The sequence below is a fragment of the Salmonella sp. 32120201201600049SM genome (assembly GCF_017572835.1).
Taxonomy (GTDB): Bacteria; Pseudomonadota; Gammaproteobacteria; order Enterobacterales; family Enterobacteriaceae; genus Salmonella; species Salmonella enterica.
In genome coordinates this window covers 1-115,343 of sequence record NZ_JAGESA010000001.1, presented here as the reverse complement: position 1 = coordinate 115,343, position 115,343 = coordinate 1, and the positions used below count along the sequence as shown (strand labels likewise).

General features: G+C 50.7%; 111 protein-coding genes, 2 tRNA genes, 1 other RNA gene and 1 pseudogene (1 of these 115 running past the window's edge). 57 read left to right on the top strand and 58 right to left on the bottom strand.

The genetic code is table 11. From position 1 onward, the window contains the following. The 8 genes from J4650_RS00570 to J4650_RS00535 all read left to right on the top strand — a co-directional run. On the top strand, positions 1–153 hold the 3' portion of the coding sequence (locus J4650_RS00570) for a lipoprotein (protein ID WP_000713054.1). It extends 408 nt beyond the left edge of the window; 153 of the gene's 561 nt are visible here — the last part of the coding sequence; its start codon lies off the left edge, out of view; it ends in the stop codon at positions 151–153. A 103-nt stretch (positions 154–256) separates the two neighbouring features. Continuing rightward, on the top strand, positions 257–1,303 hold the full coding sequence (pyrC, locus tag J4650_RS00565; protein WP_000126597.1) for a dihydroorotase: 1,047 nt from the start codon (positions 257–259) through the stop codon (positions 1,301–1,303). A 73-nt stretch (positions 1,304–1,376) separates the two neighbouring features. Next, positions 1,377–1,622 carry a DNA damage-inducible protein I gene (dinI, locus tag J4650_RS00560; protein ID WP_001217763.1) on the top strand — a complete coding sequence of 82 codons (246 nt, stop codon included), beginning with the start codon at positions 1,377–1,379 and terminating at the stop codon, positions 1,620–1,622. 289 nt (positions 1,623–1,911) lie between these two features. Next, positions 1,912–2,166 (top strand): biofilm formation regulator BssS, encoded by a 255-nt coding sequence (bssS, locus tag J4650_RS00555; protein ID WP_000414441.1) that lies wholly within the window; start codon positions 1,912–1,914, stop codon positions 2,164–2,166. 112 nt (positions 2,167–2,278) lie between these two features. Then, positions 2,279–3,397, top strand: coding sequence for an N-methyl-L-tryptophan oxidase (gene solA / locus J4650_RS00550; RefSeq protein WP_023993494.1), 1,119 nt, complete (start codon positions 2,279–2,281; stop codon positions 3,395–3,397). Between the two features lie 40 nt (positions 3,398–3,437). Continuing rightward, positions 3,438–3,551 carry a YceO family protein gene (locus tag J4650_RS00545; protein WP_001253282.1) on the top strand — a complete coding sequence of 38 codons (114 nt, stop codon included), beginning with the start codon at positions 3,438–3,440 and terminating at the stop codon, positions 3,549–3,551. A gap of 262 nt (positions 3,552–3,813) precedes the next feature. Next, positions 3,814–4,386 (top strand): cytochrome b, encoded by a 573-nt coding sequence (locus J4650_RS00540; protein WP_001159776.1) that lies wholly within the window; start codon positions 3,814–3,816, stop codon positions 4,384–4,386. After that, entirely contained in the window at positions 4,383–4,958 is a 576-nt protein-coding gene (locus J4650_RS00535; protein ID WP_000739886.1) for a YceI family protein, read from the top strand. The genes J4650_RS00540 and J4650_RS00535 overlap by 4 nt, the downstream gene beginning before the upstream one ends. Before the next feature lie 51 nt (positions 4,959–5,009). Here J4650_RS00535 and J4650_RS00530 read toward each other — a convergent pair whose 3' ends face one another. Then, positions 5,010–6,062, bottom strand: a complete 1,053-nt coding sequence (locus J4650_RS00530; RefSeq protein ID WP_001748342.1) for a rhodanese-related sulfurtransferase — start codon at positions 6,060–6,062, stop codon at positions 5,010–5,012. A gap of 219 nt (positions 6,063–6,281) precedes the next feature. Here J4650_RS00530 and J4650_RS00525 point away from each other — a divergent pair, with 219 nt between their 5' ends. The 3 genes from J4650_RS00525 (at position 6,282) to J4650_RS00515 (ending at position 9,027) form a co-directional block, all read left to right on the top strand. Continuing rightward, positions 6,282–7,202 (top strand): Kdo(2)-lipid IV(A) acyltransferase, encoded by a 921-nt coding sequence (locus J4650_RS00525; RefSeq protein WP_000163977.1) that lies wholly within the window; start codon positions 6,282–6,284, stop codon positions 7,200–7,202. A gap of 154 nt (positions 7,203–7,356) precedes the next feature. Then, positions 7,357–8,571, top strand: coding sequence for a multidrug efflux MFS transporter MdtG (gene mdtG, locus J4650_RS00520; RefSeq protein WP_000075053.1), 1,215 nt, complete (start codon positions 7,357–7,359; stop codon positions 8,569–8,571). An 81-nt stretch (positions 8,572–8,652) separates the two neighbouring features. Then, on the top strand, positions 8,653–9,027 hold the full coding sequence (locus J4650_RS00515; protein WP_000180050.1) for a MysB family protein: 375 nt from the start codon (positions 8,653–8,655) through the stop codon (positions 9,025–9,027). Here the strand turns inward: J4650_RS00515 and J4650_RS00510 are convergent, their stop codons facing one another. The 3 genes from J4650_RS00510 to mdoG form a co-directional block, all read right to left on the bottom strand. Beyond that, positions 9,028–9,255 carry a YceK/YidQ family lipoprotein gene (locus J4650_RS00510; protein ID WP_001217832.1) on the bottom strand — a complete coding sequence of 76 codons (228 nt, stop codon included), beginning with the start codon at positions 9,253–9,255 and terminating at the stop codon, positions 9,028–9,030. 73 nt (positions 9,256–9,328) lie between these two features. Then, positions 9,329–11,872, bottom strand: coding sequence for a glucans biosynthesis glucosyltransferase MdoH (gene mdoH / locus J4650_RS00505; protein ID WP_001044607.1), 2,544 nt, complete (start codon positions 11,870–11,872; stop codon positions 9,329–9,331). Continuing rightward, positions 11,865–13,400, bottom strand: coding sequence for a glucans biosynthesis protein MdoG (gene mdoG, locus J4650_RS00500; RefSeq protein WP_001562609.1), 1,536 nt, complete (start codon positions 13,398–13,400; stop codon positions 11,865–11,867). The genes mdoH and mdoG overlap by 8 nt, the downstream gene beginning before the upstream one ends. A gap of 271 nt (positions 13,401–13,671) precedes the next feature. On the opposite strand from mdoG, the gene mdoC reads away from it, so the two are divergent. After that, positions 13,672–14,826, top strand: a complete 1,155-nt coding sequence (gene mdoC / locus J4650_RS00495; protein WP_000100066.1) for a glucans biosynthesis protein MdoC — start codon at positions 13,672–13,674, stop codon at positions 14,824–14,826. A 16-nt stretch (positions 14,827–14,842) separates the two neighbouring features. Here mdoC and J4650_RS00490 read toward each other — a convergent pair whose 3' ends face one another. The 6 genes from J4650_RS00490 to csgB form a co-directional block, all read right to left on the bottom strand. Beyond that, a complete protein-coding gene (locus J4650_RS00490; protein WP_000976323.1) occupies positions 14,843–16,330 on the bottom strand; it encodes a phospholipase D family protein in 1,488 nt (495 codons plus the stop codon). After that, on the bottom strand, positions 16,266–16,805 hold the full coding sequence (ymdB, locus tag J4650_RS00485) for an O-acetyl-ADP-ribose deacetylase (RefSeq protein ID WP_000203941.1): 540 nt from the start codon (positions 16,803–16,805) through the stop codon (positions 16,266–16,268). The genes J4650_RS00490 and ymdB overlap by 65 nt, the downstream gene beginning before the upstream one ends. 88 nt (positions 16,806–16,893) lie before the next feature. Beyond that, positions 16,894–17,214: a type 1 fimbrial protein gene (locus J4650_RS00480; RefSeq protein WP_023993495.1), complete on the bottom strand. Its 321-nt coding sequence runs from the start codon at positions 17,212–17,214 to the stop codon at positions 16,894–16,896. 130 nt (positions 17,215–17,344) lie between these two features. Then, the gene (gene csgC, locus J4650_RS00475) at positions 17,345–17,671 is read right to left on the bottom strand and encodes a curli assembly chaperone CsgC (RefSeq protein WP_000557256.1); all 327 of its coding nucleotides are present in this window, start codon (positions 17,669–17,671) and stop codon (positions 17,345–17,347) included. 61 nt (positions 17,672–17,732) lie between these two features. Next, a complete protein-coding gene (gene csgA, locus J4650_RS00470) occupies positions 17,733–18,188 on the bottom strand; it encodes a curli major subunit CsgA (RefSeq protein WP_000771416.1) in 456 nt (151 codons plus the stop codon). Between the two features lie 41 nt (positions 18,189–18,229). Further along, entirely contained in the window at positions 18,230–18,685 is a 456-nt protein-coding gene (csgB, locus tag J4650_RS00465; RefSeq protein ID WP_000791655.1) for a curli minor subunit CsgB, read from the bottom strand. A gap of 754 nt (positions 18,686–19,439) precedes the next feature. Between csgB and csgD the strand changes: the two genes are divergently transcribed. From csgD to csgG, 4 genes are read left to right on the top strand one after another with little or no spacing between them, the layout of a single operon-like run. Further along, complete coding sequence (gene csgD, locus J4650_RS00460) at positions 19,440–20,090, top strand: biofilm master transcriptional regulator CsgD (protein WP_023993496.1); 651 nt, start codon at positions 19,440–19,442, stop codon at positions 20,088–20,090. Between the two features lie 4 nt (positions 20,091–20,094). Beyond that, complete coding sequence (csgE, locus tag J4650_RS00455) at positions 20,095–20,490, top strand: curli production assembly/transport protein CsgE (protein ID WP_000833307.1); 396 nt, start codon at positions 20,095–20,097, stop codon at positions 20,488–20,490. A gap of 26 nt (positions 20,491–20,516) precedes the next feature. After that, positions 20,517–20,933, top strand: coding sequence for a curli production assembly/transport protein CsgF (csgF, locus tag J4650_RS00450; protein ID WP_001264073.1), 417 nt, complete (start codon positions 20,517–20,519; stop codon positions 20,931–20,933). Positions 20,934–20,959: 26 nt separating this feature from the next. Then, entirely contained in the window at positions 20,960–21,793 is an 834-nt protein-coding gene (csgG, locus tag J4650_RS00445) for a curli production assembly/transport protein CsgG (protein WP_001137620.1), read from the top strand. 38 nt (positions 21,794–21,831) lie between these two features. Here csgG and J4650_RS00440 read toward each other — a convergent pair whose 3' ends face one another. The 4 genes from J4650_RS00440 to ghrA form a co-directional block, all read right to left on the bottom strand. Continuing rightward, positions 21,832–22,314, bottom strand: coding sequence for a DUF1097 domain-containing protein (locus J4650_RS00440; RefSeq protein WP_001546652.1), 483 nt, complete (start codon positions 22,312–22,314; stop codon positions 21,832–21,834). A gap of 100 nt (positions 22,315–22,414) precedes the next feature. Next, positions 22,415–22,969, bottom strand: coding sequence for a molecular chaperone (locus tag J4650_RS00435; RefSeq protein ID WP_001001883.1), 555 nt, complete (start codon positions 22,967–22,969; stop codon positions 22,415–22,417). Between the two features lie 23 nt (positions 22,970–22,992). After that, positions 22,993–23,730, bottom strand: coding sequence for a phosphatase (locus J4650_RS00430; RefSeq protein ID WP_000283643.1), 738 nt, complete (start codon positions 23,728–23,730; stop codon positions 22,993–22,995). Positions 23,731–23,814: 84 nt separating this feature from the next. Continuing rightward, a complete protein-coding gene (ghrA, locus tag J4650_RS00425; RefSeq protein ID WP_000402552.1) occupies positions 23,815–24,753 on the bottom strand; it encodes a glyoxylate/hydroxypyruvate reductase GhrA in 939 nt (312 codons plus the stop codon). Between the two features lie 236 nt (positions 24,754–24,989). Between ghrA and J4650_RS00420 the strand changes: the two genes are divergently transcribed. Beyond that, positions 24,990–25,077: transfer RNA gene (locus J4650_RS00420), tRNA-Ser, on the top strand. Positions 25,078–25,125: 48 nt separating this feature from the next. Continuing rightward, positions 25,126–25,261: non-coding RNA, RtT sRNA (locus J4650_RS00415), on the top strand. 151 nt (positions 25,262–25,412) lie between these two features. On the opposite strand, the gene J4650_RS00410 is transcribed toward J4650_RS00415, so the two are convergent. The 4 genes from J4650_RS00410 to J4650_RS00395 form a co-directional block, all read right to left on the bottom strand. Next, a complete protein-coding gene (locus J4650_RS00410) occupies positions 25,413–26,519 on the bottom strand; it encodes a Gfo/Idh/MocA family oxidoreductase (protein ID WP_000988589.1) in 1,107 nt (368 codons plus the stop codon). Between the two features lie 10 nt (positions 26,520–26,529). Continuing rightward, a complete protein-coding gene (locus J4650_RS00405) occupies positions 26,530–27,810 on the bottom strand; it encodes an MFS transporter (protein ID WP_000560758.1) in 1,281 nt (426 codons plus the stop codon). 282 nt (positions 27,811–28,092) lie between these two features. Next, positions 28,093–28,785: an oligogalacturonate-specific porin KdgM family protein gene (locus tag J4650_RS00400; protein WP_000700610.1), complete on the bottom strand. Its 693-nt coding sequence runs from the start codon at positions 28,783–28,785 to the stop codon at positions 28,093–28,095. Between the two features lie 45 nt (positions 28,786–28,830). After that, positions 28,831–29,985 carry an N-acetylneuraminate epimerase gene (locus J4650_RS00395; RefSeq protein WP_000525761.1) on the bottom strand — a complete coding sequence of 385 codons (1,155 nt, stop codon included), beginning with the start codon at positions 29,983–29,985 and terminating at the stop codon, positions 28,831–28,833. Between the two features lie 505 nt (positions 29,986–30,490). Here J4650_RS00395 and J4650_RS00390 point away from each other — a divergent pair. From J4650_RS00390 to J4650_RS00380, 3 genes are all read left to right on the top strand, one after another. After that, positions 30,491–31,189, top strand: a complete 699-nt coding sequence (locus J4650_RS00390; protein WP_023993497.1) for an N-acetylmannosamine-6-phosphate 2-epimerase — start codon at positions 30,491–30,493, stop codon at positions 31,187–31,189. A 311-nt stretch (positions 31,190–31,500) separates the two neighbouring features. Further along, positions 31,501–32,997, top strand: a complete 1,497-nt coding sequence (locus J4650_RS00385; protein WP_000628085.1) for a sodium:solute symporter — start codon at positions 31,501–31,503, stop codon at positions 32,995–32,997. A 285-nt stretch (positions 32,998–33,282) separates the two neighbouring features. Further along, complete coding sequence (locus J4650_RS00380; protein ID WP_000433673.1) at positions 33,283–34,164, top strand: MurR/RpiR family transcriptional regulator; 882 nt, start codon at positions 33,283–33,285, stop codon at positions 34,162–34,164. Positions 34,165–34,269: 105 nt separating this feature from the next. Here J4650_RS00380 and phoH read toward each other — a convergent pair whose 3' ends face one another. After that, positions 34,270–35,058 (bottom strand): phosphate starvation-inducible protein PhoH, encoded by a 789-nt coding sequence (gene phoH / locus J4650_RS00375; protein WP_000533527.1) that lies wholly within the window; start codon positions 35,056–35,058, stop codon positions 34,270–34,272. Between the two features lie 892 nt (positions 35,059–35,950). Further along, entirely contained in the window at positions 35,951–37,459 is a 1,509-nt protein-coding gene (gene putP / locus J4650_RS00370; protein ID WP_001018463.1) for a sodium/proline symporter PutP, read from the bottom strand. Between the two features lie 421 nt (positions 37,460–37,880). On the opposite strand from putP, the gene putA reads away from it, so the two are divergent. Both putA and J4650_RS00360 read left to right on the top strand, forming a co-directional pair. After that, complete coding sequence (gene putA, locus J4650_RS00365; RefSeq protein WP_023993498.1) at positions 37,881–41,843, top strand: trifunctional transcriptional regulator/proline dehydrogenase/L-glutamate gamma-semialdehyde dehydrogenase; 3,963 nt, start codon at positions 37,881–37,883, stop codon at positions 41,841–41,843. 58 nt (positions 41,844–41,901) lie between these two features. Then, positions 41,902–42,297, top strand: a complete 396-nt coding sequence (locus J4650_RS00360) for a lysozyme inhibitor LprI family protein (RefSeq protein ID WP_000821059.1) — start codon at positions 41,902–41,904, stop codon at positions 42,295–42,297. Here the strand turns inward: J4650_RS00360 and rutR are convergent. Further along, positions 42,294–42,932 (bottom strand): HTH-type transcriptional regulator RutR, encoded by a 639-nt coding sequence (rutR, locus tag J4650_RS00355; protein ID WP_000083128.1) that lies wholly within the window; start codon positions 42,930–42,932, stop codon positions 42,294–42,296. The two genes, J4650_RS00360 and rutR, sit on opposite strands and share 4 nt — an antisense overlap. A gap of 136 nt (positions 42,933–43,068) precedes the next feature. Further along, complete coding sequence (locus tag J4650_RS00350) at positions 43,069–43,236, bottom strand: general stress protein (protein WP_001273663.1); 168 nt, start codon at positions 43,234–43,236, stop codon at positions 43,069–43,071. 384 nt (positions 43,237–43,620) lie between these two features. On the opposite strand from J4650_RS00350, the gene wrbA reads away from it, so the two are divergent. Beyond that, positions 43,621–44,217 carry an NAD(P)H:quinone oxidoreductase gene (wrbA, locus tag J4650_RS00345; protein WP_001062898.1) on the top strand — a complete coding sequence of 199 codons (597 nt, stop codon included), beginning with the start codon at positions 43,621–43,623 and terminating at the stop codon, positions 44,215–44,217. A 20-nt stretch (positions 44,218–44,237) separates the two neighbouring features. Continuing rightward, positions 44,238–44,465, top strand: coding sequence for a YccJ family protein (locus tag J4650_RS00340; protein WP_023993499.1), 228 nt, complete (start codon positions 44,238–44,240; stop codon positions 44,463–44,465). Between the two features lie 33 nt (positions 44,466–44,498). Here the strand turns inward: J4650_RS00340 and agp are convergent, their stop codons facing one another. The 5 genes from agp to J4650_RS00315 form a co-directional block, all read right to left on the bottom strand. Then, a complete protein-coding gene (gene agp / locus J4650_RS00335) occupies positions 44,499–45,740 on the bottom strand; it encodes a bifunctional glucose-1-phosphatase/inositol phosphatase (protein ID WP_000749201.1) in 1,242 nt (413 codons plus the stop codon). Positions 45,741–45,872: 132 nt separating this feature from the next. Beyond that, the gene (locus J4650_RS00330) at positions 45,873–46,379 is read right to left on the bottom strand and encodes a protein disulfide oxidoreductase (protein WP_000729206.1); all 507 of its coding nucleotides are present in this window, start codon (positions 46,377–46,379) and stop codon (positions 45,873–45,875) included. Further along, positions 46,369–46,992, bottom strand: coding sequence for a DsbA family protein (locus tag J4650_RS00325; RefSeq protein WP_000876685.1), 624 nt, complete (start codon positions 46,990–46,992; stop codon positions 46,369–46,371). Before J4650_RS00325 ends, J4650_RS00330 begins: the two co-directional genes overlap by 11 nt. Continuing rightward, positions 46,989–48,875, bottom strand: a complete 1,887-nt coding sequence (locus J4650_RS00320) for a thioredoxin family protein (RefSeq protein ID WP_023993500.1) — start codon at positions 48,873–48,875, stop codon at positions 46,989–46,991. The genes J4650_RS00325 and J4650_RS00320 overlap by 4 nt, the downstream gene beginning before the upstream one ends. Positions 48,876–48,923: 48 nt before the next feature. After that, the gene (locus J4650_RS00315) at positions 48,924–49,286 is read right to left on the bottom strand and encodes a copper resistance protein (RefSeq protein WP_001118902.1); all 363 of its coding nucleotides are present in this window, start codon (positions 49,284–49,286) and stop codon (positions 48,924–48,926) included. A 235-nt stretch (positions 49,287–49,521) separates the two neighbouring features. Between J4650_RS00315 and cbpA the strand changes: the two genes are divergently transcribed. The 3 genes from cbpA to J4650_RS00300 all read left to right on the top strand — a co-directional run bounded on the left by cbpA (position 49,522) and on the right by J4650_RS00300 (position 51,763). After that, entirely contained in the window at positions 49,522–50,442 is a 921-nt protein-coding gene (gene cbpA / locus J4650_RS00310; protein WP_000420603.1) for a curved DNA-binding protein, read from the top strand. Continuing rightward, entirely contained in the window at positions 50,442–50,747 is a 306-nt protein-coding gene (cbpM, locus tag J4650_RS00305; protein WP_001284251.1) for a chaperone modulator CbpM, read from the top strand. The genes cbpA and cbpM overlap by 1 nt, the downstream gene beginning before the upstream one ends. Before the next feature lie 653 nt (positions 50,748–51,400). Continuing rightward, the gene (locus J4650_RS00300; RefSeq protein ID WP_001537781.1) at positions 51,401–51,763 is read left to right on the top strand and encodes an anti-adapter protein IraM; all 363 of its coding nucleotides are present in this window, start codon (positions 51,401–51,403) and stop codon (positions 51,761–51,763) included. Between the two features lie 407 nt (positions 51,764–52,170). Here J4650_RS00300 and J4650_RS00295 read toward each other — a convergent pair whose 3' ends face one another. The 9 genes from J4650_RS00295 to hpaG form a co-directional block, all read right to left on the bottom strand. Then, on the bottom strand, positions 52,171–53,109 hold the full coding sequence (locus tag J4650_RS00295; RefSeq protein WP_000976561.1) for an MBL fold metallo-hydrolase: 939 nt from the start codon (positions 53,107–53,109) through the stop codon (positions 52,171–52,173). A 13-nt stretch (positions 53,110–53,122) separates the two neighbouring features. After that, entirely contained in the window at positions 53,123–54,019 is an 897-nt protein-coding gene (gene hpaA, locus J4650_RS00290; RefSeq protein WP_000336602.1) for a 4-hydroxyphenylacetate catabolism regulatory protein HpaA, read from the bottom strand. 9 nt (positions 54,020–54,028) lie between these two features. After that, complete coding sequence (gene hpaX / locus J4650_RS00285; protein WP_001285803.1) at positions 54,029–55,405, bottom strand: 4-hydroxyphenylacetate permease; 1,377 nt, start codon at positions 55,403–55,405, stop codon at positions 54,029–54,031. Between the two features lie 71 nt (positions 55,406–55,476). Next, a complete protein-coding gene (hpaI, locus tag J4650_RS00280; protein WP_000785073.1) occupies positions 55,477–56,268 on the bottom strand; it encodes a 4-hydroxy-2-oxoheptanedioate aldolase in 792 nt (263 codons plus the stop codon). Between the two features lie 10 nt (positions 56,269–56,278). Next, complete coding sequence (gene hpaH / locus J4650_RS00275) at positions 56,279–57,082, bottom strand: 2-oxo-hept-4-ene-1,7-dioate hydratase (protein ID WP_000884795.1); 804 nt, start codon at positions 57,080–57,082, stop codon at positions 56,279–56,281. A gap of 143 nt (positions 57,083–57,225) precedes the next feature. Next, positions 57,226–57,606 (bottom strand): 5-carboxymethyl-2-hydroxymuconate Delta-isomerase, encoded by a 381-nt coding sequence (locus tag J4650_RS00270; protein ID WP_001119857.1) that lies wholly within the window; start codon positions 57,604–57,606, stop codon positions 57,226–57,228. Positions 57,607–57,615: 9 nt separating this feature from the next. Next, positions 57,616–58,467 (bottom strand): 3,4-dihydroxyphenylacetate 2,3-dioxygenase, encoded by an 852-nt coding sequence (gene hpaD / locus J4650_RS00265; RefSeq protein WP_000516978.1) that lies wholly within the window; start codon positions 58,465–58,467, stop codon positions 57,616–57,618. A 1-nt stretch (position 58,468) separates the two neighbouring features. Further along, positions 58,469–59,935: a 5-carboxymethyl-2-hydroxymuconate semialdehyde dehydrogenase gene (gene hpaE, locus J4650_RS00260; RefSeq protein WP_000723524.1), complete on the bottom strand. Its 1,467-nt coding sequence runs from the start codon at positions 59,933–59,935 to the stop codon at positions 58,469–58,471. Further along, the gene (gene hpaG, locus J4650_RS00255) at positions 59,932–61,221 is read right to left on the bottom strand and encodes a 4-hydroxyphenylacetate degradation bifunctional isomerase/decarboxylase (protein WP_000679220.1); all 1,290 of its coding nucleotides are present in this window, start codon (positions 61,219–61,221) and stop codon (positions 59,932–59,934) included. Before hpaG ends, hpaE begins: the two co-directional genes overlap by 4 nt. A gap of 274 nt (positions 61,222–61,495) precedes the next feature. Here hpaG and hpaR point away from each other — a divergent pair, with 274 nt between their 5' ends. From hpaR to J4650_RS00240, 3 genes are all read left to right on the top strand, one after another. Continuing rightward, entirely contained in the window at positions 61,496–61,936 is a 441-nt protein-coding gene (hpaR, locus tag J4650_RS00250; protein WP_000543922.1) for a homoprotocatechuate degradation operon regulator HpaR, read from the top strand. A gap of 217 nt (positions 61,937–62,153) precedes the next feature. Beyond that, the gene (hpaB, locus tag J4650_RS00245; protein WP_000801496.1) at positions 62,154–63,716 is read left to right on the top strand and encodes a 4-hydroxyphenylacetate 3-monooxygenase, oxygenase component; all 1,563 of its coding nucleotides are present in this window, start codon (positions 62,154–62,156) and stop codon (positions 63,714–63,716) included. A 17-nt stretch (positions 63,717–63,733) separates the two neighbouring features. Next, positions 63,734–64,246 (top strand): 4-hydroxyphenylacetate 3-monooxygenase reductase subunit, encoded by a 513-nt coding sequence (locus tag J4650_RS00240; protein ID WP_001195551.1) that lies wholly within the window; start codon positions 63,734–63,736, stop codon positions 64,244–64,246. Between the two features lie 332 nt (positions 64,247–64,578). On the opposite strand, the gene hiuH is transcribed toward J4650_RS00240, so the two are convergent. Beyond that, a complete protein-coding gene (gene hiuH / locus J4650_RS00235; RefSeq protein WP_000820358.1) occupies positions 64,579–64,989 on the bottom strand; it encodes a hydroxyisourate hydrolase in 411 nt (136 codons plus the stop codon). Positions 64,990–65,124: 135 nt separating this feature from the next. Between hiuH and hprR the strand changes: the two genes are divergently transcribed. The 4 genes from hprR (at position 65,125) to J4650_RS00215 (ending at position 69,023) form a co-directional block, all read left to right on the top strand. Further along, positions 65,125–65,805: a response regulator transcription factor HprR gene (gene hprR / locus J4650_RS00230; RefSeq protein WP_000698207.1), complete on the top strand. Its 681-nt coding sequence runs from the start codon at positions 65,125–65,127 to the stop codon at positions 65,803–65,805. Beyond that, positions 65,798–67,162: a heavy metal sensor histidine kinase gene (locus tag J4650_RS00225; RefSeq protein WP_000240033.1), complete on the top strand. Its 1,365-nt coding sequence runs from the start codon at positions 65,798–65,800 to the stop codon at positions 67,160–67,162. Before hprR ends, J4650_RS00225 begins: the two co-directional genes overlap by 8 nt. Before the next feature lie 172 nt (positions 67,163–67,334). Beyond that, positions 67,335–68,804, top strand: a complete 1,470-nt coding sequence (locus tag J4650_RS00220) for a C69 family dipeptidase (protein WP_023993502.1) — start codon at positions 67,335–67,337, stop codon at positions 68,802–68,804. Positions 68,805–68,912: 108 nt separating this feature from the next. After that, positions 68,913–69,023, top strand: coding sequence for a hypothetical protein (locus J4650_RS00215; protein ID WP_023994385.1), 111 nt, complete (start codon positions 68,913–68,915; stop codon positions 69,021–69,023). On the opposite strand, the gene J4650_RS00210 is transcribed toward J4650_RS00215, so the two are convergent. Continuing rightward, positions 69,024–69,194 carry a YlcI/YnfO family protein gene (locus J4650_RS00210; RefSeq protein WP_001111006.1) on the bottom strand — a complete coding sequence of 57 codons (171 nt, stop codon included), beginning with the start codon at positions 69,192–69,194 and terminating at the stop codon, positions 69,024–69,026. A gap of 332 nt (positions 69,195–69,526) precedes the next feature. On the opposite strand from J4650_RS00210, the gene sopB reads away from it, so the two are divergent. Continuing rightward, positions 69,527–71,212 carry an SPI-1 type III secretion system effector inositol phosphate phosphatase SopB gene (gene sopB, locus J4650_RS00205; protein ID WP_001166946.1) on the top strand — a complete coding sequence of 562 codons (1,686 nt, stop codon included), beginning with the start codon at positions 69,527–69,529 and terminating at the stop codon, positions 71,210–71,212. A gap of 16 nt (positions 71,213–71,228) precedes the next feature. Then, positions 71,229–71,570: a type III secretion system chaperone SigE gene (sigE, locus tag J4650_RS00200; protein WP_000444724.1), complete on the top strand. Its 342-nt coding sequence runs from the start codon at positions 71,229–71,231 to the stop codon at positions 71,568–71,570. Positions 71,571–71,579: 9 nt separating this feature from the next. Here the strand turns inward: sigE and J4650_RS22700 are convergent. Next, a pseudogene (locus tag J4650_RS22700) lies at positions 71,580–71,901 on the bottom strand (hypothetical protein). A 217-nt stretch (positions 71,902–72,118) separates the two neighbouring features. Here J4650_RS22700 and pipB point away from each other — a divergent pair. Then, entirely contained in the window at positions 72,119–72,994 is an 876-nt protein-coding gene (gene pipB, locus J4650_RS00195; RefSeq protein ID WP_001123040.1) for an SPI-2 type III secretion system effector PipB, read from the top strand. Between the two features lie 221 nt (positions 72,995–73,215). Continuing rightward, positions 73,216–73,896, top strand: a complete 681-nt coding sequence (gene pipA, locus J4650_RS00190) for a type III secretion system effector protease PipA (RefSeq protein WP_000938182.1) — start codon at positions 73,216–73,218, stop codon at positions 73,894–73,896. Between the two features lie 136 nt (positions 73,897–74,032). On the opposite strand, the gene J4650_RS00185 is transcribed toward pipA, so the two are convergent. Next, positions 74,033–74,120 (bottom strand) — tRNA-Ser (locus J4650_RS00185). Positions 74,121–74,514: 394 nt separating this feature from the next. Here J4650_RS00185 and yccA point away from each other — a divergent pair. Then, a complete protein-coding gene (yccA, locus tag J4650_RS00180) occupies positions 74,515–75,174 on the top strand; it encodes an FtsH protease modulator YccA (RefSeq protein WP_000374046.1) in 660 nt (219 codons plus the stop codon). A gap of 86 nt (positions 75,175–75,260) precedes the next feature. Continuing rightward, entirely contained in the window at positions 75,261–75,590 is a 330-nt protein-coding gene (gene tusE, locus J4650_RS00175; RefSeq protein ID WP_000904446.1) for a sulfurtransferase TusE, read from the top strand. On the opposite strand, the gene yccX is transcribed toward tusE, so the two are convergent. The 3 genes from yccX to J4650_RS00160 are packed head-to-tail and all read right to left on the bottom strand — an operon-like array spanning position 75,587 to position 77,270. Next, positions 75,587–75,868: an acylphosphatase gene (gene yccX / locus J4650_RS00170; protein ID WP_000072884.1), complete on the bottom strand. Its 282-nt coding sequence runs from the start codon at positions 75,866–75,868 to the stop codon at positions 75,587–75,589. The genes tusE and yccX overlap by 4 nt on opposite strands. Before the next feature lie 48 nt (positions 75,869–75,916). Next, positions 75,917–76,696 carry an AraC family transcriptional regulator gene (locus J4650_RS00165; protein WP_023993503.1) on the bottom strand — a complete coding sequence of 260 codons (780 nt, stop codon included), beginning with the start codon at positions 76,694–76,696 and terminating at the stop codon, positions 75,917–75,919. 25 nt (positions 76,697–76,721) lie between these two features. Continuing rightward, positions 76,722–77,270 carry a YbhB/YbcL family Raf kinase inhibitor-like protein gene (locus tag J4650_RS00160; protein ID WP_023993504.1) on the bottom strand — a complete coding sequence of 183 codons (549 nt, stop codon included), beginning with the start codon at positions 77,268–77,270 and terminating at the stop codon, positions 76,722–76,724. A gap of 214 nt (positions 77,271–77,484) precedes the next feature. Between J4650_RS00160 and rlmI the strand changes: the two genes are divergently transcribed. Continuing rightward, on the top strand, positions 77,485–78,696 hold the full coding sequence (gene rlmI / locus J4650_RS00155) for a 23S rRNA (cytosine(1962)-C(5))-methyltransferase RlmI (RefSeq protein WP_000140480.1): 1,212 nt from the start codon (positions 77,485–77,487) through the stop codon (positions 78,694–78,696). A gap of 57 nt (positions 78,697–78,753) precedes the next feature. Then, entirely contained in the window at positions 78,754–79,071 is a 318-nt protein-coding gene (gene hspQ / locus J4650_RS00150) for a heat shock protein HspQ (protein ID WP_000561983.1), read from the top strand. A 44-nt stretch (positions 79,072–79,115) separates the two neighbouring features. On the opposite strand, the gene J4650_RS00145 is transcribed toward hspQ, so the two are convergent. Continuing rightward, the gene (locus tag J4650_RS00145; RefSeq protein ID WP_001537782.1) at positions 79,116–79,529 is read right to left on the bottom strand and encodes a CoA-binding protein; all 414 of its coding nucleotides are present in this window, start codon (positions 79,527–79,529) and stop codon (positions 79,116–79,118) included. A gap of 173 nt (positions 79,530–79,702) precedes the next feature. Here J4650_RS00145 and J4650_RS00140 point away from each other — a divergent pair, with 173 nt between their 5' ends. Further along, entirely contained in the window at positions 79,703–80,365 is a 663-nt protein-coding gene (locus tag J4650_RS00140) for a DUF2057 family protein (protein ID WP_000847719.1), read from the top strand. Between the two features lie 94 nt (positions 80,366–80,459). Beyond that, entirely contained in the window at positions 80,460–80,918 is a 459-nt protein-coding gene (gene mgsA / locus J4650_RS00135) for a methylglyoxal synthase (protein ID WP_023993505.1), read from the top strand. A gap of 35 nt (positions 80,919–80,953) precedes the next feature. Here the strand turns inward: mgsA and helD are convergent, their stop codons facing one another. Then, entirely contained in the window at positions 80,954–83,008 is a 2,055-nt protein-coding gene (helD, locus tag J4650_RS00130) for a DNA helicase IV (protein WP_023993506.1), read from the bottom strand. Positions 83,009–83,131: 123 nt separating this feature from the next. Between helD and J4650_RS00125 the strand changes: the two genes are divergently transcribed. Both J4650_RS00125 and yccS read left to right on the top strand, forming a co-directional pair. After that, on the top strand, positions 83,132–83,578 hold the full coding sequence (locus J4650_RS00125; RefSeq protein ID WP_023993507.1) for a YccF domain-containing protein: 447 nt from the start codon (positions 83,132–83,134) through the stop codon (positions 83,576–83,578). An 18-nt stretch (positions 83,579–83,596) separates the two neighbouring features. Next, the gene (gene yccS, locus J4650_RS00120; RefSeq protein ID WP_000950876.1) at positions 83,597–85,750 is read left to right on the top strand and encodes a YccS family putative transporter; all 2,154 of its coding nucleotides are present in this window, start codon (positions 83,597–83,599) and stop codon (positions 85,748–85,750) included. On the opposite strand, the gene J4650_RS00115 is transcribed toward yccS, so the two are convergent. Continuing rightward, positions 85,737–86,342: a TfoX/Sxy family DNA transformation protein gene (locus tag J4650_RS00115; protein WP_001202375.1), complete on the bottom strand. Its 606-nt coding sequence runs from the start codon at positions 86,340–86,342 to the stop codon at positions 85,737–85,739. The two genes, yccS and J4650_RS00115, sit on opposite strands and share 14 nt — an antisense overlap. A 216-nt stretch (positions 86,343–86,558) precedes the next feature. On the opposite strand from J4650_RS00115, the gene sulA reads away from it, so the two are divergent. Together sulA and ompA are read left to right on the top strand one after the other, a co-directional pair. Next, positions 86,559–87,068: an SOS-induced cell division inhibitor SulA gene (gene sulA / locus J4650_RS00110; RefSeq protein ID WP_000288732.1), complete on the top strand. Its 510-nt coding sequence runs from the start codon at positions 86,559–86,561 to the stop codon at positions 87,066–87,068. Positions 87,069–87,424: 356 nt separating this feature from the next. Continuing rightward, positions 87,425–88,477 (top strand): porin OmpA, encoded by a 1,053-nt coding sequence (gene ompA / locus J4650_RS00105; RefSeq protein ID WP_001670727.1) that lies wholly within the window; start codon positions 87,425–87,427, stop codon positions 88,475–88,477. Between the two features lie 71 nt (positions 88,478–88,548). On the opposite strand, the gene matP is transcribed toward ompA, so the two are convergent. Next, complete coding sequence (matP, locus tag J4650_RS00100) at positions 88,549–89,001, bottom strand: macrodomain Ter protein MatP (protein WP_000877172.1); 453 nt, start codon at positions 88,999–89,001, stop codon at positions 88,549–88,551. A gap of 185 nt (positions 89,002–89,186) precedes the next feature. On the opposite strand from matP, the gene J4650_RS00095 reads away from it, so the two are divergent. Together J4650_RS00095 and fabA are read left to right on the top strand one after the other, a co-directional pair. Next, on the top strand, positions 89,187–90,947 hold the full coding sequence (locus tag J4650_RS00095) for a Lon protease family protein (RefSeq protein ID WP_000156457.1): 1,761 nt from the start codon (positions 89,187–89,189) through the stop codon (positions 90,945–90,947). Between the two features lie 68 nt (positions 90,948–91,015). Continuing rightward, positions 91,016–91,534: a bifunctional 3-hydroxydecanoyl-ACP dehydratase/trans-2-decenoyl-ACP isomerase gene (fabA, locus tag J4650_RS00090; RefSeq protein WP_000227928.1), complete on the top strand. Its 519-nt coding sequence runs from the start codon at positions 91,016–91,018 to the stop codon at positions 91,532–91,534. A gap of 99 nt (positions 91,535–91,633) precedes the next feature. On the opposite strand, the gene rmf is transcribed toward fabA, so the two are convergent. The 6 genes from rmf to rlmKL form a co-directional block, all read right to left on the bottom strand. Beyond that, on the bottom strand, positions 91,634–91,801 hold the full coding sequence (gene rmf, locus J4650_RS00085) for a ribosome modulation factor (RefSeq protein WP_001537784.1): 168 nt from the start codon (positions 91,799–91,801) through the stop codon (positions 91,634–91,636). A gap of 255 nt (positions 91,802–92,056) precedes the next feature. Beyond that, the gene (pqiC, locus tag J4650_RS00080; RefSeq protein ID WP_000759136.1) at positions 92,057–92,620 is read right to left on the bottom strand and encodes a membrane integrity-associated transporter subunit PqiC; all 564 of its coding nucleotides are present in this window, start codon (positions 92,618–92,620) and stop codon (positions 92,057–92,059) included. After that, positions 92,617–94,257, bottom strand: a complete 1,641-nt coding sequence (gene pqiB, locus J4650_RS00075; protein ID WP_000433414.1) for an intermembrane transport protein PqiB — start codon at positions 94,255–94,257, stop codon at positions 92,617–92,619. The genes pqiC and pqiB overlap by 4 nt, the downstream gene beginning before the upstream one ends. Before the next feature lie 4 nt (positions 94,258–94,261). Further along, entirely contained in the window at positions 94,262–95,515 is a 1,254-nt protein-coding gene (gene pqiA, locus J4650_RS00070) for a membrane integrity-associated transporter subunit PqiA (protein ID WP_000333152.1), read from the bottom strand. Positions 95,516–95,529: 14 nt separating this feature from the next. Next, positions 95,530–97,437: an ABC transporter ATP-binding protein gene (locus J4650_RS00065; RefSeq protein ID WP_023993508.1), complete on the bottom strand. Its 1,908-nt coding sequence runs from the start codon at positions 97,435–97,437 to the stop codon at positions 95,530–95,532. 12 nt (positions 97,438–97,449) lie between these two features. Further along, positions 97,450–99,558, bottom strand: coding sequence for a bifunctional 23S rRNA (guanine(2069)-N(7))-methyltransferase RlmK/23S rRNA (guanine(2445)-N(2))-methyltransferase RlmL (rlmKL, locus tag J4650_RS00060; protein WP_023993509.1), 2,109 nt, complete (start codon positions 99,556–99,558; stop codon positions 97,450–97,452). Between the two features lie 98 nt (positions 99,559–99,656). Between rlmKL and J4650_RS00055 the strand changes: the two genes are divergently transcribed. Next, a complete protein-coding gene (locus J4650_RS00055; RefSeq protein ID WP_023993510.1) occupies positions 99,657–100,766 on the top strand; it encodes a YcbX family protein in 1,110 nt (369 codons plus the stop codon). Here the strand turns inward: J4650_RS00055 and zapC are convergent. The 3 genes from zapC to pepN form a co-directional block, all read right to left on the bottom strand. After that, a complete protein-coding gene (gene zapC, locus J4650_RS00050) occupies positions 100,763–101,305 on the bottom strand; it encodes a cell division protein ZapC (RefSeq protein WP_001220671.1) in 543 nt (180 codons plus the stop codon). The genes J4650_RS00055 and zapC overlap by 4 nt on opposite strands. Positions 101,306–101,470: 165 nt before the next feature. Beyond that, positions 101,471–102,481 (bottom strand): quinone-dependent dihydroorotate dehydrogenase, encoded by a 1,011-nt coding sequence (pyrD, locus tag J4650_RS00045; protein ID WP_000291723.1) that lies wholly within the window; start codon positions 102,479–102,481, stop codon positions 101,471–101,473. A 207-nt stretch (positions 102,482–102,688) separates the two neighbouring features. Then, positions 102,689–105,301, bottom strand: a complete 2,613-nt coding sequence (gene pepN / locus J4650_RS00040; RefSeq protein WP_023993512.1) for an aminopeptidase N — start codon at positions 105,299–105,301, stop codon at positions 102,689–102,691. 266 nt (positions 105,302–105,567) lie between these two features. On the opposite strand from pepN, the gene pncB reads away from it, so the two are divergent. Next, positions 105,568–106,770 carry a nicotinate phosphoribosyltransferase gene (gene pncB / locus J4650_RS00035; RefSeq protein ID WP_023993513.1) on the top strand — a complete coding sequence of 401 codons (1,203 nt, stop codon included), beginning with the start codon at positions 105,568–105,570 and terminating at the stop codon, positions 106,768–106,770. An 80-nt stretch (positions 106,771–106,850) separates the two neighbouring features. Here pncB and J4650_RS00030 read toward each other — a convergent pair whose 3' ends face one another. Both J4650_RS00030 and dpaL read right to left on the bottom strand, forming a co-directional pair. Beyond that, the gene (locus J4650_RS00030) at positions 106,851–108,284 is read right to left on the bottom strand and encodes an amino acid carrier protein (protein WP_000893191.1); all 1,434 of its coding nucleotides are present in this window, start codon (positions 108,282–108,284) and stop codon (positions 106,851–106,853) included. Positions 108,285–108,529: 245 nt separating this feature from the next. After that, entirely contained in the window at positions 108,530–109,744 is a 1,215-nt protein-coding gene (gene dpaL / locus J4650_RS00025; protein ID WP_020438006.1) for a diaminopropionate ammonia-lyase, read from the bottom strand. Positions 109,745–110,060: 316 nt separating this feature from the next. Here dpaL and J4650_RS00020 point away from each other — a divergent pair, with 316 nt between their 5' ends. The 4 genes from J4650_RS00020 (at position 110,061) to aspC (ending at position 115,196) form a co-directional block, all read left to right on the top strand. Continuing rightward, the gene (locus J4650_RS00020; protein WP_000762342.1) at positions 110,061–110,522 is read left to right on the top strand and encodes an Lrp/AsnC family transcriptional regulator; all 462 of its coding nucleotides are present in this window, start codon (positions 110,061–110,063) and stop codon (positions 110,520–110,522) included. A gap of 200 nt (positions 110,523–110,722) precedes the next feature. Continuing rightward, entirely contained in the window at positions 110,723–112,123 is a 1,401-nt protein-coding gene (gene asnS / locus J4650_RS00015; protein ID WP_023993514.1) for an asparagine--tRNA ligase, read from the top strand. Between the two features lie 606 nt (positions 112,124–112,729). Further along, the gene (gene ompF, locus J4650_RS00010) at positions 112,730–113,821 is read left to right on the top strand and encodes a porin OmpF (RefSeq protein ID WP_000977709.1); all 1,092 of its coding nucleotides are present in this window, start codon (positions 112,730–112,732) and stop codon (positions 113,819–113,821) included. A 184-nt stretch (positions 113,822–114,005) separates the two neighbouring features. Further along, complete coding sequence (aspC, locus tag J4650_RS00005; protein WP_000462653.1) at positions 114,006–115,196, top strand: aspartate transaminase; 1,191 nt, start codon at positions 114,006–114,008, stop codon at positions 115,194–115,196. Positions 115,197–115,343: the final 147 nt, after the last annotated feature.

Here is a 115,343-nt window from a genome sequence, read left to right as displayed (position 1 = left end):
CCCTATTTAAATCAGTCTTTACGTAGCTACTTTAACCAGCGGCCAGCTTACGTGTTGCGTGAGGACAGTAGTAAAGGCGAAGCGTTAGCGAAGAAACTCGCGAAAGGCATTGAAGTTAAACCTGGTGAAATCGTTATTCCTTTCACCAATTGATTTCGGAGGGCGCGCTCGCGCCCTTTTTTTACGTGCAAACGAAAACGTTTCCGCTTATCCTTTGTTTCCGGCAAAAAGACTATTCCTCAGCCGGAGCTTATTAATGACTGCACCATCCCAGGTTTTAAAGATCCGCCGCCCGGACGACTGGCACGTTCACCTTCGCGATGGCGACATGTTAAAAACGGTCGTACCCTATACCAGCGAAATTTATGGTCGCGCTATCGTGATGCCGAACCTGGCGTCCCCCATCACGACCGTTGATGCAGCGATCGCCTACCGCCAGCGTATTCTCGATGCGGTGCCCGCCGGGCATGATTTCACGCCGTTAATGACCTGCTATTTAACGGATTCGCTCGATGCCGATGAACTGGAGCGTGGTTTCCATGAAGGCGTGTTTACTGCGGCTAAGCTTTACCCGGCCAATGCCACCACTAACTCCAGTCATGGCGTAACGTCAGTCGACGCTATCATGCCGGTACTGGAGCGGATGGAAAAACTCGGAATGCCATTACTGGTCCACGGTGAGGTGACCCATGCGGATGTTGATATCTTCGATCGCGAAGCGCGTTTTATCGACACCGTAATGGAACCGCTACGCCAGCGTCTGACCACGCTTAAAGTGGTCTTTGAGCACATCACGACCAAAGATGCCGCGCAGTATGTCCGTGACGGCAACGACTACCTGGCGGCTACCATTACGCCTCAACATTTAATGTTTAACCGTAATGATATGCTGGTCGGCGGCATTCGTCCTCACCTGTACTGTCTGCCGATTCTGAAACGCAATATTCACCAGCAGGCGTTACGCGAACTGGTTGCCAGTGGTTTTACGCGCGCCTTCCTGGGGACGGATTCAGCGCCGCATTCACGTCATCGTAAAGAGACCAGTTGCGGCTGCGCCGGTTGTTTCAACGCCCCCTCCGCCCTTGGCAGTTATGCCGCCGTGTTTGAGGAAATGAACGCGCTGGCGCACTTTGAAGCGTTCTGTTCACTGAATGGCCCGCAATTCTATGGCCTGCCGGTGAATACGGGGTGGGTGGAACTGGTTCGCGATGAACAACAGGTACCGGAAAATATCGCGCTGGCTGATGATTCGCTGGTGCCTTTTTTAGCGGGTGAAACAGTACGCTGGTCAGTAAAAAAATAAAAAATGCGCTTACCTGTTGCTATATATTGGATTTAACTGTATATATATCCAGTATATTAAACAGGGGGCCATTATGCGTATTGAAGTCACTATAGCCAAAACGTCACCTCTGCCTGCCGGTGCGATTGATGCGCTGGCGGGCGAACTCTCCCGCCGTATTAGCCATCATTTTCCGGAGAATTTGGGTAACGTCACCGTGCGTTACGCTACCGCCAACAACTTGTCCGTCATTGGCGCATCAAAAGAGGACAAAGAACGCATTAGCGAGATTCTCCAGGAGACCTGGGAGAGCGCTGATGACTGGTTCATCAATGAATAAAAAATGATATGCAGTGATGTATGTTTGCCGGGTCGCCCCGGCTTTTTTATTTGCGCAACTGATGAATATTTCGCCTGACCGTCAAAATAATTGCACAACATCCTAAAAAAATATGAATGAACTGCCGCTTTATTGTTCATATAATTCTTAAAAAGAGAAATTTATCCTCCGGTCTCTTTAAAAACGCAGTGAATAGCCTTATTAATTGGTATACTGAAGTTGCTTCAGAAGAAAAACACGCATTGAACCTCGAGAACCGTTGTCTTATAACACGTACCAGGGGGGCATGATGGAAAAGAATAATGAAGTCATTCAGACCCATCCGCTTGTAGGATGGGACATCAGCACCGTCGATAGCTATGATGCGCTGATGCTGCGTTTACACTACCAGACCCCAAATCGTCCGGAACCGGAAGGGACTGAAGTTGGTCAAACGCTCTGGTTAACAACAGATGTAGCCAGGCAATTTATTTCAATATTAGAAGCCGGCATCGCCAAAATAGAATCAGGCGATTACCAGGAAAACGAGTATCGTCGCCATTAGCGTGACGCGCTCCCCCTCTCTCAGGCACCGTAAGGTGCCTCACTTATTTCTGGCTTGTATATCTCAGCGCAGTTATTTACCCTGAAATCATCGCGATAGCAGAGAGAAGCTGATGAAATACGACCTTATTATTATCGGCAGCGGTTCGGTTGGCGCCGCCGCTGGTTATTACGCCACCCGCGCCGGGCTAAAGGTCCTGATGACCGATGCGCATATGCCGCCTCATCAACAGGGCAGCCACCACGGCGATACCCGTCTTATCCGCCACGCTTATGGTGAAGGCGAAAAATATGTCCCGCTGGTGCTTCGCGCCCAGACGCTTTGGGATGAACTCTCCACACACAATGAAGAGCCTATTTTTGTCCGCTCCGGCGTCGTCAACCTCGGCCCGGCCGATTCCGCTTTCTTAGCCAACGTCGCACGAAGCGCGCAACAATGGCAATTGAACGTTGAGCGCCTGGACGCGACGGCCCTCATGACGCGCTGGCCGGAAATTCGCGTGCCCGAAAATTATATCGGGCTGTTTGAAGCTGACTCCGGTTTCCTGCGCAGCGAATTAGCCATTACCACATGGCTTCGTCTGGCCCGAGAGGCAGGCTGCGCACAGCTATTTAACAGCCCGGTAAGCCATATTCATCATGATGATAACGGTGTGACGATAGAGACGAGTGAAGGCAGCTACCACGCCAGCAAGGCGCTGATTAGCGCGGGCACCTGGGTCAAAGCGCTGGTACCGGAGCTGCCCGTTCAGCCCGTACGTAAAGTTTTTGCCTGGTTTAAGGCGGATGGACGTTACAGCACTAAAAACCGCTTTCCGGCCTTTACCGGCGAAATGCCCAACGGCGATCAATATTACGGCTTCCCGGCGGAGAACGACGAGTTAAAAATCGGCAAACACAATGGCGGACAGCTAATACAGGCTCAGGAAGAGCGCAAGCCCTTTGCCGCCGTTGCCAGCGATGGCGCGGAAGCATTTCCTTTCCTGCGTAACGTACTGCCGGGTATCGGCGGTTGTTTACATGGGGCAGCATGTACCTATGATAATTCGCCGGACGAGGATTTTATTATCGATACGCTGCCTGGCCATGAGAATACGCTTGTCATCACTGGACTCAGCGGACATGGTTTTAAATTCGCCCCGGTGTTAGGAGAAATCGCTGCAGATTTTGCGTTGGGAAAAACGCCCTCCTTTGATCTGACGCCGTTCCGGCTGTCCCGTTTTAGCCAATAATTTGTCGGCCCCGTAAAGGGGCTGTTTATTAAGGTAAGCTATGCGTCGTCTCTTTCATTTTCTGATGAATAATATTCGCGAACATTTCATGCTTTACGTTATTCTTTGGTCGCTGCTGGCGGTGATGGATATTGTTTATCTCCTTTTCTTCTGATTGCTTTTCATTGACGTTAACTGACACTTCCTGAAAGTTCCTCACTTTTTATTTCATAATGTTGAAGCACGGCAATAATGCCAACTCCTGCCGTTGTGCGGTTATCAGGGGGAAATATCTCGAAACTTCTGAAGCTGAACCGCAAACAACATCAAAATTATTGAAATAAAAATAAATATCATTCAAATTCTTATTTATAAGTTGCATTCGGCGCTTTTCCACGCCATTTTCATTCTCTCGTGAAATATTCGTTGGTGTGTTTATGCAATTTAAAAATACTCCACAGCGTTATGGCGTGATTTCCGCCGCGCTCCACTGGCTGACCGCCCTGGTGGTCTATGGCATGTTTGCGTTGGGCTTATGGATGGTCACGCTCAGTTATTACGACGGCTGGTATCACCAGGCACCGGAAATGCATAAAAGTATTGGCATATTACTGATGATGGCGCTGATCGTGCGTATTATCTGGCGGCTTTATTCGCCACCGCCCGTTGCTTTGACCAGCTATTCCCGTTTAACGCGCGCTGGCGCCGCCGCGGGGCATCTCCTCCTGTATCTCCTGCTCTTTGCGATAATCATTAGCGGCTACCTGATTTCCACCGCCGATGGTAAACCGATTAGCGTCTTTGGCTGGTTTGAGATTCCGGCCACGCTTACGGATGCGGGCGCGCAGGCTGACATCGCCGGAACGCTGCATCTGTGGTTTGCCTGGTCGCTGGTCATTATCTCGCTCTCGCATGGGGTTATGGCGCTAAAACACCATTTCATCGATAAAGACGACACACTGAAACGTATGACAGGAATGTCGTCATCTGACTATGGAGCTCAAAAATGAAAAAAAACCTGCTGGGATTCACCCTCGCATCCTTGTTATTCACGACCGGTTCCGCCGTGGCGGCGGAGTATAAAATTGATAAAGAAGGCCAACATGCGTTCGTCAATTTCCGCATTCAGCATCTGGGCTACAGCTGGCTATACGGCACCTTTAAAGATTTCGACGGCACGTTCACTTTTGACGAAAAAAATCCGTCGGCAGACAAAGTGAACGTGACCATTAACACCAATAGCGTCGACACTAACCATGCCGAACGTGACAAACACCTGCGTAGCGCGGAATTTCTTAATGTTGCGAAATTCCCGCAGGCAACCTTCACCTCTACCAGCGTGAAAAAAGAGGGCGATGAACTGGATATTACCGGCAATCTGACGCTCAATGGCGTGACTAAACCGGTAACGCTGGAAGCGAAGCTGATGGGCCAGGGCGACGATCCGTGGGGCGGTAAGCGCGCGGGCTTTGAGGCCGAAGGAAAAATTAAGCTGAAGGATTTCAATATAACTACCGATCTCGGCCCGGCCTCACAAGAGGTTGAGCTTATCATCTCAGTAGAAGGCGTTCAGCAGAAGTAACGCCTGGCGAAATGCCGGATAGCGGCCTTTACGCTGCTATCCGGCAAAATATTACTCAGCCGGATCGGGAATGCTCAGTTTGCTATTAAGCCGACCACGCGATTTATTAAAAATTTTGTTGCCGTTCTCACGACCCGCGCGACGTCGCCGCTGTTCTTCCTCCGGCAAGGCCAACTCTTCACAGCATTGTTCACTACAGCAGCCGTTAAATTTACTGGCGCACTGCGGACACTGGATAAACAGCAGATGGCAACCGTCATTTTTGCAGTTGGTATGGCTATCGCAGGGCGCGCCGCACTGATGGCAATGCGCGATAACCTCATCCGAGATTCGTTCGCCCATTCGCTCATCAAATACAAAGTTTTTGCCGATAAAGCGAACGGGAAGCCCCTGCTCGCGCGCGCGACGGGCGTACTCAATGATGCCACCCTCAATATGCCAGACTTTATTGAAACCGTTGTGTTTCATCCAGGCGCTGGCTTTCTCACAACGAATACCGCCGGTACAGTACATCACTATCTTTTTATCTGCATGTTCCCGCAGCATTTTAACCGCTTTTGGCAACTGTTCACGAAACGTATCCGCCGGGATTTCCAGAGCATTTTCGAAATGGCCGACTTCATACTCATAGTGGTTGCGCATATCAATAAAGACCGCGTCAGGATCGTCCAGCATCGCATTCACATCTGCCGCCTTCAGATAATCGCCGACATTACTGGCGTCAAAACTCGGATCGTCAATACCGTCAGCGACGATACGGTCGCGAACTTTCATACGCAGCACCCAAAATGACTTTCCGTCATCCTCCAGCGCGATATTTAAACGCAGCCCGTCCAGCGCGGGATCGAACGTATAAAGCTGTTGACGAAACGTCTCGAGCTTGCTTTGCGGCACGCTGATTTGCGCATTGATGCCTTCATGTGCCAGGTAAACGCGACCAAAAACGTCCAACGCCGTAAACACCTGATACAACGCGTCCCGCGTCTGTTGCGGCGAGGCGATTGTGAAATATTTATAAAAAGAAATTGTCGTACGCGGCTCGCTTTCCGCCAGCATTTTGGCTTTCAGCTCGTCATTAGAGATGCGGTTGTGTAACACTGGCATGGTGTACGTATCCTGCAATCAGCAAAAAATAAAGTGGGCAGGCATGATAAGGCAAGTCTCGCCAATTTACATCCACACATTTTGCGCTACATTTCCTGCTTTACACTAAATAATTAACAACAATTGTCGATTTAATCGCCACTCTCCTGCTACATATTTTTGCTCAACGCAAAAAGATGCGAGAATACGGGGAATTGTTCGTTGAAAGACAGGATAGAAATGACGAAGTTGCCTAAGTTCTCCGTGGCCTTACTGCACCCGCGCTATTGGTTAACCTGGTTGGGTATAGGCGCGCTTTGGTTGGTCGTGCAACTCCCCTACCCGGTCATCTATAAATTGGGTTGCGCATTGGGCCACCTGGCGCGACGCGTAATGAAACGCCGCGCAAAAATCGCCTATCGCAACCTTGAATTATGCTTTCCGGAAATGACCGCGCAGGAACGCCACACCATGGTGGTCAAAAACTTTGAATCCGTCGGTATGGGCGTGATGGAAACCGGCATGGCCTGGTTCTGGCCCGATCGGCGAGTGAACCGCTGGATGGAAGCGAGCGGTCTGGAGCATATCCGTGAAGTTAAGGCGCAGGGGCTGGGGTTCATTCTGGTAGGAATACATTTTCTTACCCTTGAGTTTGGCGCCCGCATGTTTGGTATGCATAACCCGGGTATCGGAGTTTATCGCCCGAATGATAATCCGTTGCTCGACTGGTTACAGACCTGGGGACGCTTACGCTCCAATAAATCAATGTTGGATCGCAAAGATCTGAAAGGCATGGTTAAGGCATTGAAAAGCGGCGAATTGATCTGGTATGCGCCGGATCACGATTATGGCCCGCGCGCCAGCGTTTTTGTACCATTATTCGCTGTCGACCAGGCTGCCACGACCTCCGGTACCTGGATGCTCGCGCGCATGTCTAAAGCCTGTATTATCCCCTTCGTGCCTCGCCGTAAACCCGATGGGAAAGGCTACGAACTGATCATTCTTCCTGCGGAATATTCGCCTCCGCTGGAGAGCGCAGAAGCGACTGCCGCGTGGATGAATAAAATTGTTGAGCAGTGCATTATGATGGCGCCAGAGCAGTATATGTGGCTGCATCGCCGCTTTAAAACTCGCCCTGAAGGCGTACCGTCGCGCTATTGACAGGATTGCAGCCGTCAGGCTGCAATTTTTCCCCTCTTTTAGCTTTAAAAGCTCCCCACATTGCGAGGCTGGTAAGGTCGGCGCATAATTATAATTAGTACGCTCATAATTAAATTGATGATAGCGCAAACCGCGCATCATACTGTGGAACGCTATGTCACCCTCTGATGTCCCCATAAACTGGAAACGCAATCTAACCGTTACCTGGCTGGGCTGTTTTTTAACCGGCGCGGCATTCAGCCTGGTCATGCCTTTTCTCCCTCTCTACGTTGAGCAACTCGGCGTAACAGGCCATAGCGCGCTCAACATGTGGTCCGGGCTGGTCTTTAGTATTACGTTCCTCTTTTCAGCTATCGCGTCCCCTTTTTGGGGCGGCCTGGCGGATCGTAAAGGGCGTAAGATCATGCTGTTGCGTTCCGCTCTCGGCATGGCCATTGTCATGCTGTTAATGGGCATGGCGCAAAATATCTGGCAATTTCTGATCCTCCGCGCGTTATTAGGCCTGCTGGGCGGATTTATTCCCAACGCCAATGCGCTCATCGCCACTCAGGTGCCGCGCCACAAAAGCGGCTGGGCGTTAGGGACGCTCTCTACTGGCGGCGTCAGCGGCGCTCTGCTTGGCCCACTTGCGGGCGGTCTGCTCGCCGACCATTACGGCCTTCGTCCGGTCTTTTTTATTACCGCCAGCGTTTTGTTTATCTGTTTTCTGCTCACCTTCTTTTTTATTCGCGAGAATTTCCTGCCGGTGAGCAAAAAAGAGATGCTTCACGTTCGGGAAGTGGTCGCCTCGTTAAAAAATCCCCGCCTGGTGTTAAGCCTGTTTGTCACCACGCTGATTATTCAGGTGGCGACGGGGTCTATTGCGCCCATCCTGACGCTCTATGTGCGCGAACTCGCGGGAAATGTCAGTAATATTGCGTTCATTAGCGGGATGATAGCGTCCGTTCCCGGCGTGGCGGCATTACTTAGCGCCCCCCGGCTCGGCAAGCTTGGCGACAGAATTGGCCCGGAAAAGATCCTTATCGTCGCGCTGATTATTTCCGTACTGCTGCTGATTCCAATGTCTTTTGTGCAAACGCCGTGGCAGCTCGCGCTATTGCGGTTTCTGCTTGGCGCGGCGGATGGCGCGCTGCTGCCAGCCGTTCAAACTCTGCTGGTTTACAACTCTACCAACCAGATAGCCGGGCGCATATTCAGCTACAACCAATCTTTCCGCGATATCGGCAACGTCACCGGCCCTCTCATGGGCGCCGCAATTTCCGCGAGCTATGGCTTCCGCGCCGTATTCTGCGTCACGGCAGGCGTGGTGTTGTTCAATGCTATCTATTCATGGAACAGCTTACGACGGCGCAGACTGGCAATAGAATAATTTTTGCGCTTTCATACTTGCAATATTACAGAATCAGCTATTCTTTCCCTAAATACCTCATCAAATCAAAGGGAGACACTGATGACCATGTATGCCACGCTGGAAGAAGCTATCGATGCAGCCCGGGAAGAATTTCTGGCTGACCATCCAGGCCTCGAACAAGACGAAGCGAATGTGCAGCAGTTCAACGTTCAGAAATATGTACTGCAGGATGGGGACATCATGTGGCAGGTCGAATTTTTCGCCGATGAAGGTGAAGATGGCGAATGTCTGCCGATGCTGAGTGGTGAAGCCGCGCAGAGCGTGTTTGACGGCGATTATGATGAGATAGAGATCCGCCAGGAATGGCAGGAAGAGAATACTTTGCATGAATGGGATGAAGGGGAATTCCAGCTTGAACCCCCGCTTGATACCGAGGAAGGCCGTACTGCGGCAGACGAATGGGATGAGCGTTAATTACTCATAAGGCCCGTGGTGAATATCGAGCGGCAGTAGCAGTGTATCGAAGATCAGTGAGAAGGGCAGATCGAGGATAGTGATATAGCGCCATGCGGAATCACGCATATCCCACTGCACGCCAGGGTAATACTGGTTACCGTGTCCTTGTCCGGGGATCGTTCTGCTGATAATACTGCCGCAGCCGCTCAGGGTAATTACCATTATACTCACCGCGAATATACGCACCTGATACCTCATTTCACTATAAAAATACCGGCATCACGCCGGTATTTTTCACCTCACTCCAGACCTGAAGACCTTATCCCGCTGACGATGCTCGTCCCTGCAACGCCTGCGGATTCAGGACGAGAGACTGATAATGGTTTACCCAGGAAGAGTATCTCTCTGGCGCATTCCAGACCCGATAGTGTAAACGCGCCATCGTCACCGGATCGCTGAGCAAAACCAGACGCCGATCGCGGTTCAGTTTCTCCGGCGTTTCGTTTAGCGCCTGCTCCACATGACGATCGCGGGCTATTTCCAGCACCTTACTGGCGCGGTGACGCGCGGTGGCCATCGCGGTCGCCAGCGCATTAAGCGACGGGTTAAATACCGCATGCATAAAGCCATCGTCCAGAATACGGCGGCGATTCATCTCCAGATATTTATCGGTATCGACCAACACCTGAGGCGGCGAATACTCTTCCGGGATCAGGAACAGCTTCCAGCGTTTGGTGCGTAATCCTACCGTTGAACGACTGGAGATCACCGAAACAAATGGCGACAGAATCAGCGAAAAGACAATCGGCGCCAGCCAGAACAGAAAGCGTAAATCCAGCCACGCCATACCCACCGCCCAGACCAGCCCCAGCAGCAGTTGAGAGCCGTGACGCATAAAGGCTTCTCCCCACGGCGTAGAATCATCGTCACGTTGCGGTGAGTTCCAGACCACTTCCCAGCCGAGGAACGCGCTGACCACAAACACGGTATGAAACAGCATACGCACCGGCGCCAGCAACACGGAGAACAGCACTTCCAGCAATAGCGACAGCGTAACGCGCCAGAAACCGCCATACTCTTTGGTGCCTTTACACCAGATCAGCATAATACTGAGCAGCTTCGGCAGGAACAGCAGCACCATCGTTGACGCAAACAGCGCGATTGCCAGTTCCGGACGCCACTGCGGCCAGACCGGAAAAAGCTGGCGCGGCTGAAGGAAATATTGCGGCTCTGTTAACGCATGAACGACCTGCAGCGCGGTAGAAAGCGCGAGGAACATAAACCATAACGGCGCGGACAGGTATGACATTACCCCGGTCAGGAACACGGCGCGATGCACCGGGTGCATTCCTTTCACCAGGAACAGACGAAAGTTCATCAGGTTGCCGTGACACCAGCGGCGGTCGCGTTTAAGCTCATCCAGCAGGTTTGGCGGCAGCTCTTCATAGGAACCGGGGAGATCGTAGGCAATCCAGACGCCCCACCCTGCCCGACGCATTAGCGCCGCCTCCACAAAGTCGTGGGAAAGAATCGATCCGGCGAACGAACCTTCTCCCGGCAGCGGCGCCAGAGCGCAGTGCTCGATAAACGGCTTCACGCGGATAATGGCATTGTGCCCCCAGTAGTGCGACTCCCCCAGCTGCCAGAAATGCAGCCCGGCGGTAAACAGCGGCCCATAAACACGGGTCGCGAACTGTTGGCAGCGGGCATACAGAGTATCCATTCCCGACGCTTTCGGCGAAGACTGGATAATCCCGGCGTTTGGATTCGCTTCCATCAGGCGCACCAGCCCGCTCAGACACTCGCCGCTCATCACTGAGTCCGCATCCAGAACCACCATATAGCTGTACTGATTGCCCCAGCGGCGGCAAAAATCGTCAATATTGCCGCTTTTGCGTTTCATACGGCGGCGGCGACGACGGTAAAAAATTTGGCCTTCGCCCTGCACTTCCGCAATAAGCTCCATCCACGCCTTTTGCTCCGCCACGCAGATATCCGGGTTATAACTGTCGCTCAGGATATAGACGTCGAAATGCGCGGCGTTGCCTGTGGCTTTAACGGACTCCCAGGTCGCGCGCAGACCGGCGAAAACGCGGCTAACGTCTTCATTACAGATAGGCATGATCAGCGCCGTCCGGTGTTCCGGATTGAGGGGCTCATCGCCAACCGTAGACGCGGAGATGCTGTACTTATCGCGCCCGATAAGCAGTTGCAGGAAGCCCATCAGCGCCGTCCAGAATCCGGCTGACACCCAGCAGAACAGCACGGCAAACAAAATCAGGATACCGGTTTGCAGCATGTAGGGCAGGAGCTGCATAAAGGAGACCCAAATATCCTGCCCCACCATATCCATAGGATTGATGAGCGCCCATCCCTGATAAGGCAGAATGGTCTTCATATACCAGGTCGCGACGACGGTTTGCGCCAGAGTCAAAATTAACAAAATATAGCGGCGTATAGTGCCGACGGTACGCCATTTTTGCTCGCTCGCCTGCTCTTCTTTTGTCAGACGAGAAACATAGCGCGGCGTTACATCCCGCCCACGCAGACGATCCCAGAAACGGCCAACCGGGTTGGTTCGCCAGGGATCGGGAAACATCGAAGAGCGCGTCGCTTTTGGCATAGCCTGCAACTGATCGCGCCCTTCATCATCTTTAATTAACTGCCCCTTCGCCAATGAATCCGGCCAGGCGTGTTCAAGGCGGGCTTTTACGGAACCCTGCGGTGAATCGTCTTCTCGCGAGTAAGTCCGATGCTCGGCATCCAGCGCCTGATGCACGGCGCGGATGTCAGTTTTCGGCAATGCCGCTTTCTCACGTTCAGAAAGCAGCAGTGCGTCAATATACTCAGTTGTTTTATTCATTGGCAGGTAACTGGTAGCTCCAGGTTTCACTTAGCGTCTGATCGGCATTCACCAATGCGGCACGCATTTCCGTGGTTTTCTTCGCGTCTTTGACTTTCACGCGCAGCATTAAACGCCAGCCTTTAGTGACTGGGTTATAGCGTACATTACTGTCAACGATTTCACCGTTATCGCCAATGCTGGTTTGCGCAGCGACAGGCGTATCCGGCGGCAGTTTTTTCATGTCGGCGCCAACGAAATCCACCACAAAGGCAATAGTGCCGTCGGGCTGGCGAATCAGATTCGACTGTTTAACGTCGCCCGTTGAGCGGCGTGTTTGCAGCACCCAGGCATTATCCGGCGCATGAAGTTTATCTTCATCGCGGCTGAAGGTCAGAGTGTACTTGAAGTTCATCTCTTTACCCGGTTCCGGCAGTTGATCCGGAGTCCAGTAAGCGACGATGTTATCGTTGGTTTCATCATTGGTGGGAATTTCAACCAGTTCAACCTTACCTTTGCCCCAGTCGCCTTTCGGGGTAATCCAGGCGCTTGGACGCAGGTCGTAGCGATCGTCTAAATCTTCAAAGCGCGAGAACTCGCGACCACGCTGCAACAGGCCGAATCCCTGAGGGTTTTCCATCGCATAGCTGCTCACAGCGAGGTGTTTTGGATTGTTCAGCGGACGCCAAATCCACTCGCCATTACCCGCATGAATGGATAAGCCGTTCGAGTCATGCAGTTCCGGACGATAGTTGGTCGTCGGCGACGGCTGGTTTGGCCCAAACAGGAACATACTGGTTAATGGCGCAACGCCCAACTTGCCTACTTTATCGCGCAGATAGACTTTTGACTGCACGTCCACCACGGTATCGCGGCCAGGAATGATCACAAAACGGTAAGCGCCGGTCGCGCGCGGAGAATCCAGTAATGCATAGACGGTCAAACGCTTATCGGTGGGTTTTGGACGCTCAATCCAGAACTCGCGAAAGCGGGGAAACTCTTCACCAGATGGTAAGGCGGTATCAATCGCCAGGCCGCGCGCAGATAAGCCATATACCTGGCCTGCGCCGATAACGCGGAAATAGCTGGCGCCAAGCATACTGACGATTTCGTCGTTCTTATCTTTACTGTTGATGGGGTACAGGACTTTGAACCCGGCGAAACCTAAATCTTTTACCGTGTCTTTATCGTGCTGAACATTGCCAAAATTGAAGTAATCCGGGCTGTATTTGATTCTTTTGACCGTCGTCGCCGTCACTTCGTTAATCTTGACCGGCGTATCGAAGTACATCCCCTGATGGTAAAATTCGAGCTTAAAAGGGGTCTTTAAGTTGTTCCAGTAGGCTTTATCGCTGTTAAACTGGATCTGCTGATAATCCGCATATTTCATGTCGCGGAAAACGGAGGGCAAGTTGCTTTTAGGCGCCTCATAGCCTTTCCCGGCTAAAGATTGAGCTTGTTTTGCCACGTCATCAATACTGAACGCCCAGCTCGATGATGCGTAAAGCGTTAACATAATAGCTGCGCCCAACCAACGCATTTTCATCATTTGTCGTTTATGTTTCATAATAAGTAAGCACTTCCCCCTTTGTGTGCTTATATCGATCCGATCCATTTTAATGGATAATCAGGCATTACGACAACTGAATCCAGGCTTTGTTCAGCGCGCTGGCTCATGGATTAAGCACCTCCCGCGCCTGTTTTCACTTTGCGTGCTTATCCTGGAGACAGGTTGTCGGAGTTGGTGTAGGGTTGCTACCGAATGTAACTATAATTCGCCTTATGGATAAGGTGAAAAATCTGAGAATACGTGACCTTATATGAGCTCTGTACCCGCGCCGCGTGAATATTTTCTTGACTCTATCCGCGCATGGCTGATGTTGTTAGGGATTCCCTTTCATATCTCGTTGATCTATTCCACTCACAGTTGGCATGTCAATAGCGCCACGCCATCGTGGTGGCTAACCCTGTTTAACGATTTTATCCACGCTTTTCGTATGCAGGTGTTTTTTGTTATTTCTGGTTATTTTTCGTACATGTTGTTTTTACGTTATCCGTTAAAACGCTGGTGGAAAGTACGGGTAGAACGTGTGGGTATTCCCATGCTTACCGCAATCCCTTTGCTTACCTTGCCGCAATTTATCCTGTTGCAATATGTCAAAGAGAAAACAGAGAACTGGCCTACACTCTCTGCCTATGAAAAATATAATACGTTAGCGTGGGAACTCATTTCACATCTGTGGTTTTTACTGGTGCTGGTGATATTAACCACCGTCAGCATCGGGATTTTTACCTGGTTCCAAAAAAGGCAGGAAACAAGCAAGCCTCGTCCCGCCGCTATTTCGCTGGCCAAACTTTCGCTTATTTTTTTCCTGCTGGGGGTGGCTTACGCTGCTATCAGGCGCATTATATTCATCGTATATCCGGCAATCCTCAGTGACGGCATGTTCAATTTTATTGTGATGCAAACGCTATTTTATGTGCCGTTTTTTATTCTCGGCGCGTTGGCCTTCATTCACCCCGATCTGAAAGCGCGCTTCACCACGCCCTCACGCGGATGCACTTTAGGCGCTGCCGTTGCTTTTATCGCGTATCTGCTGAATCAACGTTATGGGAGCGGCGACGCCTGGATGTACGAAACCGAATCCGTGATTACGATGGTAATGGGGCTATGGATGGTGAACGTGGTATTTTCACTGGGGCATCGCTTGTTAAACTTTCAGTCCGCGCGTGTCACCTATTTCGTGAATGCTTCGCTGTTTATCTATCTGGTGCATCATCCCTTAACGCTTTTCTTTGGCGCGTATATTACGCCGCATATCTCCTCCAACCTGATCGGGTTCTTGTGCGGGCTGATATTTGTTATGGGTATTGCGTTAATTCTGTATGAAATTCATTTACGCATCCCGCTCCTGAAATTTCTCTTTTCAGGTAAACCGCCGGTAAAACAAGAAAGCCGCGCCGCGATCGGGTAGTTTTCCGCGCGCGGGTTCACAGCAACCATTCCACAGGTAAAATTGCCGCCAACCGTACCAGAACTCGCTGCCAGAAACGCGTAGCGGGTTCTTTCTTTAACACCTTTTCCTCTTCTTGCTGACGATCGATCCAGTTAATTCGTCCCCAGCGATCCAGCCGCAGTTGCCAGGCCGCATCGCGTTGGCTCTGCGTAAAACGCTTATGAATAAGCGTCGCCAGCGTTTCACTTTCAATGACAAAGCCCATTTCGGTATTTAAAAGCGTTGAACGGGGATCAAAATTAAGCGACCCGATAAACACCTTACTACCATCAATACTGAACGTTTTAGCATGTAAGCTGGAACCTGAGTTCCCGGTGAGTCCGCGATCATGTACGGCGGTTTCATGTTCGCGGGTCGGTTTCAGTTCGTAGAGCTCCACGCCATAGCGCAGTAATTTCTTGCGCCAGCGCGCGTACCCTGCGTGAACGACCGCCACATCGTTGGCCGCCAGAGAGTTAGTTAAGATGGCGATCTTCACGCCTTTCCTGACCAGATTAAGCAACTGCGCCACGCCTGCGCGCGTAGGGACAAAGTAAGCGGAAATAATGTCGATACGCTCCGTCGGCGACCCCATCACGTCAAATAATCGCTGCGGAAGAAGCGAATGGCGCTGCGCCTTCCCCTCGCCTTTAGAAGGATCATCGCTAAGCAAGCGTGTTTTTGCCCAAATCAGCGGCAACGTTCCGCGATCGAGATCCGCCATAAACTGGCTGGTTTCCAGCTTATGCAGATAGCGGCGGGTGATCTCATCGTTATACCAGGATTCGGGAAGTTCGATACGTTGCGTCAGTTCCTGCTCAGAAAGGGATAATACTTGCTGCAATGTCGACACTGAACTACAGCGCCAGTAACGTTCAAAATCATTGGCGACATCATTGACCACCGGGCCAATGGCCATCACGTCCAGATCGGAAAATAGCGGCTCCTCGCCAGCGCCGAAATAGGCATCGCCGATGTTGCGCCCACCGACCAGCGTCACTACGCCGTCGGCAGTGTAACTTTTATTGTGCATCCGCCGATTCAGCCGCGCAAAATCCGTCAAATATCCCAGCGCGCGTAGCGTACGAAAAGAGAAAGGATTAAACAGACGAACTTCGATATTAGGATGGCTATCCAGCAAGCGCAACGTATCATCCAGACCAGGCGTATTGTTATCATCCAGCAGCAGACGAACATGAACGCCGCGCTTCGCCGCCGACAGCAGTACCGAAAAGAGCAGCCGCCCGGACATATCGTCTTCCCAAATATAATACTGCACATCCAGCGTCCGCGCCGCCATTTCGGTCAGGCGGTAGCGGGCGGCAAAAGCGTCCAGACTATTATCCAGCGCGAGAATGCCGCACTCTCCGGGATGGCGCGCGCATAGCGGTTCAACGGCACGCTCCAGGCGTGTTTTATCAGGCAGGGTCGTCGCCTTGCTGAGTAAGTAATCTTGCGTAAAGCCGGGCAGTTTCTTCATCATAACAGACAAAGTATACCTGTTCAGGCAGAGCGTAACGGGTAATAAAATCTGAAACCGTCCTGACGGCGATCTCAGCGGCCTGGGCGCGTGGATAGCCATAAACGCCGGTACTGATTGCCGGAAAAGCGATGGAACGAAAGTGATTCGCCTCGGCAAGCAGCAAACAATTCCGGTATGCCTCTTCGAGTAGCTCAGCTTCCTGGTGTTCGCCGCCTCGCCAGACGGGCCCCACTGTGTGAATAACCGCCTTTGCCGAAAGCTTGCCAGCAGGCGTGATAACCGCATGTCCCGTCTGACATTCGCCCTGTTGCTGACGGATGAGTTTACAGGCGTCCAGCAATGCCGGCCCCGCCGCGCGATGAATCGCGCCGTCTACGCCACCGCCGCCCATTAATGATGCGTTAGCGGCATTCACAATCGCATCGACGCTAAGTTGAGTGATATCACCCTGTATGACCTGAAGACGTGATGTCATAACCCCCCCCCTTTTGTCTCACCTTATCTGCAAAGTGTACAGCAGGGCTTTCAACAGAGTCGCTCTTTTTATATCTATGACACCGCCGTTAACGGTACTCAATATTCATCACCGCCAGGCTTTTTTGCACATCGAGATAATGCAGCCGCACCGTCGCAATGGACTGAATATCCTGCGGCAATCCAGATGCCTGCCGAAGGTCAATCCGGTGCATTTGCTTTTTACCTTCGCGTAGGCAGGTTAAATCAATATTTTCGGCGTGAGTAGAAATATCGCACAGTGGCTCAACAATCGCGCCGCGAAAATGGATAACGCCGCCCTGTACCGTTTGTTGCCCTACCGCAGAATGGATAAAAAAAGCGCAGATACACAGGCCTATGGCAGGGATATTTTTCTTGATTACGGACATGTTAACTCCTCAATGATTAGTCATCCTCGAGGGTTCGGCGTTACCTTATAGCGACATGCCGAGACGATGAGACGCTTTTATCGCCTCTTTATACCCAGGTCAGCCAATCCATTTCCGCCACCATCAAAAACTACTGTGCAGAAGGCGGCCATTGTTGTGATAAATGCAGTGATTGTCCGTCCGAAACAGTAACAATAATTTTAACCGAGTCCTCTGAAGATATATTTACACTAAGACGAGACAACTCAATCGGTTGATTAGCAGGTAAAGATAGCGTTTGTTTTTGCTGTGTATGGCTTTGTCCCCCGACGCCGTCGCGCACAGAGAGAATTTGCACCTGACAGACGCAGGGTTCGTTTAATGTGACCTGAGGGATCACCGTGTAAATATCGCCTTGCTGAGTCGTGGTAAACGTAATCTGATTTGAAAGTGCGGCAAGGAGCAATAAAGTATGCATAATTTCCTCCCGAAAAAAAACAGGGCTTATGCCCTGTTTTTTTATTAGCGCAGACGCTAAATTAATACTGGTTAGCCGTGGCGTTGTTGCCAAAACCAACCTGACGCACCATTACGCTGGAATCAGATGCGGTCTGATTAACCAGCGCGGCGTTATTACCGCCGTATTGACCGACAGTAATATCGGAGTTTTTAGCGTTCCACTGGTCGATGGTGGCATTGTTTCTGAAACCATTCTGAGTCAGTTCAATAGTACTGTTATCCGCACCCTGGCCTACATCGGCGCCGTTACCATAACCGCTCTGGGTAATGGTCGTTTCAGATTTACGGGCATCGCTTTGCAGAGCAAGCGCAGCGTTAGCGGAACCGTACTGATAAATGCTCAACGTGGAATCCGGGCCGGAACTATTGCCGCCGCCGTTATGATTACCGCCGCCGCCCCATTGTGGAACGACGCCAGCCAGAGCACTGCCAGAAACTACGATTGCTGCGAATGCTGCCACTTTTAAAAGTTTCATGGTAAAACCCCCATCGGATTGATTTAAAAGTCGTAACGGTATTAGCGTTGGGTGACGCGAATAGCCATATGCGACTGTTTCTGCACTACAACTGCTGTTTTCTGCGTACCGTACTGGGTAATATTGGCCTTATTTCCAGAACCTTTCTGGATAATAGCCGCACTATTACCGTAAGCGCTTTGCGATATACTGGCATCGTTGGCATTGCCCGTTTGCTCAATATACGCAAAGTTATAATTCCCTGCCTGGTCGACTTTCGCCCGATTATTTCCTCCTTCTTGTGAAATAACGGACAATAGTTTTGATCCTTCCTGGCGTACTCTGGCACTATTATCCGTGCCGACTTGACCAATAATGGCCGCCTGATTAAATGAAGACTTGCTTAATTCATTTACCGCAAAATTATATTCTGAACGAGCCAGATCATAATTTGTCGCGGTTGCAATCCCAGGCGCACCCAGTATTGTCAACATCATAAATAACAATTTGTTTTTCATGCTGTCACCCTGGACCTGGTCGTACATAGCGAAAACCATCTATTACCTTGTTAGCGACATGCGTTTTTTGTTAACGCGTCGTTACGATGAAGAGTATGTCCGTGGAAACATTTTTAATAACTCACCCACGCGTGGTATTTTGTTATTTAAGCTCATACCAAAGTGCTAATAAAACGATAGCCATGTGATTTTTTATAATTGATTTTTGGCCACAGGAGATAGTGTATCGCGCACAAAAAAAATGAAGTGTTGGTGTGTGTTATGCCGCCATGGGGATGTTCTTATGCTTCCCATGGGGGGCAATACGCACAAGACGTGACACACTTCGTTTTTTTTGTCTTTGTGCTGTCCAGGTTAATGCCACGTCTCAAATTTTAAGAAAAAATAAAATCAAAACATGACATATAATAATTAAAATGATTAAAAATCAATGAATTATTATAATTTGTATGATTTTTTAAATCTATGCAATAACAGCGAAATGTACAACTTTACTATCAAATCTAAACTTCAAAAAAACCCAAAAACAACATTTTAATATATATTTTTACATCTTGTTACAAGTTTAACACTTGCTTTAAGATTTGTAATGGCTAGATTGAAAACAGTTAAAAGTATTTTCGTAAATATTTTTCTCTTTCTGGATAATGGGCTATTTCAACCCACAGCAGTGCAACATCTGTCAGTACTTCTGGTGCCTTTATTTTATGAGGGCAGCTGTCAGATGTGCGATTAAAAAAAGTGGAGTTTCATCATGTTTAATGAAGTCCATAGTAGTCATGGTCACACACTATTGTTGATCACAAAGCCATCTCTGCAAGCTACGGCATTATTGCAACATTTAAAGCAATCGCTGGCCATAACCGGAAAACTGCATAATATTCAACGTTCTCTGGAAGATATCTCATCCGGTTGCATTGTTTTAATGGATATGATGGAAGCGGATAAGAAGCTTATCCACTATTGGCAGGATAATTTAAGCCGCAAAAACAATAATATAAAAACATTATTGTTAAATACCCCTGACGATTATCCCTACCGTGAAATTGAAAACTGGCCTCATATTAACGGCGTGTTTTACGCCACTGAAGACCAGGAACACGTGGTCAGCGGATTACAGGGTATTCTGCGGGGCGAATGCTATTTTTCACAAAAATTAGCCAGTTACCTGATTACACACTCAGGAAATTACCGCTACAACAGCACCGAGTCCGCATTACTCACTCATCGCGAAAAAGAGATCCTCAATAAGTTACGTATTGGTGCCTCTAATAATGAAATCGCCAGGTCGCTATTTATCAGCGAGAATACGGTTAAGACACATCTTTATAATCTTTTCAAAAAGATAGCTGTCAAAAATCGCACCCAGGCAGTTTCATGGGCAAACGATAATCTCAGGCGGTAAGGCCATGAAACGCTATCTGACCTGGATTGTAGCAGCAGAGTTACTGTTCGCTACCGGAAACCTGCATGCCAATGAAGTTGAAGTCGAGGTTCCCGGATTGTTAACCGACCATACCGTCTCTTCGATAGGACATGAATTCTATCGTGCATTCAGCGACAAATGGGAAAGCGAATACACCGGCAATCTGACCATTAATGAAAGACCCAGTGCGCGTTGGGGAAGCTGGATCACCATAACGGTAAATCAGGACGTTATTTTCCAGACCTTTTTATTTCCAATGAAAAGAGACTTCGAGAAAACCGTCGTCTTCGCATTAGCGCAAACAGAGGAAGCATTAAATCGCCGACAAATAGATCAAACGCTATTAAGTACGAGTGATTTAGCGCGTGATGAATTCTAAAACATGATTTTTATCCGGAGGCTGTCATGCGTGTTAAACATGCAGTAGTGCTACTCATGCTTTTTTCGCCATTAACCTGGGCTGGAAATATGACGTTCCAGTTCCGTAATCCTAACTTTGGTGGAAACCCCAATAACGGTTCCTTTTTATTGAATAGCGCCCAGGCGCAAAATTCATATAAAGACCCCGCTTATGATAACGATTTTGGTATCGAAACCCCCTCAGCGTTGGATAACTTTACACAGGCTATTCAATCGCAAATTCTGGGCGGCTTGTTGACCAATATTAATACCGGGAAACCAGGACGTATGGTGACCAACGATTTTATTATCGATATCGCTAATCGCGACGGACAGCTCCAGCTCAACGTCACGGACAGAAAAACGGGAAGAACCTCGACCATCGAAGTGTCAGGTTTACAAACTCAGTCAACCGATTTTTAAGCTACAGTCACTAAAGGATATAAATCATGCCGCGCTTACTTATTTTGGTTGCCGTTTTATTGTTGAGCGGATGCTTAACTGCCCCGCCGAAACAAGCTGCGAAACCGACATTAATGCCCCGCGCACAAAGTTACAAAGATTTGACGCACTTACCTGCTCCCACCGGTAAGATCTTTGTTTCGGTATATAACATTCAGGATGAAACGGGCCAATTTAAACCTTACCCGGCAAGTAACTTTTCTACGGCTGTGCCGCAGAGCGCCACCGCTATGTTGGTCACTGCGCTGAAAGATTCGCGCTGGTTTATCCCGCTGGAACGACAAGGCTTACAGAATCTTTTGAATGAACGGAAAATTATTCGCGCAGCCCAGGAAAACGGCACCGTGGCGATGAATAACCGTATCCCGCTTCAGTCGCTGACGGCGGCAAATATCATGGTGGAAGGTTCTATTATTGGTTATGAAAGTAACGTCAAATCCGGCGGGGTCGGCGCAAGATATTTCGGTATTGGCGCCGATACGCAGTATCAGCTGGATCAGATTGCTGTCAACCTGCGCGTGGTTAACGTCAGTACGGGCGAGATCCTTTCCTCGGTGAACACCAGTAAAACGATCCTTTCCTATGAAGTACAGGCAGGCGTGTTCCGTTTTATTGATTACCAGCGCTTACTGGAAGGCGAAATCGGCTATACCTCGAACGAACCGGTGATGCTGTGTCTGATGTCAGCCATTGAAACCGGCGTTATCTTCCTCATTAATGATGGTATCGATCGCGGACTGTGGGATTTGCAGAATAAAGCGGACAGGCAAAATGATATTCTGGTGAAATACCGTGAGCTGTCAGTACCGCCAGAATCCTGATGAATACGACAAAGCGTGGGGAAGAACCCCACGCTTTTTTATTTTGTGACCGCCGTATTCGCTGAATGTTGCTCGCGGCGTGATGCCAGCCATAGCCCACTATTTTTCATGGCATAGCCAAAGATTAGCCCCAGCGCCAGCGACGGTAATACCAACCGCCAGTCACCCTGCCCTGCAAATGTCGCGCAGGCGCCGATAAATGTTCCCGGAACAAAAGAAAGCAATAGCTGCTTTGCCTGGATACACATCAGGAATGCCACGATCCCCGTCAACACGTAACTGACAATTTCCAGATGCGGCGCCAACGCGCTACCGTGAATAATGACCAGCGCCCACACCATACCGCTTAACAGCGTACAGGCGGAAATCAACAATCCCTTAAAGCCGCCCTGCGGACAGGCGAAATAAGCCGTACAGCCTAAAAAACCGGCCCAGCTTAGTAACCCCAGGGAGACGGCCACCCATCCCCATATTCCAGAAAGGATGCCCGTCGTGATAGCAATAGAAAGAAGTATGTTCATGGCGCGCATCATAACAGAAAAGCGGCACATTAATGAGATCACGCACACATTTTATGCAATGATGTAAAACCCGTTGCAGTTAATGGTGATTTACATCACATTATTCTTCATCTTCTTCCTGAAGTTCATCCCACATGGCCCCTATCGCATCACGCGTTAGCGGCGCCAGAGTGCGCCAGAATGGCGTAACGGCATGGGCTTCAACTTTACCGAGGAAGGTATTGCACCAGGGAAGCAGATAATCGGCAAATAAGGTTTCCAGCGCTTCACTTTCATCTTCGGCAGACTGATCTTCCAGCCAGGAGGCCGCGAGCAATAAAGTGCCAATGTGATCGGCAGGCGTATCGGCCAGCGGCATCCCTCGCGACGTTAAAAAAGCGCGCACCTCAGACTCTTCCGCGCCTTCGACCCACGCACTGCGGTATGGCGCTACCGCGCACTCTTCCCCAACAAATAACGCATTGTAATCAGTGGAAATCTGCGTGATATCGCAGCTTTTCTGTAAACGCGCCAGCATGTCATCCTGCTCCAGCGGCCAGTTTGCCGCCAGTTTACCTTCACGGATTAACGTAAACAGCGGAACCAGTAAAGGATCTTGCGGTTGGCGGTAAAACAACGATCCCAGCACACGGCACAGGATTGAAAACTCATTCATTGATATCTTCCCATAAATAACGATTAAAGTTCGGCAAATTCCGGTACAGGCGCCATACCGCGTGATTCGAGAAAGGCCAGTAAGCGCTGCGGCGAGACGTTCAGGATTCGATCTTCCGGAAAATTCACCGCATCCAGAATTTTCCGGCATTCGGTGAAATCGCCAAGCGTAAAGGCCGTATGGGAATCAGAGCCTAACGCTACCCAGCCTCCCGCATCGCGTACGGCGGCAGCGACCGCGCGGCAATTATCTTCGCTTCCTTTACGCGAATGCAGAAAAGAAGAGTTGTTGATTTCCAGCGCTACATGGTGTTTCGCCGCCGCCTGCGCGATGGCTTTAACCTCCACTGGATACTTTGGATTTCCGGGGTGACTAATTATATGCACCTTGCCGCTGGCGATGGTCGCGATCATCGCCTGAGTATTGGTTTCTTTATCATGCGGCGCAAAAACGGGCTCATGAAAGCCTGCGATAATCAGATCCAGCGAGTCGAACATCTTTCCGGAACAATCAATTTCACCGTTAATATTCTTGATATTCGCCTCAATGCCACGCAGTATCCCCACGCCGTCAACCAGACGCGGCCAGATGCGCATGTTAATAAAATGCCAGTGATGCGGCGCATCTTCCATGTCCGGACCATGATCGGTAATCGCAAAAAGTTTAATGCCTTTGCGTTTGGCTTCCGCGATATAATCGCTCAGAGTACTGTAGGCATGAGTGCTGGCGACGGTATGCATATGCAGGTCAACGGGATACATTGCTCTCTCCTGTAGTCATTTCCGACAAGGATAGCAGGTATCGCCAGCGTTTTTTAGCGAAACCCGGCCCGCGCCGGGTTGATATCAATATCCTCTCGCCCGATCCACCTGCCCCGTCACCGGCTCTCCCTTCTCCAGCTGGGTAATGGTGCGGCTAATATAATCGATGGCTTCCGCCGGACGGGTGACTGCCGCAATGTGCGGCGTCATGGCGACTCGCGGATGGCGCCATAATGGACTTTCCTGCGGTAACGGTTCCTGGCTAAAGACATCCAACATCGCGCCTTTTAGCTTACCGCTATCAAGCGCAGCCAGCAGATCCGCCTCCTGAACATGAACGCCGCGCGCGAGATTCAGCACGTAAGCGCCATCCGGCAATTGATCCAACAATTCGCTATTAATAATTCCTACCGTTTGGGCCGTATTCGGCAGCAGATTAATCAGCACCCGCGTCTGGTTCAGGAAAGCGCGCAGCTCTTCACGCCCTACATAACTTTCCACGCCAGGCCAGGATTTGCGGCTACGACTCCAGCAACGTAACGGGAACCCCCACGCCTGTAGACTTTCTGCCACTTTTGCGCCCAGTACCCCTGCGCCCATGATACCGACGCTAAATTCTTCGCGGGTATATTCCGGCAACGGTTTCCATAGCGCCTGATTTTTCAGCGCCTGATAATCATCGAAACGACGGAACCAGTGTAATACCTGGCTGACGGCATACTCCTGCATTTGCAGGCCCATTCCGGTATCTTCCAGACGGAATAGAGGAATGGAGGCGTCCAGCATTTCCGGATGCGCATTTAATTTACTCAGAATTGCATCCACCCCCGCGCCCAGCGCAAAGACGGCTTTTAAGCGTCTTCCGGCCAGCATTTCAACCGGGGGCTGCCATACAAGCGCATAGTCTGCGGGGTTGTTATCACCGACCTTCCATTCACGAACGCGCGCATGTGGGAGAGCCTTCTCCAGCGCATTTACCCACCAGGCGGCGTTAAATGTCGGGTGATAAAAAATTATCTCCATGTTATCTCCTGAGCAGTATGGTGCGGAATGTGATTGCGCCTGTTATCAGCGTTTTCAACGGGATGTGCAGCATAGCAAATTTCCCGGCGCGGGCAAAAAAAGCAGTTTTCGCTTATTAAAGCCACAGATTGGTGGAAGTTTGTATAAACGCGCTTTTTTTTGAAAAAAGTTGATTGACGTAGAATGGATATTTCCCTACATTAGCGCCCGTTCCAGTAATGCTGGAGCGACAATTTGGTGAGGTGTCCGAGTGGCTGAAGGAGCACGCCTGGAAAGTGTGTATACGGCAACGTATCGGGGGTTCGAATCCCCCCCTCACCGCCATATTCAAGTTGAGAGCCTGTACAGAAGTACGGGCTTTTTGCTTATATGTATCCCCCAAACCAAGGGGGGATGAGAACCACCGACCGGGGTTCGACAACTGGCGCAGCCAGTTGGACAGACGACGAGCTTGCGAGGAGACTGCCCGAAGGGCGAGCGCAGCGAGTCAATCCCCCCCTCACCGCCATATTCAAGTTGAGAGCCTGTACAGAAGTACGGGCTTTTTGCTTATATGTGACCCGTCCATTGCCGGATGGCGGCACAGTTCACGGGCGCCTTATCCGGTCTACATAAGCGCAGCGCCACCGGCCAATAACACCACCATCCGGCTTTCAATTTTAGCCAAGAATTTCAGTGAGTTTAACTTTGCGCCCCTCGTTTGAGGAAAGCGTCGCAGCATCAGCGGTAGCAATAGCATTTGTCGCCGCTTCTCCCGTTAGCAATTTAGCAAACTCCTCGCCTGGCTCCAGACCGTTTATCACATCATGCAAGTACTGCATCTCCAGTTTCATAATTGATGAGAGCCACATCGGCGTACGTTTACCGGGTTTACCATAAGCGATTGCGCCATCCATCTCGCTGGATATGTTACCGTTGCGACGATCATCATCCTCCGCCTGGCTTTCATGCACAAGAAAGTGTGTTTTTTTGCCCGCTTTTATTAGATAACCCGCCGTGTTTTGCATATCAATGAGAATTGCACCTGTCGTGCCCTCAATTAATACATAGTGCTCAGGGTAATGGAACGATGATCCCCACTGAAGTGTCGCGAAACGACCGCTTTCAAACTCAAGGGTGATTAGGACAACATCATCTTCATCACCAAATTTTTCACCTTTGTGCGCAACATTCCCCGCCGCCATTGAAACCAGGGATGGGGTTTCATCCATGATGAACAGTGTACAATCTAGCTCGTGAATGTGATGGTACAGATGCCCACCTGACTTTGCGCGAATCTTCTTCCATGAGATCTCATCCTGCACGTCTTCAAAACCATTACGTTTAGTGTGAACTTGTGTAACTTCACCGATTTCACCGGCTTTGATGAGCGCTTTAGCGTGGCGAACCCCGTGAAAAAAGTTCATAACGTGACCCGCCATAAAGGTAACACCAGCTTCTTTGCAGGCATCAACCATATCCTTACAATCCTGGTAATTTAAGGCGATAGGTTTTTCACAAAACACGTGTTTACCCGCTTTAGCCGCCGCAATGACCGGCGCTTTATGTAAGTAATTTGGTGAAGCAATAATTACGCAATCCACATCAGGATGGGTACAAAGCGCCTCCATCGTTGCAGTGGCGACACAGTTCAGCTCTTTCGCTATCGGAGCCGCATTTACCGGATCGTAAATCGCAGTGATTTTCGCCCCTTCAACCTTAGACATAAATCGCGCCAGTTCAGCGCCAAAATAACCTGTACCTACAACACCGTATTTCGTCATCATTTATCCTCTATTAAAATTCTTTTGTTGATTGAAAACTTTCACGACGTGCTTTTAGTCTATCCGGAATGGATAGGCCAATAATGAGTAGAATTGTTGCGGTCCAGAAAGCAACAATGAACGTTAGCGCAGCGCCTAGCCCCATTGTTATTCCAAGCCAGGTCGCCGCCATTGAATTGAATGTGCCTGATGTCGCAGCAAGATTATAAATCAGCCCGGTACCCAAACCACGAACCTCAAGAGGAAAGTAGTCGTAGAGAAATTTGGGAACCAACCCGCCAACACCTACGTTAGTCGCCATTAAACCGAATAAACATGCGCCCAGCAGTAAATAATTATCTTGCGGAATTCTGAATAACGGGAAAATGAATAAAAAGGACATGAGAAGACCAATGCTGAACGTTTTCTTCAAACCAATTCTATCTGCGCACAGCCCCCAAACGATATTTCCCAATACAGTGCCGAATGCCGCCGCCGTCATTAAATTAGAGACCACGCCCGTATCAAAGCCCTCTCCCGCCAAATATGTAGGCAGTAGACCAAAGATCGGCCAGTTTGCGCCGAAAATAGAGAACAGAACAATAAATACACATAATGTCAGTGGAAATTGAGCTCGATTAAATAGCCCTTTCATTGACAAAGAGAAAACTGACCAGGCACTTTGTGAATGCTTTCCGGGACCACTGAGTTTGGCTTCTTCCCACTCTTTAGATTCAGGAGCCCTGGCCCGGATGTAGATTACTAAAAGAACGGGTAGCAAACCGACAAAAAAAGCAGCACGCCAACCATACGCTTCGGCAAATGACGGCATAAAATAGGCTGCTATGATGTTACCAATACCGAAACCTGAAACCAGAAATGCGCTCGCTTTAGATTTTAAATGCTTTGGCCAACTTTCCACGGCATAAGTAGAAGCGCAAGCATACTCCCCCGCCATCCCCATACCGACAATGAAGCGACTAAGCGTCAGCATAATTACACCGGAAGCCAGGCCACTTAACCCTGTACCTACAGAATAGGCAACTATCGACCACATCATTAACGGCTTACGGCCAAATTTGTCTGCCAGCAGACCAAATAGCGCCCCGCCAAATGGTCGCCCAATAAAGGCCGCTGTGGCAAGGAATGCGCCCTCCATATCTGTCAATCCTAAGTCAGCCTTGATCAGATACATAATGTAGAAAATCAGCATAAAGTCGAAGCCATCAAAAACGTAACCCAGCCATGCTGAAAATAAAGCATTTTTTTGTGGACGTGTTATCTCGCTATACCACGGGAAGAATTTTGCTATCACAATAAAACCCTTATTTGCTGTTACCGTCTGAAATGCTTACGGAATTAATTTTTAAGTCATATCAATTGCCGAATAAGACACAATCAACCGGCACTTTCCGACAACCGCCTGAGATCGTAGCTATGTAAGACGTATATTCATTGTTTATCATCCTTATTCGTAGCTACGTTAAGGACGTGAATACTCAAGACAAAGTCTAACGTTCTGTAACGTAGCTACGGGCTATAAGATTATCGATATGAATACTAAGCAAAGATTAGTACAGTAACTCTTTAACCTTTCTCAAAAGTGGTATTGTAATCCAACGCGATAACGGGTCTGTCTCTCATCGGTATTATTTCTCACCGCTACATTTCCGACCTCAACGTATGGTGTAAATGACTTATTCAGTTTCCAGGCTAAAGCCACATTATGTTCATAGTTTGTTTTTTTGTTATCAAATTTAATTTGATCGCTATCCATCCAGGTAAAGTTATATTCTAATTTCAACTCATCAAAAACATAACCTATATAAGTATCAAATCTATTCGTTTTCTCATCATCACTATAGTTAGCTGTCTTCCTTGCATAGTCATAACGGTAACGACCAGCCATATAAACACCAGAATCAAAATTATATTGCCCCCTTAAATAAGGCTTATAAATTGAAGTGTCTGGACCGCTTTCAAATATAAATCCAGGCTGCAAAACAAAATTGTCCGTAACTTTATAATTATAACTTACGCCCAGTTCTATAGCGTTTGCGACGAGATCGCTTAAATGCTTATCCTGCTCACCATCTACTCCTCCCGATTTAACGCTGGCATCGACATAAAAACCAATGCCGTTAGGAAGCTTTTCAATTATAGCAATACGGTCTTTATTAATTCTGGTTCTATCAGCATATTCATGCCGATAATCAAGGGTTGCCGCTTGTAGATATGATGAAAATGCTATAAACGAAACCATACCCAGAAGATATTTGTTGATTTTCATAAAATACTCCGCTCATCAATTAACTTTATTTTTGTATTTAAAAAATTATTTTATTAATAAATTACCATCACGCATGGTAAAGGAGGTTACAGACGAAACAGGTTTCCCTTTAGCATTTTCACCACCAATAAGGAAAACTTCATCACCATAACTTACTGATACACCATAGCCGAGAGGTTGTTTCATTTTACCCATATATTGCCAATGGCCATTAACCAAACCATAGACTTCATCTCGCCATTTTTTATTTATTCCTTCGTGGGAATAAAACTTTCCATTGGTATAATTTTGTTTTGCTCCCGGAAAATTCGCGCCACCACCGACAAGCAGGACACCGTGACTATAGCCCGAAAATGCTCCGGCCAACCCTTCTTGCTGTTGTTCTCCAGGCGATGGCGGTAACTGGCTGTTCTTCAACCATGTTAGCTTATCGTTATCCCACATGGCGCGGTAAATCACATCGGTACGTAAACCCGGTTTGAGCTCACCATTAATCAGCATCAGGAAATTATTTTCCATTACCGATGACGATCCTGCCGTCCCCGCGCCTGGCAGCTCACCGGCATTCTTCCATGTGTTCTCTTTAGCATTGTAGATAAATACGATTTTATTAAAAAAATAATCTTTGGCAGGTTTATTAAAATAATTATAGATGACTTTATTTTTTTCACTTTCATCCGCAGCCGCTATATCAATAAAATACTTATCAAAGATATGCTCATTAACCCCTCCGGTAATAAGTACCATCGTTTCGTTTAATTTTACTCCCGTATGCCCTGTTAATCCAACTGGAGATATAGTGTCAACTTTTTGCCATGTATTTTTCACCGGTGAGTATTTGTACACATCGCTATAAACCTGCAACGGTGATTCACTGTTTTTTTTCCCTACGCCACCAAAAACATAAAGCTCATCATTTAAAAATACCGACACGGATTGCTCACGAGCTCCACCAGGAAACGACTTTATACGCTCCCAGTCTTTATGTTGCTTTTTAAGATCAATTTTATACCAGGATGTCCCTGCGGTACCTAAGCCGACATAAATCACGCCATTATTATCAATAGCGCCAGTACCATTTTTCAGTGGTTCTGGTATATCAGGAAGCGTCGTTGCATATCCTGATGTGGTGATAGCGACTGATAAACATAGCGCCATTAGCGTCATCATTTTCTTAAAATTTTTCATCTGCATCCCCATGCGAAGAAATACAATTGGAGTAAAGCTTCATCATTAGTGATCTTATGGTGCGAAATTTCAACAATGATAATGACAAAATGTGACCAAGCGCTAAAAATAATTACATGGGGTTATCATGTGCGAGGTAAAAGCACACCATGGTGATGTTAGAAGTGATTATGGGTGACCTGTTATGGTCAAACTCATTAGTGATAGCATTCGAATAAATACAACAAGAATTATGTGATGCATTTCATACTGGCTATCCCGTGGCGTATAAGCTCTTTCTGAGCATTTTATCTTTATGCCGGAAGCAGTTAATAAAATACAGCATGCTGCCGTCAGAGTGAATTGTATTTGTCTTGTAGCTTCAGGTTATAGCCTCAAATCCGCTGGCGCAGTAATTGAATAACAAACATACCTTATGACTGTGTTCACATTTTTCTATCTTTTTGCTTGATGCAGCAACACTCCACAACATAACATAAAACGGAGCAAAACTTCAAAATATATAAGGCGGAACTGGATGTCACTATTAGCCAGGCTGGAACAAAGTGTACACGAAAACGGTGGGCTGATTGTCTCATGCCAACCGGTACCAGGCAGCCCTATGGATAAACCTGAAATTGTGGCTGCAATGGCACAGGCAGCGGCTTCGGCGGGTGCGGTCGCTGTGCGCATTGAAGGCATTGAGAATCTGCGGACTGTTCGTCCCCATCTTTCTGTTCCTATTATTGGGATAATTAAACGTGAACTTACAGGGTCGCCAGTCCGTATCACTCCCTATTTACAGGATGTTGACGCCCTGGCGCAGGCAGGTGCCGATATTATCGCTTTTGATGCCTCATTCCGCTCTCGCCCGGTTGATATTGATAGTTTACTGACACGTATTCGCCTGCATGGATTACTGGCGATGGCAGACTGTTCAACCGTGAATGAAGGCATAAGTTGCCATCAGAAAGGAATCGAATTCATTGGTACAACACTGTCTGGCTATACCGGCCCCATCACGCCGGTTGAGCCAGATTTGGCAATGGTGACACAACTGAGCCATGCAGGTTGTCGTGTGATTGCCGAGGGGCGCTATAACACGCCTGCACTGGCGGCCAATGCTATTGAGCATGGTGCCTGGGCAGTTACCGTTGGTTCCGCTATCACTCGTATCGAGCATATCTGTCAGTGGTTCAGTCACGCAGTAAAACTGCTGAACAGGAAAAGAAAATGAACACGCTTACTATTGATATGTATGTCTCAGAGAATAATCCGACGTTAATAATGCTATCGGCAAATACGATACTCAGGCCTGAAGCCTGTTTGAACGCAATATCGGATAGCTGCTATTTCAGGTATCCGGCAGGACATACGTCTTGGCATCAGGAGCATAAATGCTCTGCCTTTTACATCTCATGATTAGCGTCATTGAGATTAACAAAAACTATTACTTGATCTGAATATCGTATCGTCTGAATGATGGGAAGATAAAAATACACAGACGATGACCGCAACTCTACTCAAAACCATAAGCAGGAAAGAACTATGATTACACATTCTTTCGGCATCGTTAATTATCTTGTATTATTTGGCTACCTCCTGGCCATGATGTTAGTCGGTGTCTATTTTTCCAGACGGCAAAAAACAGCAGACGATTATTTTCGCGGTGGTGGCCGGGTTCCTGGTTGGGCGGCTGGGGTCAGTGTATTTGCTACTACGTTAAGCTCAATTACATTTATGTCAATTCCTGCCAAAGCGTTTACTTCCGACTGGACGTTTATCATTGGTCAGTATCTGGCTATCGCAATTTTACCGCTGGTTTTTTATTTCTATATTCCGTTTTTTCGGAAATTGAAAGTCACATCAGCCTATGAATATCTCGAAGCACGGTTCGATGTGCGCTGCCGTCTATTCGCCAGCATGTCATTTATGTTGTTTCATATCGGACGTATCGCCATTATCACTTTCCTCACCGTGCTGGCCTTGCGCCCCTTCATCGCTATAGACCCGGTGATTTTGGTACTGTTGATTAGCGTGATGTGTATCATTTATACCTGGATGGGTGGAATTGAAGGAGTAATATGGACTGATGTTATTCAAGGCCTCTTACTTTCTGGCAGCGCGATACTGATTTTTATAGTGATATGTCTCAAAGTCCAGGGCGGCATTGGTGAAATTTTTACGGTGACGCAGCAGGCGGATAAATTCTTTCCGGCTACGCAGTTCCACTGGAGCTGGACGGAAAGCACAGTACCTGTATTGATGATTGGTTTTCTGTTTGCCAATATTCAGCAATTTACTGCCAGTCAGGATGTGGTCCAACGCTATATCGTGACTGACTCCATAGAGGAAACGAAGAAAACATTACTTACAAATGCCAAACTGGTTGCTGTGATCCCTGTTTTCTTTTTTGCTATCGGCTCGGCATTGTTTGTCTACTATCAGCAACATCCACAATTATTACCGGCGGGATTCAACACTGGCGGCATTTTACCCTTATTCGTGGTCACCGAAATGCCAGTCGGCATTGCAGGGTTGATAATCGCCGCTATTTTCGCTGCCGCGCAGTCCAGCATCTCCAGCAGCTTAAACAGCATTTCCAGTTGTTTTAATTCCGATATCTATCAGCGTTTGAGTCATAAAAAAAGAACGCCAGAAAACCGTATGAAAATAGCTAAGTTAGTTATTCTGGTCGCGGGCCTGATAAGTAGCGCGGCCTCGGTATGGCTGGTCATGGCCGATGAATCAGAAATCTGGGATGCATTTAATAGTCTGATAGGTCTGATGGGAGGGCCAATGACCGGTCTGTTCATGCTGGGCATTTTCTTTAAACGAGCAAATGCCGGGAGTGCGGTTTTAGGAATTATTATCAGCGTCATTACCGTGCTGGGCGCACGCTATGCCACTGACCTTAACTTCTTCTTTTATGGGGTCATTGGCTCGCTAAGCGTGGTGATCAGCGGCGTTATTTTCGCCCCGTTATTTGCCCCGGCACCGCCATTGACGCTGGATGAAAAACCTGAACCAAAGGTGACATTATGATTTCATGATACCACGCTATACCGACACAGCACACGGTGACGCCAACGCCCGGGGCGACAATACCGGGCCAGATATAAACCATCCGACAGATGGCGCGCTATAAACACCGTAAGAGCAAACAGATTACTCTCCAGTGATGTTCTGTCATAAGTTGGCAACGCGATGTAAATATTCCCCCTCCTTTACTTACATCGCGCTTTTTTTCATGCCGCAGACTTGATAGGCTCTGCTCTGTTCGATATTGCAGGCTTTGTGCCGCAATCAGCCCTCAAGAGCAGGAACTATATGGAGCCTCAACCCCCACGTCTTAAACCCGGAAAAATCCTTGACACTCTGGGTGCTATGCAAAAAAGCCTGACACGTGCCTCCCAGCGTATTGCGCAATATATTTTAGCCTTCCCCAGACAGGTGACACAGTCATCTATTGCCGATTTGTCGCGCGACACACAGGCCGGAGAAGCCACGGTTATTCGCTTTTGTCGCACCCTGGGCTATAAAGGTTTTCAGGATTTTAAAATGGACCTGGCCATTGAACTTGCCACTACCGAGTCTGATGACAGTAGTCCTCTACTGGATGCCGAAGTTAGCGAATCCGACGATGCCCACGCCATTGGTTTAAAATTGCAGAACACCATTAGTAATGTATTATCTGAAACGCTAAATCTGCTTGATATGCAACAAGTTCTCGGTGTCGTGGACGCCCTACGTCACTGTCACTCAGTTTATATCTTTGGTGTGGGCTCATCGGGGATCACGGCGCTGGATATGAAACACAAGCTAATGCGTATTGGTTTACGGGGCGATGCGGTAAGCAATAACCATTTTATGTACATGCAGGCTACGCTATTAAAAGCAGGCGATGTCGCGATGGGTGTCAGTCACTCGGGCACATCGCCAGAAACAGTGCATTCACTCCGATTGGCCCGACAGGCTGGCGCCACCACAGTCGCCATTACCCATAATCTGGGTTCTCCATTATGTGAAGAGGCCGATTTTTGCCTGATCAATGGTAATCGGCAAGGAATGTTGCAGGGTGACTCGATCGGTACGAAAGCCGCGCAGCTTTTCGTCTTTGACCTGCTCTATACCCTTCTTGTACAGTCCTCGCCGGAACAGGCCCGAGAAAGCAAATTACGGACAATGAATGCCCTGGACATGACAAAATAATTCCCTTCACGTACAGGCGTCATTTTCCTTTTTTGTCCATGAGTCTGCTGGACGCTTTATAGACAACAAAGCCCGGTCTCCCGGGCTCTGAAAGTCAATGCTATATTAGCTGTATGCGTGAAGCGTTCGCTGACAAAGCGCCGAGCGCACGCAGTCGTCTTTGTTGAAATGCACAATCCCTACCATTTCATCTTCTTCAAAGCGTTCCAACGCATCGCTCAACCCGGAACGCACGCCGCGCGGCAGGTCGCATTGCGTAATATCGCCATTGACAATGACCGTGACATTTTCGCCTAGTCGCGTCAAAAACATTTTCATTTGCGCCGCAGTCACATTTTGCGCCTCGTCGAGGATCACGACCGCATTTTCAAAAGTACGCCCACGCATATAGGCGAACGGGGCAATTTCTACCTTACCGATTTCCGGGCGCAAACAATATTGCATAAAGGACGCGCCCAACCGTTTAAGCAGGACATCGTAGACGGGCCGAAAATAAGGCGCGAATTTTTCAGCGATATCACCGGGCAAAAAACCAAGATCTTCATCAGCCTGCAATACCGGACGCGTCACAATGATCCTCTCAACGTCCTTATGAATCAATGCTTCTGCCGCCTTTGCCGCACTGATCCATGTTTTCCCGCAGCCGGCTTCGCCGGTCGCAAAAATAAGCTGTTTACTGTCAATAGCGTTCAGATAATGCGCCTGTGCTTCATTTCGCGCCTTAACAGGAGAGGTATCGCGACTATCGCGCGCCATGCCAATGGCTTCTACTCCGCCCATCTGTACCAGTGACGTGACCGATTCTTCTTCACGTTGCTTATGACTACGCGAATCTCGTCTCAACACACGCTTTGCTTCACGACGAGCTTTGATCACTGCTTTTTGTCTTCCCATGGATAGCACCTTGAGTTGTAGGTATACATCACCCGCGTTCTCTTGAACGCGATTATGCGCACACACATCTGAGGGTTGGCTTCCTTGTAAGCCTTAGCTTGCTTTTTGAAACGACGCCACACACGGCTACGCGCACCACATATGACGTCATGGGTATGGACAGTAAGAGAAATGATGAGAGCTTTTAAGATGACAAGACCACCACCGGAGAGAGAATGTCCGTACAGGGTGTTGTAACTACTGTAAATAATGTGTCCTGGTGCGGACATTACCATTCGCGATCTCCATAGTGAGTGACCATCACTGCCGGGGAACTACCGCTATTACTACTAAGTACAACACAAAACATCAATAATGCAACAATATATTCACCATGCATTAACCAAACATTATTGCGTCATTGTCAGTCTCTTACAGAAAGATTACACAATTATTTCATTGGCAGGAGACTAAAAAAGATAATCATTAGCTACTATGGGTATTAATGGTGAAACCACCCATAACCCATTGAATATTCAACATATAAAAGGTTAAAACGGAGTAGTTAACGTGTCCTCTCTCCCATCGCTAAAACGGCATTATTTATGCAAAATTTTGTGCGGCATACTTACGCCAGTAACGCTGACTCGTTTTAATTTTTGTCATTACTCTATTGCGTCAAGGCTATTGGTACTATTAACAGGCGATTTCATATATGGCCAGTTAGTGATTACTCGAGACGTATTACGCCCGCGTTAATGGCGCTCAAGGGCTAAAAATAGTTTGAGAGAGCGTCCTCATTTACCTGAACATCTTCAGTCAATCGGTCCGGGACTTATCAGAGGACCAGGCAGGCGTATAACGCCGCCTGGTAAAATATGTCCGATGGCAATAATGCTATCGGACATGTCGGTTATTCCGCCTGTAGCTTCGACGGCGGCGCGGAGTGATAATGCGCGTCCGCTTTTGCAAAGCGTTCCTGCATCGCTGCTGTCGGCGCTTTGCCAAGCAGGCTAAAGATTACGATCCCCAGGCTGCCGAAAATGAAGCCAGGGATGATCTCATACAGATCCAGCCAGCCATATTGTTTCCAGACGATAACCGTCACCGCGCCAATAATCATTCCCGCCAGCGCGCCGTTACGTGTCATACGCGACCACATCACAGAAAACAGGACAACAGGCCCAAATGCCGCGCCGAATCCAGCCCAGGCGTAGCTCACCAGCCCCAGCACACGGTTATCGGGGTTCGCCGCCAGCGCAATGGCGATCAGCGCTACCACCAGCACCATCACTCGCCCTACCCATACCAGCTCTTGCTGGCTGGCGCTTTTACGCAGAAAAGCCTTATATAAATCTTCTGTAATCGCGCTGGAGCATACCAGCAACTGACAGCTCAACGTCGACATCACCGCCGCCAGGATAGCAGACAGCAAAATACCGGCAATCCACGGGTTAAACAGGATCTGCGCCAGTTCAATAAATACGCGTTCTGAGTTTTGGTTCACCGCCCCGGCCAGCGCGGGGTTGTTGTTAAAGTACGCAATGCCAAAGAAGCCCACCGCCACCGCGCCCGCCAGACACAGAATCATCCAGGTCATACTGATACGACGCGCATGAACAATACTGTGATGGGAATCCGCCGCCATAAAGCGCGCCAGGATATGCGGCTGACCGAAGTAACCCAGTCCCCAGCCCATCAGGGAAATAATAGCGACAAAATTCAGCCCCTTGAGCATGTCGACATTCTCGATGCTCTTTTGCTTGATCACCTCCAGCGACTCGCTAAAACCGCCTACGCCGACAATAACCATCACCGGCGTCAGGATTAACGCAAAAATCATCAGGCTGGCCTGAACGGTATCCGTCCAGCTAACGGCAAGAAACCCGCCGATAAAGGTATAAATAATGGTTGCCGCGGCCCCCGCCCACAGTGCGGTTTCATAGCTCATACCGAAGGTGCTTTCGAACAGTCGTGCTCCAGCGACAATACCTGACGCGCAATAGATGGTGAAAAACAGCAGAATAACCAACGCGGAAATAATACGCAGGACTCGGCTCTTATCCTCAAACCGACCGGTAAAATAGTCCGGCAGCGTGAGCGCGTTATTGTTAAATTCGGTATGCACGCGCAGGCGCCCGGCCACCAGCTTCCAGTTAATCCATGCGCCTAACGTCAGGCCAATGGCGATCCAGCTTTCAGAGATCCCCGACAGAAAGATAGCGCCAGGCAGCCCCATTAACAGCCAGCCGCTCATATCCGACGCGCCGGCTGATAAAGCCGTAACAAACGGCCCCAGACTGCGACCGCCAAGAATATAGTCATCAAAGTTTTTGGTTGAGCGCCAGGCGATAAACCCAATCAATATCATGCCAAAAATATAGACACAGAATGTCACCAACATCGGTGTGCTAATAGCCATCAAGGTTCTCCAAATTTATTTATTGGCACTACCGTAGCGTGCCGTTTTGTACCCTGCCGGAACGTGGCAAGGGTGTTATGTTTACCAGGGCGACCGTATCCTGCCGGAAGCGGTGGTTATTCACAATCGATTTAACACACCATTTACATCAAATTTGATTGCAGAGGGATACTATTTTTCTCCAGGTTGCACTCTCTCACATTTTTTGCGGTTGCACCTTTTAAAAGTGTTAACTACCGCAGAGAAAATAAATCCAGATGGTTTTCCCCGTCAGACTCCCTCTTTCTTTTTTTAACAATTTATTCATTTTTAAGCTTGCAACGCAGGTCACATTTAACGCGGTTGCACAAAGTTGCAACATAGTGGATATTTTCCGCTAACTATTGGTTAGCAGACAGAGCGAATAACAGGAGTAGAGGGTATGGGAACCACCACGATGGGGGTTAAGCTGGACGACGCCACGCGCGAACGGATCAAAATGGCCGCGTCGCGTATCGATCGCACGCCGCACTGGTTAATAAAACAGGCAATCTTTAGCTATCTGGACAAGCTGGAAAATAGCGATACGCTACCGGAGCTACCTGCGCTGTTTGCCGGCGCGGCAAATGAAAGCGAGGAGCCGGTCGCGCCGCAGGATGAGCCGCATCAGCCCTTTCTGGAGTTTGCCGAACAGATTCTTCCCCAATCCGTCTCTCGCGCCGCCATCACCGCCGCCTGGCGCCGCCCGGAAACCGATGCGGTGTCAATGCTAATGGAACAGGCGCGCCTGTCGCCGCCTGTCGCTGAGCAGGCTCATAAACTGGCGTATCAACTGGCGGAGAAATTGCGCAATCAAAAATCCGCCAGCGGTCGCGCGGGTATGGTACAAGGCCTGTTGCAGGAGTTTTCCCTCTCTTCGCAAGAAGGCGTTGCGCTGATGTGTCTGGCGGAAGCGCTACTGCGTATTCCCGACAAAGCTACGCGCGATGCGTTAATTCGCGACAAAATCAGTAATGGCAACTGGCAGTCGCATATTGGCCGTAGCCCGTCGCTGTTTGTAAACGCCGCCACCTGGGGGCTGCTCTTTACCGGCCGACTGGTCTCAACGCATAACGAAGCCAATCTTTCGCGCTCGCTGAACCGCATTATCGGCAAGAGCGGCGAACCGTTAATCCGCAAAGGCGTCGACATGGCGATGCGTTTAATGGGCGAGCAGTTCGTGACTGGTGAAACCATTGCTCAGGCGCTGGCGAATGCCCGAAAACTGGAAGAGAAAGGGTTCCGCTATTCTTACGATATGCTGGGCGAAGCCGCGTTAACCGCCGCCGATGCGCAGGCCTATATGGTTTCTTACCAGCAAGCGATTCATGCCATCGGCAAAGCGTCTAACGGTCGCGGTATTTACGAAGGGCCAGGCATCTCGATTAAGCTGTCCGCCCTGCATCCACGCTATAGTCGCGCGCAATACGATCGGGTAATGGAGGAGCTTTATCCGCGCCTGAAATCCCTGACGCTGCTGGCGCGCCAGTATGATATCGGTCTCAATATCGACGCCGAAGAGGCGGATCGTCTGGAGATCTCGCTCGATCTGCTGGAAAAACTCTGCTTCGAACCCGAACTGGCGGGCTGGAACGGCATTGGCTTTGTGATCCAGGCTTACCAGAAACGCTGCCCGCTGGTCATTGATTATTTAGTCGATCTGGCCTCCCGTAGCCGCCGTCGGCTGATGATTCGTCTGGTGAAAGGCGCCTACTGGGATAGCGAAATCAAACGCGCGCAAATGGAAGGGCTGGAGGGTTATCCGGTTTATACCCGCAAAGTGTATACCGATGTCTCTTATCTGGCCTGCGCGAAAAAATTGCTTGCCGTACCTAATCTGATCTACCCGCAGTTCGCGACCCATAACGCTCACACACTGGCAGCGATATATCATCTGGCCGGGCAAAATTACTATCCGGGTCAGTACGAATTCCAGTGCCTGCACGGCATGGGCGAACCGCTGTATGAACAGGTCACCGGTAAAGTAGCGGACGGAAAACTTAACCGTCCCTGCCGTATTTACGCGCCGGTGGGAACACACGAAACCCTGCTGGCCTATCTGGTACGACGCCTGCTCGAAAACGGCGCCAACACCTCTTTTGTCAACCGCATCGCCGATGCCACCCTACCGCTCGATGAACTGGTGGCCGACCCGGTCGAGGCCGTGGAAAAACTGGCGCAGCAGGAAGGTCAGGCTGGCATACCGCATCCGAAAATTCCGCTGCCGCGCGATCTGTACGGCGAAGGTCGGATAAACTCCGCCGGACTTGATTTAGCGAATGAACATCGCCTCGCCTCGCTTTCTTCTGCCCTGTTAAGCAACGCCATGCAGAAATGGCAGGCCAAACCTGTGCTGGAACAACCGGTGGCCGACGGTGAGATGACGCCGGTTATCAACCCGGCGGAACCGAAAGATATTGTTGGCTGGGGACGCGAAGCGACAGAAAGCGAGGTTGAACAGGCGTTGCAAAACGCGGTCAATCAGGCGCCGGTTTGGTTTGCGACGCCGCCGCAAGAACGCGCCGCCATTTTGCAGCGGGCGGCGGTATTGATGGAAGACCAAATGCAGCAGTTGATTGGCCTGTTGGTGCGTGAAGCGGGGAAAACGTTCAGCAACGCCATTGCCGAAGTGCGCGAAGCGGTAGACTTCCTCCATTATTATGCCGGTCAAGTACGTGACGATTTCGATAACGAAACGCATCGCCCGTTAGGGCCGGTGGTCTGTATCAGTCCGTGGAACTTCCCGCTGGCCATTTTCACCGGCCAAATCGCCGCCGCGCTGGCGGCAGGTAACAGCGTTCTGGCGAAACCAGCCGAGCAGACATCGCTGATTGCCGCCCAGGGCATTGCCATTTTGCTGGAAGCGGGCGTACCGCCGGGCGTCGTGCAACTGTTGCCGGGACGGGGAGAAACCGTCGGCGCCCAGCTTACCGCCGATGCGCGTGTACGCGGCGTGATGTTTACCGGCTCCACGGAGGTCGCGACGTTGTTGCAGCGCAACATCGCCACGCGTCTTGACGCCCAGGGTCGCCCTATTCCGTTGATTGCGGAAACCGGCGGTATGAACGCTATGATTGTCGACTCTTCCGCGCTCACCGAGCAGGTGGTCGTGGATGTGCTGGCTTCCGCTTTCGACAGCGCCGGACAACGCTGTTCCGCGCTCCGCGTGCTGTGTTTGCAGGAGGATATCGCCGAACATACGCTGAAAATGTTACGCGGCGCGATGGCGGAGTGTCGGATGGGGAATCCAGGCCGTCTGACGACCGATATCGGGCCGGTGATCGATAGCGAGGCCAAAGCCAACATTGAACGTCATATCCAGACAATGCGCGCCAAAGGCCGCCCGGTTTTCCAGGCCGCGCGTGAAAACAGCGATGACGCGCAGGAATGGCAGACCGGTACGTTTGTTATGCCCACGCTTATTGAGCTGGAAAACTTCGCAGAACTGGAAAAAGAGGTCTTCGGGCCCGTGCTGCACGTCGTGCGTTATAACCGTAACCAACTGGCGGAACTTATCGAACAGATTAACACTTCCGGCTACGGGCTAACGCTGGGCGTACATACCCGTATTGATGAAACCATTGCGCAAGTCACCGGTTCCGCCCACGTCGGCAACCTGTACGTTAACCGTAATATGGTGGGCGCGGTCGTCGGCGTCCAGCCGTTTGGCGGCGAAGGCCTGTCCGGCACCGGGCCAAAAGCGGGAGGACCGCTCTATCTCTACCGCCTGCTGGCACACCGCCCGCCCAATGCGCTCAATACGACGCTAACTCGTCAGGATGCGCGTTACCCGGTGGATGCGCAGCTTAAAACCACGCTACTCGCGCCGTTGACCGCTCTGACGCAATGGGCGGCGGATCGCCCGGCGCTACAGACGCTCTGCCGACAATTCGCCGATCTGGCGCAGGCCGGCACGCAGCGCCTGCTACCGGGGCCGACCGGCGAGCGTAATACCTGGACGCTGTTGCCGCGTGAACGGGTATTATGCCTGGCTGATGACGAACAGGACGCGTTGACGCAGCTTGCCGCCGTTCTCGCCGTCGGCAGTCAGGCGCTATGGTCAGACGACGCCTTCCACCGCGATCTGGCGAAACGTCTTCCCGCCGCCGTCGCGGCGCGTGTCCAGTTTGCGAAAGCGGAAACGCTGATGGCGCAGCCGTTTGACGCGGTGATTTTCCACGGCGACTCCGACAAGCTGCGAACCGTTTGCGAAGCCGTCGCCGCCCGCGAAGGCGCGATAGTGTCGGTACAGGGGTTCGCCCGCGGCGAAAGCAATATACTGCTGGAACGGCTCTATATTGAACGTTCGCTGAGCGTAAACACTGCCGCCGCTGGCGGTAATGCCAGCCTGATGACAATTGGCTAATACTGTGGTTAATTAAGGCTCCGTCAATGGAGCCTTTTTACTCGCGTCAGAGGACCGTATGAAACGAATTTTCCTTACCTGCGCGGCGTTGTTGTTCAGCAGTCAGGCGTTGGCCGATGAGTGTGCCAGCGCCAGTACGCAGCTGGAAATGAATCGCTGCGCCGCCGCGCAATACCAGGCGGCAGATAAAAAGCTGAACGAAACCTATCAAAGCGCGATTAAGCGTGCGCAACCGCCGCAGCGCGAGCTGTTGCAAAAAGCGCAGGTGGCATGGATTGCACTGCGGGACGCCGATTGCGCTCTGATTCGCTCAGGTACGGAGGGCGGCAGCGTGCAACCCATGATCGCCAGCCAGTGCCTGACCGATAAAACGAACGAACGCGAAGCGTTTTTAGCCTCGCTGCTGCAATGTGAAGAGGGTGATTTGAGCTGCCCGCTGCCGCCAGCCGGTTAACGCACGCGAATCCCTTCAATAATAATGCGCTGAACGCTTTCGACCGTTTGGTTAAAAAAGGCTTCATCGCGAAGCGTCGCGCCGGTTACCGCCTCAACCTGAGGGGCAAAATCGGCGTAATGTTGCGTGGCGGCCCAAATCATGAAGATCAAATGGTGCGGGGAGACGGGCGCCAGTTTCCCGCTGTGCACCCATCCGGCAATCAGCGCGGATTTTTCATCTATCAACGCTTTTAGATCGCCGGTCAGTTCCTCCATCAAGAGCGGCGCGCCCGCCAGCATCTCCATACAGAAGAGCCGCGACGCCTGCGGATAATCACGCGAAACTTCCAGCTTGAGACGGATATACTCTTTGATGGCCTCCAGAGGGGAAAATTCTGCGCGAAACGCCTTGAGCGGCGCCAGCCAGACATCCAGGATCTGTCGCATTACCGCGACATACAGCGCCTCTTTCGAGGGATAATAATAAAGCAGATTGGTTTTGGAGACGCCAGCCCGCTCGGCGACCTGCTCAAGACGCGCGCCATGAATGCCATACTGGGAAAAAACAGCAAGCGCGGCAGTTAAGATAAGCTGCCGTTTTGCACCGGTGGCCTGCGAGCGTTTCCCGATTTTTTTCTCTGTGCGTTGCGACATGCGCCCTCTCCTTTTTGTCAGGACGCAAGCATACCAAATCCGGCTTATAAACTAAAAAACCGCCGGAAATCCGGCGGCGGTGGCGCATGACGCTTTTTAGCGCGAAACGCTCAGCGTCTTGCTGTTGTGACGCAGGCTAGCTATTACGGTTACTGCTTTTGCCCCCTTTTTTGCCTGCTTCGGATGCACGCTGCGGGTCATTCTTAAAATTGCCCCCGCTGTGCTGACCACCTTTACGACCTGCTTCTGATGCTCTTTCGCGGTCTTCCGCAAAATTACCGGAACCGCCACGATGGTTTGCCATTACTGACCTCCGTCATAGATTAGACATCATATTGCATAGGTAATGAGGAGTATCTCCTCGCGCAGCGTATGAACGATATCATCAGTAACGCCGCGTAACATTAAGCATAGTGAAAAACGTCGTGGTAGGCCGCTTACCGAAATATTCTGCAACATTGGAAGCCGAATACGCAGAATAATAACCATAAGAAATAAATAAGTTATTCTTATATTTGGGAAAATCAAAGCGCTTAAAAATGTATCATTTTGCAACAAAGGTCGCCAAATTAATTATTGTTATAAATCAAAGAAATGGCGCTGAAATTTGCACTCTTCACAGGAGAGCATATCTTTAAATAGACGTAGCGAATCGCTACACACCTGATTAATCTGAGGAGTAGTACAAATGGCAAAGATTCTGGTGCTCTATTATTCCATGTACGGACACATTGAAACCATGGCGCACGCGGTGGCGGAAGGGGCAAAGAAAGTCGACGGCGCAGAGGTCATTATAAAGCGTGTGCCAGAAACAATGCCGCCTGAAATCTTCGCAAAAGCTGGCGGTAAAACGCAAAACGCACCGGTTGCCACCCCACAGGAGCTGGCGGATTACGATGCCATTATTTTTGGTACGCCAACCCGGTTTGGCAATATGTCAGGCCAGATGCGTACCTTCCTGGATCAAACCGGTGGACTGTGGGCATCCGGCGCGCTATACGGCAAGCTCGGCAGCGTGTTCAGTTCTACCGGAACGGGCGGTGGCCAGGAGCAGACCATCACCTCGACCTGGACTACGCTTGCCCATCATGGGATGGTGATTGTCCCGATAGGCTATGCCGCACAGGAACTCTTTGACGTCTCCCAGGTTCGCGGCGGCACGCCTTACGGCGCAACGACTATCGCCGGAGGCGACGGTTCACGTCAACCAAGCCAGGAGGAACTCTCTATCGCTCGCTATCAGGGGGAATACGTCGCCGGTCTGGCAGTCAAACTCAACGGCTAATCTTCAACAGGAGGATTCGAATGCCAACTCAAGAAGCAAAAGCGCACCGCGTCGGCGAATGGGCAAGCCTGCGTAATACGTCGCCGGAAATTGCCGAAGCCATTTTTGAAGTCGCTCACTATGACGAGAAACTGGCAGAAAAAATATGGGAAGAAGGTGGCGATGAGGTGCTGATCAAAGCCTTTGAGAAAACGGACAAAGACTCGCTCTTCTGGGGCGAACAAATCATCGAACGTAAGAACGTATAACACAAACGCCCCCGCCTGCGCGGGGGCATACGGCTATTTTGCGGCAGTGTTCATGACGTTATCGAACTTATCCAGCGGACAGAAGCCGTTCGCATCCACCGGACATCCTTTCAGTTCCAGGGTTACCCTTTGCGCGGGCGATTTGAGCGTTAACGCTTCCGCGTTACGTAACTGCCGGGCGCTCTGGTAGACATACTCGATTTTCATCAAATCCCGGTTAGCGTTGCCGTCATGCCAGCGTTGGAAGACAAGCTGGCCGCCAATCGGCGTTCTCTCATACTGGTCATGGAGCTGATAGGGTTTAAAATCCAGGGCCGTCAGCAGCGACGCGATATTGGAATCATGCCCCACCAGCACGGTAACCTTCGGCGCGCTAACGCGATCGGCAACCAGCACCTTATCGATATATTTCACCAGCGGCGCAGCGACATTGCGCGCCACCGTGGGTGAGGTAAACAGGCTGTCCTGATAGCCGTTTTTCAGTTTTGACAGCACCTTCCACTGCCGATCGGTGTGGATCCCGCCCCAGGCGACCTGATCCATCGGAAACCCTTCGTAATATTGCAGGGTAAACGCATCCACCAGCGAGTTCCCTACTTTAAGCGGCCCCTGCACGCCAGGCTCTTGCTGATAGTTCGCGCTGAAGGTATCTTTCGCGTCGATTAGCGAACACTGATGCTTCTCTTTGCAGGACGGCGAGTCCTGATAATGCGTTATCTGCTCAAGCAGTTTATAACTCTCATCAAGATGCAGCTGACTACGCGCCTTTTCCATCGCCTGTACGGCCTGTTGCCGGAACGCGGCGGAATCATCGGTAATTACCGGATTGAAGGTAGGGTCCATAGTGCCCATTTTTTCCTGATGATGAACAGGAATATCACAGCCGGGGAAAGCGCCGGTAATGAAAAATTGCGCGGTGGCGACGGTGCGCTGCAAACTATTCGCATAGGCATATACCGTGTCGGGCGCCGGACATTCTCCCGACGGTATCAGCCCCTGCGCGACCAGCCATTCACGTGTGTAATGTCCCATATAGACTTCCAGCACGCCGCCTTTCGTCGTCAGTTGCCCGCCGGGAACGTCCCACGCCGGCCAGGCGTTCGGCGTCGACTGCGCCAGTACGCTGCCATTATTCGCCAGCGGCGCCCGCAGATTATGGCGGCTCATCATCAGCACCTGTTGTAATTGATAACCTTCCGGCGTTGTCTGCGCCTGTACGGCGGATGACAACAAAACAGCCCCTGCCACAGCAACAGCGAGTAATGATTTTTTCATCCCTATGACCTCTTGTTGTTATCAAATCGTTCTGAGTGTGACAGAAATGGATCATTTTTCCGGGAACGATTTCGCAAAACGGGGGTTTTTCTTACAGTAAACGCGTTAGCGCCGGGAAACCCCGGCGCATATTCAGAACGTTTTTGCCCACCACAGCCGAAGCTTCATGCCCCAATAGCTGGTCCAGCCGCTGGTGGTGAACACAACCCGACCTTGTGAAACCACCACCAGCGTTGGTGTCACGCTGATTTCCCAGCCAGCGGATAAGGCGCCTTTAGCATCATTGACGACCGGGAAGTCAACGCCCTTGCGCGCCAGCCAGCGGGCAACCTCAGCGTCATCGCCGGAGCGGAGCGCAACGGTCATGACGTTTTCCCCTTCAGCCGCCAGGCGAGCGACCGCAGGCGTAGTAAAGCGGCATACCCCGCACCAGCTGGCCCAAAAATAGAGCAGTACGGGGCGTTCTTCGCTCAAGGTCGCCAGAGTTGTCGACTCTCCCGTCAGCGTATGTAACGGTGTCGCGGCAAACGCCGGAGGCGCCTGCGGCGCGCGCCAGACGTCCATGACCACCATTATCGCGATGAGGAGCGCCAGAAAAACCGCGGCTTCACGCAGCCAACGCCGCAGTTTAGCCGCCATTGGCAGCCGCCAGTTTTTCTTTCACCACCGCTTCCAGCGTATCCCAGGGCACCGCGCCCGGAATCAGCTCGTCGCCAATGATCGTCGCTGGCGTTCCTTGCACGCCGACCAGCCTTGCCAACTGCAAATTAGTGCGTATCGTTTCCATGCTTTTTTCATCCAGCGTCACTGGCGTAGCCCCTGCTTTCTGCTGGGCCTGTTTAATACTGTCATCCGTATGGTAACCGCGCTTTTGCATGAGTTTTTCATGTAGCGCGAGGAACTGTTGCGGATGCTCGCGCCAGGTGGTCAGCGCAATACGCGCCGCCAGTATGGAACTCTCTCCTTTGAATGGCAGCGGTTTAATAATGACCGCAACGTCAGGATATTTCTGCACAATCTTTTCCAGCATCGGATCGAGCTGTTTGCAGTACGGGCAGTTGTAATCCGTAAAGTTCACCAGCGTCAGCTTAGGGTGTTTAGCGCCTATCCGCGGGCTGGCAGGATCGTTAAACAACGCCGCATGGATCAGATTTTCAATCTGCTTTTCTTGATCCGGCGTAAAAGGGGCGGTTTCTTGCGCGATGCTCAGCGTCGAAAACAGCGCCAGCAGCAAAACAATCATGTATTTCATTGGGTTATTCCTTTCGCTTTTTTCAACGTTTGTAATACCGCATCGCGGGTCAGCAAAGTGGGCAATGCCTCCCCTTCCGGCAAGCCGGGGCCATATACCTGATTAAACGGCACGGCGACCTGGCCACGCGTTTTCAGAAAATCTGTAATAGCATCGGACGGCAGCGTCCAGTCTCCCCGCAGCGCCACAACATCCGGCTGTTGCAAGGCGGCCTGCACATCCTCTTTTTGCAGGACGTTGTATTTATTCACTTTACAGGTAATACACCAGTCCGCAGTGACATCGACAAATACCCGCTTATGCTGCGCCAGCGCCGACTGGATTGCCTGTTCACTCAACGGTTGCCACTGAACCGTGTCTTGCGCGCTCTTTGACGCAGTGAAGCCGAAATGCGGCAGGAGTAACGTCGCCAGCCAGATAGCCGACCCCAGCATCATCAGACCGAGGATCCTGCGCAGGACATTCATCCAGCGCCCGGGGCGCGGTAAACGTAGCGCAAGCCCTGGTCGTATCGCGACCAGTAGCCACGGCGCGCTCATTCCCAGGCCAAGCGCAAGGAACAGCCCCCACAGCGTCGGCAGCGACGCCGTGAGCGCCACCGCGACCGCCGTGCCCAGAAACGGCGCGCTACAAGGCGTCGCCAGCAGCGTGGCGAATGCCCCCTGCCAGAAATGTCCCGACATACCGTTACCGCCGTAAGTGGCCAGTTTCGTGGTCATAGATGAGGGAAGCCTGAACTCAAAAAGCCCGAACAGGCTGGCGCTAAACAACAACATCACCAGCGCCATAAAACCAATAAACCATGCATTCTGGAACTGGACTCCCCAGGCCAGCGCATGGTTTGACAGGCGAAGGAGGGTCATAAACGCCGCCAGCGCCATAAATGACGCAATGATACCGGCGACCGAAGCCAAAAATTGTCGCCTGATGTGAGAGCGGCTTTTTTCCTCTACCAATAAAATAGAGCCAAGTTTCATGCCCAGGACCGGCAGTACGCAGGGCATTAAATTAAGAATCAGTCCGCCGATCAGCGCCATCATTACAACTTGCCAGAAAGGTAGCGCCGCATTGTCCAGCGTTTGCGCTGGCGCAGCGCCAATGGTTTGCGTGCTCTCCTGGGCGATAGCGCCATCGGCTAACACGAGGGTCAGCGATTTGTTGCGCAAATCGGGCGCCTTTTCGCCCCAACTGTCCGTCACCGGCACCGTCGCCTGTAACCTGTCGCCCTCTACGCGCAGGCGAGGCTTCGCAAAATCGACGTCATCTATGGTGTCAAGATAGAGCCAGGGCGATGACCAGCCCGCCGCTCGCGTAGCAGTGACCACCAGTTCTCCCGGGCGATAGCCGACGTCAAGCGAGTCCGTTAGTCCACTGCGGAGCGGAACTTTACCCATCGCCCGCGCATAGTCATGGGCAAAATCGGCATTCTGCACAGTGGGCGTCACGGAAAAGGGGTAATCGGTCAACAGACAAACATTGCTGCAGGTTGATAACGTCAACACGCCGCTCAAGGTCGCGGGCGGCGTACCGCGCACGATCATCGGAAAGGTCACCTCGTCGTGATATCCCTGGGTGGTGATATTCGCCACATCAAAGCGCGAGGGGGTTGGCCAGAACCAGCTTACCTCAGGCATGTCGCCTTTCCAGGCGATAGAGGGCGCCACGCCCCCTTCCCCCGGCGCGCGCCAGTAGGTTTTCCAGCCGTTTTCCAGTTTGACGTCAAGCAACAGCCGGGTCTCACCGTTAGCGGACGTATCGGCACGTAGCCGTATGCTGGCATGGTCGTTATCGGGCGAACGCAGCCAGCCGCTTTCTGCCGCCCAGGAGACGGGCAGCCAAAGCCATAACAGGCAGAACAGTATCCGCCTGAACAAAATCATCATATTTTTTCTCCGTGAATGAGTAATTAACCGTTAGCAATAACCGGTCTGTCATTCACGGAAGACACAAAATCGTAGATGTACCCGTAATGTGGGCGGCGAAATAGCCCGTGGAGGCGAAAACGGCAGGCGCATGACCCGGACAGGCGCCAGTAAGGAAAGCAGTAGACAAAGCGCAAGGATAGCGCCTTCAAAGAGTACCGGAGGCGCCGCCAGCAGCGACTTGGCGCTTAATTCGCAGGGGGTGACCGGCGAGCCGTCATCTGTCGAGGAGGGAGCGCTGACCACCGCAGCAGAGGCCGTCGCCTGCATCTGCAAGGCGTGCAGGCCCGCCATGCGTTGCGCGGTACAAACCATTACCACGACACATGCAAGGCAAAGAAACCACCAGCCCATCCGTTGTTGTTTCGCCATTGCGCCCTCACTGTTTAACGCGAGTTATCTTAGCCACTGGCGCGGTTTTGGCAACCTTTCCCCTGTAAAGTTATGTCGGCGCGCTGCGCAACCTTCTGATAGTCGAACAACGTAATTTATTCTTACTAATGATATAACTGGTGTTTTCATACGCACTTTTCAGGTTTACCCTACACTTAGTGGAGAAACCTTTTTGGGGTCCCTTCTGTATGTATTGATTTAGCGAGATGATGCTATGGAACTTAAGGATTATTACGCCATTATGGGCGTGAAACCGACGGACGATCTCAAGACGATTAAGACCGCCTATCGCCGACTGGCCCGCAAGTACCATCCAGATGTCAGCAAAGAACCCGATGCCGAAGCCCGTTTCAAAGAGGTTGCTGAAGCATGGGAAGTGCTGAGTGATGAGCAACGGCGCGCCGAGTATGACCAGTTATGGCAACACCGTAACGATCCACAATTTAATCGCCAGTTCCAGCAACACGAAGGCCAGCCGTATAACGCCGAAGATTTTGATGATATTTTCTCGTCTATTTTTGGTCAGCACGGTCGCCATTCGCACCACCGCCACGCCGCACGCGGTCATGATATCGAAATTGAAGTGGCGGTATTCCTGGAAGAAACGCTGGAAGAGCACCAGCGTACGATTAGCTATTCCGTCCCCGTTTATAACGCGTTCGGCCTGGTGGAGCGGGAAATTCCCAAAACATTGAATGTGAAAATCCCGGCTGGCGTCAGCAACGGGCAACGAATCAGACTGAAAGGCCAGGGCACGCCGGGGGAAAACGGCGGACCTAATGGCGATTTATGGCTCGTTATCCATATTGCCCCGCATCCGCTCTTTGATATTGTCAATCAGGATCTGGAAGTCGTCCTTCCGCTTGCCCCATGGGAGGCGGCGCTCGGCGCTAAGGTGTCTGTGCCAACGCTTAAAGAGCGTATTTTGCTGACCATTCCCCCCGGTAGCCAGGCAGGTCAGCGGCTGCGTATCAAAGGAAAAGGATTAGCCAGTAAAAAGCACACTGGCGATCTCTATGCCATCATCAAAATCGTTATGCCGCCGAAACCTGACGAGAAAACAGCTGCCCTGTGGCAACAACTGGCGGACGCGCAGTCGTCCTTTGACCCACGCCAGCAATGGGGGAAAGCATAATGGCTAACATCACTGTCACCTTTACCATCACCGAATTTTGTTTGCACACCGGCGTGACGGAAGAGGAGCTAAACGAAATCGTCGGACTTGGCGTAATTGAGCCTTACGAAGACGATAACGCCGACTGGCAATTCGACGATCGCGCAGCGAGCGTGGTACAACGCGCGCTACGCTTACGCGAGGAGCTGGCGCTCGACTGGCCTGGGATCGCGGTCGCGTTAACGCTGCTGGAAGAGAATTCACGGCTGCGCGAAGAAAACCGGTTACTGCTGCAACGCCTTTCTCGCTTTATCTCGCATCCCTAATCCACGATAAAGGCAATAAACCGAGGGTGGGCTTTCTGCCCACCCCGGATTTACATGCACCCGGTATAATACCAGAATGCCTCTGACATACTTCCCCCAACGGAAGAAATATAGCCTTTCACCGCGCACAACCCGATCAACGAACCGCCAATGTCAGCCATTAATGCGCCATTGCGAAGATCATCGTTTAAATAAAGACCAGCCACACGTTCACATTTTTTAGATACGTCGGTTATTTTTACACGTTAGCGATCATTTATTGCCTGAAGAATATATTCTTTCACTGTTTTGTACTCTCTGGTTGATACGTACCTTCTCCCTGTCAATGCCGGGTAAAATGTACCGCTGCGCTTACAGGTTGCGGTATTTATAAATAAGAAATACAACAGTCACTTACAGTTTAATAATTGAGCATTATAACATCCACTACCGCCCAATATTTACACCACGCTTAAAATACAAAAATGTAATAGAATGTAAACAAAATAAGAGCATAAAATAAATAACTTATTAAAAAATCAATATAAATAGAGTGGTCAATAAAAAACGATCGTTTTCAACGAGTTATGTTTCTCAGATTTTCATCTATCCTGAATAGGCTTGCGGAAAATGTAATTTACACCATTGACTATTTCACTTAAAAGGTTTCTGTAATGGAATGGAAGGTCGTTGATACAGTTATAAGTCCCTCTACCGGAGTGTCGTTCTCATGCATACATAGCCTAAAAAATCTTAGATTGACCTTATGGTATCAGGCAGATGTTTACATGCCTCCAGGTAGCATTATCATCCCCTTTAATAAGGGGGTCTTAATAAACGATAAACTTTATCCCGTTACTGTTTACAACGTTACCAGGTTTAATCCTGTTCTATGGAAATCGCTTAAAGAAAATAGCCACTGTCCTGGTAACTGCAATCCTAAACCAGAAGCCTGCAGTTATCCTTTCGAGTGTCTGGTATCCGTTTGTCCATTTGGTTTAACCAGAAATATTCAAATAGATAATAAGAAAGTTTAGGAAATAAAGTATGCATTAGCCATACTACTGATTAAGTGTATTCGCGCACGTTTGCAGTATTTTGCAGTTAAATATGTTTGATATAAAAATTGTACAGTTCGGATATTTTTTGATTCGTTTAATCTAACCTTCACTTTGGCAACGAGGAGCCGGTACAGAGGATATTACTGATGGCCGGCAGACAAAGAAACGCATTGCTTTTAACACTGTATAAATTCCATCCGTGACATTCTTATTTAGTGATATTTCACCAGAGCAATCATTTTACCTTTATTGTGCATAAAAATCAGCAAGTAGTGTTTAGAAAAAATAATGTTTTAGACAAAAGCTCTGCGCGTCATGCTGATCGCCAAAAGCATAACGGGCTGACATCATGTCAGCCCGTGGGTTTATCCCTGCCCTGATACTTACGGTACGCTTATCGTCATATTGTCATGACCGACAATGACAGGGCCAGGGTAATTTTTCATGGCTTCCTGTTGCCAGACGTCATCCGCAACCGTTGCAGGCACCAGATGACTTAACACCAGTTTTTTCACGTGGGCCTCGCGAGCAATCTTACCGACATCTTCAATCGTGGTGTGATGCGACGCAATCGCTTCAGCCAGCGTTTTTCCGTTGCCAATACTATTAGCCAGTTTTGCTACCGAGGGGACATGTACCGCCTCATGTACCAGGATATCCGCCCCCTGGGCAAACGTTGCAAGCGGCGGAAACCAGGACGTATCGCCAGAGAAGACGATTCGCTTACCCTGGGTATCAAAACGGTAAGCAAACGCTTCACCGTCCGGGAAAGGGGAATGAGGCACTTTCAGCGCGCTTATTGTGACCAGTTCATCTTTATAGATGACGCCCTGGCCAATATCGGTCGCCTTAACCAGGTTGCGCGGATCGGGTTTCCCCTCTTCTTCCATGCGTAGCGTGATATCCCTGTCAAAGACCTTCCAGCTAGCCTTCGTCATCGCCTGGGTTCCCGGCGGGCCATAAACCTGTATGGTATGGTCTTTCAGACCACTCGCCCAGGCATTCATCAGCAAGGAAGGATAATCCAGTATGTGGTCGCTGTGCAGATGGGTGAGCAAAATAGTATTGATGTTGCGCAGTGGAATGCCATTTTTCACCAGTTGCAGACTGGCGCCGTAGCCGGCATCTATCAGCCATATTTTATCGCCGATAGTAAGCGCCGTCGCTTGCGGTAGTCTGGCTGTATTGAGCAAAGAAGGCCCGCCTTTGGTGCCCAGTAAAACAATGTTGATCTCTTGAGGCGCAGGAGTACCGGCAGCAATGGCAAGGTGGCTTTGCGCCAGCATACACACCGCCAGCATAGCGACGCTTTTTTTCATCATGTTTTTACTCTTCTTAGTTGAGAAAAGAGGGAACTTCACGTTGGCGAAACTGCGAAGGAGAACAGCCAGCAAGGCGATTAAAGAAACGGGCAAAATAAGCCGGATCTTTAAAACCTAATTGCCAGGCGATCTCGTTGACAGCATTGTCGGAAAAAAGCAGCAGTCGTTTCGCCTCGCGTAATTGCCGATCAAAAATCAGGCGTTTAGGCGGGCGATTAGCAAAACGTCGGCAAATATCGGTCAAACGAGATTCGGTAATATGCAGCTCGCAGGCATAATCGGGCACCGTCCAGTGCTGATGAAAGTGGTTGTCAATTAACAGGGTAAAGCGCTGAAAAAGTTTCAGTTCACCGCGCATCCCGGTTGCGGCGTGATCGTCCAGCTTCGCATTACGCAACAGCAAGGTAAATACCGCCTGCGCCAGTAGCACCAGGGTATGTTCGCAGCCAGCCAGTTGTTCCGTGGACTCCCGCTCAATTAGCTGCCAGTAATGTTTGAGCGCCGCCAGCTCGTTGGGTTTATCCGCCAGCGACAGGCAGATTCCCGGCAGGCCGAAGGCCTCTCTGGTGCCGGGATAAAGCACTTCCAGCAGCGGCCAAACCAGCTCTTCGCGTACCGTCAGAACATGACCATCGCTATCCGATTCGGTAATAAAAGCATGCGGCACCGAGGGCGGCGTAAGCACAAATAGCGGCGCCTGCACCGAATAGCGATGATCGTCGAGCTGTAGCTCAATCTGCCCGGTATCAAGAAAGTGCATTTGAAAAAACTGGTCGTGGCGATGCGCCTGCATATCACGACCAAAGAAATCCGCCATACGAGCAAACGACTGATAATGCACATCGTTACTGCCCATGCTTTCGTCATACTCTTTGCTGATATCAATATTGGCGATCGCACGTTGGCACATAGTTTCTCCTCAAGGGGTGGCGCGCGGACGCGATGCTTTCATGGGAATAAGCCAGATAATGGCGGCGCCGACGACTAACAGAGAAGCGACAAACCAGAGTCCGCTATTGAAACTACCGGTGATATCTTTTAGCCAGCCAATCATAAACGGGCTGAGCGCGGAGCCAATATTGCCGGTGGCATTGATGACCGCAATGCCTATCGCCCTGGCGCGTAAACTGATCGACTGATCCGGCGTGGTCCAGAAGATCGCCATCGCGCTAAAGGAACCCGTGGATGCCATCACGATCCCCAGGAGCTGGATCAGGTTATGGTCGGTCGCCGACGCCAGCAGCCAGCCCGCGGCGGCAAACAGGAACGGCAACGCCGTGTGATGTTTACGCTCCTGATGTTTGTCCGAATGGCGGCTCCAGTAAATCATGCCCAGAATAGTACAAATCTGCGGGATCGCCGCCAGCAGGCCGATGGTGATATTGCTACTGCCTTCATTAAAACTTTTCAGGATTTGCGGCGTCCAGATACTAATGGCGCTAAGCGTATTGGTAAGGCAAAAATAGGCCAGCGTATACATCAGTACAATTGGCGTGAATACTTCGCGCCACAGACTACGCTGCTGCATGGCGTTATGGCTGATGGCCCCCTCCGGCTGAACCAGCGTCAGGCGGTCATTATCCATCATCTCCTGCAAACATTTTTTATCCTCTGCCGTCAGCCATTTGGCTTTTGCCGGGGTATCATCCAGGTAAAACCAGACCATAATGCCTAACAAAACTGACGGAAATCCTTCCAACAGGAATAACCACTGCCATCCATGCAGATTGAATATGCCGTCCAACGATAAAATATAGCCGGAGACAATCGACCCCAACGCGGTAGTGGCCGGCATGGCAATCATAAATAATGCGTTGGCGCGGGCGCGGAAAAATGCCGGAAACCAGTAAGTTAAATAGAGCAATATTCCTGGCAAAAAGCCCGCTTCGGTAATGCCCACCAGCATTCGCAGCACATACAGGCTTTTCGGTCCCACCGCGAACATCGTGGCGGTAGATGCAATGCCCCATAGCACCATAATGGTCGCAATCCAGCGGCGGGCGCCGACGATGCTCAACATCACGTTGCTGGGAATGCCGAAAATGACGTAGGTGGCGTAAAACAGCGTCGTGGCAAGGCCAAACATGGTGGCGCTTAACCCCAGATCCTGCCCCATCGTCAACCCGGCAAAACCGATGTTGATACGGTCTAAAAACGAGAAGATAAACAACACGAATAAAAATACGATCAGTCGGCGGAACAGTTTATTTATGACGGTTTGTTGACCCGTGCTGAGCGCGTTGTGCGAACTGACAGACTCGGGGCTTTCCGGAAGTGCAGATGATGTGTCGCTCATTTTTTTTCCTCTGATGGGAATTTTGTAGGGTACTACGGTTGCCCGGTAGCGCTACGCTTACCGGGCCAGGCTTAATAGACGCCGGACGCACCGGACAGCTTTTTTTCTGCGCCAAAGCGCGCCGCCAGCGCCTCCGCGCCGCGCGCCAGCAGCGTGGTGTCAACGCCGACGGCGACAAATAGCGCCCCCAGTTCCAGATAACGTTTCGCCAGTGCTTCATTGGCCATCAGAATCCCCGGCGCTTTCCCCGCCGCGCGTATCTGCACGATGGCGTTCTCAATCGCCGCCTGCACTTCCGGGTGCTGCGGATTGCCGGCAAAGCCCATATCGGCGCTGAGGTCCGCCGGACCAATAAACACGCCGTCAATGCCATCCACGTCGAGAATTGACGCCAGATTGCTCATCGCCTCACGCGTTTCAATCTGCACCAGTACGCACATGGCGTCGTTGGCCTGGTGGAGATAGTTCGGAATGCGATTCCAGCGCGATGCCCGCGCCAGCGCGCTGCCCACGCCGCGAATACCGGCAGGCGGATAACGCGTAGCCGCTACGGCGTTTCGCGCTTCATCGGCATTCTGCACCATCGGTATCAGCAGCGTTTGCGCGCCGACGTCGAGCAGTTGCTTAATCTGTACCGGATCGTTCCACGACGGACGCACCACCGGCTGGCTGGGATAGGGCGCAATCGCCTGCAACTGGGTCAACACCGTCTGCACGTTGTTTGGCGCGTGTTCACCGTCAATCAGTAGCCAGTCGAAGCCGGCGCCCGCTAACAGTTCAGCGCTGTAACTGTTGGCAAGCCCCAGCCACAAACCGATTTGCGGGCGCCCCGCTTTTAACGCGTCTTTGAAAGCATTTTTCATCGTTTTTTCCTTACACAAACCGGCAACTGATCGCGCCCATGTTGCCGTAATCGACATGGAAGGTGTCGCCCTTGCGCGCCGGCACCGGGCGGGTGAACGAGCCGCCGAGGATGATCTGCCCGGCTTCAAGCTGGACATCGTAGGGGGCAAGCTTGTTTGCCAGCCACGCCACGCCGTTGGCCGGATGATTCAGCACGCCTGCGGCGACGCCGGTTTCTTCGATCACGCCGTTGCGATAGAGCAGCGCGGAGATCCAGCGCAGATCCAGCTCGTCTGGTTTGATGGGACGACCACCGAGGATCACCCCGGCGTTGGCGGCGTTGTCGGAAATGGTGTCGAACACTTTGCGCGGGCGCTGGGTTTCCGGGTCGATGTTGTGGCTGCGGGCGTCAATCAGTTCCAGCGCCGGAATCACATAATCCGTGGCGTTGTAGACGTCGAACAGCGTGCAGTGAGGGCCGCGCAGCGGTTTCGCCAGCACAAACGCCAGCTCCACTTCAATACGCGGGACGATAAAACGGTCGGTGGGGATATCGCCGCCGTCATGGAAGAACATATCGTCAAGCAGCGCGCCGTAATCCGGTTCGCTGATTTGCGAGCTGGCCTGCATCGCTTTTGAGGTCAGGCCGATTTTGTGGCCTTTGAGCGTGCGCCCTTCGGCAATTTTGATATTGACCCATTCGCGCTGTACGGCATAGGCATCTTCAATAGTGATGTTGGGATAATCCAGCGACACTGCGCGAATCTGTTCACGCTGTTTTTCAGCCTGATTAAGTCGCTGAGCGATCAGGGTATGGGTCTGTTTATCGAGCATAGTTGCTTCCTGTTACGTCATTCGGTGCTGCTGCGCCGGGTGGCGACGCGGGTGCGTCTTACCCGGCCTACGGTTCGGTACTGCTTCGTGCATCGTTTTTTTGTAGGCCCGGTCAGCGCAGCGCCACCGGGCGAAAGAGTGTGCTATTTAAATAACGCGTGTACGTTGTTTTGTTTGTAATTGAGCGTTGGATGTAACTCGGCAATCTCAAACGACAGCGCCAGATAGCGGTTCTCCATCAGGTCGGCGAAGTGGGCTTTAATCAGCCCAAACAGCATTTCGCCGACTTCCTGACGGCTCTCCAGGCTGCGCCCGGCGCCGATTTTCAGCGTCATATGCACAAACGCGTAATCATGCTTACCGTCAGCCATCTGCCAGGTATCCAGCCAGTGGGCGCGACTGCGGATACCGCCGATGGGGAAAATCCCGCTGGCGGCCAGCGCCTCGTTTACCTTGCTGAACAAGCTGGGTAAATCAGCCTGCTCGCGAATATTTTCAGTACATTCAGCAATAAAGTGCGGCATAAACACCCCTTACGCAGGCAGCGGGAAAACAGCGTTTACCTGGCCGGTACCGGAGCTGGCGAACAGGTCGGTGATGAACTCCACCTTGCCGTCGTATTTGTCCCAACCCAGCATTCCCAGCAGCATGACCGTGTCGTGCATGTTGCCTTCGCCGTAGCAGTAGTCGGCGTACTCCGGCAACATGGTGCAAAACTCCTTGAATTTGCCTTCGCGCCACAGCTTGACCACGCGCTCGTCCATCTGGTGATCGAACTCGCGGGTGTAGCTGTTCATCCCCTCTTCCGCCCGTTGGTCGTCAATAAAACGGTGCGACAGAGAACCACTGGCGAATACCGCTACGGTACCGTCATATTTCTCAATCGCCTTGAGAATGGCTTCGCCCAGTCTGCGACTGTCGGCAAAGTCATGAACAGTACAGAACGCCGAGATGGAGACCACTTTGAAGTGCTTGTCGCTGTTCATGTAGCGCATCGGCACCAGCGTGCCATACTCCAGCTTCAGGCTCGGGATGTTGTGCGCTTTGGCGCGCACGCCCAGTTTGACCGCCTCGTCGGCGATCAGATGGCCGAGCTCCGGATTACCGTCATAGTCATAGGTCATGTCGCGAATAAAGTGCGGCAATTCGTTGCTGGTATAGACGCCCTGGAAATGGTCGGCACAATTAATGTGATAAGCGCTATTCACCAGCCAGTGGGTGTCGAATACGATAATGGTGTCAACGCCCATTTCGCGGCAACGCTTGCCAATTTCAATATGCCCATCAATGGCTGCCTGACGGCAACCGTGGTTTTTTCCCGGCAGTTCAGATAGATACATCGACGGCACGTGGGTAATTTTTGCTGCTAACGCTAACTTGCCCATATCAAACTCCCCATTTTGGGATAGGATGGTCGCCCATTGAGATGCAGACGTTTTTCATTTCCGCAAACACTTCGAAGCTATATTCGCCGCCTTCGCGCCCGGTACCGGAGGCTTTCACGCCGCCGAACGGCTGGCGCAGGTCGCGGACGTTCTGGGTGTTGACGAAGACCATGCCGGCTTCAATCCCACGCGCCAGGCGCAACACTTTGCTCACGTCCTGGGTCCAGATATAAGAGGCCAGACCGTATTCGACGTCGTTCGCCAAACGTAACCCTTCCGCCTCGTCTTTGAATGGCAGCAGGCAGGCGACCGGCCCAAAGATCTCTTCCTGCGCAACGCGCATACGGTTGTCGACATCGGCCAGCACGGTTGGGCGCAGGAAGTTACCGCCTTTCAGATGCGCAGGCAGGTCAGTGGGTTTTTCCGCACCGCCCGCCAGCAGCGTTGCGCCCTCTTCAATGCCGAGGCGAATATAGCCAGAGACTTTTTCCCAGTGCTGTTGGCTAATCAGCGCGCCGACCTGGGTGTTCGGGTCCGTCGGATCGCCGACACGCAGGCGATTCGCGCGTTCGGCAAAGCGCTTCACGAACTCAGGGTAAATGCTCTGCTGGATAAAAATGCGCGACCCGGCGGTGCAGCGTTCGCCGTTGATCGAGAAGATGGTGAACAGCGCGGCGTCCAGCGCGCGCTCAATGTCGGCGTCTTCAAAAATCAGCACCGGCGATTTGCCGCCCAGCTCCATCGAGTATTTTTTCAGCCCGGCATTTTTCATGATATTGCGACCGGTGGCGGTACCGCCGGTAAACGACACCGCACGCACGTCATGGTGGCGTACCAGCGCATCGCCCGCCGTCGCGCCGTAGCCCTGCACCACGTTCAGCACGCCTGCCGGAATTCCTGCCTCCAGCGCCAGCTCGCCCAGCCTGTCGGCAGTCAGCGGCGACAGCTCGGACATTTTGAGCACCGCGGTGTTACCCAGCGCCAGGCACGGCGCAACTTTCCAGGTCGCGGTCATAAACGGCACGTTCCACGGCGACACCAGCGCGCAGACGCCGACGGGCTGCACCAGCGTATAATTGAGCATTTTATCGTCAACCGGGTAGGTCTTGCCGTTCATCTGCTGGCACACTTCGGCGAAGAATTCGAAGTTATGCGAGGCGCGCGGGATCAGCACGTTTTTAGTCTGGTGAATAGGCAGGCCGGTGTCGGCGGTTTCCATCGCCGCGATTTCCGGCACATGCTGGTCAATCAGGTCCCCAAGGCGGCGCATCAGGCGCGCGCGCTCTTTCATCGGCAGGTTGGCCCACTTCGGGAACGCCTCTTTTGCCGCCGCGACAGCCTGGTTCACTTCTGCTTCACCGCCGGAGGCTACTTCCGCCAGCACATCACCGGTCGCCGGGTTAGTGGTCTGGAAGTAGTCGTTACCTGCAACGTTTTTGCCGTTAATCCAATGATTTATTTTCTTCATTTTGCGCTCTCCTCACTGACGATTCGGTTAACCAGGCGACCCACGCCTTCTACTTCAACGACAACTTCATCCCCCGGCACCACATCGGACAGCCCTTTCGGCGTACCGGTGGCAATCATGTCGCCCGGTTGCAACGTCATAAATTCGCTCAGATAAGAAATCAGGAACGGGATGCTGAAGATCAGATCGGCGGTCGTCCCTTCCTGCCGCAGCTCACCGTTGACAAAGGTGCGTAACGTCAGGTTGTGCGGATCAGAAACCGCCTCTTTATCCACAATCCACGGGCCTATCGGCGTCAGGCCGTCGCGGCTTTTTACCCGCAGATTCGGACGGTAGTAGTTTTCCAGATAGTCGCGGATCGCGTAGTCGTTACAGACGGTGTAACCGGCCACATACTCCATGGCTTCGGCTTCGCTCACCTTACGCGCCGTTTTGCCAATCACCACGACCAGTTCGGCTTCGTAGTGCATATATTCGACGTTGTTCGGGCGCACCGACGTTTGGTGATGTTCGGTAAAGGTGTTTGGCGCTTTGATAAATACCAGCGGCTCTTTCGGCGGCGTAAATGCCAGCTCGCTGGCGTGATCGGCGTAGTTCAACCCCAACGCAAATAACGTACCCGTCGCTGACAGCGGCCACGTAAAAGTCTGGTGGCGGGCGAATTCATCTTCTGCGACAACCGGATTTTCCAGAGCGGGTAAACCTTTCGCCAGAATACGCACCCGATCGCCGGGACGCAGCGCAACGCGATTCTGCGGCGTACCGAGTAAGATCGCATCGCCAGGGTTAAGCGTAGCGAACTCACTTAACGCGCTAAGCAGTTGTGCGGCGCTACGCTGTAAATCGGCAGTATTCCAGTGGTCCGCTTCTCGTCCGTTGATTTCCGTGATAATGGTGAGGTTATCCACATCACTCAGCGGCGCCATTTCACCCAGCGGGCAAAAGCCATCGCGACATTTCGCTTTAATCGCCGGGCGATAAAAGCTCTCTTCCGGCAGGCTGACCTCGTTAGCCAGCGCATACCCGGCGATATAGTCCGCCGCCGCTTCAGGGCGTATCCGGCTGGCGGTTTTCCCCACAATGAGCGCCACTGTCGCGCCGCTCAGTACCTTTTCTCCCTGCGGATAAGGAATGGGTTCGCCGTGACGAATCACCGTATTACGCGGCTTGATGAACCACACTGCGGTTTTAGGCGGCGCATTATAGGGAGGCTGAGAGAAAGCCTCTCGCCAGGCATCAAGCTGGCTGCGATGGTTTAACGCAACGGAGAAAACAGTACCCTTCATACATAAACTCCTCAGGCCGATTTAACGGGCTGTGATTTCATTAATATATTAATGATTAGATTTATGCTTTCGCTGTACATTTAGCAAGCTGAAGTAAAGTATTTGTGATGTGATTAACAATATTTTCACAAATTTATTATTAAACACATACATATCAAATAGTTAAATAAAACCCCTTGTTTCTGTTAAACTTTGGACATAAAACAGATGTCATAGCTCACATCGGTAAACACGATTATTCAGGTATTAATAATTCTGCAAAAGAGAAACGCTTATGCATGATTCATTAACCATCGCATTGCTTCAGGCGCGCGAAGCGGCAATGACCTATTTCCGCCCCATCGTTAAAAGCCACAATCTGACCGACCAGCAATGGCGCATTGTGCGAATCCTGGCCGATAGCCCCTCTATGGATTTTCACGAGCTGGCCTTTCGTACCTGCATTTTGCGTCCAAGTCTGACCGGAATATTGACGCGCATGGAGCGAGACGGACTGGTGTTGCGACTCAAGCCGGTTAACGATCAGCGTAAGTTATATGTCATGTTGACGGAGCAGGGACAAACGTTGTACGCCCGTGCCCGAAGCCAGGTAGAAGAGGCTTATCGAAAAATTGAGGCCGATTTCACGCCCGAAAAAACACAGCAATTGATGCTGCTGCTGGACGATCTTATTGCCCTGGGACGCCAGCATCCTGATAGCGAAGCGGAAGCATAGTATTCTTACCTTCCCACGCCGCCGACACGGGAATCCCCTCCCGCTTACAACGTTGACGGCGATCGCATTTTACTCTTCTTCTTCGACGTTCATCTGAAAAGTACCCGCCGTTGTCCTGAAAGTCTCTTCACAGTTTACGCTTCTGCCTATTCAATTGAACAACAAATAAGAAACATATTATTAACAAAACATTCCGATTAACGAGGAAGAGGCCGCAATGAAACCTGAAGATTTTCGTACTGATAACAAGCGTCCGTTAACGGGCGAAGAGTATTTAAAAAGCCTGCAGGACGGGCGGGAAATTTATATTTACGGCGAACGCGTTAAAGATGTTACGACACATCCGGCATTCCGCAATGCCGCAGCCTCTGTCGCACAACTGTATGACGCATTACATAAACCGTCGATGCAAGATACCCTGTGCTGGAATACCGATACCGGCAGCGGCGGTTATACGCATAAATTTTTCCGCGTGGCGAAAAGCGCAGACGATCTGCGCCAACAGCGTGATGCTATCGCCGAGTGGTCACGCCTGAGTTACGGCTGGATGGGACGCACACCGGATTACAAAGCCGCCTTTGGCTGCGCTCTGGGCGCTAACCCAGCCTTCTACGGCCAGTTTGAGCAGAACGCCCGCAACTGGTACACCCGCATTCAGGAGACTGGCCTGTACTTTAACCATGCTATCGTCAACCCGCCCATTGACCGCCACAAACCTGCCGACGAAGTGAAAGACGTCTATATCAAGCTGGAGAAAGAGACGGACGCCGGGATTATTGTCAGCGGGGCGAAAGTTGTCGCCACTAACTCCGCCCTGACTCACTACAACATGATTGGTTTCGGCTCAGCCCAGGTGATGGGCGAAAACCCGGATTTCGCTCTGATGTTTGTCGCGCCAATGGATGCCGAAGGCGTAAAACTTATTTCGCGCGCCTCGTATGAAATGGTCGCGGGCGCGACGGGCTCGCCGTTTGATTATCCACTCTCCAGCCGCTTTGATGAAAACGATGCCATTCTGGTGATGGACAAGGTGTTGATCCCGTGGGAAAACGTGTTGATTTACCGTGATTTCGATCGTTGCCGTCGCTGGACGATGGAAGGCGGCTTTGCCCGTATGTATCCACTGCAAGCCTGTGTTCGTCTGGCGGTTAAACTTGATTTCATTACCGCGCTGCTGAAAAAATCGCTCGAATGTACGGGTACCGTAGAGTTCCGGGGCGTGCAGGCCGATCTCGGCGAAGTCGTGGCCTGGCGCAATATGTTCTGGGCATTGAGCGATTCTATGTGTTCCGAAGCAACCCCGTGGGTAAACGGCGCCTGGCTACCGGACCACGCCGCGCTGCAAACCTATCGTGTGATGGCCCCAATGGCCTACGCGAAAATTAAAAATATTATTGAACGTAACGTTACCAGCGGCCTGATTTACCTGCCTTCCAGCGCCCGCGATCTGAATAATCCGCAAATCGACCAGTACCTGGCGAAATACGTACGCGGCTCTAACGGAATGGACCATGTTGAACGTATCAAAATTCTTAAATTGATGTGGGATGCCATCGGCAGCGAGTTTGGCGGTCGCCATGAGCTGTACGAGATTAACTACTCGGGCAGCCAGGATGAAATTCGTCTGCAGTGCCTGCGTCAGGCCCAGAGCTCCGGCAATATGGATAAGATGATGGCAATGGTCGATCGCTGCCTCTCCGAATACGATCAGAATGGCTGGACGGTTTCGCATTTGCACAATAACGACGACATCAATCAACTGGATAAGCTGCTGAAATAACGCGGCAGGAGGTTCTCATGCAAGTAGATGAACAACGTCTGCGTTTTCGCGATGCGATGGCAAGTCTGGCGGCAGCGGTCAACATCGTAACCACGGCGGGTCACGCCGGACGCTGCGGTATCACCGCAACAGCGGTCTGTTCCGTCACCGATACGCCGCCCTCCGTGATGGTATGTATTAATGCCAATAGCGCCATGAACCCCGTCTTTCAGGGCAACGGCAAGCTGTGCATTAATGTACTTAACCATGAGCAGGAGCTGATGGCGCGCCACTTTGCCGGTATGACGGGGATGGCGATGGAAGAGCGTTTTCACCAGCCATGTTGGCAAAACGGGCCGCTGGGCCAGCCGGTACTTAACGGCGCGCTGGCCGGTCTTGAAGGCGAGATCAGCGAGGTACAAACCATTGGCACGCATCTGGTGTATCTGGTGGCGATCAAAAATATTATTCTTAGCCAGGATGGGCATGGCCTGATTTATTTCAAACGCCGTTTTCATCCGGTCAGACTTGAGATGGAAGCGCCTGTTTAACCGTCACTCATGCCCACAAGCGGGATAACCACCGCTTGTGGGAGAAGAGTCGATACGCTGAAGATTTTTATTCCCGCCGCGATGTTTGCTCGCCATAAATCGCGGCGATTAATACAATCTAAGAGCCTATCCCACCAAGCGTTATTGGCGCAGCCAGTTTGGACACGGACAGCGCGCAAAAACCGGAGCGTACACGTAGTACGTGAGGTTTGACTCGCTACACTCGCCCTTCGGGCCGCCGCAAGCGGCGTTCAAAACGCTAACGCGTTTTGGCGAGCACTGCCCAGGACCAAAATGGCAAGTAAAATAGCCCTAATGGGATAGGCTCTAAATTAGCTCCCGCGATAGGTTGAATAACCATACTGACTTAATAACAGCGGCACATGATAGTGCTCATTCGTTTTGCTGATATGAAACTCGACGGGAATCTCCGGGAAAAACGTATCCAGTTTTTTACTTTCAAAATACTGGCCGGTTTTAAAAATAACGCGATAATCCCCCGGCGCGGCAGCTTTTTCGGGCCACAGTGCTTTAATTCGTCCATCCTGGTCGGTATGCCCGGTGTTTAATTGCGTCCATCCGTTATCCTTTTTCTGCTCCAGTACCACCTCCACGCCGGGCGCCGGTTTGCCTGTTTGCTGATCGAGAATATGTACGCTGAGAATATTGTTGCCAGCGGCCAGCGCCATTGCCGGGGCTGCAACAAGAGATGCTATCACGGTAGCCAGTATATGTCGTTTCATGCTTCACTCCTTTACGGTATTGATGCAGGAAAATATATCTGGCGCGTCCAGGATTAACCTTACACGGACATGACAATTATGTCATCTTGTTGGAGATTTACGGATTCGCTAACAAGCCTATGGCATACTGCGTTGATGAAGATTTTATTGATTGAAGATAACCAGAAAACCATTGAGTGGGTACGTCAGGGACTCACGGAAGCAGGCTATGTGGTTGATTATGCCTGTGATGGACGAGACGGATTACACCTCGCCCTTCAGGAACATTATTCATTGATTATTCTTGATATTATGCTGCCGGGGCTTGATGGATGGCAGGTTTTACGCGCGTTACGCACTGCGCATCAGTCCCCTGTTATTTGCCTGACGGCGCGCGACTCGGTTGAGGATCGCGTCAAAGGTCTTGAGGCGGGCGCTAATGATTACCTTGTTAAGCCTTTTTCCTTCGCCGAACTGCTGGCCCGGGTGAGAGCTCAACTCAGACAGCATGTCCCTGTCTTTACCCGACTGACGATCAATGGTCTGGACATGGATGCCACAAAGCAATCGGTGTCACGAAATGGCAAACCGATTTCCCTGACCCGCAAAGAATTCCTGCTCCTCTGGTTACTGGCGTCCCGGGCAGGAGAAATCGTGCCCCGAACCGCGATCGCCAGCGAAGTTTGGGGAATTAACTTTGATAGTGAAACCAACACCGTTGATGTCGCGATTCGTCGGCTGCGCGCCAAAGTAGACGATCCATTTGAAAAGAAGCTCATTATGACCGTCCGGGGGATGGGTTATCGATTACAGGCGGAAACGTCGCAGAATGGTTAAGTTATCAATGACGCTGCGCCTGACAATTTCTTTTATCGCCATCCTTATCCTCGCCTGTACCGGCATTAGCTGGACGCTCTATAACGCGCTGAGCAAAGAATTAACGTATCGGGATGATATGACGCTAATAAATCGGGCGGCGCAAATGCAGCAACTGTTACTGGATGGCGCCAGGCCGGAAAATCTGCCGCTCTATTTCAATCGGATGGTGGATACGAAGCAGGATATCTTATTGATCCATTCAGCAACAGGCCACAATGTTGCGATTAATCATAGCGGCATCCCCGACCAACGCTTTAACGAGATTCCGCTGGCTAAAAACATCACCCGCGAAACCTTATTTCGCCAGGCGGTACAAGGCACGGAGCTGACCGCGGTACGAGTAAACGCCAGAAGCGGCGATGACCCGCTGACCCTTACTATTGCCAGGCTGGCGACGGAAAGGCGGCAAATGCTGACGCAATATCGCCGCAACAGTTTGCTGATGAGCCTTATCGCGATCCTCGTCTGTTCGGCGCTCAGTCCATTAGTCATCAGAAACGGGCTGCGGGCCATTACGTCGCTCAGCCGACTCACCGCGGCGACAGATAGCGGCACACTTCGCCAGCCGTTGGCGGAACAGGCGTTACCCGTTGAGCTCAGGCCGCTTGGACAAGCGCTAAATACCATGCGCCAGAAGCTTTCCGACGATTTTGAACGCCTGAACCAATTTGCCGACGATCTGGCGCATGAGCTGCGCACGCCGGTTAATATTTTACTGGGGAAGAATCAGGTGATGCTGAGTCAGGAACGCAGCGCCGAAGAGTATCAACAAGCCCTTGTCGATAATATTGAAGAGCTGGAGGGACTGTCGCGACTGACAGAAAATATTCTCTTTCTGGCACGCGCGGAGCACCAGAATATAGCGGTAAAAAAACAGCCTGTTTCGCTCAATGCGCTGGTCGAAAATATGCTGGATTATCTTAGCCCCCTTGCCGAGGAGAAGCGCATCTGTTTTATAAATCAATGTCAGGGAACGGTATGGGCTGACGAAATATTATTACAAAGAGTGCTCTCAAACCTGCTGACGAATGCCATCCGTTATTCTGATGAAAACGCCGTGATACGTATTGAAAGCGCTTATGATGATAACGTTGCAGAAATTCGGGTCGCTAATCCGGGCAGCCACCCAGCCGATGCGGATAAGCTTTTCCGGCGTTTTTGGCGAGGAGATAATGCCCGCCACACTGCCGGTTTCGGCCTGGGGTTATCGTTAGTTAACGCGATTGCTCTATTACACGGTGGTTCGGCATCTTACCGCTATGCCGATGAACATAATATCTTTTCGGTTCGTCTGCCCGATAGTGGTGATAGCTAAGGTCAGTACAGGTTCTGTTCCCCTTCCCTGCCACAGGGCTGTGGTTATCAATACAACCTCAATAAAGAGAAAATAAAGGATGCCGGCAAAGAATATTGCTGGCTCGATCACTTTCTCGGTTTCCAATCCAGGGTCAATTCATCCCATAACGCGTTATTCAGTGGGAACCTTTATGAAAAAGTATCTTGCATTCGCCGTTACGCTGCTGGGTATGGGTAAAGTCATCGCCTGTACTACCCTTTTGGTAGGCAATCAGGCTTCGGCTGACGGCTCCTTCATTATCGCACGCAACGAAGATGGCTCGGCAAATAACGCCAAGCATAAGGTTATTCACCCCGTCGCGTTTCATCAACAAGGCGAGTATAAAGCGCATCGCAACAATTTTAGCTGGCCGCTTCCGGAGACAGCGATGCGCTATACGGCAATTCATGACTTTGATACTAACGATAACGCCATGGGTGAAGCCGGTTTCAATTCGGCGGGCGTCGGAATGAGCGCAACGGAAACCATTTATAATGGCAGAGCGGCGCTGGCTGCCGATCCTTACGTGACAAAAACGGGAATCACGGAAGACGCCATTGAGTCCGTGATCCTGCCAGTGGCGCAATCGGCGCGTCAGGGCGCCAAATTACTGGGAGATATTATTGAACAAAAAGGCGCGGTCGAAGGTTTCGGCGTCGCGTTTATTGATAGCAAAGAGATATGGTATCTGGAGACGGGAAGCGGTCATCAATGGCTGGCAGTACGACTTCCGGCAGATAGCTATTTCGTTTCCGCCAATCAGGGACGTTTACGCCATTACGATCCGAATGATAACGCGAATTATATGGCGTCACCAACGTTAGTAAGCTTTGCGAAAAAGCAGGGATTATATGATCCGGCCCGCGGCGAATTCGACTTCCATCAAGCCTATTCGCAGGATAACAAAAACGATACCACCTATAATTATCCGCGCGTCTGGACGCTACAACATCAGTTTAATCCGCATCTGGATACGGTCGTTAGCGAAGGGGAAACATTTCCTGTTTTTTTAACGCCAATAACGAAGATCAGCGTGGCGGCAGTAAAAAACGCGTTACGCAATCACTATCAGGGTACGTCGCACGACCCTTATGCCAGTCATAATCCACAAGAACCATGGCGACCTATATCCGTTTTTCGTACCCAGGAGTCACATATTTTACAGGTCAGACCGAAATTACCGCAGGCTATCGGCAACGTAGAATACATCGCCTATGGAATGCCATCTCTTAGCGTCTATCTCCCCTATTATCAGGGAATGCGTCATTATCAACCCGGAGATGATAAAGGAACCGATCGGGCGAGCAACGACTCTACCTACTGGACATTCCGCACGCTGCAAACGCTGGTTATGCAGGACTACAATGCGTTTGCGCCAGATGTGCAACACGCCTGGAAAACATTTGAACAGCAAACAGCTAAGCAGCAGTATAAGATGGAGCAGAGCTATCTGAGATTATATGCGTCACATCCGAAAGAAGCGCAACGCTTACTGCAAAATTTTGAAGATAAAACGATGCAAAATGCGCAGACGCTCGCCCGTCGCCTGACCAATAATATTATTACGACAATGACTTACCGCACAGATATGAAATATCACTTTTCAAGTACGCAACCATAAATTTAATGACAATCTATTAGCCACTCATACACAATAAGATAAAGCGGCACCAGAATTAGCCAGATATAAAAGACAATAATTATTATGGATTCATAGAGAGGATAGTTTATGACACTCCAGACAAATATCAGCAGAGAGACAAAAGCGGCAAAGACCCAGGAGGTATATAAGCACGTTGTTCTTTTCAAAATGGCCGCCTCCTCTCACATAAGACGATAACTACAGCTTATGTCCCGTGTTACATAACTTTTCCCGACAGGCCTCTTTTACCCATGCTGAAAAATTCCGCGTCTTTTCAGATTTCAACGCGAATTCTATCTGTTCAAGCATGGAATAGGAAAAACGAATATTCTTCGTCACGGTCTTACTTGTCCGGGGCTTTGCTGGCATACACACACCTGTATAACATTTGATGTAACGCCGTTACTTTACGCAGGAGTAAATCGGTGAATTTGATCTGAGTCAAGAAGGTGGGTTTTCAATAAAAGTTGTGCCCTAAATTGTGAAGTTTGTAGATTTTATGAACATTTAATGTACCGATCTCCCCCCATGATCGCCACTACGTATGGACGTCAGGACACCTCCCCGCCTGATCAGAAGCGTTTCCTCATTAAAAAGGACATTTTTTTAAAGTTCCTGGTGCATAAAAGTCACATCCTTTTAAAGGGTTGTTAACCCTGTTGAATGTTCCCACTCCCCTATTCAGGAATATTAAAAACGCTATGCAAATACAGAGCTTCTATCACTCAGCTTCACTAAAAACCCAGGAGGCTTTTAAAAGCCTACAAAAAACCTTATACAACGGAATGCAGATTCTCTCAGGCCAGGGCAAAGCGCCGGCTAAAGCGCCCGACGCTCGCCCGGAAATTATTGTCCTGCGAGAACCCGGCGCGACATGGGGGAATTATCTACAGCATCAGAAGGCGTCTAACCACTCGCTGCATAACCTCTATAACTTACAGCGCGATCTTCTTACCGTCGCGGCAACCGTTCTGGGTAAACAAGACCCGGTTCTAACGTCAATGGCAAACCAAATGGAGTTAGCCAAAGTTAAAGCGGACCGGCCAGCAACAAAACAAGAAGAAGCCGCGGCAAAAGCATTGAAGAAAAATCTTATCGAACTTATTGCAGCACGCACTCAGCAGCAGGATGGCTTACCTGCAAAAGAAGCTCATCGCTTTGCGGCAGTAGCGTTTAGAGATGCTCAGGTCAAGCAGCTTAATAACCAGCCCTGGCAAACCATAAAAAATACACTCACGCATAACGGGCATCACTATACCAACACGCAGCTCCCTGCAGCAGAGATGAAAATCGGCGCAAAAGATATCTTTCCCAGTGCTTATGAGGGAAAGGGCGTATGCAGTTGGGATACCAAGAATATTCATCACGCCAATAATTTGTGGATGTCCACGGTGAGTGTGCATGAGGACGGTAAAGATAAAACGCTTTTTTGCGGGATACGTCATGGCGTGCTTTCCCCCTATCATGAAAAAGATCCGCTTCTGCGTCACGTCGGCGCTGAAAACAAAGCCAAAGAAGTATTAACTGCGGCACTTTTTAGTAAACCTGAGTTGCTTAACAAAGCCTTAGCGGGCGAGGCGGTAAGCCTGAAACTGGTATCCGTCGGGTTACTCACCGCGTCGAATATTTTCGGCAAAGAGGGAACGATGGTCGAGGACCAAATGCGCGCATGGCAATCGTTGACCCAGCCGGGAAAAATGATTCATTTAAAAATCCGCAATAAAGATGGCGATCTACAGACGGTAAAAATAAAACCGGACGTCGCCGCATTTAATGTGGGTGTTAATGAGCTGGCGCTCAAGCTCGGCTTTGGCCTTAAGGCATCGGATAGCTATAATGCCGAGGCGCTACATCAGTTATTAGGCAATGATTTACGCCCTGAAGCCAGACCAGGTGGCTGGGTTGGCGAATGGCTGGCGCAATACCCGGATAATTATGAGGTCGTCAATACATTAGCGCGCCAGATTAAGGATATATGGAAAAATAACCAACATCATAAAGATGGCGGCGAACCCTATAAACTCGCACAACGCCTTGCCATGTTAGCCCATGAAATTGACGCGGTACCCGCCTGGAATTGTAAAAGCGGCAAAGATCGTACAGGGATGATGGATTCAGAAATCAAGCGAGAGATCATTTCCTTACATCAGACCCATATGTTAAGTGCGCCTGGTAGTCTTCCGGATAGCGGTGGACAGAAAATTTTCCAAAAAGTATTACTGAATAGCGGTAACCTGGAGATTCAGAAACAAAATACGGGCGGGGCGGGAAACAAAGTAATGAAAAATTTATCGCCAGAGGTGCTCAATCTTTCCTATCAAAAACGAGTTGGGGATGAAAATATTTGGCAGTCAGTAAAAGGCATTTCTTCATTAATCACATCTTGAGTCTTGAGGTAACTATATGGAAAGTCTATTAAATCGTTTATATGACGCGTTAGGCCTGGATGCGCCAGAAGATGAGCCACTGCTTATCATTGATGATGGGATACAGGTTTATTTTAATGAATCCGATCATACACTGGAAATGTGCTGTCCCTTTATGCCATTGCCTGACGACATCCTGACTTTGCAGCATTTTTTACGTCTGAACTACACCAGCGCCGTCACTATCGGCGCTGACGCAGACAATACTGCTTTAGTGGCGCTTTATCGCTTGCCGCAAACCAGTACCGAAGAAGAGGCGCTCACTGGTTTTGAATTATTCATTTCAAACGTGAAGCAATTGAAAGAGCATTATGCATAATTTAATACGTCAACATACTTTCTTAATGAGATAAAACGCGATACGTATGCCCTTTACAAGAGACAAGACCAGAATCTTTGGTGGAAATGTAAGGGGCAAACGTTCATCTCTCTCATTTTGCTCTGTTTGCGGGAGCATTTTTAGTGTGTAAGTATTCCTGCTCATCAGGTTTTTACGCCATCTACGCGCATTTATTCTGGTATAAGTTGAAATACTGCAAAAAAATATTAGTGCTTATTATTTTTTCTTTAAGTAAATTTTCGCTCAACAAACTTAATTGTTTATTCAATGATGATGAAGCGTAAGCTATGCTGGAAATGAAGGAAGTCAATAGCAAGGATAATCTTATTATTCACGGGTGATATTACTTCTGCTTCACCGTTATGGCAGATATCATCGCCTCTTGTCAGATGCCAGACACCTACTCATACTCAACCAAAGCTCTAAATACAAAAATCACCTTATATCTTTTTTTATTATTCCTTGTATAAATGTGACTTGACTCACACCTATAAGGAGTCGGCTCACTTCCATAAGAAGGAATCAAAATGCCAATAACTAACGCGTCCCCAGAAAATATATTAAGATATTTGCATGCGGCCGGTACCGGTACGAAAGAAGCAATGAAAAGTGCAACTTCACCACGCGGTATACTGGAATGGTTTGTCAATTTTTTTACCTGTGGTGGAGTAAGAAGAAGCAATGAAAGATGCTTTCGGGAGGTAATTGGAAAACTGACCACATCATTATTATATGTAAATAAAAATGCTTTCTTCGATGGTAATAAAATATTTCTGGAGGATGTCAACGGGTGTACTATATGTCTGTCATGTGGAGCAGCATCCGAAAATACGGATCCCATGGTCATTATTGAAGTGAACAAAAATGGAAAAACTGTAACGGATAAAGTTGATAGTGAGAGATTTTGGAATGTATGTCGAATGTTAAAACTGATGAGTAAACATAATATACAACAGCCTGATTCACTTATAACCGAGGATGGTTTTCTGAACCTGCGCGGAGTAAACCTGGCTCATAAAGATTTCCAGGGGGAAGATTTGTCAAAAATAGATGCTTCTAATGCAGATTTCCGTGAAACAACTCTTTCTAATGTAAATTTAGTCGGTGCAAATTTGTGTTGTGCAAATCTACACGCTGTAAATCTAATGGGTTCAAACATGACTAAAGCAAACCTGACTCACGCAGACCTGACTTGCGCTAACATGTCCGGTGTAAACTTAACCGCTGCAATTCTATTCGGCTCAGACTTAACTGACACCAAACTAAATGGTGCGAAATTAGATAAGATAGCTCTAACTTTAGCGAAAGCATTAACAGGAGCCGATCTGACAGGTAGTCAACATACCCCTACTCCACTCCCGGATTACAATGATAGAACTCTTTTCCCCCATCCGATATTTTAGTCGAGATAAAGGGATTTTATAAACAAGAAGTATTCAAACAGAGGCCCCCTTGTTTTATTAAATAAACCCCGCCCCTAAGTTTCATTATAAATAACATTTTCAGCGTATTACTTGTTGGCTTTGTCTGAATCATAGCGTTATCTGTATGTGGCACATTAACTAAAAACACTATTATTGTTTAATTTAAATAATTCATAATTGTAGTCAGGAAATAAGAAGTTATGCTTCCGGTCACCTACAGATTAATACCTCAAAGCGGAGTATCCACATATGGATTAAATACCGCAGATACACCTGTTTTCCCCGATATTCCCGAACATGCACCAAACCCCTCACGGCTACGCCTTGCTCATGACAGCCTTGCCATAAACAGTGAATTCCGTCTGGAGCCAGAGTGTGTGGTGGAGTACCTTATCTCAGGCGCGGGTGGAATAGACCCTGATACAGAAATTGATGACGACACTTATGACGAATGCTACGATGAACTATCCTCCGTACTTCAAAATGCGTATACCCAAAGCGAAACATTCCGCAGACTGATGAATTACGCATATGAAAAAGAACTACATGATGTGGAGCAGCGCTGGCTACTGGGGGCAGGCGAAGCCTTTGAAACTACCGTGGCTCAGGAACACTTCAAACTTTCAGAAGGCAGGAAAGTTATTTGTCTCAATCTGGACGATTCTGATGATTCATATACCGAACATTATGAAAGTAACGAAGGAAGACAACTTTTTGACACAAAACGTTCATTTATTCATGAAGTTGTACATGCACTGACCCATCTTCAGGATAAAGAAGAAAATCATCCAAGAGGCCCTGTTGTCGAATATACCAACATTATTCTGAAAGAGATGGGGCATCCTTCACCTCCCAGAATGGTCTACATCTTCAATAAATAGACACATCAGGAAACGAAAAGAAACTAAAAACCCACGTAGTCCGTTTTTTCGGGAAATGTTCTAGCAGTATTTTCTAACTATATTCTAAGCGCCCAAAAAACAAAGGGGTTACCTTTCGGTAACCCCTTGTTTAATCTGGCGGAAGCGCAGAGATTCGAACTCTGGAACCCTTTCGGGTCGCCGGTTTTCAAGACCGGTGCCTTCAACCGCTCGGCCACACTTCCGGAATGAGGCGCACTATAAACATCCCGGTGCGTCATGTAAAGACCGAATGTGTTCGTTTGCGTGAAAAACAGGCAAATTTTCGTTAATTGCCTGAAATAGCGGCACATTGACCATTTCTTCAACACAAAAACTGGCTTAATACGTATTGATCGTCCCCACTGTTTTACCGCTGTGATTATCAATTTTTTATCGGTAACGCGTGGTTGGCGCTGCCGCCTGTTTTATGGCGTAGCGCCAGGCATGAGCAGACCGTTTTAACGACGGTAATCACCTGAAATCTCTTAAGGAAACTAAACGTAAACGAATGCGTAAAGATGGGTAAAACCACTGGGTGACAGTGACTGTTTTTATTATTCTCCTTTATTAATTACATCTGTCATAAGAGAGTGACTAATGGATCGTATCATTACATCATCGCGTGATCGTAGCTCGCTACTGAGTACGCACAAAGTACTGCGCAACACCTATTTTCTGTTGAGCCTGACGCTGGCTTTCTCCGCAATTACCGCGACAGCCAGTACGGTACTGATGCTGCCCTCCCCCGGCCTGATTCTGACGCTGGTCGGTATGTATGGGCTGATGTTCCTGACCTATAAAACCGCCAATAAGCCGGTCGGTATCCTGTCTGCTTTTGCGTTTACCGGCTTCCTCGGCTATATCCTGGGCCCGATTCTTAACGCCTATCTGTCAGCAGGCATGGGCGATGTCATTGGCCTGGCGCTGGGTGGTACCGCGTTAGTATTTTTCTGCTGCTCCGCTTACGTTCTGACCACCCGTAAGGATATGTCTTTCCTGGGCGGTATGTTAATGGCCGGGATCGTCGTCGTGCTGATTGGTATGGTGGCGAATATTTTCCTGCAACTGCCTGCATTGCACCTGGCGATTAGCGCGGTGTTTATCCTGATTTCCTCGGGCGCTATCCTGTATGAAACCAGTAACATCATTCACGGCGGTGAAACCAACTATATTCGTGCGACCGTCAGTCTGTACGTTTCGCTGTACAACATCTTTGTCAGCCTGCTCAGCATTCTGGGCTTCGCCAGCCGCGACTAATCGACATTCCCCTCTTCCAGCCCTGCTTATGCAGGGCTTTATTTTTTGCTACACTGCCGTCCGTGTTGATTACGCAGTGAAACGTTATGTTGATCTTTGAAGGTAAAGAAATCAGTACTGATAGCGAAGGCTATCTGAAAGAGACGACGCAGTGGAGTGAAGCGCTGGCAGTCGCTATCGCCGCCAATGAAGGCATTGAGCTCTCTGCGGAACACTGGGAAGTCGTGCGCTTCGTGCGCGAATTTTACCTGGAGTTTAATACCTCTCCCGCCATCCGAATGCTGGTAAAAGCGATGGCGAATAAGTTCGGCGAAGAAAAAGGCAATAGCCGCTATCTGTATCGTCTGTTCCCGAAAGGCCCGGCAAAGCAAGCGACCAAAATCGCCGGTCTGCCCAAACCGGTAAAGTGTATTTAATACCGAATACTAAAGCCTGTTAGCGTCTCGCGAGGGCTGTGCGGTTCAGTGAGGATTTTGTCCACACGAGCAGAGCGCGGCCCGCCCTCTTTCAGCCACTTGATGAGTTTTTCCACCTGCGCCGCGTCGCCACAGGCCACTACTTCTACGCTTCCGTCATCCATATTCTTCGCATAGCCGGTTAACCCCAGCCGCTGCGCCTCATGCTGCGTGGTATAGCGAAACCCGACTCCCTGAACGCGACCATAAACCCAGGCGATAATGCAGACGTTCGACATGATGGTTCTCCTTTCATAATCAGTGGTGGAAGCTCATACAGGACATACTTAACGTACCTGGCTGGGCAGACACCCATAATGTTGGCGGAATCTGGCCGTAAATCGCGACCCCGACAGGTAGCCGCACCGTAGCGCTATTTCGCCGATCGGCAGCGTCGTCGATTGCAGTTGAGAAAGCGCGCAGGACATGCGCACCTCTTCAACAATTTGTCGATAACTCTGCGATTCGCGCTGCAAACGCCGACGCAGCGTCGATGTTCCCATAGCAAGACGGCGGGCTATCTCCTGGGCTGTCCATAGCTTAGAAGGCGAGAGCATAATCAGTTGCCGCACCTGCTCCGTGAGGGTGTAACGCCGTTCAATAAGCAGCGGTCCTGCCGCGCCATCATGCAAAAGCGCTAACAGTAACCCCATCGCCTGATGTTCCTGTAGCCCAACGGGTAAACCCTGGCGCACAGCATCCAACACGTTCTCCCACATAAATGTCAGGCTACGGCTCATCGGCGTACACAGCGATGTCAGGTTTGCCGGTGGATAATCCTGAACGTACATCGTTTTAAAGCGAGCAATAATCTCCGGTGAAAGTAACAACAGGTCGGAGCGAAAACCGTTCTGCGCAGGCTGATTAATAATCTCCAGCGGCGTGTTCGCCGGAATAATAATCAACTCGCCCGACCCGGCGACAAGGCGGCTATCATCCTGAATGATGACTTTACTGCCCTGCGTAATATGGCAGATAGCGGCGGAAAAAAGCGTAACACGATGCAAACGGTGCAGATGACTGGAACGCACCTCTGCCGTCGTAAGATCCTGATGTCGAATATGCATCTCCTGCACCGTGCCGTCCTCTATTTTATCTTCCGTATGTGGCCGTGAATTGTGCTTTCGCAATCACATGCGCGTTAAGCATAAACCCTACCAACGCGCCACTCGACTCACTGTCGAGCGGCAGTGTTGCCGTATTCAGCGCCCACACAGTAAACTGATAGCGATGAGGCTTATCGCCCGGCGGCGGACAGGCGCCGCCAAAGCCAGCATAACCGAAATCATTACGTCCCTGCACCACTCCAGCGGGTAACGTTTTTTTATCAGTCCCCGTCGGCAGGTCGTGAATCTGCGCAGGAATATTCACCATCGTCCAGTGCCACCAGCCGCTTCCGGTGGGCGCATCAGGATCGAAGACGGTAATAGCGTAGCTTTTGGTTCCGGCAGGCGAATTACGCCAGCTCAGTTGCGGCGAAATATTTTCTCCGCTACAACCAAATCCTTTAAAGACGTGCTGTTGCGTTAAACGAAAATCCGCCGGAATATCCGCACTACTGAGGCTAAACGCCGACGCGGCAGATACGCCGCCACTCAATGCCATCATTGCGGCTGCGGTCAAAGAGAAGACTGTTTTCATTGTATTTCCTTCTTCATGTAAAGAAATAACACTATAAAAAGCGCCCACTGAAGAAACTGTGCCTTTACGATTCTATTTTGTGCAGAAACGCTCACCGCCATACGCTGGTGATTGCCTCTCTCATCTGTGCTACCCTACGCGCCATTTCGTTTTCACGGTCCCTGGCTGGAGCTATCATCCGGCTCGCGTCACTGTTTGTGAGAGGTTACTCCGCATGACTGAATCTACATTTCCGCAATATCCCCGTTTAGTCCTCAGCAAAGGGCGAGAAAAATCTTTACTCCGCCGCCACCCATGGGTCTTTTCCGGCGCCGTCTCCCGCCTGGAAGGCAAAGCCAACCTCGGTGAAACTATCGATATCGTCGACCATCAGGGAAAGTGGTTAGCACGCGGCGCCTGGTCGCCAGCATCCCAGATCCGCGCGCGCGTCTGGACATTTGATAAAGCAGAATCCATTGATATTGCGTTTTTCACCCGCCGCCTGCGCCAGGCGCAGCAGTGGCGCGACTGGCTGGCGAAAAAAGACGGCCTGGATAGCTATCGTCTGATCGCCGGTGAGTCCGATGGCCTGCCTGGCGTCACTATCGATCGTTTTGGTCATTTTTTGGTGCTGCAACTGCTCAGCGCCGGGGCCGAATATCAACGTGCCGCATTAATTAGCGCTCTGCAAACATGCTATCCGGATTGCGCTATTTACGATCGCAGCGACGTCGCCGTGCGGAAAAAAGAAGGGATGGCGCTGACGCAAGGTCCGGTCACTGGCGAGCTGCCGCCTGCGCTTCTGCCAATTGAAGAACACGGTATGAAATTACTGGTCGATATCCAGGGCGGCCACAAAACCGGTTATTATCTTGATCAGCGCGACAGTCGTCTGGCGACGCGCCGCTACGTGGAAAATCAGCGGGTACTGAACTGCTTCTCTTATACCGGCGGTTTTGCCGTGTCGGCATTAATGGGCGGTTGTCGCCAGGTTGTCAGCGTGGATACCTCACAGGATGCGCTGGATATCGCCAGGCAAAACGTTGAACTGAACCAACTGGACTTGAGCAAAGCCGAATTCGTGCGCGATGACGTGTTTAAGTTGCTGCGCGCTTACCGTGAACACGGCGAAAAATTCGACGTCATCATCATGGACCCGCCCAAATTCGTCGAAAATAAAAGCCAGTTAATGGGGGCCTGCCGGGGCTATAAAGACATTAACATGTTAGCGATTCAACTGCTCAATCCGGGCGGCATACTGCTGACATTCTCTTGCTCCGGACTGATGACCAGCGATTTATTTCAGAAAATCATTGCCGATGCCGCAATAGATGCCGGTCGTGATGTACAATTTATAGAGCAGTTCCGTCAGGCCGCCGATCACCCGGTGATCGCCACCTACCCGGAAGGGCTGTATCTGAAAGGGTTTGCCTGTCGCGTCATGTAACTTGAAAAGTGGAATAGTATCCTCATATAAAGGGTATCTATTTCCCGGGAGGTGACTATGATAGCCAGCAAATTCGGTATCGGCCAACAGGTCCGCCATTCCCTGTTAGGTTACCTCGGAGTGGTCGTCGATATCGACCCGGAATATTCGCTTGATGAACCGTCGCCTGATGAACTGGCGGTTAACGACGAACTTCGCGCCGCTCCGTGGTACCACGTGGTAATGGAAGATGATGATGGTCAGCCAGTGCATACTTATCTGGCCGAGGCCCAGTTGCGAAGCGAAATGCGGGACGAGCATCCAGAACAGCCATCGATGGATGAACTGGCGCGTACCATTCGCAAGCAGCTTCAGGCGCCGCGACTACGTAACTGATTGTATTTAAAAGGCCGGAAAGCGATATCCGGCCATTTAAACTTTTATTTCGCCAGCCCCAGGCGAGGGATCTCAATCGCCGGGCAGCGATCCATCACCACGGTCATGCCTGCATCCCGCGCCAGCACCGCCGCCTGTTCGTTGATCACGCCAAGCTGTAGCCATAGCGTTTTTGCGCCGATGGCGATAGCTTCCTGCGCGACGCCCCATGCAGCTTCAGAGTTGCGAAAAACATCCACCATATCGACTTTTTCGGGAATGTCCGCCAGCGTGGCATACCCCTGTTGCCCCAGCAATGTCTTACCCGCGACTTTTGGCGCAACCGGAATCACATGGTAGCCCTGTTCAAGCAGGTATTTCATTACCCGATAACTTGGACGATCGGGTTTATCGCTCGCACCTACCAGCGCGATAGTGCGAGTGGACGTCAAAACATCAGCAATATCGGTCTCTTTCATCATCTTTCTCCTGGCTGTTTTGCAAAGTGTACGACAAACCTGACATAGCAACCATTCATCCCATACCGATGTATGAGAGCAAAACGCCAAAATATGTCTATATGTTAGTAAACATGATCTAAGAAAAATTTCGATACATTATTAGCCAGACGGCCTTTGGACAGGAGAACCTTATGAAAACCGGCGCGCTAGCCACCTTCCTTGCTCTCTGTTTGCCGGTGACTGTTTTTGCCACAACGCTCCGTTTGTCTAATGAGGTTGATCTGCTGGTGCTGGACGGCAAAAAGGTGTCCAGCTCTTTATTACGCGGCGCAGAGAGCATTGAACTGGAAAACGGGCCGCATCAACTCGTTTTCCGGGTGGAAAAAACCATCCGCCTGCCCGGTAATGAAGAGCGGCTTTATATTTCTCCGCCGCTGGTGATAAGTTTCGATACCCAACTGATAAGTCAGGTCAATTTCCAGCTCCCGCGGCTGGAAAACGAGCGCGAAGCCTCGCATTTTAACGCGGCGCCGCGTCTGGCGCTTTTGGACGGCGACGCCATGCCCATTCCGGTAAAACTCGATATTCTGGCCATTACTTCTACGGCTAAAGTGGTCGATTATGAAATAGAGACCGAGCGTTATAATAAATCGGCGAAACGCGCCTCGCTTCCTCAGTTCGCCACGATGATGGCAGACGACAGCACATTACTTTCCGACGTCTCAGAGCTTGATACCGTACCGCCGCAATCACAAACTCTGACAGAACAGCGGCTGAAATATTGGTTCCGACTGGCCGACCCGCAGACACGCCATCATTTTCTGCAATGGGCGGAAAAACAGCCGCCCTCTTGATATGAGTTGTCCCAGCGCGCAATTTTTTTCTCTTTCTCTTGCAGCATCAAGCGCTTCCAGTAATCTGTAGACAGGTTAACTACGGAATCGAATTATGGAACTGACGACTCGCACCTTGCCGACGCGCAAACATATCGCGTTGGTTGCTCACGACCACTGCAAACAGATGTTAATGAACTGGGTGGAACGCCATCAGCCGTTGCTGGAAAAACACGTTCTTTATGCAACCGGCACCACGGGGAATCTGATCCAGCGCGCAACCGGTATGGACGTTAATGCGATGCTGAGCGGCCCGATGGGCGGCGACCAGCAGGTTGGCGCACTCATTTCAGAAGGGAAAATCGACGTGTTGATTTTCTTCTGGGACCCGCTTAACGCGGTACCGCACGACCCCGATGTCAAAGCGCTACTGCGTCTGGCCACCGTATGGAATATCCCTGTCGCCAATAACGTCTCAACGGCGGACTTTATCATCCAGTCCCCGCATTTTAATGACGCTGTAGATATTCTTATTCCGGATTATGCGCGTTATCTGGCCGAGCGCCTGAAATAAACGCTACGCGGGCGGGATGCTGTACCGCCCGCGCTTTAGGGCTTCCTCGCCACCGGCACATCCAGCTGTTTAAGCGCCTCCACAAAGCGCGAGGGATTATCTTTATTAAAAAGCAGCCAGACCCGCGCACGCGCGCGCGTCAACGCCACATATAACAAACGCCGCTCTTCAGCGTCCGGAAAATCCTCAACCTGAGGAAGAAGCGCACTTTCCATAATGGATTCTCGCGCCGGGGCGGGGAAACCGTCGTTACCCTCCTGCAATCCGACAAGAATCACGTAATCGGCCTGTTGGCCTTTGCTGGCATGGATAGTCATGAAGTCTATCTGTAACTTCGGCCAGCGAGTCGCCGCTTTTTGTAGACTCGCGGGTTTCAGATGGTGATAGCGCGCCAGCACCAGGATACGTTCATCTTCCTTCGCATAGCCGGATAATTTATCCAGTAACGCGTCCAACTGGCTTTCATCCAATAACGTCACCGCTTTTTTATCGCCTGGGGTCAGACTATTTAACGGTTTTTTAAGCTGGTGCGGATTCTGCTGTACAAAGCGATTGGCAATATCGCCAATCCGACTGTTAAAGCGGTACGTGGTGTCCAGGTGGCAATGCTCGCCCTCGCCGAACGTCTGATGAAACGCCGTCGTTAAGGAGAGCTGCGCCCCGCTAAAACGGTAAATCGCCTGCCAGTCATCGCCAACGGCAAACAGCGTAGTCTGGCTATTCTGCTTGCGTAGCGCCTCTAACAGCGCCGCCCGTTGCGGGGAAATATCCTGAAATTCATCGACCAGAATATGCTTCCACGGGCTGATAAAACGCCCTTTTTCGAGGATCACCATTGCCTGATGGATCAGCCCGGAGAAATCAACGGCATTTTCCGCTTTCAACGCGCTTTTCCAGGCCTTTAGCAGCGGCGCCATCAGCTTAATGCGTTTGCCAAACAGCTCGCGGCACTCCTCTGGCGCGCCAGCGATCATTTCTGCCTGCGCGCCGCCGTGCATACGCATCAAACTGACCCAACGATCCAGGCGAGGGGCCAGACGCCGCTGCAATGTCTCATCGTCCCAGAAATTACCTTCCGGCACTACCCACTGCATCTCCTCTTCCAGCCACTGACGCCAGCCTTTGGCCTGCGCTTTTTTCTCGCTACACTGCTGACGCCAGGTGCGCAGAAATAGCTGATGCCGCGCGGTGGCGTCACTTTCCAGCTTACTGACAACCGGCGCTTTTTTACTGCCTTGCTGAATAATATACAGCGCCAGCGAATGGAACGTACGGGCAGTAATCTCTTCCGTATGTAAGCGCTCGCGGATACGCTCATCCATCTCTTCTGCCGCCTTGCGACCAAACGCCAGTAAAAGAATTTGCCCCGCATCGGCTTGTCCGCGCGCCAACAGCCAACCCGCGCGCGCCACCAGCACCGAGGTCTTACCGCTTCCCGCGCCCGCCAGTACCAGTAACGATGATTCGCCGTTAACCACCGCCCTGGCCTGGGAAGGATTAAGCGGAGAGGATTCTATCTGCGTAAAAAAGTCGGCATGCGCTTCCAGCATGGCATCAGCATACGCCTGATTATGCTGCTGCCGACTTCCCTCGCTATCCTGTAACCAGGCCAGACACTTACGCCATATCTCGCGACAGTGAGCAAACTCCTCCAGACGTGAGACCGGCAGCGGCAAGGCGGCAAACGTCTGGCGAATTTCGTGTTGCAGCCCCCGAACGCGTTCACGGGTAAGCCATTGGTTTTCGCCCGTTCGCTCACTAATACGCGCCCATTGCTCTTGTAATGCCTGCGCGGCGACATCACTCATCTCCTGGCTCCAGCGACGCCAGTGCGCGTCCAGATAGCGATGGAATTGCTGGGTTTCCGACCACTCGGTACCGTGCAAACGCACGACTTTATCCTCCGGCAGGACAAACTCCAGCTCGCCCCATACCAGCCCACGCTTACAGTGAATCGCCAATAACTGATTGAATGGAATAAGATATTCATGCCTGTCGCCAGACACTTTCACCCCAGCGTTGAGGATCTCGGCACGATCATACGGGTGTTGCGCCAGACGTTTTCCAAGAGAAGTTGCTTTCAGTTCCATGACTCAGCGAATCCAGACGTAAAGATGTGCTTATCAGTGTAACCGCCAGAGAAAACGTGCTCCAGTCTAAAAAAACGTTACAATTGCCCGCAGTGATAGAAAACCGGAATGAACTGAGGGTTTATGCGTACCGTTCTGAATATTTTAAACTTTGTACTGGGCGGCTTTGCCACTACGCTGGCCTGGCTGCTGGCGACGTTTGTCAGTATTGTGCTTATTTTTACCCTGCCGTTGACCCGCTCCTGCTGGGAGATAACCAAACTGTCCCTGTTCCCTTACGGTAATGAAGCCATTCACGTTGACGAACTTAATCCGGCGGCAAAAAGCGTATTAATGAATACTGGCGGTACCTTGCTGAATATTTTCTGGTTACTTTTTTTCGGCTGGTGGCTATGCCTGATGCACATTGCCTCCGGTATCGCGCAGTGTGTCACTATCATCGGGATACCTGTCGGTATTGCGAACTTTAAAATTGCCGCGATTGCGCTTTGGCCTGTCGGTCGCCGCGTCGTCTCTGTAGAAACCGCTCGCGCCGCGCGAGAAGCTAACGCGCGCCGCCGTTTTGAATGATCGGGACAAATAGCCTTTATGTTAAGTCCGTTGATTCGCCGTTATACCTGGAACAGTACCTGGCTGTATTACATCCGCATTTTTATCGCTCTGTGCGGCACCACCGCCCTGCCCTGGTGGCTGGGCGACGTCAAACTGACCATCCCGCTCACGCTCGGTATGGTTGCCGCGGCGCTAACCGATCTCGACGATCGCCTTGCCGGACGCTTGCGTAATTTAATCATTACCTTAATTTGCTTTTTTATCGCGTCGGCTTCTGTGGAGCTGCTCTTTCCCTGGCCGTGGCTATTTGCGTTGGGCTTAACGTTATCCACCAGCGGGTTTATTCTGTTGGGAGGACTGGGGCAACGCTATGCCACCATCGCGTTCGGCGCGTTACTCATTGCCATCTATACGATGCTGGGTACCTCTTTATACGATCACTGGTATCAGCAACCACTGCTCCTGCTGGCAGGCGCAGTATGGTATAACCTACTGACGCTAACCGGGCATCTGCTATTTCCGATCCGTCCGTTGCAGGATAATCTGGCACGCAGTTACGAACAGTTAGCGCACTATCTGGAACTGAAATCACGTCTGTTTGATCCTGATATTGAAGATGAAAGCCAGGCGCCGCTCTATGATTTAGCGTTAGCGAACGGGCAGTTAATGGCGACGCTGAACCAAACGAAAGTGTCGTTATTGAGTCGCCTGCGCGGCGATCGCGGTCAACGCGGTACGCGCCGCACCCTCCATTACTATTTTGTGGCGCAGGATATTCATGAACGCGCCAGTTCTTCGCATATTCAATACCAGACGCTGCGCGATTATTTTCGCCATAGCGACGTCATGTTCCGCTTTCAGCGTCTGATGTCGATGCAGGCGCAGGCCTGTACGCAGCTGGCGCGCTGTATCTTACTGCGTACGCCGTACCAGCATGATCCGCGTTTTGAACGCGTCTTTACCCACATTGACGCCGCGCTTGAACGTATGCGCGCCAGCGGCGCTTCTTTAGAGCTGTTAAATACGCTTGGGTTCTTATTAACCAACCTACGCGCTATTGATGCGCAACTGGCGACGATCGAGTCGGAGCAGGCCCAGGCAATGCCGCGCAATGAGTCAGAAAACCAGTTGGCTGATGATAGCCTGCACGGGTTTAGCGACATCTGGCTGCGTCTGAGCCGTAATTTTACCCCGGAGTCCGCTCTCTTTCGCCATGCGGTACGCATGTCGCTGGTATTGTGCATCGGTTATGCTCTCATCCAAATTACCGGGATGCGCCACGGGTACTGGATATTGCTCACCAGCCTGTTCGTTTGTCAGCCTAACTATAACGCGACCCGCCATCGCCTTGCGCTCAGGATTATCGGTACGTTGGTAGGCGTTGCGATCGGCCTGCCGATTTTATGGTTTGTTCCTTCGCTTGAAGGACAGTTAGTTCTGCTGGTGATTACCGGCGTGCTTTTCTTCGCATTCCGTAATGTGCAGTATGCCCATGCAACGATGTTCATCACCCTGCTGGTATTACTCTGCTTTAACCTCCTGGGCGAAGGCTTTGAGGTAGCGTTACCGCGCGTCGTCGACACGTTAATTGGCTGCGCTATCGCCTGGGCTGCGGTCAGCTTTATTTGGCCGGACTGGCGCTTTCGCAACCTTCCCCGGGTACTCCAGCGCGCCACCGATGCTAATTGCCGCTACCTTGACGCGATCCTTGAGCAATATCACCAGGGACGGGATAACCGCCTGGCCTATCGCATTGCCAGACGCGACGCGCACAACCGCGATGCAGAACTGGCATCCGTAGTTTCTAATATGTCGAGCGAACCCGACGTCACGGCCGAAACCCGGGAGGCGGCGTTCAGGCTGCTTTGCCTCAATCACACTTTTACCAGCTATATCTCCGCCCTCGGCGCGCACCGCGAAAAACTCAGCAATCCGGACGTGTTGGGGCTTCTGGATGACGCGGTCTGCTACGTTGATGATGCGCTTCATCATCAACCTGAAGACGAACAGCGCGTACACCAGGCGCTGGAGGGTTTAAAGCAGCGAGTTCAGTCACTGGAAACACGTCCGGACAGCAAAGAACCTCTGGTTGTTCAACAAATTGGTTTGCTCATTGCCTTACTGCCCGAGATTGGACGCTTGCAACGGCAAATTTCACCGCCGACTTCTACATTAATTACCCAGCCGTAAGCGAATGAGCCCAGTCGGCAAGCTCCTGGCGACGACTCGCCGGGAGCGCCGCTTCATGTACGCCGACAATTGCGCCTTCCAGGGCATACAAAACTTTCACCGTCAGCAAGGGATTGCTTTGTCGCAACCTTAGCCAGCACATTTTCGCGCCCAGTATGCGTAACATATTTTCGTCCTTTATCCCTGACTCATTGAGCAATGTTTCCAGATGGAAGGTCATATTGGGGAGATCTTTGAGTCTGTGCTGTAAAATACGGCTGTGTTTTTCCTTCATTGCCGCGTCAAGAGAATACTTCGATAAACGCACCAGCTGCTGCTGATCGCGCCACAGGCTTTCATCCACCCGGTAATAGTTGAGCATAACGGGACGTCCACATTTCATAAACATGAGCCAGGCGGGAGGATGCTTCACACAGTAGGGTACGCTTTCTTCACAGGCGCGGAGATAAAGCTCGCCATTAGCCACCATCGCAAAGACGGTATCCTCCACGGTCAGACTATAGCTACCGAATAAAGATCGATACTGGATCGTCCCCAAAGAGGCCAAATATTCTTGCGATTTATAGATCCTGTCATAAGAGAGTGCTCTCATAAAATTCCTTTTAAATCATAAAGTAAAAGAATGATTTGCAGTAACGGATCCGTTAATGACGAAAATAGGCAACTTATACTCCGCGAGCAAGATGATTTTTATTTTTGACGCCACTAAGAATAAAAATTGCGAGACAGTTTCCGAAAATAGAGTTGATCTTTCATCGCCACAGGGGTACTGTATGAATATACAGTAACCCACAGGGCTGGATTGATTATGTACACTTCAGGTTATGCAAATCGTTCTTCGTCATTTCCTACCACTACCCACAACGCTGCGCGCACCGCTACGGAAAATGCCGCGGCAGGACTGGTCAGTGAAGTTGTCTACCACGAAGACCAGCCCATGATGGCGCAACTCCTGCTTTTGCCTTTACTCCGTCAGTTAGGCCAACAATCACGCTGGCAGCTCTGGCTCACGCCGCAGCAAAAGCTCAGCCGTGAATGGGTACAGTCTTCAGGTTTGCCATTAACGAAAGTGATGCAAATTAGCCAGCTTGCGCCTCGTCATACGCTGGAGTCGATGATCCGCGCTTTGCGTACAGGAAATTACAGCGTGGTAATTGGTTGGATGACTGAAGAACTGACAGAAGAAGAACATGCCAGCCTGGTTGAAGCAGCGAAGGTAGGTAATGCGGTAGGGTTTATCATGCGCCCTGTACGTGCGCACGCTTTACCCAGGAGACAGCATTCCGGGCTAAAAATTCACTCTAATTTGTATCATTAAGTAAAATTAGGATTTATCCTGGACTTTTTTTTACGCGAACGTATCTCCTTTGAGTGCTAACGTTTTTTTTGCGAGAACGCTTGTCAGAAGCGGTTTCCGCAATTTTTGCTGTACGATTTATCATCTAAAACTGTTAAATGATGTGTATATCCGTCATGTTTTTTTCACATGTCTGACGGAGTTCACACTTGTAAGTTTCCAACTACGTTGTAGACTTTACATCGCCAGGGGTGCTCAGCATAAGCCGTAGATATCGGTAGAGTAACTATTGAGCAGATCCCCCGGTGAAGGATTTAACCGTGTTATCTCGTTGGAGATATTCATGGCGTATTTTGGATGATAACGAGGCGCAAAAAATGAAAAAGACAGCTATCGCGATTGCAGTGGCACTGGCTGGTTTCGCTACCGTAGCGCAGGCCGCTCCGAAAGATAACACCTGGTACGCTGGTGCTAAACTGGGCTGGTCTCAGTACCATGACACCGGCTTCATTAACAATGATGGCCCGACTCATGAAAACCAACTGGGCGCAGGTGCTTTTGGTGGTTACCAGGTTAACCCGTACGTTGGCTTTGAAATGGGCTACGACTGGTTAGGCCGTATGCCGTACAAAGGCGACAACATCAATGGCGCTTATAAAGCTCAGGGCGTTCAGTTGACCGCTAAACTGGGTTATCCAATCACTGACGATCTGGACGTTTATACCCGTCTGGGTGGTATGGTATGGCGTGCAGACACCAAGTCTAACGTCCCTGGCGGCCCGTCTACTAAAGACCACGACACCGGCGTTTCCCCGGTATTCGCGGGCGGTATCGAGTATGCCATCACCCCTGAAATCGCAACCCGTCTGGAATACCAGTGGACTAACAACATCGGTGATGCCAACACCATCGGCACCCGTCCGGACAACGGCCTGCTGAGCGTAGGTGTTTCCTACCGTTTCGGCCAGCAAGAAGCTGCTCCGGTAGTAGCTCCGGCACCGGCTCCGGCTCCGGAAGTACAGACCAAGCACTTCACTCTGAAGTCTGACGTACTGTTCAACTTCAACAAATCTACCCTGAAGCCGGAAGGCCAGCAGGCTCTGGATCAGCTGTACAGCCAGCTGAGCAACCTGGATCCGAAAGACGGTTCCGTTGTCGTTCTGGGCTTCACTGACCGTATCGGTTCTGACGCTTACAACCAGGGTCTGTCCGAGAAACGTGCTCAGTCTGTTGTTGATTACCTGATCTCCAAAGGTATTCCGTCTGACAAAATCTCCGCACGTGGTATGGGCGAATCTAACCCGGTTACCGGCAACACCTGTGACAACGTGAAACCTCGCGCTGCCCTGATCGATTGCCTGGCTCCGGATCGTCGCGTAGAGATCGAAGTTAAAGGCGTTAAAGACGTGGTAACTCAGCCGCAGGCTTAAGTTTCCGTCTGATAAAAAACCCCGCGTCGCGGGGTTTTTTGCTCTGGTCTGGATGACAACGCCTTTCAGCGTTACTTCTTGCCTAATAACGCCTGTAAATCCTGCTTTAACGTGGTCATTTGCGTGGCATATTTCTCTTTATGCTCCGCGTCTTCTATCAGTTGCACTATCGTTTCGGATAATGTTTTACCGCGTCGCTGCGCAAGGCCCGCCAGACGCTGCCAGACCATAAACTCTAAATCGATAGATTTTTTGCGCGTATGCTGATGTTCCGCATTGAAGTGTCGTTTGCGTCTTGCCCGAATGGTTTGTTTCATCCGATTAAGCAAGGCAGGATTCATATGCCTGTCTATCCAGACGTTTACCCGCACCGGTTCATTTTCGAGGGCCAACAACAAATTGACGGCTTCCTGGGCAGCACTGGCTTCCACGTAGCGGGTGATCAACTCCCCTTCGCGGTGCTTTTTCACCAGATATTTCCATTTCCAACCGCTTTCAAGATTTTCAAGTTGTTGATATTTCATTGCGATCCCAACGTTACCGTGTAACTGTTATCAGAATATCAGTTTTTTAGCCATCTGAAGAAAAGAATCTCTAACCTGTGAATGGTTACACGTCTTCATATTACTTTGCATTCGCTTTCCGCGTGTGCAGCGTGACGGGTTAGGCTATAATCCCCCCTTTTACAACAGACTAAAAAACCTCAACTTTGACCATTACGAAACTTGCATGGCGTGATCTGGTGCCGGATAGCGAAAGCTATCAGGAGATATTTGCACAGCCACACGCGACTGACGAAAACGACACCTTACTCAGTGATACTCAGCCACGACTGCAATTTGCGCTTGAGCAGCTTATTCAGCCGTGGAGCTCATCCTCTTTTATGCTGACTAAAGCGCCTGAAGAGCAAGAGTATCTCACTTTACTTTCAGATGCCGTCCGCGCTCTGCAAACCGATGCCGGACAATTAACCGGCGGACATTATGACGTTTCCGGGCATACTGTTCATTACCGCGCCGCGCAGAATGCGCAAGACAACTTTGCCACCGTCACACAAGTCGTCAGCGCGGACTGGGTCGAAGCCGAGCAGCTCTTTGGTTGCCTGCGGCAGTATAACGGCGACATTACCCTGCAGCCGGGACTGGTTCATCAGGCGAACGGCGGCGTGCTGATTATTTCCTTACGAACCCTTCTGGCGCAGCCGTTACTGTGGATGCGTCTGAAAGCCATCGTTAGCCGCGAGCGTTTTGACTGGGTGGCCTTTGACGAGTCGCGTCCATTACCGGTCTCCGTGCCATCCATGCCGCTCAAACTGAAGGTGATTCTGGTTGGCGAACGTGAATCACTGGCTGATTTTCAGGAGATGGAACCGGAGCTCGCGGAACAGGCTATCTACAGTGAATTTGAAGACAATTTACAGATAGCGGACGCAGAAGCTATGACCCTGTGGTGTCAATGGGTGACGCGTATCGCTTTACGCGATAATTTGCCCCCTCCGGCACCGGACGCCTGGCCCGTCCTGATACGCGAGGCTGTGCGCTATACCGGCGAACAGGATACGCTGCCTCTTTGCCCACTGTGGATAGCCCGCCAGTTTAAGGAAGCGGCGCCTTTATGCGAAGGCGATACCTGCGGCGAAGAAGCGCTCAGTCTGATGCTTGCCCGACGCGAATGGCGAGAAGGCTTTCTGGCGGAACGGATGCAGGATGAGATTCTGCAAGAGCAGATCCTGATTGAAACCGAAGGCGAACGCGTTGGACAAATCAATGCGCTTTCCGTCATTGAGTTTCCCGGGCATCCTCGCGCCTTTGGCGAACCGTCGCGAATTAGCTGTGTTGTGCATATCGGCGATGGCGAATTTAACGATATTGAGCGCAAGGCCGAACTTGGCGGGAATATCCACGCTAAGGGAATGATGATTATGCAGGCCTTCCTGATGTCGGAGTTGCAGCTGGAGCAACAAATTCCCTTCTCTGCCTCGTTAACCTTTGAGCAGTCCTACAGCGAAGTGGATGGCGATAGCGCCTCAATGGCGGAATTATGTGCGCTCATCAGCGCGCTGGCCAATGTGCCAGTGAATCAAAACATTGCGATTACCGGCTCGGTCGATCAGTTTGGTCGCGCGCAACCGGTGGGCGGGCTAAACGAAAAAATTGAAGGTTTCTTCGCCATCTGCGAGCAGCGGGAATTAAACGGTAAACAGGGCGTAATTATCCCTGCCGCCAACGTCCGCCATCTCAGTCTTAAATCTGAACTGCTGCAAGCGGTTAAAGAAGAGAAGTTCACTATCTGGGCGGTAGACGACGTGACCGACGCCTTACCGCTACTGTTAAATCTGGTGTGGGATGGCGAAGGTCAAACGACGTTGATGCAGACTATCCAGGAGCGTATCGCGCAGGCGACGCAACAGGAAGGCCGTCATCGTTTCCCGTGGCCATTACGTTGGCTGAACGCTTTTATTCCGAACTGATCGGACTTGTTCAGCGTACACGTGTTAGCTATCCTGCGTGCTTCAATAAAATAAGGTTTACATAAAACATGGTAGATAAACGCGAATCCTATACAAAAGAAGACCTTCTTGCCTCTGGTCGTGGTGAACTGTTTGGCGCTAAAGGGCCGCAACTCCCTGCGCCGAACATGCTGATGATGGACCGCGTCGTTAAGATGACCGAAACGGGCGGCAATTTCGACAAAGGCTATGTCGAAGCCGAGCTGGATATCAATCCGGATCTATGGTTCTTCGGATGCCACTTTATCGGCGATCCGGTGATGCCCGGTTGTCTGGGTCTGGATGCTATGTGGCAATTGGTGGGATTCTACCTGGGCTGGTTGGGCGGCGAAGGCAAAGGCCGCGCTCTGGGCGTGGGCGAAGTGAAATTTACCGGCCAGGTTCTGCCGACAGCCAGGAAAGTCACCTATCGCATTCATTTCAAACGTATCGTAAACCGTCGCCTGATCATGGGTCTGGCGGACGGTGAGGTTCTGGTGGATGGTCGTCTGATCTATACCGCTCACGATTTGAAAGTCGGTTTGTTCCAGGATACTTCCGCGTTCTAAGTGTTGAATTGATATTCCGCGCTATCGGTATCATGCTTGCAAAGCCAATAAAGGCGAAACCTCCGCACTGCGGAGGTTTCTTTTTCTAAAGAGACAGAATCAGGCCATTACCGCCCTGTCCTCCATGGCTTGTCGCCAACCTCCCAACCAGTATGACCGTTGATTCAGCGTCTGATAGGGACACATTTCTTTTGATCGTCCGGCGATGCCGGCCTGATATCCACGTTGATGTGCCCGTTCCAGGCGATCTCGTTTTTGTCTCTTCATGCCTCGTTTCCCTCATATTTGTATCTGGTGGAAAAGAAAACAGTGATTACAAAATGTGCAATCACACTACACGAATACCTCTAAATGGATCGCCCGTCAATGCGCAAAATTCACACCAATGTCATATTTGTGAGCTATACGGTAAATCATTTGTACAAAAAATGTGAGCCATAACAACTATTTTTCCGGCGTCAAAAATAAAAAAACCGCCTCAGGCGCACGACCTGAAGCGGTTAAATTTACATTACTTTTATCTCAGGGAAGGCGCTTTATCTCATCTGCGATAGCGGCTGCTTCCTGACTCCATGCGCTTGCCAGTACTTTGACCATCTCATCATAGCCATCTTTCTGCTGGCTGGCTTCGATATGGAAAGGCCGCTTAATCAGTTGTCCGTTGTGGTTTAATAACCACTCCCCGCTGACGATAACCTTACCATCGTAACGTCCATGGAATCCGGTTACGGTAACGTTCAACGTATCCTGGGTGGTTCCCAACGGCTGGGAAGCGACGACCCAGCCAGGAAGCCGGGCGCTAAGATTCGCCACCAGCGTGTTACGTAATTGCTGGTCCAGCGGGCTGGCCCACAGATTGTTATTGGCAATCACATACTGGACATCACTGGTTTGATACACCACACCGTTACCTGCCAGATAGTCAGGTACGGAAACCTGCTCTACCCATAAGAGACGGTTGCCCTGGCTTGCGGTGCTTTGCACACCGCTTTGCGCTATCGGGAGCTGATAATAGCTTTTATTCTCTCCGCCGGAGCTACATGACGCCAGCCAGAACGCCATTATCACGACTAGCCATTTTTTCATTGTTTCGCCCTCTTAGGCTCAGGATCTTTTTTATCCTTCGCTTCAAATACCAGCGCGTTGCTCTTCTCGTTCAGAGTTTTCAACACCGGTTGTAACTCACGAAGCACCTGATCGAGACGCTGCATATCCGCCACCATTTTGTTATACGCCGCCGATCCAGGCTGGAAGCCTTGCATACTGCGGTTAAGTTCGCGTAACGTCGTTTGCATATCCGCCGGAAGCTGCTGCATCGACTGACTGGAGGTAATCTTGTTCATATTATCCAGCGTGGTTTGCAGCCGACGCATAGTACGCTGGCTTTCAGACAGCGTATTGGTCGCTTGTTCAATCATCGGATTCAGCGGCAGGTTGTTGATCTTATCCAACGTTTCCACCAGTCGCTGTTGAATTTGCGCCAGGCCGCTGCTGACGGTGGGAATAATTTCATAACCATCAAATTCGCGTAGCCCGGTAATCGGCGGCTCCTTAGGATAAAAGTCCAGATCGACATACAGCGCCCCGGTCACCAGGTTACCGGTTTTAAGCGAAGCGCGTAAACCGCGCTTAAGCAGTTCCGTCAAATGCGCGCCAACATCCGCATTTTCTCCCAATTGCGCTTTCAGACGCTCCGGTTCAATGCGCACCAGCACAGGAATACGGTAATCGTCGTTAAATACCTGGCGCATTTTAGACGCAAAGAAAGGCACTTTGCTTACCGTCCCCAGACGAATACCGCGGAACTCCAGCGGCGCGCCGGGTTGTAATCCGCGCACCGAATCTTTAAAGAACATCAGGTAATCGATATGATCGGTATACAGCGAATCCTGAATACTTTTTTGATCGTCGTAGAGGTTAAACGCCGTTTTTTCGGCGACGGGTTGCCCCTGCTCAAGTCCTTCCGGCACATCAAAACTCACGCCGCCGCCAAACAACGTCGTCAACGATCCCATTTCCACGCGCATTCCCGCCGATGTCAGATCCACAGCGATACCGCTATCTTTCCAGAATCGGACATTACTGGTGACCAACCGATCGTTTGGCGCCTTAATGAACAACTGATAACTCATTGTCCGTTTTTGCGGATCGAAAGAGCTGGTTTCAACGGACCCTACCCGATAGCCCCGGAACAGAACGGGATCGCCAGGACTGAGCTGACCGGCCTTTTTGCTGTCCAGAATCACACGAATACCTTTGGCATCGGGCGGCGCCAACGGCGGTGAGTCAAGAAGCTGATAGCTTTCCGGCTGACTGCCCTTACTTCCTGGTTGTAGTTCAATATACGCACCTGATAGCAGCGTCCCAAGCCCGCTGATGCCTTCACGCCCCACCTGCGGTTTTACCACCCAAAATACCGAGTCTTTATGCAGCAACTTTTCCATACCGGAATGGAGCCGCGCTTTGATTTGTACGTGGGTCAGATCGTCAGTCAGCGTCGCGCTTTCAACCACGCCGACATCCACGCTGCGACTTTTGATCGTCGTTTTTCCGCCTTCAATGCCTTCCGCATTGGTGGTGATTAAGGTAACTTCCGGTCCCTGGTGGCTGTAGTGATAAAACAGAATCCAGGCTCCGATAAGCGCAGTAACAATCGGGAATATCCAGACAGGCGACCAATTTTTCACCTTTTGTACTTTGGCTTCCCCTTTTTTAGGTTCCATGCTATCAGGACTCCTCATGGCCTGGTTCGTACTCACGATCCCACGACAGACGCGGATCAAAGGTCATCGCAGAAAACATTGTCATTATGACGACTAAAGCAAACATCAACGCACCCATCGCAGGATAAATATTCATTAACCCTCCCATACGCACCAGCGCAGAGAGTACGGCAATGACAAAGACATCAATCATTGACCAGCGCCCCACAAACTCCACTACTTCATAAATAAAATGCATCCGTTCACTGTCGCGCTTACCGTGGCCTTTCGCATCCCAACAAAGCCAGGCAATGGCGATCATTTTTAGCGTCGGCACCATAATACTGGCGAGAAAGATAACCGCCGCCACCGGATAAGACCCCTCGCTCCACAGCAAAATCACGCCAGCCAGAATGGTCGACGGCATTTTCGAGCCCAGTAAGTCAGTAATCATAATCGGCAAAATATTGGCGGGCAGATAAAGCATGATCGAGGTAAATAATAACGCCAGCGTCCACTGCAAACTGTTTTTACGCCGGACATAGCCTTTCGTATGGCAACGCGGACAGACGAGACTCTCCGCAGGCAGGATCGCCGTACAGCAGGCGCAAGAACGCAAAGACTGCCGGATACCGGTAATTCCCGGCGTTAACGGCTGCGCCAGTGCAGGCTGCGGGGCGATATCATCCCACAACCAGCGGCGATCGACACACTGGAACGCCCGCAGTTGAACGAGACAAAATAAGCACCAGGGAATAAAACTGCTGCCGATGCCGATATCGCCGTAGGCCATCAGCTTAACAAAACTGACCAACACCCCGGCGAGAAATATTTCCGCCATTCCCCACGATTTGAGGAGGAAAAAGATCCTTGCCAGCGTTTTTTTTACCGACAACGGCAGACTGGCGCGGTTGACAAGTAATAGAATGGTCACCAGGCAAAATGCCGGCACCAGTTGGACAAATAACAAAAAGAACGTGCCGAGGCTGGCGTAATCTTCAGAAAACATGACGCCGGGGATTTCCAGAAGCGTGACTTCGCTGGTGACGCCCGCGACATTCATATTCACGAAGGGAAAAAGGTTAGAAAGCAGCAACATAAATAGTGCCGCTAACGCATAGGCGGTAGGACGCTGCCGGGGCGCGTCCCACTCGGTCGTTAACGTTGCGCCGCATCGTGGACATGCTGCTTTTTGCCCATGCGAGAGGCGGGGTAAAGCCACCAGCATGTCGCATTGCGGGCACAATATGTGCTTCGCAGCATGGTGATGTTCACACATAGGCGCTCCTTTCGTTATGCCCCGTTTTTCAGGCCTTCAAGATACTCCCAACGTTCGAAGGCTTGCTCAAGTTCTTGCTCCGCCTGACTTAAATCGGCCAGAACTTTTTGCGTTTGCTCATGGGGTTGGCTAAAAAAGGCCGCATCCGCAACCTGCGCCTGTAGCGCTTCCAGCTTCGCTTCCAGGTCTTCAAGCTGACCGGGTAACTGCTCCAGCTCGCGCTGCAGTTTATAGCTTAGTTTGCTACTGCCACGTTTTACAATTTCTGCTTTAGGGGCAATAACTTCCTCATTTTTTTTCGCCATCGGCTGTTTCGTCGCCAGATGCTGCTCTTGCTGCGCACGCGCATCATGGTAGCCGCCGATATAACGTCCGATTTTGCCGCCGCCCTCGAAAATCCAGCATTCCGTCACGGTATTATCGACAAATTGCCGATCGTGGCTGACCAGTAGTACCGTGCCCTGATAGCCATCAATTAATTCTTCTAATAGTTCCAGCGTTTCGACGTCAAGATCGTTCGTTGGTTCATCGAGAATTAAAAGATTGCTCGGCTTGAGGAACAGTCGTGCCAGCAGCAGACGGTTACGTTCGCCGCCGGAAAGCGCGCGGACGGGTGTCATCGCCCGTTTGGGGTGAAACAGGAAGTCCTGCAAATAGCCCAGTACATGGCGCGGCTTACCGTTTACCATCACCTCTTGCTTGCCTTCCGCAAGGTTATCCATCACGGTTTTTTCCGGATCCAGTTCGGCGCGATGCTGATCGAAGTAGGCGACTTCCAGCTTCGTTCCTACGTGGATGCGCCCGCTGTCAGCCTGAAGCTGTCCCAGCATCAGTTTCAGTAGCGTGGTTTTACCGCAGCCGTTCGGGCCAATTAACGCAATCTTGTCGCCGCGCTGTACCTGAGCGGAGAAATCTTTTACCAGTTGTTTTCCTTCTACCTGGTAATCGACGTTTTCCATCTCAAAAACGATTTTACCGGAGCGCGTCGCCTCTTCGACCTGCATCTTCGCCGTGCCCATCACTTCCCGGCGCTCGCTGCGTTCACGACGCATCGCTTTTAACGCCCGCACGCGCCCTTCATTACGGGTGCGGCGCGCCTTGATACCCTGGCGAATCCAGACTTCTTCCTGCGCCAGTTTGCGATCAAATTCCGCGTTTTGTAATTCTTCTACGCGCAGCGCTTCTTCTTTCTCCAGCAGGTATTGATCGTAATTTCCCGGATAGGTGACCAGTTTGCCACGATCGAGATCGACAATGCGGGTCGCCATATTGCGAATAAACGAACGATCGTGAGAGATAAAAATAATCGTTCCGTTAAAGGTTTTCAGAAACCCTTCCAGCCAGTCGATAGTTTCGATATCCAGATGGTTAGTCGGTTCATCCAGTAACAATACGCGCGGATTGCTGACCAGCGCCCGACCCAGCGCGGCTTTACGCAGCCAGCCGCCGGAGAGCGACGACAGCGCGGCGTTAGGATCGAGTCCAAGCTGCGCCAGCACTTCATTAATACGGTTTTCCAGCTGCCACAGATTATGATGATCGAGCTGTTCCTGTACGCGCGCCATTTCATTGAGGTTTTTCTCGCTGGGATCGGTCATCACCAGACGGGAAATCTCATGATAGCGCTTGAGGTATTCCGCTTGTTCTTCGATACCTTCGGCGACAAAGTCATAGACGCTGCCCGCAATATTACGGGGCGGGTCCTGTTGCAGACGCGCGACGATCAGATCCTGCTCATAAATAATACGCCCATCGTCCAGACCCTGTTCGCGGTTGAGGATCTTCATCAAGGTGGATTTCCCGGCGCCGTTACGCCCCACCAGACAGACGCGTTCGTTATCTTCGATATGCAACTCTGCGTTATCGAGAAGCGGCGTGTCGCTGAACGACAGCCATGCGCCATGCATACTGATTAATGACATTTACTTTTCCTTTCAGGCGGCGCGGATCAGCCAGCAGTTATGAATCTGACGGTTACGGGCAAAATCCGGGGAGAGCGTTTTTTGCGTAATTTCTTGTGCAGTAAGCCCCAGCTCAGCCAGCCCTTCCAGATCCATACGGAATCCGCGCTTATTATTTGAGAACATGATGGTGCCGCCTTTACGCAGCAGACGTTTTAAATCTTTCATTAACGCGACATGATCGCGCTGAACATCAAACGACTCTTCCATACGTTTTGAGTTAGAGAACGTCGGCGGATCGATAAAGATCAAATCGAACTGTTCATTCGCCTCGCGCAGCCAGCCCAGGCAGTCGGCCTGAATCAGGCGATGCGCGCGGCCGCTCAGTCCGTTCAGACGCAAATTACGTTCGGCCCACTCCAGATAGGTGCGGGACATATCCACCGTTGTGGTGCTGCGCGCGCCGCCCAGACCCGCATGTACACTGGCGCTGCCGGTATAAGAAAAGAGATTCAGGAAATCTTTGCCTTTGCTCATTTCTCCCAGCATTCTGCGGGCAATACGGTGATCGAGGAACAGACCGGTGTCGAGATAATCCGTCAGATTTACCCATAAGCGCGCATTATATTCGCTGACCTCAAGGAACTCGCCCTTCTCGCTCATTTTCTGATACTGGTTTTTTCCTTTTTGCCGTTCACGGGTTTTTAACACCAGTTTATTCGGCGGAATACCGAGCACTGACAAGGTTGCCGCAATAATATCGAACAGACGCTGCCGCGCTTTTTGCGCATCCACCGTTTTCGGCGGCGCATATTCCTGAATCACCGCCCAGTCGCCGTAACGGTCTACCGCCACGTTATATTCCGGCAGGTCGGCATCATACAAGCGATAGCATTCAATCCCTTCCTGGCGCGCCCATTTCTCCAGCTTTTTAAGATTTTTACGCAGGCGATTAGCGTAATCTTCCGCCACCGTCGCCGGCTTACTGTCCGCCGTGGTTTCCGCAATATGATAGTTTTTCTGCACGCAGTCCAGCGGGCCATTCTTGGCTTTAAACTGTTTGTCGGCACGTAATTGCAGGCTGCCCAGCAGATCGGGCGAAGCGCTGAACAGCGACAGGTTCCAGCCGCCAAACTGATTTTTCATGGTACGGCCCAACAGGCTGTGCAACGCAATCAGCGCCGGTTCGCTGTCCAGACGTTCGCCGTAAGGCGGGTTACTGATCACCGTACCATACGGGCCTTTCGGCAATGGATTACTCAGTTGCGCCACATCTTTCACTTCAAAGGTGATAAGCTCCCCGATACCGGCGCGACGGGCGTTGCTGCGCGACCGCTCAATGACGCGCGCATCGCTGTCGGAACCATAGAAATGAGAGGAATACTCCGCCAGTCCCTTACGCGCCCGGGTCTGCGCTTCGGCTTTCACTTCCTGCCAGATAGTTTCGTCATGCTGTGCCCAGCCGCTAAATCCCCAGTGACCACGGTGCAGGCCCGGCGCGCGATCGGTCGCCCACATCGCGGCCTCAATCAACAGTGTCCCCGAACCACACATAGGGTCGAGCAGCGGCGTACCTGGTTGCCAGCCGGAACGCATAACAATCGCTGCCGCCAGCGTCTCTTTAATTGGCGCCAGCCCGGTGCGATCGCGATAACCGCGCAGGTGCAGGCCATCACCACTGAGATCCAGCGCAATGCTGGCAGTTTCTTTATTCAGCCAGACGTTAATACGGAGGTCCGGCGATTCGCGGTCCACATTTGGACGCGGAAGATTTTTCCGCGTAAACGCATCGACAATCGCGTCTTTAACTTTCATCGCGCCATACTGACTATTACGGATGGTGTCGTTCAGGCCGCTGAAATGCACCGCAAACGTCGCGCCAGGATTAAAAATCTCTGTCCAGTTTATCGCCTGAACGCCGAGGTAAAGATCGAGATCGCTGTAGACCTTGCACTCACCCATCGGCAGGATAATACGCGAGGCCAGGCGGCTCCACATCAGGCTCTGGTAAATAAGCCGCGTGTCGCCCTGAAAATGGACCCCACCCTGAACAACCTGACACCCTACGGCGCCCAGTTTTTCCAGTTCAGTTTTTAACAGCTCTTCCAGCCCGCGGGCCGTACTGGCAAACAGAGAATTCATATTGTCACTTTTACGCTAAGAAAATTGTTGCGCATTATAGCTAATCTCACGCCCATGTCATAAAGTTGAAGGCTTATTTTCATTTGAGGGACTGTACGGTGGCGACGTTATCACGGCTCTTTATTCATCCGGTCAAATCCATGCGCGGCATTGGCCTGACTCATGCGCTGGCAGATATCAGCGGCCTGGCTTTTGATCGCATCTTCATGGTGACCGAGCCTGACGGCACATTTATTACCGCCCGCCAGTTTCCACAAATGGTACGTTTTACCCCTTCTCCCTTACATGACGGCCTCCATTTGACCGCGCCAGACGGCAGTAGCGCGCTGGTTCGCTTTACGGATTTCACCCCGCAGGATGCGCCGACCGAGGTCTGGGGAAACCATTTTACCGCTCGCGTCGCCCCGACGGCGATTAATCAATGGTTGAGCGGCTTTTTCTCCCGCGATGTCCAGTTGCGCTGGGTTGGGCCGCAGTTGACACGCCGGGTCAAACGACATAACGCGGTGCCGCTGGGATTTGCCGATGGCTACCCGTATTTATTGACCAACGAAGCCTCGCTGCGCGATCTGCAACAGCGTTGTCCGGCAGGCGTACAAATGGAACAATTTCGCCCAAACTTAGTGGTTTCCGGCGTAGCGGCCTGGGAGGAAGATAGCTGGAAAGTGCTTCGCATTGGCGATGTGATTTTTGACGTCGTGAAGCCCTGTAGCCGCTGTATTTTTACGACCGTCAGCCCTGAAAAGGGGCAAAAACATCCTTCCGGCGAACCGCTGGCGACACTGCAAGCTTTTCGTACCGCCCAGGACAATGGCGATGTGGATTTCGGTCAGAATCTGATTGCCCGCAATAGCGGCGTCATTCGCGTCGGCGATGAGGTGGAGATTCTGGCGACAGCCCCGGCAAAAGCTTATGGCGCCACAACGCTCGACGACAGCGTTACGCCAGAGAAACACCCGGACGCGAGTGTAACCATCGACTGGCAGGGGCAAACCTTCTGCGGGAATAATCAACAGGTACTACTGGAACAGTTGGAGAATCAGGGGATTCGTATTCCGTATTCTTGCCGGGCTGGTATCTGTGGTTGCTGCCGGATACGTTTGCTGGAAGGCGAAGTAAGTCCGCTGAAAAAATCGGCTATGGGTGACGATGGTACGATTCTGAGCTGTAGCTGCGTGCCTAAGACCGCGTTACGACTGGAAAATTAAACCGCTTGTTCAAGGCTGAAACTGTGACAGTGAACCTGCGGTTTCAGCCTGTCGTTCATAATTTTAATCGCATCGCCAAGCTGCATGGTTCGGCCTGCTATCACCACGCCCGGCTGGGCCAGCAGACACAACGCGGCATTTTCTCCCGGCTCAACGACCAGCAAATTAACCTGTTCCGCCGTATCGCTTAACCAGACGCTTGCGGCATCGCCCGTTCCCGGGGTCCACATTTCGCCATGCGCTACAAAATGCCAGCTTTTTGGCATCTGCGGTTTGAGATAGCGAATCGCCACCAGCGCATTCAATACCAACTCCGCGCGTTGCTCTTTGGTTAATTCGAAATCCCGGCATTTTTCTTCAAAGGAAAAATAGAGCGCGGCATCATCCACACAAAAACCGGTCGGGCAAAACGCGTCCGGCGTAAGCATTTTACGAGAGAAGCGCGAGCGAAAAAGCATACCATTGGCGAGATCGAGCATCATACGATCGTGCTCTTCATCATAATACCAGCGCCAGTTATCGTCAGGTTTAATTCGCATTACCTCTCTCCCGCTTTTAAGCAACTCGTAACAGCATTGTCCTTTTGCCGCTTCGTTTATTACCCCAATAATAAAAGCCTAAAATGTCTAAATAAGCAACAGTGGAGAAATATAAAACAACCAGCGCCGGAAATAAAGCCCTGGTTGTCTGATAAAGGCTAAAGTTTAGATGTGCGTTACGATTTCTTTAATCAATGGCGGGCCTTTAAAAATAAAGCCGGAATAAATTTGTACCAGCGTAGCTCCTGCCGCTATCTTCTCGCGCGCGGCGATAACTGAGTCAATGCCGCCGACGCCGATAATAGGCAATTGTCCTTTTAACTCCTGAGATAAACGGCGAATAATTTCTGTGCTTTTTAATTGTAATGGCCGGCCACTTAATCCCCCCGTTTGCTGGCAATTTTTCATTCCTTGTACCAGAGAACGATCGAGGGTGGTATTTGTCGCAATCACCCCATCAATATTATGACGAAGCAGGCTATCGGCAACCTGGATCAATTCTTCTTCACAAAGATCCGGCGCGATCTTTACTGCCACCGGCACATATTTATGGTGGATCGCCTGAAGATCGTTTTGCTTATTTTTAATGGCAGTTAACAGATCGTCCAGCGCATCGCCATACTGGAGCGTACGTAGCCCTGGCGTATTCGGCGAAGAAATATTAATGGCGATATAACCCGCATAAGCATAGACTTTTTCCATACAAATCAGGTAGTCATCTTTGCCATTTTCGACAGGCGTATCTTTATTTTTACCGATGTTAATTCCCAGAATACCATCAAAATGGGCTTTTTTAACATTCTCGACCAGGTTATCGACGCCCAGATTATTAAAGCCCATCCGATTGATGAGACCTTCAGCATCCACCAGACGAAAAAGACGCGGCTTATCGTTACCCGGCTGTGGGCGCGGCGTCACGGTGCCGATTTCCAGGGAGCCAAACCCCATCGCGCCTAACGCGTCGATGCACTCCCCGTCTTTATCCAGACCGGCAGCCAACCCCAGTGGATTTTTAAAGGTAAGTCCCATGCAGGTAACCGGCTTTGTCGGTACTTTCTGGCGCACCAGCGCTTCCAGCGGCGTACCTGTAATGCGGCGTAATTGTTGAAATGTAAATTCATGAGCGCGCTCTGGATCGAGCTGGAAAAGGGCTTTACGAACGAAGGGATAGTACATGAACTCTCCTGGATTCCCGGTGTGCAAACCGGGGGCGTATTATGGGCGATAACAAGGCAAAAGGGAATTGACCTACGGCAATAAATAGCAATCGTTTTCCTTCATTCTCACTTCACGTTTCGCCAGGGAGCGTCATCGTCCGGCAAAAAAATACCCGGCAGCGCTAACGCTTACCGGGCATGTCTTACCTCTTTATAACGGATACTGTCAGGCTAACGCTTTAGTTATCTTCTCGTACAGATCGCCGGAAAGATTCTCCAGTCCTTTTAACTGCTCCAGCGCCGCGCGCATTTTCTCCTGACGCTTATCATCATAACGTTTCAGACGAATCAGCGGTTCAATGAGGCGAGATGCTACCTGCGGGTTACGGCTATTCAGATCGGTCAGCATCTCGACCAGGAACTGGTATCCGCTACCGTCTTGCGCATGGAACGCCGCCGGGTTGCTGCCAGCAAACGCGCCAATTAATGAACGGATGCGGTTCGGGTTGCTCATACTGAAAGAACGGTGTTTGAGCAGGCCGCGTACGGTTTCCAGTACATTTTCCGCCGGGCTTGTGGATTGCAGGATAAACCATTTATCCATCACCAGGCCGTCCTGATGCCACTTATCGTCATACTCCTGCATCAGCGTATCGCGGCACGGCAACTGCGCCGCCACCGCAGCAGACAGGGCCGCCAGCGCATCGGTCATATTATTGGCGTCGCGATACTGTTTGCTGACCAGCGTATTAGCCAGCTCCGTCTCGCCGAACGCCAGGAAGCGCAGGCAAGCATTGCGCAGCGTGCGCTTACCGATATCGCCGTGATCAACACGATACTCATCCAGATGATTGGCGTTATAGATAGCCAGGAACTCATCCGCCAGTTCTGCCGCCAGCGTACGCGTTAGCGCTTCACGAACTTGCGCAATGGCGATCGGGTCAATGACCTCAAACAGCTCCGCAATTTCATTGGCCGAAGGCAGCGTTAAAATTTCTGCGGCCAACGCCGGATCGATTTTCTCATCCAACAGTACTGCGCGGAACGCATCAGCGACATGCACCGGAAGCGATAGCGGTTGCCCCTGCTGATGACGCGCCACATTCAGTTTAATGTATGTGGCCAGCAGACTTTGCGCCGCATCCCAACGGGAGAAATCATTGCGCGCATGGCGCATCAGGAACGTCAACTGCTGATCGCTCCATTTATATTCCAGTTTCACCGGCGCTGAAAACTCGCACAGCAAGGCCGGAACAGGCTGGAAGTAGACATTATCGAAGGTAAATGTCTGCTCCGCCTGCGTGACGTTCAGCACGGCGTTGACCGGGTGACCGCCTTTTTGCAACGGAATGACGTTGCCTTCGTTATCGTACAGTTCGATGGCGAATGGAATATGCAGCGGCTGCTTCTCCGCCTGATCCGCCGTCGCCGGAGTGCGCTGGCTGATGGTCAACGAGTACTGCTCGGTTTCCGGATTATAATCATCTTTTACCGTTACAATCGGCGTGCCGGACTGACTGTACCAGCGGCGGAAATGGGACAAATCGACATTAGAAGCATCTTCCATCGCCTGTACGAAGTCATCACACGTCGCGGCGCTGCCGTCATGGCGCTCAAAATAAAGCTGCATCCCCTTCTGGAAATTTTCCTCACCCAGCAACGTGTGGATCATGCGAATGACTTCCGCGCCCTTTTCATAAACGGTGAGGGTGTAGAAGTTATTCATTTCGATTACTTTATCCGGGCGGATAGGATGCGCCATCGGGCTGGCGTCTTCCGCGAATTGTAAACCGCGCATGGTACGCACGTTACTGATGCGGTTCACCGCGCGTGACCCCAAATCAGAGCTAAACTCCTGATCGCGGAACACGGTTAGCCCCTCTTTCAGGCTCAACTGGAACCAGTCGCGGCAGGTGACGCGGTTGCCGGTCCAGTTGTGGAAATACTCATGGCCTATCACGCGCTCAATATCGAGATAATCTTTATCCGTCGCGGTATCGGTTCGCGCCAGCACGTATTTGGAGTTAAAGATATTGAGACCTTTATTCTCCATCGCGCCCATATTAAAGAAATCCACCGCGACAATCATATAGATGTCGAGGTCATATTCGAGCCCAAAACGCGTTTCATCCCATTTCATGGAATTTTTCAGCGAAGTCATTGCCCACGGCGCGCGATCCAGATTGCCACGGTCAACGTACAGTTCTAATGCGACTTCACGCCCGGAGCGGGTGGTAAAGGTATCGCGCAGCACGTCAAAATCACCGGCCACCAGCGCAAACAGATAACACGGTTTCGGGAACGGATCTTGCCACTGAACCCAGTGACGGCCATTCTCCAGTTCACCCTGCGCAACACGGTTGCCATTGGAAAGCAGGAACGGATATTTGCTTTTATCGGCAATAATTTTGGTGGTAAATCGCGCCAGTACGTCCGGGCGGTCAAGATACCAGGTAATATGGCGGAAGCCCTCCGCTTCACACTGGGTACAGAGCGCATCGCCGGACTGGTACAATCCTTCCAGCGCCGTATTCGCCGCCGGACTTATCTCGTTGACAATGCGTAACGTAAAACGCTCTGGCAGGTCGCTGATGATAAGCGCGCCCTCTTCTTCCTTATATGCTGTCCACGGCGCATCGTTGACGTGGATAGATACCAGCGTTAAATCTTCCCCATCAAGGCGAAGAGGCGCATCAGGCGCGCTATGACGAACAGCCTGGCTTATTGCGGTGACCACGGTTTTTTCGGCATCGAGGTCAAAGGTCAAGTCAATATCAGTAATCTGGTAATCCGGCGCGCGATAGTCATGGCGGTATTTGGCTTGTGGCTGTTGTGTCATAAAAAACCTTTCGCATCTTTGTGTAGAGTGTCGACTCCAGTCTATTCCTGTTGCGCAAATCGCGCTACGCAGAATGTTCATCTTTTCAGGCACAAACGGCCTATTTGCTACATTTTTATAACATGGGGCACGAAATGCGCTCGACCCTAAAGACAGCTTATGGTGTGATCGGGGTTCAATAAATCGCTAAACAAGGTATACTCCAGCGGTTTTCTTAGTTGTTTATTGTACTAAACGCTCCCGTGAGAGGACGCAACAGCGCACCTATGACACAATTCGCTTCTCCTGTTCTGCACTCGTTGCTGGATACAGATGCTTATAAGTTGCATATGCAGCAAGCCGTTTTTCACCACTACTATGATGTGCAGGTAGCGGCTGAGTTTCGTTGCCGTGGCGACGACCTGCTGGGTATTTATGCCGATGCTATTCGCGAGCAGGTGGACGCGATGCAGCACCTGCGCCTCCAGGAGGACGAGTTCCAGTGGCTCTCCGGCCTGCCCTTTTTTAAACCGGATTATCTGAACTGGTTACGCGAGTTTCGCTATAACCCAGATCAAGTCTGTGTCACCAACGATAACGGCAAGCTGAATATTCGCTTAACCGGCCCGTGGCGTGAAGTCATTATGTGGGAAGTGCCGCTGCTGGCCGTGATCAGTGAGCTGGTTCATCACTACCGCTCGCCAAACGCGGGTGTTGATCAGGCGCTCGACGCGCTGGAAAGTAAGCTGGTTGATTTCACTGCGTTAACCGCCAATCTCGATATGTCCCGCTTCCACCTGATGGACTTCGGCACCCGCCGCCGTTTCTCTCGTGAAGTGCAGCAGGCGATAGTTAAACGTCTCCAGCAGGAGTCATGGTTCGTCGGCACCAGCAACTATGATCTCGCGCGTCGCCTGGCGCTGACGCCGATGGGCACTCAGGCGCACGAATGGTTCCAGGCGCATCAACAAATCAGTCCGGACCTGGCGACTAGCCAGCGTGCCGCGTTGGCCGCCTGGCTTAACGAATATCCGGACCAGCTTGGTATCGCATTGACAGATTGCATTACAATGGATGCGTTTTTACGCGATTTCGGCATTGAATTCGCCAGCCGTTATCAGGGGTTACGCCACGACTCAGGAGACCCTGTCGCATGGGGCGAAAAGGCGATTGCCCATTATGAAAAGCTGGGGATTGATCCGCTGACAAAAACGCTGGTCTTTTCAGATAACCTTGATCTGCCAAAGGCGGTCGAGCTCTATCGCCATTTCGCCTCTCGCGTGCAGTTAAGCTTCGGCATCGGTACCCGCCTGACCTGCGATATCCCTCAGGTAAAACCGCTCAATATCGTGATTAAGCTCGTGGAATGTAACGGAAAGCCGGTGGCTAAACTTTCCGACAGCCCCGGTAAAACGATCTGTCATGATAAAGCGTTTGTGTGCGCGCTGCGTAAAGCGTTCGATCTCCCGCAGGTGCGTAAAGCAAGTTAACCATGCCTGTGCGAAGCGCCCGGAAAGTGGGCGCTTTGTTACTCTTCTGACCATCTTACCTGTTCTGGCCGCGATGGTGACTATTCTTCCCCTTCACTCTTCGACATATTTACGTGCGTAATTTGCGTTGTTTTTTCAGAATTAGTGTCCCGCTGTGTACGCGTTCTGAAAATATTGAATTCGCTAATAAATTCTTTACGCAGCAAGAACAGAGCAATTACGTTGGGGATAACCAGAAAACCGACAGCAATATCAGCCATTAACCAGATTACCGGGATTTCCATATTAACGGCAATCAGTGGCGGCAAAAAATATAGCCATTTAATGATGCGTTCTAGCTTATCGCCAAAGATATAGTTTATCGAAGTGCGAAATTTAATATATGAACCAAGATAAGAAGTAAACAGAATCAACGCCACACCGAGACAGAGAACCTGAACAATAATCGGATGCCATGTTTCTTTTAAGGCGGCAAAGATAATCTGAATACCTTGATAACTGGCGTCTGTCCACATACCAGAAGCAAGTACAGCAAATGCGGTAAAGTTACAGGTAATCATTGAGACAAAAAAAACTTCCACTGCCCCCCACATTCCCTGACGGAAAGCGTAATCCACGTTGGCAGTAGCATGTACTGTGGCCGAGGTACCCATGCCGGCTTCGTTAGTGAATATTCCGCGACTGGCTCCTTTACTGATGGCCATCATGATGGTTGACCCGACAAAGCCACCGGCTGCTGGCGCAGGGGCAAAGGCATAATAGAAAATACTTTTTATAACCTGTGGGATAGCCTCGATATTCAATACCACTACACCAGCGGCACCAATGAAATAGGCAATGGTGATCGGTGGAAGTGCAATCGTACAGAATTTACCAAGACTGGCGAGTCCTTTTAAAATAACCAACGCGCCTACGATGACAATAAATCCTCCGATGACGCTTGTTGGGATGTCAAACGTATAGTGAATGACCGCCGCCATCGTATTAGTTTGCACAAAACAGGCATCCGTAATAACCAGAATCATTAATGCAAACGCATACAATCCTGCCAGGGGATGCCATTTTTTATTGAGCCCTTTCTTAATATAATGCATTGGGCCGCCATAATATTCGCCATTCTCACCTTTACTTCGGTATTTCACCGCCAGCGTCACTTCAACCATTTTGGTCATCATACCCACGACCGCAATGATCCACATCCAGAAAATTGCCCCAGGCCCGCCAACCGCAATAGCCGCAGCAACACCTGCGATCGTTCCCGCGCCTAATGAGCCGGATAGCACAGTGGCAGCCACCTCTATTGATTTTAAGGATTTTTTAGACGCTGCCTCGCCAGTAGTGTTTTGTTTATTTTTTCCGGCAAGTGTACCAATTGTATTACGGTAAATTTCTTTTAAATTGATAATCTGGAAAAATTTGAGGCGTACTGTAAAATAAAAACCAATGCCGATGACACACAAAAATAATGGGCCACCCCATAGAAATTCAAAGAGTTGTGAAAGTTGCTCTAACATAATGACCTCGGATTTAAATTAATTCGTTCAGTCTCAGAAATAATCTTTCCAGTTCAGCGTAATCCTGAATTTTGCCAACAACACTAAACTGGAAAGTCAGCGGGTAGGAGCATCCCTTACTCACTAAATGCCGTTTTAATGGTATATTGTTATGAAGTCTTGCTTCCTGCATTAGGTTTATTATGCGTATAAAAAACGCATTTTTTACATGCTACCTTTATTATCTAATTTTTTAGTCGTAATGTTTAAGCACTGCGTCCGTTCCAGACTATATCTTCATAAATATCTGGGGACGTATCGCCTTCGGTGCTAATAAGCAGAACATGAGCACTGGCATCAAGCTGTAAGCGATTAGCAAGATCCTGATAATGCATATTGTTCATCAACTCATAAAGTAACCCTACGCCAATAGCTCCGGACTCGCCGGAAATAAAAGGCGTATCCGTACCTGGGCGCGGCGCGGCAGAAATACGCATACCCTTAGCCGCCAGACAGTCATCAGCGGAAATAAAACAACTGGTGTTGTCCCGAATAATAGGCCAACTGATAATATTCGGCTCCCCACACGCAAGCCCGGCCATTATCGTCGCCATATCGCCAGTGACGCAGTGAGGTTGACCATCATTCATAACTGCGGATTGATAAAGACAGTTGGCCTGATGCGGCTCAACCACAATAATATTAGGGATATTTTCCTGCATTTTTTCAACAAAATAACCCATAACACTGCCAGCAAACGATCCCACCCCCGCTTGTAAAATAAGATGGGTTGGCAACGGACTGTTTGTTTCTGCGAGCTGCTCATAAGCTTCAACCGCTAGTGTCATATAGCCTTGCATAATCCACGTTGGGATCTCTTCATACCCTGTCCAGGCTGTATCCTGCAAAAGCACCCAGCCTTTTGTTTGCGCCATTCTATGGGCCAGTCGCACTGCATCATCGTAGTTCAGATCGGTGATGGTGCATTCAGCTCCATGATGACGAATATTCTCTGCCCGGATTAACGATGATCCCTTAGGCATATAAACGACGGCTTTTAGACCTAATTGCTCCGCCGCCCACGCCACACCACGGCCATGATTGCCATCCGTCGCGGTAACAAAAACACAATCTTTAATTTTTTCTTTAATCTCAGGAGTGTTAAGGGCAGCAAAACTTAACGAGTTAATATCACATTGCAATTTATCAGCGAGATATTTTCCTACAGCATAAGAGCCGCCCAGACCTTTAAAAGCATTCAGGCCAAAACGCCAGGATTCATCTTTAATATGGATGGACCCTAGTCCAAGCCGCTGGCTTAGATGCGCCAGATTATGTAACGGCGTGACGGCATAATTGGGTAATTTTTTATGAAATGCTAACACCTCATGCCCAACATTTCCGTTAAGCAAACTTAAGGCCGCTCCTGTACCATATTTTTTCCGACGTGTATTAAACTGATATTTAATAAGCTCATGCATAATGATACCTTTTGTTAAAGTTTATTTACTGAAATAATATATTTTTGTCAATTATTGAGTAGAAACAAGCAAAGAACTCGCGTTTTGTGGCTGTAGTAGTGGTTATCCTCACTTTAATAAACGTACTGATAAAAGAGTCGCACAATATCTATTACGTCCTTTTCTTTATTCCGCTGATTATGATAGTACTATGCTTATTGCTGTTAAATGGCGCGAAAATGCCCATCGTCGTGCAATTTTCACCTTTTTTTAACGGCCTGGACGCGGCAAAATTGCGCACAGTGATAGTCATCACATTAAAGAGGTTATTTGCGATATGAAGCTTGACGCCTGGGATAAAAACATTCTGACATTATTGCAGCGCGATAATCGTCTTTCTCAGCGGGAAATCGCCGAACAGGTCAATCTTTCACCTTCGGCAGTGAATCGTCGTATCGCGGCACTGGAGGAGGCGGGCATAATTAAAGGCAATGTCAGCCTTATTGATGCTGGCAAAGTGGGACGCCCGGTCACGATTGTGGTGCAGGTGGTGATCGAAAACGAGCGATTCAATTTACTGGAAGAGGCTCGTCAACGGTTTGTCAGTTGCCCGCAGGTGCAGCAGGTCTACTACGTAACGGGCGATTTCGACTTTTTACTGGTGCTCAATGTTCGTGACATGGCGGAATATGAAGCGCTTACCCGTGAGCTTTTCTTTTCCTCAGGCAATATTAAGTCTTTTAAAACGATTGTCGTGATGCAAAACGCCAAGCAAGAGATGCGCGTCCTGATCGAGTAACGTGCGCAAAGCTTGCAAAACCAGCCTAAATTCTCAATGGTTCGCGAGCAGGTGCGAACTTTTTACAGGTTTCTTTCTGAAAACCTGCTTTCAGATGCGATTTCTGCTTGTCTGATTGCAGATGCCAGGTAACATAGGAATACCCCCATTTCGGGTGGACAAGTGTTTATTTTTTCCGACTATTAACTAGAGAGAATATTATGAGCGTTGTGCCTGTAGCCGACGTACTCCAGGGCCGCGTAGCCGTTGACCAAGAAGTCACCGTTCGCGGATGGGTGCGTACCCGCCGAGATTCAAAAGCTGGCATCTCCTTCCTCGCCGTTTATGACGGCTCCTGCTTTGATCCTGTACAGGCTGTCATTAATAATTCTCTGCCCAATTATAATGAAGAAGTATTACACCTGACGACAGGCTGCTCCGTGGTAGTAACAGGTAAGGTTGTCGCGTCGCCGGGACAGGGGCAAAGTTTCGAAATCCAGGCCACGAAAGTAGAGGTCGCAGGCTGGGTGGAAGATCCGGATACCTACCCGATGGCGGCAAAACGCCATAGCATTGAGTATCTGCGTGAGGTCGCGCATCTGCGCCCGCGCACCAACCTGATTGGCGCGGTAGCGCGCGTCCGCCATACTCTGGCGCAGGCGCTGCATCGCTTCTTCGATGAGCAGGGTTTCTTTTGGGTCTCTACCCCGCTGATTACCGCTTCCGATACCGAAGGCGCTGGCGAAATGTTCCGCGTCTCAACGTTGGATCTGGAAAACCTGCCGCGTAACGACCAGGGCAGAGTAGATTTTGACAAAGACTTTTTTGGCAAAGAATCATTCCTGACCGTCTCCGGCCAGCTCAACGGTGAAACGTATGCCTGTGCGCTGTCCAAAATCTATACTTTTGGGCCGACCTTCCGCGCGGAAAATTCCAACACCAGCCGCCACCTGGCGGAGTTCTGGATGCTGGAGCCGGAAGTGGCGTTCGCCGATCTGGAAGACAACGCCCGTCTGGCGGAAGCCATGCTGAAATATGTCTTCAACGCGGTTCTGAAAGAGCGTGCGGATGACATGAAGTTCTTTGCCGAACGCGTGGATAAAGACGCTATCGCTCGTCTGGAGCGTTTTGTCTCCACCGACTTCGCTCAGGTGGATTACACCGATGCGGTCGCCATTCTGGAACGCTGTGGTAAGACATTTGAAAACCCGGTGTTCTGGGGCGTCGACCTCTCTTCCGAACACGAACGCTATCTGGCGGAAGAGCATTTCAAAGCGCCGGTAGTGGTGAAAAACTATCCGAAGGAAATTAAAGCGTTTTACATGCGCCTTAACGAAGATGGCAAAACCGTGGCGGCCATGGATGTGCTGGCGCCGGGAATCGGCGAAATCATCGGTGGTTCCCAGCGTGAAGAGCGTCTGGATGTGCTGGATGCCCGTATGGCCGAAATGGGGCTGAATAAAGAGGATTACTGGTGGTATCGCGACTTGCGTCGCTACGGTACTGTACCGCATTCCGGCTTTGGCCTGGGCTTTGAACGCCTTATCGCTTACGTCACAGGTGTGCAAAACGTGCGCGATGTTATTCCGTTCCCACGGACCCCACGCAACGCCAGCTTCTGATTTTTACGTCACACTCAAGGCCAGCTATGCTGGCCTTTTTTTTCGCCTGAATGTCAGTTTTATTATCAATAAGTAAATAAATTTAATTACAACCCTCTGAATTACCACATCTTGTTACTGTATATTTCACGAAAATATTTACACATAAAAATTAATCCTTAATTTTATTGCGGATTAGATTTTTCTGCTCTAATAGCACAATTTTTCACCACAATTTCGGACATCAAGACTTCTAAATGGCTATTTTTATGAAATAGCTCGTCTGCTGCTTTTTCAGGCACAACGGTTCTACAAGCCAATAATTACAATAAAATCATAATGATAAAAGAAAAACGATCAAATCAAAGCGAGAACTCAGGGGAAGTTTGACGTTGTTCACAAAGTTCCATGAAAATAACATTTGCTTACATATTTTTTCCTTTTGAAACTAAATCTTTATATTTGTAGCACTTTCACGGTAGCGAAACGTTAGTTTGAATGGAAAGATGCCTGTCAGACACATAAAGACACCAAACTCTCATCAATATTTCTGTAAAGTTTTATTGACGGAATTTATTGACGGCAGTGGCAGGTGTCATATAAAAAAACCAATGAGGGTAATAAATAATGATGAAGCGCAAAATCCTGGCAGCGGTGATCCCTGCCCTGCTGGCTGCTGCAACCGCAAACGCAGCAGAAATTTATAATAAAGATGGTAATAAGCTGGATCTGTACGGTAAAGCCGTGGGTCGTCACGTATGGACAACGACCGGCGATAGTAAAAATGCCGACCAGACTTATGCCCAGATTGGTTTTAAAGGGGAAACGCAGATTAACACCGATCTGACCGGTTTCGGTCAGTGGGAATATCGTACTAAAGCAGACCGCGCTGAAGGCGAACAGCAGAACTCGAATCTGGTACGTCTGGCTTTCGCGGGTTTGAAATACGCGGAAGTGGGTTCAATCGATTATGGTCGTAACTACGGTATCGTTTACGATGTTGAATCCTATACCGATATGGCCCCCTACTTCTCCGGCGAAACCTGGGGCGGCGCCTATACCGATAACTACATGACCAGCCGTGCTGGCGGTTTGTTGACCTACCGTAACTCTGACTTCTTTGGTCTGGTGGACGGTCTCTCTTTCGGTATCCAGTATCAGGGTAAAAATCAGGACAACCACAGCATTAACTCTCAGAATGGCGATGGCGTAGGTTACACCATGGCATATGAGTTCGACGGCTTTGGCGTCACCGCAGCGTACAGCAACAGCAAGCGTACTAACGATCAGCAGGATCGCGATGGTAATGGCGATCGCGCAGAATCGTGGGCCGTTGGCGCGAAATATGATGCAAACAACGTCTACCTGGCTGCCGTATATGCTGAAACCCGCAATATGAGCATTGTTGAAAATACGGTTACCGATACCGTGGAAATGGCAAACAAAACGCAGAACCTGGAAGTGGTCGCTCAGTACCAGTTTGACTTCGGCCTGCGTCCGGCAATCTCGTATGTGCAGAGTAAAGGTAAGCAGTTGAACGGCGCCGACGGCTCGGCCGATCTGGCGAAATATATTCAGGCGGGCGCGACTTACTACTTCAACAAAAACATGAACGTATGGGTTGACTACCGTTTCAACCTGCTGGACGAAAACGACTACAGCTCCAGCTACGTTGGCACCGACGATCAGGCGGCTGTCGGTATTACTTACCAGTTCTGATCAGCAGACCCCTTTGTTTTATGCCTCAAAAACAGGACTTCGGTCCTGTTTTTTTATCTCTCTTAGAGAAAATGTGCGTCTTTCAAAAACAGGCGGGCTTTTTAGCGCTAACGGTTGGCATTTTGTAAATCTGCCGTTAACCTGATAGCGGATTTCCCTTCTGTAACTATAATGGAACCTCGTCATGTTTGAGAACATAACCGCCGCTCCTGCCGACCCGATTTTGGGCCTGGCCGATCTGTTTCGCGCCGATGACCGTCCAGGGAAAATTAACCTTGGCATTGGCGTATATAAAGATGAAACCGGCAAAACACCGGTGCTCACCAGCGTTAAAAAAGCCGAGCAGTATTTACTGGAAAATGAAACGACGAAAAACTATCTCGGCATTGACGGGATTCCGGAATTTGCTCGCTGCACTCAGGAACTGCTGTTCGGCAAAGGCAGCGCGCTGATTAACGATAAGCGCGCACGCACGGCGCAAACGCCGGGCGGTACCGGCGCGTTACGCATTGCCGCCGACTTTTTGGCAAAAAATACTCCGGTAAAACGGGTGTGGGTGAGCAACCCCAGCTGGCCGAACCACAAAAGCGTGTTTAACGCTGCCGGCCTGGAAGTTCGGGAGTACGCTTACTACGATGCGGAAAATCACACGCTGGATTTTGAAGCGCTACAAGCCAGCCTGAGCGAAGCACAGGCCGGCGATGTGGTTCTGTTCCACGGTTGCTGTCATAACCCAACCGGCATTGACCCTACTCTGGAACAGTGGCAGGTTCTGGCTGAGCTTTCCGTTGAAAAAGGGTGGCTGCCGCTATTCGATTTCGCTTACCAGGGCTTTGCCCGCGGCCTGGAAGAAGATGCGGAAGGTCTGCGCGCCTTTGCCGCGCTGCATAAAGAGCTTATTGTCGCCAGCTCCTACTCCAAAAACTTCGGCTTATATAATGAGCGCGTCGGCGCCTGCACCCTCGTTGCCGCCGATGCGGAAACCGTGGATCGCGCTTTTAGCCAGATGAAATCCGCCATTCGCGCTAACTACTCCAACCCGCCAGCGCACGGCGCGTCCATCGTCGCGACTATCCTGAGTAATGACGCCCTGCGCGCTATCTGGGAACAGGAACTGACGGACATGCGCCAGCGTATCCAGCGTATGCGTCAACTGTTCGTGAATACCTTGCAGGAAAAAGGCGCGAACCGTGACTTCAGCTTTATTATCAAGCAGAACGGGATGTTCTCATTCAGCGGTCTGACCAAAGATCAGGTGCTGCGTCTGCGTGAAGAGTTCGGCGTTTATGCCGTGGCTTCTGGTCGCGTGAACGTGGCGGGCATGACCCCGGATAATATGGCGCCACTGTGCGAAGCCATTGTCGCGGTACTGTAAAAAGCTGCCGACTGGCGTGATGACTAGTCCTGATATAGGTTGACAGTTTTTTGTCTGTAAAACGCCTGATGAACATCATCGGGCGTTTTGTATTTCAGGGCCAGGTGTGGCCGTTCATGGTTATAAATTGCCACGGACTCTTTTACT

Excerpts from the sequence above, each read along its gene's own strand:
- pyrC (WP_000126597.1), top strand. The coding sequence starts at position 257 with ATGACTGCACCATCCCAGGTTTTAAAGATCCGCCGCCCGGACGACTGG.
- dinI (WP_001217763.1), top strand. The coding sequence starts at position 1,377 with ATGCGTATTGAAGTCACTATAGCCAAAACGTCACCTCTGCCTGCCGGT.
- bssS (WP_000414441.1), top strand. The coding sequence starts at position 1,912 with ATGGAAAAGAATAATGAAGTCATTCAGACCCATCCGCTTGTAGGATGG.
- solA (WP_023993494.1), top strand. The coding sequence starts at position 2,279 with ATGAAATACGACCTTATTATTATCGGCAGCGGTTCGGTTGGCGCCGCC.
- J4650_RS00545 (WP_001253282.1), top strand. The coding sequence starts at position 3,438 with ATGCGTCGTCTCTTTCATTTTCTGATGAATAATATTCGCGAACATTTC.
- J4650_RS00540 (WP_001159776.1), top strand. The coding sequence starts at position 3,814 with ATGCAATTTAAAAATACTCCACAGCGTTATGGCGTGATTTCCGCCGCG.
- J4650_RS00535 (WP_000739886.1), top strand. The coding sequence starts at position 4,383 with ATGAAAAAAAACCTGCTGGGATTCACCCTCGCATCCTTGTTATTCACG.
- J4650_RS00530 (WP_001748342.1), bottom strand. The coding sequence starts at position 6,062 with ATGCCAGTGTTACACAACCGCATCTCTAATGACGAGCTGAAAGCCAAA.
- J4650_RS00525 (WP_000163977.1), top strand. The coding sequence starts at position 6,282 with ATGACGAAGTTGCCTAAGTTCTCCGTGGCCTTACTGCACCCGCGCTAT.
- mdtG (WP_000075053.1), top strand. The coding sequence starts at position 7,357 with ATGTCACCCTCTGATGTCCCCATAAACTGGAAACGCAATCTAACCGTT.
- J4650_RS00515 (WP_000180050.1), top strand. The coding sequence starts at position 8,653 with ATGACCATGTATGCCACGCTGGAAGAAGCTATCGATGCAGCCCGGGAA.
- mdoH (WP_001044607.1), bottom strand. The coding sequence starts at position 11,872 with ATGAATAAAACAACTGAGTATATTGACGCACTGCTGCTTTCTGAACGT.
- mdoG (WP_001562609.1), bottom strand. The coding sequence starts at position 13,400 with ATGATGAAAATGCGTTGGTTGGGCGCAGCTATTATGTTAACGCTTTAC.
- mdoC (WP_000100066.1), top strand. The coding sequence starts at position 13,672 with ATGAGCTCTGTACCCGCGCCGCGTGAATATTTTCTTGACTCTATCCGC.
- J4650_RS00490 (WP_000976323.1), bottom strand. The coding sequence starts at position 16,330 with ATGATGAAGAAACTGCCCGGCTTTACGCAAGATTACTTACTCAGCAAG.
- ymdB (WP_000203941.1), bottom strand. The coding sequence starts at position 16,805 with ATGACATCACGTCTTCAGGTCATACAGGGTGATATCACTCAACTTAGC.
- J4650_RS00480 (WP_023993495.1), bottom strand. The coding sequence starts at position 17,214 with ATGTCCGTAATCAAGAAAAATATCCCTGCCATAGGCCTGTGTATCTGC.
- csgC (WP_000557256.1), bottom strand. The coding sequence starts at position 17,671 with ATGCATACTTTATTGCTCCTTGCCGCACTTTCAAATCAGATTACGTTT.
- csgA (WP_000771416.1), bottom strand. The coding sequence starts at position 18,188 with ATGAAACTTTTAAAAGTGGCAGCATTCGCAGCAATCGTAGTTTCTGGC.
- csgB (WP_000791655.1), bottom strand. The coding sequence starts at position 18,685 with ATGAAAAACAAATTGTTATTTATGATGTTGACAATACTGGGTGCGCCT.
- csgD (WP_023993496.1), top strand. The coding sequence starts at position 19,440 with ATGTTTAATGAAGTCCATAGTAGTCATGGTCACACACTATTGTTGATC.
- csgE (WP_000833307.1), top strand. The coding sequence starts at position 20,095 with ATGAAACGCTATCTGACCTGGATTGTAGCAGCAGAGTTACTGTTCGCT.
- csgF (WP_001264073.1), top strand. The coding sequence starts at position 20,517 with ATGCGTGTTAAACATGCAGTAGTGCTACTCATGCTTTTTTCGCCATTA.
- csgG (WP_001137620.1), top strand. The coding sequence starts at position 20,960 with ATGCCGCGCTTACTTATTTTGGTTGCCGTTTTATTGTTGAGCGGATGC.
- J4650_RS00440 (WP_001546652.1), bottom strand. The coding sequence starts at position 22,314 with ATGAACATACTTCTTTCTATTGCTATCACGACGGGCATCCTTTCTGGA.
- J4650_RS00435 (WP_001001883.1), bottom strand. The coding sequence starts at position 22,969 with ATGAATGAGTTTTCAATCCTGTGCCGTGTGCTGGGATCGTTGTTTTAC.
- J4650_RS00430 (WP_000283643.1), bottom strand. The coding sequence starts at position 23,730 with ATGTATCCCGTTGACCTGCATATGCATACCGTCGCCAGCACTCATGCC.
- ghrA (WP_000402552.1), bottom strand. The coding sequence starts at position 24,753 with ATGGAGATAATTTTTTATCACCCGACATTTAACGCCGCCTGGTGGGTA.
- J4650_RS00410 (WP_000988589.1), bottom strand. The coding sequence starts at position 26,519 with ATGATGACGAAATACGGTGTTGTAGGTACAGGTTATTTTGGCGCTGAA.
- J4650_RS00400 (WP_000700610.1), bottom strand. The coding sequence starts at position 28,785 with ATGAAAATCAACAAATATCTTCTGGGTATGGTTTCGTTTATAGCATTT.
- J4650_RS00395 (WP_000525761.1), bottom strand. The coding sequence starts at position 29,985 with ATGGGGATGCAGATGAAAAATTTTAAGAAAATGATGACGCTAATGGCG.
- J4650_RS00390 (WP_023993497.1), top strand. The coding sequence starts at position 30,491 with ATGTCACTATTAGCCAGGCTGGAACAAAGTGTACACGAAAACGGTGGG.
- J4650_RS00385 (WP_000628085.1), top strand. The coding sequence starts at position 31,501 with ATGATTACACATTCTTTCGGCATCGTTAATTATCTTGTATTATTTGGC.
- J4650_RS00380 (WP_000433673.1), top strand. The coding sequence starts at position 33,283 with ATGGAGCCTCAACCCCCACGTCTTAAACCCGGAAAAATCCTTGACACT.
- phoH (WP_000533527.1), bottom strand. The coding sequence starts at position 35,058 with ATGGGAAGACAAAAAGCAGTGATCAAAGCTCGTCGTGAAGCAAAGCGT.
- putP (WP_001018463.1), bottom strand. The coding sequence starts at position 37,459 with ATGGCTATTAGCACACCGATGTTGGTGACATTCTGTGTCTATATTTTT.
- putA (WP_023993498.1), top strand. The coding sequence starts at position 37,881 with ATGGGAACCACCACGATGGGGGTTAAGCTGGACGACGCCACGCGCGAA.
- J4650_RS00360 (WP_000821059.1), top strand. The coding sequence starts at position 41,902 with ATGAAACGAATTTTCCTTACCTGCGCGGCGTTGTTGTTCAGCAGTCAG.
- rutR (WP_000083128.1), bottom strand. The coding sequence starts at position 42,932 with ATGTCGCAACGCACAGAGAAAAAAATCGGGAAACGCTCGCAGGCCACC.
- J4650_RS00350 (WP_001273663.1), bottom strand. The coding sequence starts at position 43,236 with ATGGCAAACCATCGTGGCGGTTCCGGTAATTTTGCGGAAGACCGCGAA.
- wrbA (WP_001062898.1), top strand. The coding sequence starts at position 43,621 with ATGGCAAAGATTCTGGTGCTCTATTATTCCATGTACGGACACATTGAA.
- J4650_RS00340 (WP_023993499.1), top strand. The coding sequence starts at position 44,238 with ATGCCAACTCAAGAAGCAAAAGCGCACCGCGTCGGCGAATGGGCAAGC.
- agp (WP_000749201.1), bottom strand. The coding sequence starts at position 45,740 with ATGAAAAAATCATTACTCGCTGTTGCTGTGGCAGGGGCTGTTTTGTTG.
- J4650_RS00330 (WP_000729206.1), bottom strand. The coding sequence starts at position 46,379 with ATGGCGGCTAAACTGCGGCGTTGGCTGCGTGAAGCCGCGGTTTTTCTG.
- J4650_RS00325 (WP_000876685.1), bottom strand. The coding sequence starts at position 46,992 with ATGAAATACATGATTGTTTTGCTGCTGGCGCTGTTTTCGACGCTGAGC.
- J4650_RS00320 (WP_023993500.1), bottom strand. The coding sequence starts at position 48,875 with ATGATGATTTTGTTCAGGCGGATACTGTTCTGCCTGTTATGGCTTTGG.
- J4650_RS00315 (WP_001118902.1), bottom strand. The coding sequence starts at position 49,286 with ATGGCGAAACAACAACGGATGGGCTGGTGGTTTCTTTGCCTTGCATGT.
- cbpA (WP_000420603.1), top strand. The coding sequence starts at position 49,522 with ATGGAACTTAAGGATTATTACGCCATTATGGGCGTGAAACCGACGGAC.
- cbpM (WP_001284251.1), top strand. The coding sequence starts at position 50,442 with ATGGCTAACATCACTGTCACCTTTACCATCACCGAATTTTGTTTGCAC.
- J4650_RS00300 (WP_001537781.1), top strand. The coding sequence starts at position 51,401 with ATGGAATGGAAGGTCGTTGATACAGTTATAAGTCCCTCTACCGGAGTG.
- J4650_RS00295 (WP_000976561.1), bottom strand. The coding sequence starts at position 53,109 with ATGATGAAAAAAAGCGTCGCTATGCTGGCGGTGTGTATGCTGGCGCAA.
- hpaA (WP_000336602.1), bottom strand. The coding sequence starts at position 54,019 with ATGTGCCAACGTGCGATCGCCAATATTGATATCAGCAAAGAGTATGAC.
- hpaX (WP_001285803.1), bottom strand. The coding sequence starts at position 55,405 with ATGAGCGACACATCATCTGCACTTCCGGAAAGCCCCGAGTCTGTCAGT.
- hpaI (WP_000785073.1), bottom strand. The coding sequence starts at position 56,268 with ATGAAAAATGCTTTCAAAGACGCGTTAAAAGCGGGGCGCCCGCAAATC.
- hpaH (WP_000884795.1), bottom strand. The coding sequence starts at position 57,082 with ATGCTCGATAAACAGACCCATACCCTGATCGCTCAGCGACTTAATCAG.
- J4650_RS00270 (WP_001119857.1), bottom strand. The coding sequence starts at position 57,606 with ATGCCGCACTTTATTGCTGAATGTACTGAAAATATTCGCGAGCAGGCT.
- hpaD (WP_000516978.1), bottom strand. The coding sequence starts at position 58,467 with ATGGGCAAGTTAGCGTTAGCAGCAAAAATTACCCACGTGCCGTCGATG.
- hpaE (WP_000723524.1), bottom strand. The coding sequence starts at position 59,935 with ATGAAGAAAATAAATCATTGGATTAACGGCAAAAACGTTGCAGGTAAC.
- hpaG (WP_000679220.1), bottom strand. The coding sequence starts at position 61,221 with ATGAAGGGTACTGTTTTCTCCGTTGCGTTAAACCATCGCAGCCAGCTT.
- hpaR (WP_000543922.1), top strand. The coding sequence starts at position 61,496 with ATGCATGATTCATTAACCATCGCATTGCTTCAGGCGCGCGAAGCGGCA.
- hpaB (WP_000801496.1), top strand. The coding sequence starts at position 62,154 with ATGAAACCTGAAGATTTTCGTACTGATAACAAGCGTCCGTTAACGGGC.
- J4650_RS00240 (WP_001195551.1), top strand. The coding sequence starts at position 63,734 with ATGCAAGTAGATGAACAACGTCTGCGTTTTCGCGATGCGATGGCAAGT.
- hiuH (WP_000820358.1), bottom strand. The coding sequence starts at position 64,989 with ATGAAACGACATATACTGGCTACCGTGATAGCATCTCTTGTTGCAGCC.
- hprR (WP_000698207.1), top strand. The coding sequence starts at position 65,125 with ATGAAGATTTTATTGATTGAAGATAACCAGAAAACCATTGAGTGGGTA.
- J4650_RS00225 (WP_000240033.1), top strand. The coding sequence starts at position 65,798 with ATGGTTAAGTTATCAATGACGCTGCGCCTGACAATTTCTTTTATCGCC.
- J4650_RS00220 (WP_023993502.1), top strand. The coding sequence starts at position 67,335 with ATGAAAAAGTATCTTGCATTCGCCGTTACGCTGCTGGGTATGGGTAAA.
- J4650_RS00215 (WP_023994385.1), top strand. The coding sequence starts at position 68,913 with ATGACACTCCAGACAAATATCAGCAGAGAGACAAAAGCGGCAAAGACC.
- J4650_RS00210 (WP_001111006.1), bottom strand. The coding sequence starts at position 69,194 with ATGCCAGCAAAGCCCCGGACAAGTAAGACCGTGACGAAGAATATTCGT.
- sopB (WP_001166946.1), top strand. The coding sequence starts at position 69,527 with ATGCAAATACAGAGCTTCTATCACTCAGCTTCACTAAAAACCCAGGAG.
- sigE (WP_000444724.1), top strand. The coding sequence starts at position 71,229 with ATGGAAAGTCTATTAAATCGTTTATATGACGCGTTAGGCCTGGATGCG.
- pipB (WP_001123040.1), top strand. The coding sequence starts at position 72,119 with ATGCCAATAACTAACGCGTCCCCAGAAAATATATTAAGATATTTGCAT.
- pipA (WP_000938182.1), top strand. The coding sequence starts at position 73,216 with ATGCTTCCGGTCACCTACAGATTAATACCTCAAAGCGGAGTATCCACA.
- yccA (WP_000374046.1), top strand. The coding sequence starts at position 74,515 with ATGGATCGTATCATTACATCATCGCGTGATCGTAGCTCGCTACTGAGT.
- tusE (WP_000904446.1), top strand. The coding sequence starts at position 75,261 with ATGTTGATCTTTGAAGGTAAAGAAATCAGTACTGATAGCGAAGGCTAT.
- yccX (WP_000072884.1), bottom strand. The coding sequence starts at position 75,868 with ATGTCGAACGTCTGCATTATCGCCTGGGTTTATGGTCGCGTTCAGGGA.
- J4650_RS00165 (WP_023993503.1), bottom strand. The coding sequence starts at position 76,696 with ATGCATATTCGACATCAGGATCTTACGACGGCAGAGGTGCGTTCCAGT.
- J4650_RS00160 (WP_023993504.1), bottom strand. The coding sequence starts at position 77,270 with ATGAAAACAGTCTTCTCTTTGACCGCAGCCGCAATGATGGCATTGAGT.
- rlmI (WP_000140480.1), top strand. The coding sequence starts at position 77,485 with ATGACTGAATCTACATTTCCGCAATATCCCCGTTTAGTCCTCAGCAAA.
- hspQ (WP_000561983.1), top strand. The coding sequence starts at position 78,754 with ATGATAGCCAGCAAATTCGGTATCGGCCAACAGGTCCGCCATTCCCTG.
- J4650_RS00145 (WP_001537782.1), bottom strand. The coding sequence starts at position 79,529 with ATGAAAGAGACCGATATTGCTGATGTTTTGACGTCCACTCGCACTATC.
- J4650_RS00140 (WP_000847719.1), top strand. The coding sequence starts at position 79,703 with ATGAAAACCGGCGCGCTAGCCACCTTCCTTGCTCTCTGTTTGCCGGTG.
- mgsA (WP_023993505.1), top strand. The coding sequence starts at position 80,460 with ATGGAACTGACGACTCGCACCTTGCCGACGCGCAAACATATCGCGTTG.
- helD (WP_023993506.1), bottom strand. The coding sequence starts at position 83,008 with ATGGAACTGAAAGCAACTTCTCTTGGAAAACGTCTGGCGCAACACCCG.
- J4650_RS00125 (WP_023993507.1), top strand. The coding sequence starts at position 83,132 with ATGCGTACCGTTCTGAATATTTTAAACTTTGTACTGGGCGGCTTTGCC.
- yccS (WP_000950876.1), top strand. The coding sequence starts at position 83,597 with ATGTTAAGTCCGTTGATTCGCCGTTATACCTGGAACAGTACCTGGCTG.
- J4650_RS00115 (WP_001202375.1), bottom strand. The coding sequence starts at position 86,342 with ATGAGAGCACTCTCTTATGACAGGATCTATAAATCGCAAGAATATTTG.
- sulA (WP_000288732.1), top strand. The coding sequence starts at position 86,559 with ATGTACACTTCAGGTTATGCAAATCGTTCTTCGTCATTTCCTACCACT.
- ompA (WP_001670727.1), top strand. The coding sequence starts at position 87,425 with ATGAAAAAGACAGCTATCGCGATTGCAGTGGCACTGGCTGGTTTCGCT.
- matP (WP_000877172.1), bottom strand. The coding sequence starts at position 89,001 with ATGAAATATCAACAACTTGAAAATCTTGAAAGCGGTTGGAAATGGAAA.
- fabA (WP_000227928.1), top strand. The coding sequence starts at position 91,016 with ATGGTAGATAAACGCGAATCCTATACAAAAGAAGACCTTCTTGCCTCT.
- rmf (WP_001537784.1), bottom strand. The coding sequence starts at position 91,801 with ATGAAGAGACAAAAACGAGATCGCCTGGAACGGGCACATCAACGTGGA.
- pqiC (WP_000759136.1), bottom strand. The coding sequence starts at position 92,620 with ATGAAAAAATGGCTAGTCGTGATAATGGCGTTCTGGCTGGCGTCATGT.
- pqiB (WP_000433414.1), bottom strand. The coding sequence starts at position 94,257 with ATGGAACCTAAAAAAGGGGAAGCCAAAGTACAAAAGGTGAAAAATTGG.
- pqiA (WP_000333152.1), bottom strand. The coding sequence starts at position 95,515 with ATGTGTGAACATCACCATGCTGCGAAGCACATATTGTGCCCGCAATGC.
- J4650_RS00065 (WP_023993508.1), bottom strand. The coding sequence starts at position 97,437 with ATGTCATTAATCAGTATGCATGGCGCATGGCTGTCGTTCAGCGACACG.
- rlmKL (WP_023993509.1), bottom strand. The coding sequence starts at position 99,558 with ATGAATTCTCTGTTTGCCAGTACGGCCCGCGGGCTGGAAGAGCTGTTA.
- zapC (WP_001220671.1), bottom strand. The coding sequence starts at position 101,305 with ATGCGAATTAAACCTGACGATAACTGGCGCTGGTATTATGATGAAGAG.
- pyrD (WP_000291723.1), bottom strand. The coding sequence starts at position 102,481 with ATGTACTATCCCTTCGTTCGTAAAGCCCTTTTCCAGCTCGATCCAGAG.
- pepN (WP_023993512.1), bottom strand. The coding sequence starts at position 105,301 with ATGACACAACAGCCACAAGCCAAATACCGCCATGACTATCGCGCGCCG.
- pncB (WP_023993513.1), top strand. The coding sequence starts at position 105,568 with ATGACACAATTCGCTTCTCCTGTTCTGCACTCGTTGCTGGATACAGAT.
- J4650_RS00030 (WP_000893191.1), bottom strand. The coding sequence starts at position 108,284 with ATGTTAGAGCAACTTTCACAACTCTTTGAATTTCTATGGGGTGGCCCA.
- dpaL (WP_020438006.1), bottom strand. The coding sequence starts at position 109,744 with ATGCATGAGCTTATTAAATATCAGTTTAATACACGTCGGAAAAAATAT.
- J4650_RS00020 (WP_000762342.1), top strand. The coding sequence starts at position 110,061 with ATGAAGCTTGACGCCTGGGATAAAAACATTCTGACATTATTGCAGCGC.
- asnS (WP_023993514.1), top strand. The coding sequence starts at position 110,723 with ATGAGCGTTGTGCCTGTAGCCGACGTACTCCAGGGCCGCGTAGCCGTT.
- ompF (WP_000977709.1), top strand. The coding sequence starts at position 112,730 with ATGATGAAGCGCAAAATCCTGGCAGCGGTGATCCCTGCCCTGCTGGCT.
- aspC (WP_000462653.1), top strand. The coding sequence starts at position 114,006 with ATGTTTGAGAACATAACCGCCGCTCCTGCCGACCCGATTTTGGGCCTG.